General features: G+C 70.7%; 74 protein-coding genes and 1 pseudogene (1 of these 75 running past the window's edge). 34 read left to right on the top strand and 41 right to left on the bottom strand.

What is annotated here, in order from left to right; all coding sequences use genetic code 11:
- Together AC5Y5V_RS07800 and AC5Y5V_RS07795 are read left to right on the top strand one after the other, a co-directional pair.
- Positions 1–865: pseudogene (locus tag AC5Y5V_RS07800) on the top strand (PPE family protein); the annotation flags it as partial.
- Between the two features lie 332 nt (positions 866–1,197).
- Positions 1,198–2,454, top strand: coding sequence for an HNH endonuclease signature motif containing protein (locus AC5Y5V_RS07795; RefSeq protein WP_499932454.1), 1,257 nt, complete (start codon positions 1,198–1,200; stop codon positions 2,452–2,454).
- A 634-nt stretch (positions 2,455–3,088) separates the two neighbouring features.
- On the opposite strand, the gene AC5Y5V_RS07790 is transcribed toward AC5Y5V_RS07795, so the two are convergent.
- Genes AC5Y5V_RS07790 through AC5Y5V_RS07765 form a run of 6 tightly spaced genes read right to left on the bottom strand, consistent with a single transcriptional unit; the run spans position 3,089 to position 8,348 of the window.
- Entirely contained in the window at positions 3,089–4,405 is a 1,317-nt protein-coding gene (locus AC5Y5V_RS07790) for an NtaA/DmoA family FMN-dependent monooxygenase (RefSeq protein WP_499932452.1), read from the bottom strand.
- Entirely contained in the window at positions 4,402–5,514 is a 1,113-nt protein-coding gene (locus tag AC5Y5V_RS07785) for an LLM class flavin-dependent oxidoreductase (RefSeq protein ID WP_499932450.1), read from the bottom strand. Before AC5Y5V_RS07785 ends, AC5Y5V_RS07790 begins: the two co-directional genes overlap by 4 nt.
- Positions 5,511–6,581, bottom strand: a complete 1,071-nt coding sequence (locus tag AC5Y5V_RS07780; RefSeq protein WP_499932448.1) for an LLM class flavin-dependent oxidoreductase — start codon at positions 6,579–6,581, stop codon at positions 5,511–5,513. Before AC5Y5V_RS07780 ends, AC5Y5V_RS07785 begins: the two co-directional genes overlap by 4 nt.
- Positions 6,578–7,060 (bottom strand): GNAT family N-acetyltransferase, encoded by a 483-nt coding sequence (locus tag AC5Y5V_RS07775; protein WP_499932447.1) that lies wholly within the window; start codon positions 7,058–7,060, stop codon positions 6,578–6,580. The genes AC5Y5V_RS07780 and AC5Y5V_RS07775 overlap by 4 nt, the downstream gene beginning before the upstream one ends.
- Before the next feature lie 2 nt (positions 7,061–7,062).
- Positions 7,063–7,968 carry an SAM-dependent methyltransferase gene (locus AC5Y5V_RS07770; RefSeq protein WP_499932446.1) on the bottom strand — a complete coding sequence of 302 codons (906 nt, stop codon included), beginning with the start codon at positions 7,966–7,968 and terminating at the stop codon, positions 7,063–7,065.
- Positions 7,968–8,348 carry a DUF3054 domain-containing protein gene (locus AC5Y5V_RS07765; protein ID WP_499932445.1) on the bottom strand — a complete coding sequence of 127 codons (381 nt, stop codon included), beginning with the start codon at positions 8,346–8,348 and terminating at the stop codon, positions 7,968–7,970. The genes AC5Y5V_RS07770 and AC5Y5V_RS07765 overlap by 1 nt, the downstream gene beginning before the upstream one ends.
- 43 nt (positions 8,349–8,391) lie before the next feature.
- On the opposite strand from AC5Y5V_RS07765, the gene AC5Y5V_RS07760 reads away from it, so the two are divergent.
- The 4 genes from AC5Y5V_RS07760 to AC5Y5V_RS07745 all read left to right on the top strand — a co-directional run bounded on the left by AC5Y5V_RS07760 (position 8,392) and on the right by AC5Y5V_RS07745 (position 13,119).
- Positions 8,392–9,579, top strand: a complete 1,188-nt coding sequence (locus tag AC5Y5V_RS07760) for an acyl-CoA dehydrogenase (protein ID WP_499932444.1) — start codon at positions 8,392–8,394, stop codon at positions 9,577–9,579.
- A gap of 84 nt (positions 9,580–9,663) precedes the next feature.
- The gene (locus tag AC5Y5V_RS07755) at positions 9,664–10,278 is read left to right on the top strand and encodes a hypothetical protein (RefSeq protein WP_499932443.1); all 615 of its coding nucleotides are present in this window, start codon (positions 9,664–9,666) and stop codon (positions 10,276–10,278) included.
- Positions 10,279–10,736: 458 nt separating this feature from the next.
- Positions 10,737–11,582 carry an SDR family NAD(P)-dependent oxidoreductase gene (locus tag AC5Y5V_RS07750; protein ID WP_499932442.1) on the top strand — a complete coding sequence of 282 codons (846 nt, stop codon included), beginning with the start codon at positions 10,737–10,739 and terminating at the stop codon, positions 11,580–11,582.
- Between the two features lie 115 nt (positions 11,583–11,697).
- Positions 11,698–13,119, top strand: coding sequence for an NAD(P)/FAD-dependent oxidoreductase (locus tag AC5Y5V_RS07745; protein ID WP_499932440.1), 1,422 nt, complete (start codon positions 11,698–11,700; stop codon positions 13,117–13,119).
- Between the two features lie 121 nt (positions 13,120–13,240).
- On the opposite strand, the gene AC5Y5V_RS07740 is transcribed toward AC5Y5V_RS07745, so the two are convergent.
- The 3 genes from AC5Y5V_RS07740 to purT are packed head-to-tail and all read right to left on the bottom strand — an operon-like array spanning position 13,241 to position 16,120.
- On the bottom strand, positions 13,241–14,461 hold the full coding sequence (locus AC5Y5V_RS07740) for an O-succinylhomoserine sulfhydrylase (protein WP_499932438.1): 1,221 nt from the start codon (positions 14,459–14,461) through the stop codon (positions 13,241–13,243).
- 7 nt (positions 14,462–14,468) lie between these two features.
- A complete protein-coding gene (locus AC5Y5V_RS07735; RefSeq protein ID WP_499932436.1) occupies positions 14,469–14,891 on the bottom strand; it encodes a rhodanese-like domain-containing protein in 423 nt (140 codons plus the stop codon).
- The gene (gene purT, locus AC5Y5V_RS07730; RefSeq protein WP_499932434.1) at positions 14,888–16,120 is read right to left on the bottom strand and encodes a formate-dependent phosphoribosylglycinamide formyltransferase; all 1,233 of its coding nucleotides are present in this window, start codon (positions 16,118–16,120) and stop codon (positions 14,888–14,890) included. Before purT ends, AC5Y5V_RS07735 begins: the two co-directional genes overlap by 4 nt.
- 235 nt (positions 16,121–16,355) lie before the next feature.
- On the opposite strand from purT, the gene AC5Y5V_RS07725 reads away from it, so the two are divergent.
- Together AC5Y5V_RS07725 and AC5Y5V_RS07720 are read left to right on the top strand one after the other, a co-directional pair.
- Entirely contained in the window at positions 16,356–16,667 is a 312-nt protein-coding gene (locus AC5Y5V_RS07725) for a PE family protein (RefSeq protein ID WP_499932431.1), read from the top strand.
- On the top strand, positions 16,664–17,977 hold the full coding sequence (locus AC5Y5V_RS07720; protein ID WP_499932429.1) for a PPE family protein: 1,314 nt from the start codon (positions 16,664–16,666) through the stop codon (positions 17,975–17,977). Before AC5Y5V_RS07725 ends, AC5Y5V_RS07720 begins: the two co-directional genes overlap by 4 nt.
- 90 nt (positions 17,978–18,067) lie before the next feature.
- Here AC5Y5V_RS07720 and AC5Y5V_RS07715 read toward each other — a convergent pair whose 3' ends face one another.
- Together AC5Y5V_RS07715 and AC5Y5V_RS07710 are read right to left on the bottom strand one after the other, a co-directional pair.
- Complete coding sequence (locus AC5Y5V_RS07715) at positions 18,068–18,715, bottom strand: PaaI family thioesterase (RefSeq protein WP_499932427.1); 648 nt, start codon at positions 18,713–18,715, stop codon at positions 18,068–18,070.
- Positions 18,712–20,010 carry an adenylosuccinate synthase gene (locus AC5Y5V_RS07710; RefSeq protein WP_499932425.1) on the bottom strand — a complete coding sequence of 433 codons (1,299 nt, stop codon included), beginning with the start codon at positions 20,008–20,010 and terminating at the stop codon, positions 18,712–18,714. Before AC5Y5V_RS07710 ends, AC5Y5V_RS07715 begins: the two co-directional genes overlap by 4 nt.
- Before the next feature lie 76 nt (positions 20,011–20,086).
- Here AC5Y5V_RS07710 and AC5Y5V_RS07705 point away from each other — a divergent pair, with 76 nt between their 5' ends.
- The 4 genes from AC5Y5V_RS07705 (at position 20,087) to AC5Y5V_RS07690 (ending at position 24,067) form a co-directional block, all read left to right on the top strand.
- Positions 20,087–20,713, top strand: coding sequence for a peptidase M50 (locus AC5Y5V_RS07705; RefSeq protein WP_499932422.1), 627 nt, complete (start codon positions 20,087–20,089; stop codon positions 20,711–20,713).
- Positions 20,714–20,816: 103 nt separating this feature from the next.
- Positions 20,817–22,328 (top strand): protein kinase domain-containing protein, encoded by a 1,512-nt coding sequence (locus AC5Y5V_RS07700; protein ID WP_499932420.1) that lies wholly within the window; start codon positions 20,817–20,819, stop codon positions 22,326–22,328.
- Positions 22,329–22,368: 40 nt separating this feature from the next.
- Positions 22,369–23,121 (top strand): site-2 protease family protein, encoded by a 753-nt coding sequence (locus AC5Y5V_RS07695; RefSeq protein ID WP_499932418.1) that lies wholly within the window; start codon positions 22,369–22,371, stop codon positions 23,119–23,121.
- Positions 23,122–23,161: 40 nt separating this feature from the next.
- Positions 23,162–24,067, top strand: a complete 906-nt coding sequence (locus AC5Y5V_RS07690; protein ID WP_499932416.1) for a cation diffusion facilitator family transporter — start codon at positions 23,162–23,164, stop codon at positions 24,065–24,067.
- 6 nt (positions 24,068–24,073) lie between these two features.
- On the opposite strand, the gene AC5Y5V_RS07685 is transcribed toward AC5Y5V_RS07690, so the two are convergent.
- A complete protein-coding gene (locus AC5Y5V_RS07685; RefSeq protein ID WP_499932414.1) occupies positions 24,074–24,487 on the bottom strand; it encodes a DUF3151 domain-containing protein in 414 nt (137 codons plus the stop codon).
- A gap of 78 nt (positions 24,488–24,565) precedes the next feature.
- Here AC5Y5V_RS07685 and AC5Y5V_RS07680 point away from each other — a divergent pair, with 78 nt between their 5' ends.
- Together AC5Y5V_RS07680 and AC5Y5V_RS07675 are read left to right on the top strand one after the other, a co-directional pair.
- Positions 24,566–25,360, top strand: coding sequence for an Rv0361 family membrane protein (locus AC5Y5V_RS07680; protein WP_499932412.1), 795 nt, complete (start codon positions 24,566–24,568; stop codon positions 25,358–25,360).
- A 46-nt stretch (positions 25,361–25,406) separates the two neighbouring features.
- Positions 25,407–26,630 (top strand): Rv0361 family membrane protein, encoded by a 1,224-nt coding sequence (locus AC5Y5V_RS07675; protein WP_499932410.1) that lies wholly within the window; start codon positions 25,407–25,409, stop codon positions 26,628–26,630.
- A 36-nt stretch (positions 26,631–26,666) separates the two neighbouring features.
- On the opposite strand, the gene fbaA is transcribed toward AC5Y5V_RS07675, so the two are convergent.
- Positions 26,667–27,698, bottom strand: a complete 1,032-nt coding sequence (gene fbaA, locus AC5Y5V_RS07670) for a class II fructose-bisphosphate aldolase (RefSeq protein WP_499932408.1) — start codon at positions 27,696–27,698, stop codon at positions 26,667–26,669.
- 62 nt (positions 27,699–27,760) lie between these two features.
- Between fbaA and AC5Y5V_RS07665 the strand changes: the two genes are divergently transcribed.
- The gene (locus AC5Y5V_RS07665) at positions 27,761–28,450 is read left to right on the top strand and encodes a DedA family protein (RefSeq protein ID WP_499932406.1); all 690 of its coding nucleotides are present in this window, start codon (positions 27,761–27,763) and stop codon (positions 28,448–28,450) included.
- Positions 28,451–28,543: 93 nt separating this feature from the next.
- On the opposite strand, the gene AC5Y5V_RS07660 is transcribed toward AC5Y5V_RS07665, so the two are convergent.
- The 11 genes from AC5Y5V_RS07660 to AC5Y5V_RS07610 form a co-directional block, all read right to left on the bottom strand.
- Complete coding sequence (locus AC5Y5V_RS07660) at positions 28,544–29,725, bottom strand: glycoside hydrolase family 76 protein (protein ID WP_499932404.1); 1,182 nt, start codon at positions 29,723–29,725, stop codon at positions 28,544–28,546.
- A 45-nt stretch (positions 29,726–29,770) separates the two neighbouring features.
- The gene (locus tag AC5Y5V_RS07655; protein WP_499932402.1) at positions 29,771–31,585 is read right to left on the bottom strand and encodes a serine/threonine-protein kinase PknD; all 1,815 of its coding nucleotides are present in this window, start codon (positions 31,583–31,585) and stop codon (positions 29,771–29,773) included.
- Between the two features lie 205 nt (positions 31,586–31,790).
- Positions 31,791–32,963 carry a vWA domain-containing protein gene (locus AC5Y5V_RS07650; RefSeq protein WP_499932401.1) on the bottom strand — a complete coding sequence of 391 codons (1,173 nt, stop codon included), beginning with the start codon at positions 32,961–32,963 and terminating at the stop codon, positions 31,791–31,793.
- Positions 32,964–32,967: 4 nt separating this feature from the next.
- Positions 32,968–33,588 carry an SRPBCC family protein gene (locus AC5Y5V_RS07645; RefSeq protein WP_499932399.1) on the bottom strand — a complete coding sequence of 207 codons (621 nt, stop codon included), beginning with the start codon at positions 33,586–33,588 and terminating at the stop codon, positions 32,968–32,970.
- A gap of 13 nt (positions 33,589–33,601) precedes the next feature.
- Positions 33,602–34,468 (bottom strand): AAA family ATPase, encoded by an 867-nt coding sequence (locus AC5Y5V_RS07640; RefSeq protein WP_499932398.1) that lies wholly within the window; start codon positions 34,466–34,468, stop codon positions 33,602–33,604.
- Positions 34,468–35,052: a nucleotidyltransferase family protein gene (locus tag AC5Y5V_RS07635; RefSeq protein WP_499932396.1), complete on the bottom strand. Its 585-nt coding sequence runs from the start codon at positions 35,050–35,052 to the stop codon at positions 34,468–34,470. Before AC5Y5V_RS07635 ends, AC5Y5V_RS07640 begins: the two co-directional genes overlap by 1 nt.
- On the bottom strand, positions 35,049–35,897 hold the full coding sequence (locus AC5Y5V_RS07630) for an XdhC family protein (RefSeq protein ID WP_499932496.1): 849 nt from the start codon (positions 35,895–35,897) through the stop codon (positions 35,049–35,051). Before AC5Y5V_RS07630 ends, AC5Y5V_RS07635 begins: the two co-directional genes overlap by 4 nt.
- Positions 35,898–35,902: 5 nt before the next feature.
- Positions 35,903–38,299, bottom strand: a complete 2,397-nt coding sequence (locus tag AC5Y5V_RS07625; protein WP_499932395.1) for an aerobic carbon-monoxide dehydrogenase large subunit — start codon at positions 38,297–38,299, stop codon at positions 35,903–35,905.
- The gene (locus tag AC5Y5V_RS07620; RefSeq protein WP_499932394.1) at positions 38,296–38,778 is read right to left on the bottom strand and encodes a (2Fe-2S)-binding protein; all 483 of its coding nucleotides are present in this window, start codon (positions 38,776–38,778) and stop codon (positions 38,296–38,298) included. Before AC5Y5V_RS07620 ends, AC5Y5V_RS07625 begins: the two co-directional genes overlap by 4 nt.
- A gap of 2 nt (positions 38,779–38,780) precedes the next feature.
- On the bottom strand, positions 38,781–39,662 hold the full coding sequence (locus AC5Y5V_RS07615; RefSeq protein WP_499932392.1) for an FAD binding domain-containing protein: 882 nt from the start codon (positions 39,660–39,662) through the stop codon (positions 38,781–38,783).
- A gap of 32 nt (positions 39,663–39,694) precedes the next feature.
- Entirely contained in the window at positions 39,695–40,864 is a 1,170-nt protein-coding gene (locus AC5Y5V_RS07610; RefSeq protein ID WP_499932390.1) for an XdhC family protein, read from the bottom strand.
- Positions 40,865–40,888: 24 nt separating this feature from the next.
- Between AC5Y5V_RS07610 and AC5Y5V_RS07605 the strand changes: the two genes are divergently transcribed.
- A complete protein-coding gene (locus AC5Y5V_RS07605; protein ID WP_499932389.1) occupies positions 40,889–41,848 on the top strand; it encodes a LysR family transcriptional regulator in 960 nt (319 codons plus the stop codon).
- A gap of 16 nt (positions 41,849–41,864) precedes the next feature.
- Positions 41,865–42,080 (top strand): calcium dodecin, encoded by a 216-nt coding sequence (secE2, locus tag AC5Y5V_RS07600; RefSeq protein ID WP_067229813.1) that lies wholly within the window; start codon positions 41,865–41,867, stop codon positions 42,078–42,080.
- Between the two features lie 93 nt (positions 42,081–42,173).
- Here secE2 and AC5Y5V_RS07595 read toward each other — a convergent pair whose 3' ends face one another.
- The 5 genes from AC5Y5V_RS07595 to ttfA are packed head-to-tail and all read right to left on the bottom strand — an operon-like array spanning position 42,174 to position 45,930.
- Positions 42,174–42,827: a TrmH family RNA methyltransferase gene (locus AC5Y5V_RS07595; RefSeq protein WP_499932386.1), complete on the bottom strand. Its 654-nt coding sequence runs from the start codon at positions 42,825–42,827 to the stop codon at positions 42,174–42,176.
- The gene (locus AC5Y5V_RS07590; RefSeq protein ID WP_499932385.1) at positions 42,812–43,720 is read right to left on the bottom strand and encodes a hypothetical protein; all 909 of its coding nucleotides are present in this window, start codon (positions 43,718–43,720) and stop codon (positions 42,812–42,814) included. The genes AC5Y5V_RS07595 and AC5Y5V_RS07590 overlap by 16 nt, the downstream gene beginning before the upstream one ends.
- A gap of 10 nt (positions 43,721–43,730) precedes the next feature.
- Positions 43,731–44,270 (bottom strand): orotate phosphoribosyltransferase, encoded by a 540-nt coding sequence (gene pyrE / locus AC5Y5V_RS07585; RefSeq protein WP_499932384.1) that lies wholly within the window; start codon positions 44,268–44,270, stop codon positions 43,731–43,733.
- Positions 44,257–45,045, bottom strand: a complete 789-nt coding sequence (locus AC5Y5V_RS07580) for an SDR family NAD(P)-dependent oxidoreductase (protein WP_499932382.1) — start codon at positions 45,043–45,045, stop codon at positions 44,257–44,259. The genes pyrE and AC5Y5V_RS07580 overlap by 14 nt, the downstream gene beginning before the upstream one ends.
- 54 nt (positions 45,046–45,099) lie before the next feature.
- Entirely contained in the window at positions 45,100–45,930 is an 831-nt protein-coding gene (gene ttfA / locus AC5Y5V_RS07575; RefSeq protein ID WP_499932380.1) for a trehalose monomycolate transport factor TtfA, read from the bottom strand.
- Between the two features lie 177 nt (positions 45,931–46,107).
- Here ttfA and AC5Y5V_RS07570 point away from each other — a divergent pair, with 177 nt between their 5' ends.
- The 4 genes from AC5Y5V_RS07570 (at position 46,108) to AC5Y5V_RS07555 (ending at position 57,219) form a co-directional block, all read left to right on the top strand.
- Positions 46,108–49,020: a PE family protein gene (locus AC5Y5V_RS07570; protein ID WP_499932378.1), complete on the top strand. Its 2,913-nt coding sequence runs from the start codon at positions 46,108–46,110 to the stop codon at positions 49,018–49,020.
- Entirely contained in the window at positions 49,017–49,826 is an 810-nt protein-coding gene (locus AC5Y5V_RS07565; RefSeq protein ID WP_499932376.1) for an enoyl-CoA hydratase/isomerase family protein, read from the top strand. The genes AC5Y5V_RS07570 and AC5Y5V_RS07565 overlap by 4 nt, the downstream gene beginning before the upstream one ends.
- A gap of 91 nt (positions 49,827–49,917) precedes the next feature.
- Positions 49,918–52,713, top strand: a complete 2,796-nt coding sequence (locus AC5Y5V_RS07560; protein WP_499932374.1) for a PE family protein — start codon at positions 49,918–49,920, stop codon at positions 52,711–52,713.
- Between the two features lie 129 nt (positions 52,714–52,842).
- Entirely contained in the window at positions 52,843–57,219 is a 4,377-nt protein-coding gene (locus AC5Y5V_RS07555) for a PE family protein (protein ID WP_499932372.1), read from the top strand.
- Between the two features lie 51 nt (positions 57,220–57,270).
- Here the strand turns inward: AC5Y5V_RS07555 and clpB are convergent, their stop codons facing one another.
- A complete protein-coding gene (gene clpB, locus AC5Y5V_RS07550; RefSeq protein WP_499932370.1) occupies positions 57,271–59,817 on the bottom strand; it encodes an ATP-dependent chaperone ClpB in 2,547 nt (848 codons plus the stop codon).
- Between the two features lie 173 nt (positions 59,818–59,990).
- Between clpB and AC5Y5V_RS07545 the strand changes: the two genes are divergently transcribed.
- Both AC5Y5V_RS07545 and AC5Y5V_RS07540 read left to right on the top strand, forming a co-directional pair.
- The gene (locus AC5Y5V_RS07545; RefSeq protein ID WP_499932368.1) at positions 59,991–61,331 is read left to right on the top strand and encodes a serine hydrolase; all 1,341 of its coding nucleotides are present in this window, start codon (positions 59,991–59,993) and stop codon (positions 61,329–61,331) included.
- A gap of 3 nt (positions 61,332–61,334) precedes the next feature.
- Positions 61,335–63,152, top strand: a complete 1,818-nt coding sequence (locus tag AC5Y5V_RS07540; RefSeq protein ID WP_499932366.1) for a hypothetical protein — start codon at positions 61,335–61,337, stop codon at positions 63,150–63,152.
- Positions 63,153–63,331: 179 nt separating this feature from the next.
- Here the strand turns inward: AC5Y5V_RS07540 and AC5Y5V_RS07535 are convergent, their stop codons facing one another.
- Entirely contained in the window at positions 63,332–66,016 is a 2,685-nt protein-coding gene (locus tag AC5Y5V_RS07535; RefSeq protein WP_499932364.1) for a PE family protein, read from the bottom strand.
- Positions 66,017–66,158: 142 nt separating this feature from the next.
- On the opposite strand from AC5Y5V_RS07535, the gene AC5Y5V_RS07530 reads away from it, so the two are divergent.
- Entirely contained in the window at positions 66,159–66,806 is a 648-nt protein-coding gene (locus AC5Y5V_RS07530) for a GAP family protein (protein WP_499932362.1), read from the top strand.
- Between the two features lie 3 nt (positions 66,807–66,809).
- Here AC5Y5V_RS07530 and AC5Y5V_RS07525 read toward each other — a convergent pair whose 3' ends face one another.
- Positions 66,810–69,092, bottom strand: coding sequence for a serine/threonine-protein kinase (locus tag AC5Y5V_RS07525; RefSeq protein WP_499932361.1), 2,283 nt, complete (start codon positions 69,090–69,092; stop codon positions 66,810–66,812).
- Positions 69,093–69,221: 129 nt separating this feature from the next.
- Here AC5Y5V_RS07525 and AC5Y5V_RS07520 point away from each other — a divergent pair, with 129 nt between their 5' ends.
- Together AC5Y5V_RS07520 and AC5Y5V_RS07515 are read left to right on the top strand one after the other, a co-directional pair.
- Positions 69,222–70,385: an FAD-binding oxidoreductase gene (locus AC5Y5V_RS07520; RefSeq protein ID WP_499932360.1), complete on the top strand. Its 1,164-nt coding sequence runs from the start codon at positions 69,222–69,224 to the stop codon at positions 70,383–70,385.
- Between the two features lie 3 nt (positions 70,386–70,388).
- The gene (locus AC5Y5V_RS07515) at positions 70,389–71,279 is read left to right on the top strand and encodes an aldose 1-epimerase (RefSeq protein ID WP_499932359.1); all 891 of its coding nucleotides are present in this window, start codon (positions 70,389–70,391) and stop codon (positions 71,277–71,279) included.
- Positions 71,280–71,657: 378 nt separating this feature from the next.
- Here the strand turns inward: AC5Y5V_RS07515 and AC5Y5V_RS07510 are convergent, their stop codons facing one another.
- Genes AC5Y5V_RS07510 through dnaK form a run of 4 tightly spaced genes read right to left on the bottom strand, consistent with a single transcriptional unit; the run spans position 71,658 to position 75,767 of the window.
- On the bottom strand, positions 71,658–72,041 hold the full coding sequence (locus tag AC5Y5V_RS07510) for a heat shock protein transcriptional repressor HspR (protein WP_499932357.1): 384 nt from the start codon (positions 72,039–72,041) through the stop codon (positions 71,658–71,660).
- Positions 72,041–73,204: a molecular chaperone DnaJ gene (gene dnaJ, locus AC5Y5V_RS07505; RefSeq protein ID WP_499932355.1), complete on the bottom strand. Its 1,164-nt coding sequence runs from the start codon at positions 73,202–73,204 to the stop codon at positions 72,041–72,043. Before dnaJ ends, AC5Y5V_RS07510 begins: the two co-directional genes overlap by 1 nt.
- Before the next feature lie 35 nt (positions 73,205–73,239).
- The gene (gene grpE, locus AC5Y5V_RS07500) at positions 73,240–73,908 is read right to left on the bottom strand and encodes a nucleotide exchange factor GrpE (RefSeq protein WP_499932353.1); all 669 of its coding nucleotides are present in this window, start codon (positions 73,906–73,908) and stop codon (positions 73,240–73,242) included.
- On the bottom strand, positions 73,905–75,767 hold the full coding sequence (dnaK, locus tag AC5Y5V_RS07495; protein WP_499932351.1) for a molecular chaperone DnaK: 1,863 nt from the start codon (positions 75,765–75,767) through the stop codon (positions 73,905–73,907). Before dnaK ends, grpE begins: the two co-directional genes overlap by 4 nt.
- Positions 75,768–75,994: 227 nt before the next feature.
- Here dnaK and AC5Y5V_RS07490 point away from each other — a divergent pair, with 227 nt between their 5' ends.
- Genes AC5Y5V_RS07490 through AC5Y5V_RS07480 form a run of 3 tightly spaced genes read left to right on the top strand, consistent with a single transcriptional unit; the run spans position 75,995 to position 77,821 of the window.
- Positions 75,995–76,555: a nuclear transport factor 2 family protein gene (locus tag AC5Y5V_RS07490; RefSeq protein WP_499932350.1), complete on the top strand. Its 561-nt coding sequence runs from the start codon at positions 75,995–75,997 to the stop codon at positions 76,553–76,555.
- A gap of 20 nt (positions 76,556–76,575) precedes the next feature.
- Positions 76,576–77,385, top strand: coding sequence for a 1-acyl-sn-glycerol-3-phosphate acyltransferase (locus AC5Y5V_RS07485; RefSeq protein WP_499932348.1), 810 nt, complete (start codon positions 76,576–76,578; stop codon positions 77,383–77,385).
- Position 77,386: 1 nt separating this feature from the next.
- On the top strand, positions 77,387–77,821 hold the full coding sequence (locus tag AC5Y5V_RS07480; protein WP_499932346.1) for an SRPBCC family protein: 435 nt from the start codon (positions 77,387–77,389) through the stop codon (positions 77,819–77,821).
- On the opposite strand, the gene AC5Y5V_RS07475 is transcribed toward AC5Y5V_RS07480, so the two are convergent.
- The 5 genes from AC5Y5V_RS07475 to AC5Y5V_RS07455 all read right to left on the bottom strand — a co-directional run bounded on the left by AC5Y5V_RS07475 (position 77,822) and on the right by AC5Y5V_RS07455 (position 80,960).
- Entirely contained in the window at positions 77,822–78,037 is a 216-nt protein-coding gene (locus AC5Y5V_RS07475; protein WP_499932344.1) for a DUF3072 domain-containing protein, read from the bottom strand.
- A gap of 45 nt (positions 78,038–78,082) precedes the next feature.
- Entirely contained in the window at positions 78,083–78,337 is a 255-nt protein-coding gene (locus tag AC5Y5V_RS07470) for a hypothetical protein (protein WP_499932341.1), read from the bottom strand.
- Between the two features lie 235 nt (positions 78,338–78,572).
- Positions 78,573–79,580 carry a DUF4185 domain-containing protein gene (locus AC5Y5V_RS07465; protein ID WP_499932339.1) on the bottom strand — a complete coding sequence of 336 codons (1,008 nt, stop codon included), beginning with the start codon at positions 79,578–79,580 and terminating at the stop codon, positions 78,573–78,575.
- A gap of 22 nt (positions 79,581–79,602) precedes the next feature.
- On the bottom strand, positions 79,603–80,109 hold the full coding sequence (locus AC5Y5V_RS07460; protein ID WP_499932337.1) for a DUF6166 domain-containing protein: 507 nt from the start codon (positions 80,107–80,109) through the stop codon (positions 79,603–79,605).
- The gene (locus AC5Y5V_RS07455; RefSeq protein WP_499932335.1) at positions 80,106–80,960 is read right to left on the bottom strand and encodes a DUF3159 domain-containing protein; all 855 of its coding nucleotides are present in this window, start codon (positions 80,958–80,960) and stop codon (positions 80,106–80,108) included. The genes AC5Y5V_RS07460 and AC5Y5V_RS07455 overlap by 4 nt, the downstream gene beginning before the upstream one ends.
- A 92-nt stretch (positions 80,961–81,052) precedes the next feature.
- Between AC5Y5V_RS07455 and AC5Y5V_RS07450 the strand changes: the two genes are divergently transcribed.
- The 5 genes from AC5Y5V_RS07450 to AC5Y5V_RS07430 form a co-directional block, all read left to right on the top strand.
- Positions 81,053–81,610, top strand: a complete 558-nt coding sequence (locus AC5Y5V_RS07450; protein WP_499932333.1) for a PadR family transcriptional regulator — start codon at positions 81,053–81,055, stop codon at positions 81,608–81,610.
- Between the two features lie 168 nt (positions 81,611–81,778).
- On the top strand, positions 81,779–82,354 hold the full coding sequence (locus AC5Y5V_RS07445; protein WP_499932331.1) for a hypothetical protein: 576 nt from the start codon (positions 81,779–81,781) through the stop codon (positions 82,352–82,354).
- A 29-nt stretch (positions 82,355–82,383) separates the two neighbouring features.
- Positions 82,384–82,938, top strand: a complete 555-nt coding sequence (locus AC5Y5V_RS07440; protein ID WP_499932329.1) for a hypothetical protein — start codon at positions 82,384–82,386, stop codon at positions 82,936–82,938.
- 86 nt (positions 82,939–83,024) lie between these two features.
- Positions 83,025–83,399 carry a hypothetical protein gene (locus tag AC5Y5V_RS07435; protein WP_499932327.1) on the top strand — a complete coding sequence of 125 codons (375 nt, stop codon included), beginning with the start codon at positions 83,025–83,027 and terminating at the stop codon, positions 83,397–83,399.
- 45 nt (positions 83,400–83,444) lie between these two features.
- Positions 83,445–84,571 carry the 5' portion of an Hsp70 family protein gene (locus AC5Y5V_RS07430; protein ID WP_499932325.1) on the top strand. The gene runs 565 nt beyond the window's last position, so the window shows 1,127 of its 1,692 coding nt (coding positions 1–1,127); it begins with the start codon at positions 83,445–83,447; the stop codon falls past the right edge of the window.

The following is an 84,571-nucleotide window of genomic DNA, read 5'->3' as shown; positions in this document are numbered from 1 at the left end:
CATCGGACTGACCGGCAACAACCAGTTCGGCATCCGACTCAACACGGGCACCGGCAATATCGGGCTGTTCAACTCGGGCTCGGGCAACATCGGTTTCTTCAACTCCGGGGACAACAACGTCGGCTGGACGAACTCCGGCGACGGAAATTACGGCTGGGGCAACGCGGGCAGCGGCAACACCGGCTTCGGAAACTCCGGCCAAATTAATACCGGGTGGGGGAATTACGGCGACCAGAACCTCGGCTTCGGCAATGCGGGTTTCGCCAACGTCGGCGCATACAACGCCAGCCCCTACAACGACGGCTTCTTCAACGCGGGCGCGCGAAACGTGGGCAGCTTCAACTCCTACTCCAACAACTTCGGTAGCTTCAACTCATCCGCCGTAAACACCGGATCGTTCAACTCGGGCCCCACGAATACCGGTTTCGGAAATTCGGGTGGCTACAACACCGGCGCCTTTAACTCGGGCGAGTTCAACACCGGTATTGGCGGTGCCACTGACCAGGCGCCATCGCTTTCCGGCTTCGGGAATAGCGGAATCTACATGTCAGGCTTCAATAACACCGGCGGCAACGCCTCCGGCTTCGGCAACACGGGCTCGGCCGTCGCGGGCTTCTGGAACGACGGCGACATTCAGGCCGGCATCGGAAACAGCGGCTTCGGAAACGCCGGTTTCGGTAATTCCGGTTCCATCAACACGGGGTTCTTCAACCGAGGCGATCAGAACGTCGGCTTTGGAAACGACAACGACGGTTATGCGTCCGGCAACAACTCGGGCTTCCTGAATTCGGGCACAGGCAACTCCGGATTCTTCAACCTGGGTGCCGACTGGGCGGGATTCTTCGGCGGCAGGCTGCCCTTCTGATATGGGGTCCGGGTTTGTCAAAGGGCAGGGTGAAGCGGCGGCCGTGACGGTTGCCGCGGCCGCCGCTTCGTTGACCAGATGGACGATGGTGCGGTCCCCGTACCGTCTAAACCAGTTCGCTACGAGCAGTCCTCGGGGATGTTCAGCGGTGCCGGGACGAGCTGGGTCGAGCCGACGGTGGCCCCCGCACTGCGGTCGGCGCCGCTTAACCTCGGCGACAATTGGGCGGGAGTCTTCGGGGGCCGTTGGGTAGCCGATCAGGGTTGTGCTGGTCATCTTAGGCCCAGAGTTGGTCGCCGAAAGTTGTCGTAGGTGGCTGCTTTGATGGGGTTATGTCGTCGTTTCCGCCCACGCCTCTTGTGTCTGTGCCGGCGGACAGGCCGATGGATCGTTTGGAGGTGTTGTTCGGGGAGCTCGCGGAGTTGGCGGGTCAGCGCAACGCGATCGACGCCCAGATTGTGGCGCGGGTGGCTGAGATTGAGCGGGATGGGTTGTGTGGGATGACCGGGGCGCGGTCGGTCAAGGCGTTGGTGGCCTGGCGGCTGGGGTTGTCGTCGGCGACGGCGGCCACGATCACCACCGTCGCGCAACGGGTTGAAGAGTTCCCGCGCTGCGCCGCCGGGATGGCCGAGGGCCGGTTGTCGCTGGATCAGGTGGGGGTGATCGCCGCGGGTGCGGGTGCGGGCTCGGATGAGCATTATGCGGAGTTGGCGGCGGTGGCCACGGTCAACCAGTTGCGCACCGCGGTCAAGTTGGAGCCCCGCCCCGATCCGGAACCGATGCCGGCGCCGGAGGCCTCGTTCCGTAAGACCGGCACCGAGGCCGGGGCGTGTTATCGGATCACCCTGGGCCCCCACGACGCCGCCAAGTTTGATGCCGCGCTGGCCTCGCACCGGGATGCGCTGATCGCGGGGTGGAAACGTGATCACGCCGACAGCAGCGCCGAGGAGGACGGGCAACGGCCCCCGTTCCCGACGACGCTCGACGCATTCCTGCGGCTGGTCGAGGCCGGCTGGGACGCCGATGCCGCCCAGCGCCCCCACAGCGCGCACACCACGGTAGTGGTGCACCTCGACCTAGCCCAGCGCGCCGCCGCCCTGCACCTGGGCCCGCTGCTGACCAACGCCGAACGCCAATACCTGACCTGTGATGCGACTTTTGAGGCGTGGTTTGAGCGCGACGGGGTGCCGATCGGGGCGGGTCGGGAGACGCGTCAGATCAGCCGGCGGTTGCGCCGCGCGCTCGAACAGCGTCATCGCACGTGTGCGGTGCCCGGGTGTGGGGCCACCCGCGGCCTGCACGCCCACCACCTCGTCCATTGGGAGGACGGTGGGCCGACGGAGTTGACCAATCTGGTGCTGCTGTGTCCGTATCACCATCGTTTGCATCATCGGGGCGGCATCACGATCTCCGGCACCGCCGAGGACCTCACCGTCACCGACAGCGAAGGCCGCACCCTGGACAACCGATCCCTGGCCCGACCACCCAACACACCCCCACCCGACGTGCCACCCTGGAACGGACCCCTGGGCGAACGCGCCGACTGGTGGTGGTACACACCCTACGAGCCCGAAAAGACGGGGACATAGCGTATCTCGGGTTCTGGCTGTGTTCGGTGATGGTGTTGCGGCGCGGGCCGGCGGCGGCCCGCCCCGCTGTGGGTGTGCACGAAATACCTGGCTAGCGCAGCGCGTCGCCGCACCTCTGCGCGCACTCGCGGCCAGGTGGCGGGTCTGGCCCGTGCTTGCTGGTGTGCCTGCGGAAACGCGCTGTAGCGCAGTGATTTTCGGGATTTGTCGCTGATAGGTGGACAAAAATGCACATGCCAGTTTTCTTGTGACGCCCGAGATCCGCGGTGCGCGTCCCCAAATTCGCGGCCGCTCACCCGCATTTTCACGCAAATTTGAGGGCTCTCGCGCGGGCCGACGGCGGGCCGGCCGCACGCGACGGGTCAACCGTGTGCCGACTCGCCCGCCTTCGCGCGACAGGCTGTCGCTACGAGGCGGGCAACAGGCCATATGCCAATTTTGTTGCGGCGCCTGGGACTCGCGAGGCCGACCCGGCGGGCAGCGCCGCCACGCCAGTCCCCAAATTCGAGGCTCCACTCGCTTTTTCACGCAAATTTGAGCGCCCTGGCGGGCCAGACGCCGCGAGCGTGCAGAAAATGCCGGTCAGCGCAGCGTGTCGCCGTACATTTGTGCACACTCGCGGGCACGCGACGGGTCAGCCGGTCAGCCCCAGGTGATCGCGCAGCGTGTCGCCGGCGTAGGCGGTGCGGAAAGCGCCGCGCTCCTGCAGCAGCGGCACCACCCGGTCGACGAACTCGTCGAGCCCGTGCGGCGTCAGGTGTGGCACCAGGATGAACCCGTCGCAGGCGTCGGCCTGGACGTAGCGGTCGATCTCGTCGGCGATCTGCACGGGGGTTCCGACGAACTGCTGCCGACTGGTGACCGCGATGATCAGCTCGCGGATCGACAGGTTCTCCGCCTGCGCGCGCTCCCGCCAGCGCGCCGCTACCGCGGCCGGGTCGACGTGGCGCACCCGGCCCTGGGTGATGCCGCCGTCGGCGACGGGTTCGACGTCCGGTAGCGGCCCGTCGGGGTCGTAGGCGGACAGGTCGCGGCCCCACACCTGCTCCAGCATCGCGATCGCGGTCGCGCCGCTCACCTGTTGATACCGGATGTGCCGCGCCCGGTCAGCCGCGTCGACGTCGCTGTCGCCGATCACGAACGTCGCGGCGGGAAAAACCTTGAGCTGGTTGGGGTCTCGACCGGCGGCCCGAGCCCGGCCCTTGACGTCGGCGTAGTAGCGCTGCCCGTCCTCGAGCGACGCGTGCAGGGTGAACAGGGCGTCGGCGTGCCGGGCGCCGAAGGCGCGGCCCTCGGGCGAGTCGCCGGCCTGCAGCAGCACCGGGTGGCCCTGCGGCCCGGCGGGCAGCGTCGCGAACCCGCGCACCTGAAAGTGCGGACCCGTATGTTCGACGCTGCGGATCCGGTCCGGATCGACGTAGACGCCGCCCTGGCGCACGACGGCATCGGGCGCCCAGCTGTCCCAGAAGGCGCGGGCCACGGTAACGAACTCCTCGGCCCGCTGATAGCGCTCGGAATGATCGAGAAAGCCGCCGCGCCGGAAGTTGGCGCCGGTGAACGCGTCGGACGAGGTGACGATGTTCCAACCCGCGCGGCCATCCGTGAGATGGTCCAGAGTGGCGAATTGCCGTGCCACCTCGAACGGTTCGTTGAAGGTGGTGTTGATGGTCCCGGTCAGCCCGAGCTTGTCGGTGACGCCGCCCAGCGCCGCCAGCACGGTGAAGGTGTCCGGCCGCCCCACCACGTCGAGGTCGTAGATCTGTCCGCGGTGCTCGCGCAGCCGCAGGCCTTCGGCCAGGAAGAAAAAGTCGAACAGGCCGCGTTCGGCGGTGCGGGCCAGGTGCACGAACGACTCGAACTCGATCTGGCTGCCCGCGCTGGGATCGGTCCACACGGTGGTGTTGTTGACCCCCGGAAAGTGCGCGGCCAGGTGAATCGGCTTGCGGTTCAACGGCCCAGGCCCCAGCGACGCGCGATCAGCTCGTGCGAGCGCAGCCGGTCTTCGTGACGGTGCGTCACCGTGGTGACGACCAGCTCGTCGGCGTCGGTCAGGCGCGCCAACGCGGACAGTCGCTCGGCCACCTCGTCCGGATCACCGACGAATTGCGTTTCCAGCCGGTCCTTGACCACCGGCAGCTGCTCCTCGGTCAGCGGCGGGCAGTCGTCGGGGTCCGGATACGGCCTAGCGCCGACGCCGGTCCGGATCGAATACACCCACTGCCCGTAACCGGTGGCCAGGTGCCGGGCCGTGGCGCTGTCGTCGGCGACGACGATGTCGGCGGACACCACCACGTAGGGCCGCTGCAGCGTCGCCGACGGGACGAAGGTGTCGCGGTAGGCCTCGATGGCCTCCAGCGCGGTCGCCGGGGTGATGTGATAGCTCGCGACGAACGGCAGCCCGTGCGCTCCGGCGAGCCGCGCGCTCTGGCCCCGGGTGCTGCCGAAGACCCACGGCGTCAGGCCGGATCGCTCCCCGGGCACCGCGTGCACGTCGAAGCCGTCGACTTCGTAGCTGCCGTCCAGCATGGCCAGGATGTCGGCGAGCTGGTCGGCGAAGTCGGGCGACACCGCTTCCGGTTGCTGCAGGATCGCCATCGTGGCCTGCACCCGCGCGGTGTCCAGCAGCCCGCGCAGGTCGAAGGGCAGCGGGATGACCACACCGTCGACCTCGCGCCACACCCGCGGCGTGCGGGTCCTGCCCGGCTGTTTCGGCTTGAACCCCGTGTCGCGGCGCTGACCGCGGCCGACGCCCAGGTCGATGCGGCCCGGATGGAACGCCTCGAGCATCCCGAAGCTCTCGACCACCGCGGCAGCCGTGGTGTGACTGAGCTGCACGGCGGCCGCGCCCACGTGAATCGTGTTGGTAGCGGCCGCGATCTGCCCGATCAGCACGGCGGGCGCCGAGCTCGCGACGCCGACGAAGTGGTGTTCGGCAATCCAGAACCGGCGATACCCCCATCCCTCGGCGCGCTGGGCGAGGTCGACGGTGTTGCGCAGGGCCGTCGGAGCGTCGCTGCCCGCGCTGATCGGCGCGAGGTCCAGGATCGACAGCGGGATCATTGCCCCACCGCCGCGTAGCGGTTCGGCGCGACCGGTAGGCCGAGCCGTTCGCGCAGCGTCTCACCGTCGCGGTAGGCGGTGCGGAACCGCCCGGCCCGTTGCAGCAGCGGCACCACCTCGTCGACGATCACCGGGAGGTCGGCGGCGTTGACGGCCGGACGCAGCCGGGCGCCGTCGATGCCGAGCCGCTGCCACTCGAGCAGCAGGTCTACCAATTCCGTTGGGCTGGTGGAGATCACCATGCAGTCCGAGCGGAAGTCGGCGTCGCCGCCGAACGACACCACCACGTCGGCGAACACCTTCAGCCCCGGCACCTGCTCGAGTATCTCCCGCAGCGACGCCGCGTCGGTGGGCGTCACGAAGACGACATCGGCAGTGGCGGTGGCGAATTCGTAGATCGGGCCGGCATGGGCCAGGGCGGCGACCACCGGCTGGCCCTGCGGCGGGCGGGGCGTAATCGACGGCCCCTTGACGGAGAAGTACCGTCCGGCGAAGTCGATGTAATGCAGCTTGTCGCGGTCGACGTAACGGCCGCTGGCCGCGTCGCGGATGATCGCGTCGTCCTCCCAGCTGTCCCAGAGGCGGCGGACCACGTCGACGTACTCCACCGCCTCGGCAAAGAGGTCCCCCACCGACACGTCGCGGCGGCCGAACAGCGCGGCCTCGTGCGCCGTCGCGCTCACGCGGACCTGCCAGCCCGCACGCCCATGCGAGACATAGTCAAGGGTGGCAATGGATTTGGACACGTGGAACGGCTCGGTGTGGGTGACGGTGGCCACCGGGATCAGCCCGATGTGCCGGGTCGCGGACGCGATCCGGGCCGCGACCAGCACGGCGTCGGCGCGGCCGGCCAACCGACTCGGGTCGATCCGCTCGCGCCGGCCCGGCTGGGGCATCAGGGTGTCGTCGATCGTGAGGAAGTCCAGCAGGCCCCGCTCGGCGGTGGCCGCGAGGTCGGCCCAGTAGCGACCGGACAGCACCGACGGCGCGCCCGGCACGGCCCGCCAGGCCTGCGGGTTCCAGCCGTATCCGTCCAGCGCGACACCCAGATGCAGTTCCGCGGTCATGCCAAACCCTTTTCGAACGCGATGGGCAGCACCGGACCGCGGGACGGCAGCGGCCCGGGCAGCCGGGTGTATCCGACGCTGCGGTACAACTCCTCGGCCTCGGGCTGACGGTCGCCGGTGACCAGGTAGACCTTTCGATAACCGCGGGCGGCGATCTCGGTTTCCAGCGCGTCCAGCAGCGCCACCGCGTAGCCGCGTCGCCGATGCTCGCGGTCGGTCCAGATCCGCTTCAGTTCGGCCGTGTCGGCGTCGAACCGGCTGAAAGCGCCGCCGGTGACGACACGGCCGTCGAGCAGACCGATCAGCATTCCGCCGTCGGGCGGCAGGAACTCGTCGGCCGGGCCGCTGCGCATCCACGTCAGATACAGCTCCGGCGTGCGGCCGTAGCGGTCCGCGTACTCGACGGCCAGTTCCGTCAGCAAGGGCTGCGCCAGCGGATCATCGAGGCCGGCGGGCACAAAGCTGAGCAGTTCGGACACCACTAAACCCTTACCGCCGTCACGTATTTGGGGGTGATGGCCACGTCGCGCGGCCGGGGCGGACGACGAGTCGGCATGCCGGTGGCGGCGCACATCTCGACGATGGTCTTGTCGGACGTCTGCCAGCCGTGCGACGCCAGGTACTCGGGCACATACGGATATTCGCCCGGGTAGGTCAGCATGGCCAAGTCGACTTGCAGGCCTTGATTGCGCCAGTGGTCGACGAAGGCATGCCCCTCCTCGAGCTGCAACGGCGTCCACGTGGGCATGTGATCGGCCGCGAACCGGCTGCCCGCGGCGCTCACCGCGCTGACATCGTGCAGGAGCCGATTCTGCGCTTCGGGGGCCAGGTATCCCACCAGCAGCTGCTCGGCGATCCACACCGTGCGCTGCGAGCTGTCGAAGCCGACCCGCCGCAGCGCCGCCAGCCAGTCCTGGCGCAGGTCGACGCCGACCGCGCAACGGTTCGTGGTCACCCGGGCGCCCAGCCCGCGCAGCACCCGGGTCTTGAATTCGACGATCTCGGGCTGGTCGATCTCGTAGACGGTGGTCCCGGGCGGCCACCACAGCCGATACGGACGGGTGTCCAGACCGGACGCGAGGAGCACCGCTTGGCGAATGCCCAGCCGCCCGGCGTCGGCGATGAACTGGTCCAGAAACCGGGTGTAGGCCACCAGTATGTCGATGAGCCCGGTGAGGCGCGGGTTGTCGCCCGCGTCGTCCGCGAAGATCTGGTTGTCGATCAGCCGGGTGAAATACTTCACCCCGACGGCGCGGACCAGCTCCTCCGCCAACGGATCTTCGATCAGCCCCTTGTGGGTCGCCACCGCGCGCGCCGCAGCGCCGAACGTCGCCGTCATCCCGACGCCGGTCGTCGGATCCCAGGTGTCGTTGTCTGTCCGCACCATCAGCTGCCCGAGCGGCGGCGTAGCGCCCCTTCGACAAGGGGGACAGCCGCGCGCCACCCGAGCAGCAGCACCGCGGTAACCGTCGAGGCCACCGCGACGAAGGCGCCCGCCACGCTCGCGGAACTGGCCTTGCGCAGCAGCATCCCGACCACCACCGTGGACACCCAGACGATCACCCCGGTGGGCAGCACCGCCGTGGGCCGCCGCCAAGCGCGCGACAGCACCCACCCGGCGACGGTCCCCGACAGAAACGGCCACGCGGTGCTCGCGATGCCCGTGACATTGAGCCCCTCGTCGTGGCTGCGGCGCCCGAGCGCACAGAACACCAGAACGCTGACGATGTCGGCGCCCAGCCACGCCGGTCCGCGCCGCGATTGCATGCAGCGAGACTACCGCGAATCATTGACCCCTGAAGGAGGGCGCATGAGCACACAAGCACCACCGTCGTTCGACCCTTACGACCCCCTGGGCCTGGACGCGTCGCTGTCCAGCGATGAAATCGCGGTGCGCGAAACCGTCCGCAAGTTCTGCGCCGAGCACGTCACGCCGTACGTCGCGGAGTGGTTCGAGGCCGGCGATCTACCGGTGGTCCGCGAGCTGGCCAAGCAGTTCGGCGAACTTGGTCTGCTCGGCATGCACCTGGAGGGCTACGGCTGCGGCGGGTCGTCGGCCGTGCATTACGGGCTGGCCTGTGTGGAACTCGAAGCCGCCGACTCGGGCGTGCGGTCCATGGTGTCGGTGCAGGGGTCGCTGGCGATGTTCGCCATCTGGAACTTCGGCTCCGAGGAGCAGAAGCAGCAGTGGCTGCCCGGCATGGCCGGCGGTGAGCTGATCGGCTGCTTCGGGCTCACCGAGCCCGACGCCGGATCCGACCCGGCCGGCATGAAAACCCGCGCGCAGCAAGATGGTTCGGATTGGATCATCAACGGCCGCAAGATGTGGATCACCAACGGCTCGGTCGCCGATGTTGCGATCGTATGGGCCATGACCGACGACGGCATTCGCGGGTTCGTCGTGCCCACCGACGCCGAGGGATTCACCGCCAACACCATCCATCACAAGCTGTCGCTGCGGGCGTCGATCACCAGCGAGTTGGTCCTCGACGACGTGCGCCTGCCCGGCGAGGCGATGCTGCCCGACGCGCTGGGCCTCAAGGGGCCGCTGTCCTGCCTGTCCGAGGCGCGCTACGGCATCATCTGGGGCTCGATGGGGGCGGCGCGCTCGGCGTGGCAGTCGGCGCTGGACTACGCGTCGCAGCGCACCCAGTTCGGCCGTCCGATCGCCGGATTCCAGCTCACCCAGGCCAAACTCGTCGACATGGCGGTCGAACTGCACAAGGGTCAGCTGCTGTCCCTGCACCTCGGCCGGCTCAAAGACGGCGTCGGCCTGCGCCCCGACCAGGTCAGCTTCGGCAAGCTCAACAACACCCGCGAGGCCCTCAAGATCTGCCGGACCGCGAGAACCATCCTCGGCGGCAACGGAATCTCGCTGGAATACCCGGTGATCCGGCACATGGTCAACCTCGAGTCGGTGCTGACCTACGAGGGCACGGCCGAAATGCACCAGCTCGTCCTCGGCCAGGCGTTCACCGACCTGGCCGCCTTCCGCTGACGCTTTCGTAACGGTCGCGGCAATTTGACCGACGTACTATCCAGGAACAGGTGCCGTGCACCCCATGCCGCCGGGGAGATTGCCGTGGGAGACGTGACACGTCGGATCGTCGCGGGTGTCGCCGTGTTGGCGCTGGCCGCTGCGCCCGGGACACCTGCCGCCGCCGATCCGAACGCCGCCCTGCCGCCCATGACCGCCACCGGCGGCGGCCCGATCATCGGCGGCGGTGACGAGGCGGCGCAGGGCCGGATCCTGCTGCAGCTGACCAGCCGCAACAACCCCGAAATCCAGGAGGTCGACGGCTCCGACGCGGCCGCCTTCATCAACGCATCGGCCGGGGTCACCAACCACGACCTGGCCGCCCCGTTCCAATCCCTGCAACGAACGCTGGCCTGCCAGAAGGACAACGTCGGGGCGCGGGCCTACCGGCGCGCCGACGGGCAGTGGGGCGGAGCGGTGCTGGTGATCGCCAAGAGCGCCACCGCCGACGTCGACGCCCTGACCGACTGCGTGCGGTCCAGCTGGCCGGCGGCCACCGCCGGCGGCCCCGGGACGGCGTGCAACGCCGGCTGGACCTATCCCACGTCCGGCGAAAACCACCGCCCGGAGACCTACTACATCCTGCTGGCCGGCACCGCCTCGGACTTCTGCAGCGTGCCCAACGCGAACTACCGAAACTACGCGACCGCCTGGCCGTGACCGCGCTGCCGCGAAAGTTGTTTTCCTGGACAGCGTTTCATCGCAAACTCACGACTTGCATTGTGACACTGGGTTTCACAGACACCTAGGGAAGATGGCCCAACAATTCAGCGGTCCGTCGACGACCTGATTTCCCGCGGCCGGATTTTCGTGCCACGCGTAATGCCAGTCGTGGCAGACGTTCATGTCCCACGCTATTGGCGTGTTCGATGATGGCAGCGGTTGCCCTGGACACCAACAGGTTTGGGTCCGGCACCCCTGGTGTGGGGCGGCCTGAGCGACGCCCGCCGCCAGCCCGAGCGCACCCGCCGCGACCACGCCGGACAACAGGGCACCCGCGAGGGATCGGGTAAAGGCGCGTGGGGCGTTCATCACCGGTTCCTTTCGCCAACACCTGGCAATGTCGCATCGAACGCTTGCGGAATTCTTGCCTCGGGCCGGACGCGTATCCTGCTGCAATGACATCGACTGTCGCGGGGAAGATGGCTTTTGTCACCGGCGGCGCCTCTGGAATCGGCGCGGCGCTGGCCACCAGGTTGGCCGAGGGGGGTGCCGAGGTCTGGATCGCCGATCGCCAGGTCGACGCGGCGCGAGAGCTGGCGCAACGCCTCACCGAAGGCGGCGCGAAGACGCACGCGATCGAACTCGACGTGCGCGACTTCCCGGCGTTCGAGCAGGCCGTCGCGCAGGCCGTCGAGCAATCCGGGCGGATCGACTACCTGTTCAACAACGCCGGCATCGGGATCGGCGGTGAAATCGACGCCTACACGATCGACGACTGGAACGACGTCTTCGACGTCAACCTGCGCGGTGTGGTGCACGGCATCCAGGCGGCCTATCCGATCATGATCCGGCAGCGCTGCGGCCACATCGTGAACACCGCGTCGATGGCGGGGCTCGTCGCCGCTCCCGGCTCGGCGAGCTACACCGCAACCAAGCACGCCGTCGTCGCGATATCGAAGGTGTTGCGGCTGGAGGGTAAGCGCCACGGTGTGCAGGTGTCGGTGCTGTGTCCGGGCGTGATCCGCACGCCGGTCCTCACCGGCGGCAAGTACGGACGGTTCACCAAGACCGGCATCAGCGACGAGGAACTGCTCAAGTTCTGGGAGGTGTCGCGGCCGATGGACCCGGACAAGTTCGCCGAGCGGGCCCTGCGCGCCGTGCTGCGCGGCGACTCGATCATCGTGGTGCCGGGCTGGTGGAAGGCGCTGTGGTACCTGGACCGCCTGTCACCGGGCTTTTCGACGTTGCTGGGCAGGCTGACGCTCAAGAGGGCGCGCGACATGGAGTCCACCGCAATATGATCCGGCAGCTCGCGCACGACATCGTGGCGGTAATACGCGACGCGTGCCTGGGCGGAGTCGTACGGTGGACATGCGCTGCGGAGACTGTGAGCCATAAGGACCAGAAGGGACAGCTATGACCCAATCCAGCGAGCCTCCAGCCGTCGTGAGGCGCCATCAGGTCGTCATCGTCGGAAGCGGCTTCGGCGGGCTGAACGCGGCCAAGTCGCTCAAACGGGCCGACGTCGACGTCACCCTGATCTCCAAGACCACCACACACCTGTTCCAGCCGCTGCTCTACCAGGTGGCGACCGGAATCCTGTCCGAGGGCGACATCGCCCCGACCACGCGGCTGGTCCTGCGCAAACAGAAGAACGTGCGGGTGTTGCTGGGCGACGTAAACGCGATCGACCTGAAGGCGAAGACGGTCACGTCGAAGCTGATGGACATGGAGACGGTGACGCCGTTCGACAGCCTGATCGTCGCCGCGGGCGCGCAGCAGTCCTACTTCGGCAACGACCACTTCGCCACCTACGCGCCGGGCATGAAGACCATCGACGACGCGCTCGAGCTGCGCGGCCGCATCCTGGGCGCCTTCGAGGCCGCCGAGGTCAGCACGGACCCGGCCGAGCGCCAACGACGCCTGACCTTCGTGGTGGTCGGCGCCGGGCCGACGGGCGTCGAGGTGGCCGGACAGATCGTCGAACTCGCCGAACGCACCCTGGCGGGCGCGTTCCGGACGATCACGCCCAGCGAATGCCGCGTCATCCTGCTCGACGCCGCACCCGCCGTCTTGCCGCCGATGGGTCCCAAGCTGGGCCTCAAGGCGCAACGGCGGCTGGAGAAGATGGACGTCGAGATCCAGCTCAACGCGATGGTGAGCGCCGTCGACTACAAGGGCATCAGCATCAAGGAGAAGGACGGCACCGAACGCCGCATCGAATGCGCCTGCAAAGTGTGGGCGGCCGGCGTGCAGGGCAGCGCGCTGGGCAAGATGCTCGCCGACCAGTCCGACGGGACCGAGGTCGACCGCGCTGGCCGGGTGATCGTCGAACCCGACCTCAGCATCAAGGGACACCCGCACGTCTTCGTCGTCGGCGACCTGATGTTCGTGCCCGACGTCCCCGGCATGGCGCAGGGCGCGATCCAGGGGGCGCACTACGCCACCAAACTGATCAAGAACACCGTCAAGGGCAAGGACGACCCGGCCACCCGCGAGCCGTTCAAGTACTTCAACAAGGGCTCCATGGCGACGATCTCGCGCAACAGCGCGGTCGCACAGGTCGGCAAGCTGGAATTCGGCGGCTACTTCGCCTGGCTGGCGTGGCTGGTGCTGCACTTGTTCTACCTGGTCGGGCACCGCAACCGTGTCGCCGCGCTGTTCGCCTGGTTCATCTCCTTCACGGGCCGCTCGCGCGGCCAGATGGCCATCACCAGCCAGATGATCTACGCCCGCGTCGCGGTGAACTGGGTGAAGGAGTATGCGGAAGAGGGCACGCTGGCGGCGACCGAACGCGCCGAACAAGCCGAACGGGCCGAACAGAAAGCAGTGGGTTAGATACTGCGGCGTGAGCCTCATCGACGGCGGCGCAGCCGAAGCCGGCGGGTGCTGAGCGGCGCCGCGGGCAAGACGGGACTCCCAAGAGCGCGGCCGGCCGTTCTGGCGTACGCGGATCCGGCTAACTCAGCGCCCGGTCGATATCGGCGATCAGGTCGTCGGTGCCCTCCAGCCCGACCGAGATCCGCACCACGCCGTCACCCAGCCCGATCGCGGCGCGACCCTCGGGGCCCATCGCCCGGTGCGTCGTCGTCGCGGGGTGGGTGACCAGGGATTTGGCGTCGCCGAGGTTGTTGGAGATGTCGATCAGCTGCAGCTTGTCGAGCACCTCGAACGCGCGGTCCTTGGCGGCATCGGCCGCGCAGTCCAGCTCGAAGGTGATCACCGTTCCGCCGCCGGACATTTGGCGCTTGGCCAGGTCGTACTGCGGATGCGACGACAGGAACGGGTACCGCACCCAGCGCACCGCCGGATGCCCTTCCAGGAACTCCGCGATGCGCTGCGCCGAGGCGTTGCTGTGCTCCACCCGGATCGCCAGCGTCTCAAGGCCTTTCAGTAAGACCCACGCATTGAACGCGCTCATCGCGGGGCCGGTGTGCCGCATCAGCTTCTGCACCGGACCGTCGATGTATTCCTTGTCGCCCAGGATGGCGCCGCCGAGCACGCGGCCCTGGCCGTCGATGTGCTTGGTGCCCGAGTACACCACCACGTCCACCCCGAGCGGAAAGCCCTGCTGCAGCAGCGGCGTGGCAAAGACGTTGTCCAGCACCACCTTTGCGCCCGCCGCGTGAGCCAGTTCGGTCACCGCGGCGATGTCGACCAGCGACTGCATGGGGTTCGACGGCGTTTCGAAGAACACCGCGTGGGTAGGCACCGACAGCGCCTCCTCCCACTGCGAGAGGTCGTCGCCGTCGACGAAGACGGTCTCCACCCCCCACCGCGGCAGGATCTCGCTGCACACCACGAAACACGACCCGAACAGGCTGCGCGCGGCGACCAGCCGATCACCCGCGGCCAGCAGCGCGCCCAGCGAGGTGAACACCGCGGCCATCCCGCTCGCGGTGGCGAACGCCGCCGGCGCGCCTTCGATGAGACGCAGCCGCTCCTCGAACATCGTCACCGTGGGGTTGCCGTAGCGGGAGTACACGAAGTGGTCCCGCTCGCCGGTGAACGACTGCTCCGCGACCGCCGCCGACGGGTACACATACCCGGAGGTCAGGTACATCGCCTCGGCGGTCTCGTCGAACCCCGACCGCAGGATCCCGCCCCGCACACCGATGGTCGCCTGGCTCACGCCGTCGGGCAGCTCCTTGGGTATGCGGACCGAGGGCTGGTCGGTCATTGCCGGTTCATCCCTGGGTCCAGGGCAATCCGATTGCCCGCCAACCCGTTCCACCGCGTTGACCAGCGGCGTCGGACCGCCCCTCGAAGCCTTCCAGCACGTTGTAGGCCGGCGTCAGGCCCGCCTCCGTCGCGGCCTCGGCGGCGCCGATCGATCGGTTGCCCGACCGACACAGGAACACCACCGGCTGCTCTCCCCCACCCGCCGCCGGCGGGAGCTTGTCCCGCAGTTCAGCCAGGAAGTTGTCGTTGTGCTGCCCGGTCGACCGGTTCCACTCGATGAACAGCGCCTCACGACCCAGGCTGGACAGGTCGGGCACGCCGACGAGCCGCCATTCGGAGTCGGTGCGCACGTCCACCAGGACCGCGTCGGGGTTGTCGCTGAGTAGCTTCCAGGCCTGCTCGGGCGTGATATCTCCTGCGTAGCTCACCCGCGTGAGTCTCGCACATCGAGCCGGCCGGCCGCCTCCCGGGCACGCTTGCGCGCGGTCGCCAGATCCGGTGCCGTGGCCAGCACCACGCCCAGCCGGCCCCTGCCGTCGGCGTCCTGCGGCGCATCGGGCCGCGCGAACACGCGGACGTCGCTCTCCGGCACGGCGAGCGCGCCGGTCAGCGCCTCGGCGGTAGGCATCCGGCCGGCCGAGCCCCCCAGCCCACCCGGATTGAGCACCTGGCAGGCGCCCGGCGAAATCATCACGGTGTCCACCGGGAGGCCCAGAATGACGCGCGCCTGCAGGTCGAGCGCCGAAAGCCGCTGGCTGCGCAACGTCACCCAGGCGCTCTCGCGCGGGTGGGCCGTGACGTCGGCGAAATACACCTCGTCGCCGTTGATCATCATTTCGACCGCGAACACGCCGCGCCCGCCGAGCGCCTTGACGATGCGCGCGGCCACGGACCTGGCGGCGTCCATCGCGCCGGTGCTCATCTGCTGCGGCTGCCAGGATTCCACCACCTCGGCGCGGACGTCGACATGCCCGATGGGCGAACAGAACTCGATCGTCGGGCCCTTCGGACCCTCGCTGCGCACGGCGAGCAGGGTGACGAGCGCCTCGACCTCGACGACCGCTTCGGCCAACACCCGACGGTGCGCCTCGTTGGTGTTGTGGCCCACCGCGCGGCGGAAGGCGGCGGCGATGTCCTCGGGGCCGGTGACCAGCGACTGGCCCGGCCCGACGGGCCCCCGCACCGGCTTCACCAGCAGCGGGTAGCCCGCGTGGACGCCGACGGCCTCGAGCTCGTCGATCGATCCGGCGAACCAGAAGGGCGCGGTGGGCAGGCCGAGCTCGTCGGCGGCGAGCCGACGCAGGGCCTCGCGGTCGGCCGTCAGCCGGATACTTCGGGCGCTGGGCACCAGCTCGGTGACCTTGTTGAGGTCCTCGAGGTCGGGCACCGGGTCCTGACCGGGGATCGCCACCACGAAATCCGGTTCCAGCCGCCCGATGATCGCCGACAGCTGGTCGGCCTCGGACCTCGAGACGGACACCGAGTGGCCCACCACCTCCGCGCCGAGGCGCCGCAGCGCGATCGTCAGCTCCGGGGTGAGTTCGTCCGAACCGAGCAACAGGACCACGGGCCTGACGTCGGCGTCGGTGTCGGCGGGTTTGCCGACGGAGTCCCGCGTCGCGGGCTCCTGGTGTGCGTCGATCGCGCCGTCAGTCACGCCTACCAGGATAGGGTCCCTTGCGGCCCCATGACCGTCGGCTTTATCGGACACCTCGCTATGAGAAAGTCGCTTCTGGGCTCATGAATTGAATTTTTGTGCAACTCTGCTGACATCTGCCTGACTGAGGAGGTGACGGCGAATTGGCGATTGGTGACGTTCCCAACCGGGCGCGGCGTTCGCTGCCCGAATCGGTTTGCGCCGCAGTGTCGGCCAGCTCTCCAAGGAGAAGTCCATGTCGTTCGTGACGACGCAACCAGAGATGCTCAACACGGCCGCCCGCGAGTTGGCGAGCATCGGCGCGGCGATGAGCGCCCTGAACGCGGCGGCGGCCGATCTGACCACCGAGGTGGTTCCCGCTGCGGCCGACGAGGTTTCGGCGACGACGGCGATGCGGTTCGCCGTTCACGCGCAGCTGTACCAGCTGGTGAGCGCGCAGGCCGCGGCGATCCACGAGCAATTCGTGGGCGTGCTCGCGTCCAGCGGGGGCTCCTACGCCGCAACCGAGGCCGCCAACGCCGCCGCGACTCGCGCGGGAGGCGGATGATGCAGGATTTCGCGGCGCTGCCGCCGGAAATCAATTCCGCCAGAATTTATTCCGGCCCCGGCTCGTCGCCGCTGGTGTCCGCCGCGATGGCCTGGAACCGGCTGGCCACCGAGTTGCACGCCACGGCGGCGTCCTATGCCTCGGTGATTTCGGCGCTCACCACGCAGCAGTGGCTGGGGCCGTCGTCGATTTCGATGGCAGCCGCCGTCGCGCCCTATGTGACGTGGATGAGAACCACTGCCGCGCAGGCCGAGCAGGCCGGTGCCCAGGCCTTGGCCGCGGCCGGCGCCTACGAGACGGCGCACTCGCTGACCGTGCCGCCGGGCGAGGTGACCGCGAACCGCCAAGCGGTGATATCGCTGGCGCGGACGAACACCTTCGGCCAGAACACGCCGGCGATCGCGACCGGCGAAGCGGAATACGGCGAAATGTGGGCCCAGGACATCGTCGCGATGGACGGGTATGAAGGGTCCTCGGCCGCGGCGTCGAAGCTTTCGCCGTTTGCGGCGCCGCCGGCCACCACCAACGGCGCGGCCGCGGCGGCCGCGCCCGCGGCGTCGTTGCCGCCGGGCCTGGAGGCCGCGCTCGGCGCCCTGGGCATCACCGCGGATCCGTCCATCTCCCTGGGGCCGCTGGAGGATCTCGACGTTCTGGTGCTCGCCGCCGTACTCGTGGCGGCCGGCAGCCTGGGCGTGTCCGCGGCGCAGCTCATCGAGGTGTATCGCCACGACGACGTCGAGGAGTGGGAGGAGAACCCGAGCAACGCCGCTGGGGAGCCCGCGGCGGAGGGCGAGGTACCCGCGTCCCCCAGGGTCAGGAGCCCGAACCCCGGGCGGCTGTCCAGTCCCGTCGGACCGCCGATCGCAGCGCTGTCCGGCTACTCGGCGAATGTCGGCGGGCTTTCGGTGCCGCCGAGTTGGGCGATGTCGCCCGCGGTGCGACAGGTGGCCGCCATGTTCCCCAACACGACGCCGATGTTCATGACGAGCGGTTCCGACGACGGGTACGTCGGCATGGCGGCGGCCGGGATGGCGGGTACCAGCCTGGCGGGCCTCGCCGGCCGGGGCGGCGGCTCGTCGACGACCCCCGCCGCGGCGGCGTCGGCGGGAACTGGCGGCGGCGGGGCCGCGGCGGCCACGCGAACCAACGCTGCGGCCGGTCCGTCGATACCCGCGGCGGCCGGAGCATTGGGCATACCGGGGCTGCCGTCCGGCTTGCCGCCCGGCGTCGTGGCCAATCTCGCGGCGACCCTGGCCGCGATGCCCGGGGCGACGATCATCGTCGTGCCGCCGAACCCCAATCAGCAGTAGGGGGTGTGGGCGGCGGGCCGAGCGGGGCCCGGCGGCCGCCCGCAAACAGGCACATGCCTCCCGGCCGCGACGCGGGTGACGGCGAGCCAGCTACGGCTGCCCCGCAAGCAACCGCACCATCAGGCCGTTGCCCTCGGCCAGCAGGGCGCCGTCGGCGTCGGTGAGCTCGGCGGACACGAACGCCTTGCGGCCCTCGGTGCTGGTGACGCGGCCGCGGATGGCCAGGGGCGCGTCGATCGGGGTGACCTTGCGATAGTCCACATGCAGGAAGGCGGTCCGGCTGATCGGCCGCCCGGACGCATGCGAAATCATGCCGAACATGTGGTCGAACAGCAGCGGCAGCACTCCCCCGTGCACCGCCATGTTGCCGCCGACGTGAAACCGGCTGAAATACCCTGTCATCGCGACACCGGAAGGTCCGTACTCGGTCAGCGTCCACGGCGGCATCAGCAGGCTGCCCATGCCGGGCAGGCCCGGCGTCCGTCCGGCCGGCGCGAGACCCTCGTCGGCCTGATACGGCCCCAACAGCTCGGCCAACGCCTCGGCCTGTGCGGCCGCCGAGTCCCACACGTCGTCACCCGGGTCGGCGGACACCGCCAGGTCCTGCACCCGTCGCATCGCCGCCACGAACCGGCCGAAGCCAGCGCCGGGGGTGGCCGGGCCGTATTCCGGAAAGCCGCCGTGGTGCAGGTATTCGGGGTCCAGTTCTTCGGGAGCCTGCTGGTCCGGGTCCGTCACGCGCGGGCCGCCAGGACGTCCCGGCGCACGATCGTCTGATCCCGGCCCGGGCCCACGCCGATGCACGAAATGTGGGCTCCGGCAAGCTCTTCCAGCCGCAGCACGTAGTCGCGGGCCTTGGCGGGCAGGTCGTCGAACTCGCGCGCCGCGGAGATGTCCTCCCACCAGCCGGGCATCTCCTCGTAGACGGGTTCGGCGTGACACAGCTCGCTCTGGGTCATCGGCATCTCGGGCGTCTGCACACCGCCGATCCGATAGCCGACGCAGATCGGCACCGTCTGCAGGCTGGACAGCACGTCGAGCTTGGTCAGGAAGTAGTCGGTGATGCCGTTGACCCGGGTGGCGTAGCGGGCGATGACGGCGTCGAACCAGCCGCAGCGGCGCCGGCGCCCGGTGGTCACCCCGAACTCGCCACCCGTCTTGGACAGGTATTCGCCATTCTCGTCGAACAGCTCGGTGGGGAACGGGCCCGAGCCCACCCGCGTCGTGTAGGCCTTGAGTATCCCCAGCACGGTGCGGATCCGCGTGGGCCCGATCCCCGAGCCCACCGCCGCGCCGCCGGCCGTCGGGTTCGAGGACGTCACGTACGGGTAGGTGCCGTGGTCGACGTCGAGCAGGGTGCCCTGCGAGCCTTCCAGCAGCACCGTCTCGCCGGCTTCCAGCGCGTTGTTCAAGAGCAGCCGAGTGTCGGCGATCCGGTGCCGGAAGCCCTCGGCCTGCTCGAGCAGGGTCTCGACGACGTGGTCGGGATCGAGGGCCTTGCGGTTGTAGATCTTGACCAGTACCTGGTTCTTGAACTCGAGCGCGGCCTCGACCTTGTGGGTCAGCTGCTCCTGATCCAGCACGTCGGCCACGCGGATCCCCATGCGGGCGATCTTGTCCTGGTAGCAGGGCCCGATGCCGCGGCCCGTCGTGCCGATCTTCTTGCTGCCCATGTAGCGCTCGGTGACCTTGTCGATGGCGACGTGGTAGGGCATCAGCAGGTGCGCGTCGGCGGAGATCAGCAGCTTGGAGGTGTCGACGCCGCGGTCTTCCAGGCCCTTCAGCTCGCTGAGCAGGACGCCGGGGTCGATCACCACGCCGTTGCCGATCACGTTGGTGACGCCGGGCGTGAGCACCCCCGACGGGATGAGGTGCAGCGCGAAGTTCTCACCGGTGGGCAGGACGACGGTGTGCCCGGCGTTGTTGCCGCCCTGGTAGCGCACCACCCACTGCACGCGACTGCCAAGCAGGTCGGTGGCTTTACCTTTGCCCTCGTCGCCCCATTGGGCGCCGATCAGGACGATTGCCGGCATGACGTACTCCCTGCTTATTGGCTTATTGTGGTCCAGCCGGTGACCCACCCTATCCCAGCAGCTAGCGAGGAGTGCCGTGATTTCCAGCGTGGCGGTGCTGCTGTTCGGCGACCGGCCGGCGCCCCGTGCGCTGTCCGGCCTGCCGGCGTACCGGCTCGACGCAATCGACCTGGACTCCTACCGCCGGCTGGTGGTCGTCGGCGCCGACAACGACCTGGCCGCCGTGCTCACCCGGCTGCTGCGCGCCGACCGGCTGGATATCGAGGTGGCCTACGTGCCGCGCCGGCGCACGACGGCGACGCGGGTCTACCGGCTGCCGACCGGGCGCCGGGCGGCCCGACGGGCGCGGCGCGGCTCCGCGCGACGGGTGCCGCTGATCCGCGACGAGACCGGCTCGGTAATCGTCGGCCGCGCCCGCTGGCTGCCGCCGGACGGGAACGCAGCGCTGCACGGCGAGGCCGTCGTCGACGACACCGCGCTGTTCGACGGCGACGCACCCGAGGTCTGGGTCGAGCCGACGGCGACGCTGCCCGGGCTGCGCGCCGCGCTGCGCACCGGAGGATGGCGGGGGTGGATCACCGGGCGCGCGGCGCAGCTCGGGACGACCGGCGTCACCGTCGTGCGCGACGGTGTTCCGGCCGCCCGCACGGCACGCCGCTCGACGTTCTATCGCAACGTGGAGGGCTGGCTGCTGGTCCGGTAGTCAGCGCCTTCAGGTAATAGCCGCCCGTAGCGCTGAAAAGGCCGCCAACTCCGCACATCACCACGACTGCTGGCCGTATGGCCTGCGGTAACGGGCCGCTAACATGCTGATCGTGGTAGGACACGCCGCTGTCGGCGGGACGCCGTTCGGTCGCTATCGGCTGCTGTCGCTGCTCGGCGAAGGCGGCATGGGCGAGGTCTGGCGTGCGCATGACACCGTGACGGACCGCGAAGTGGCGATCAAACTTCTCCCCCCGAAGCTGTCGAAGGACGAAGAATTCCAGGAGCGCTTCCGTCGAGAGTCCCATGCCGCGGCGCGACTGAATACCCCGCACGTTGTCCCGATCTACGACTACGGAGAAATCGACGGACGGCTGTTCGTGAGCATGCGGCTAATTGAGGGTCGCGACTTGGCCGCCGTGCTCGCCGACGGTCCGCTCGAGCCGAAGCGGGCGGTCCGCGTCATCGAGGGAGTGGCATTGGCCTTGCACGCGGCCCATCAGGCTGGTCTGCTGCATCGCGACGTCAAACCCTCCAACATCTTGCTCGATGCCAACGACTTCGCCTACCTGATCGACTTTGGAATCGCGCGCGCGACCGACGACACCCGAATGACGAAGACCGGCAACGCATTAGGTACTTTCGCCTATATCGCCCCCGAGCGCCTGGACAGACACGGCAAAGAGGACGCCCGGGTCGACATCTATTCGTTGGCGTGCGTGCTGTATGAGTGCCTGACCGGTGAGCCGCCATTTACCGACGACACGATCCCGCGCCTGATGATGGCCCACCTGCACTTCCCGCCGCCTCGCCCCTCGATCTCTCGGTCCGATCTCCCCCCGCAGGTGGACGAGGTCATCGCCATCGGCATGGCCAAAAATCCCGATCGGCGGTACGCCACCACAGTCGAGCTGGCAGACGCCGCCCACAACGCGATCACCGAGCCCATTGCTCAACCAGCGCCAGCTCCCACCGCGATCACCGAGCCCCTTGCTCAAACAACGCCAGTTCCCAGGTTGCGCCCGATGACGCAGCGGGAAACCGAGCGTGTCCCGGCCCCGCCAACGATCTTTACCGCCGGACCACCGCCCCCCGCCAGCTCGCCTGCGCCGCCGCCCGCGTGGCCCATTACGGCTACGGCCCGCAGTGGCAACCGAGGCCGCACAGTCCTCATTGCCGCAGGCGCACTTGCACTTGTGATCGCGATCGTCTCGGCGGTCGGCTTTTACGCACTCGGCAAACAGAGACCGCCCGCGTCCCCGACATCGCCACCAGCGTCGACCGCGGCGCCGGAGCGCGTGGCGCCCAACGTCGTCGCGACCGAACCGGCTGAGGGCGCCACGGTGCCCGCCGGACCGTTCAAGCTGAAGGTCACGTTCAACCAAAGGATGGCGGCCGATACCTATTCGTTCGTGGTGATCGAGGGCATCGCCTTCCCCCCGTGCCAGATGGCACCCAAGATCTCGGCCGACGGCATGACCTTCTCGGTCGACTGCACGCTGGCAGCGGGCACGCACTATGCGCTGAGCTTCAACGGCGGCAGTTACATGAACTTCAAGAACGAGGCGGGCGTTGCCGCCGTCCCCAGCGTGCTGCACTTCTCGACCGCGCCCTGAGCCGAGCGGCTTTCAAGTAGCTTCGGGTAGCTTCGGACCCGTGCGACCCAGCCCGATCTTTCTGGCCCTGGTTGGAGTGACGGCCCTGGGCGGCGCGCTGGCCTGGCTGGCGGGTTCGACCGTGCGACCGCTGTCGTATGCCGGCGTGTTCGTCTTCGTAATCGCGGGCTGGCTGGTGTCGCTGTGCCTGCACGAATTCGGGCACGCCTACACGGCCTGGCGGTTCGGCGACCACGACGCCGAGGTCCGCGGCTACCTCACCCTGGACCCGCGGCGGTACACGCATCCGGGGCTCTCGCTGGTGCTGCCGATGGTGTTCATCGCGCTGGGCGGGATCGGCCTGCCGGGCGCGGCGGTGTACCTGCGGACCTGGTTCATGCCGCCGGCTCGTCGCAGCATGGTCAGCCTCGCCGGCCCGGCGGCCAACCTGGTGCTCGCGGTGCTGCTGCTGACGCTCGCCCGGCTGTTCCTCGACGCGGGGCATGCCGTGTTCTGGTCCGGGGTGGCGTTCCTCGGGTTCCTGCAGATCACGGCGGTGGTGCTGAACCTGCTGCCCATTCCGGGGCTGGACGGCTACGACGCGCTGGAGCCGCACCTGAGCCCCGAAACACAACGCGCAGTGGCCCCGGCCAAACAGTGGGGCGTGTTCATCCTGCTGTTCCTGCTGCTGGCGCCGGGGCTGAGCCAGTTTCTGTTCGGATTTGTGGACTGGCTCTTCGGCTTCTCCGGCGTGCCGCCGGTGCTGGCACATTGGGGCAGCAGGCTGACGCGGTTCTGGAGCCAGTGGATCTGACTCTTGCGATATATGCATTAATACGCATATATTACTGCGCATGGGCGCAGGACACTCTCACACCCCCGCCGAGGCCGCGGACCCGGCCGCCGCTTCGCGGATGATTCCGCGCATGATCGCGGCCGCCGGGATACTCGCGGCGTTCTTCGTCGTGGAGCTGACCACCGCGATGCTGATCAACTCGATCGCACTGCTGGCCGACGCCGGACACATGCTGACCGACGTGGTCGCCGTCTTCATGGGCCTGGGCGCCGTGGTGCTGGCCCGGCGTGGCAGCTCGTCGCCCGACCGCACCTACGGCTGGCACCGTGCCGAGGTGTTCACCGCGGTGGCCAACGCCGTCCTGCTCGTCGGCGTGGCGGGGTTCATCCTCTACGAGGCGATCAAGCGGCTCAGTGAGGCGCCGTCGATTCCCGGCGTGCCGATGGTGGTCGTGGCCCTGGCCGGCCTGCTGGCCAACCTGGTGGTGGCGCTGCTGCTGCGCTCGCATTCGGAGGACAGCCTCGCCGTGAAGGGCGCCTACATGGAGGTCGTCGCCGACACCGTCGGCAGCCTGGGCGTGCTGATCGCCGGCGTGGTCACCATCACGACGCACTGGCCCTACGCCGACGTCGTGGTTGCCGTGCTGGTCGCGCTGTGGGTGCTGCCGCGGGCGATCTCGCTGGCGCGACAGGCCTTGAGGATCCTGTCCGAATCGTCGCCGGCGCACGTCGACGTCGAGGAGCTGCGTACGGCACTGGGCGCGGTCGACGGCGTCACCGGCGTGCACGACCTGCACGTCTGGACGCTGTCACCGGGCAAAGACATGGCCACCGCGCACCTGACCAGCACCGCCGACTCGGCGCGGGTGCTCGCCGACGCGCGTGCCGTGCTGCACACCCGCGGCCTGGACCACGCGACGGTCCAGATCGACTGCCCGGACGGGCATTGCGAGGAGAGCTTCTAGCGATCCCTAGAGGCCGAGCGCGGGCCGGGCGGCGGGATCGCAGTCGTCGAGCAGGTCCAGGCAACGCAGGTGCTCGGGGGTCTCGCCGATGGCGTCGGCGGCCCGCGCCAGCGCCGCCACACACCGCAGGAAGCCCCGGTTCGGCTCGTGGGCATAGGGCACCGGGCCGAAGCCCTTCCAGCCGTTGCGGCGCAGCTGGTCCAGGCCACGGTGGTAGCCGGTGCGCGCGTACGCGTAGGCGGTGATGGCCTTGTCGTCGGCCAGCGCCTCCTCGGCGAGCGTCGCCCAGGCCACCGAGGCCGACGGGTGCGCGGCCGCGACAATGCCCGGCTTTTCGCCGGCGAGCAGTTCGGCCTCGGCCTCGCTGTCACCGGGCAGCAGGATCGGATCAGGTCCCAGAAGGTCACCCATAGGCGTCATGGGGTCCATTTTGCCGGGAGAGCAAATGCGCCAGCTTGCCGACGCCCCAATCCGGTACGCGGTCGCTAAGCTACGACCATGGCCGATGCACCCGAGCCCGAAGGCCGACCCTTGGTGCCCAACGACGCCGAGACCGAAACCGTGGTGATCAAGCCCGAGTCGGACGCGGACTACGACACGAATCCGGAGGGGCAGCGCGAACGGCGCTTCACCGCGCCCGGCTTCGACGCCAAAGAGACCCAGGTGATCCCCACCGGCTCGGATCCCGAAACCGAGGTCATCCCGAAGTCGCCGCGCGCGTCGGCCCCCCGGCACGCCCCCGCACCGCCCCCCGCACCGCCCCCGCCGGCACCGGGGTTTCCGCCGAAAACCGCGGTGCCTCAATCGATCCCGCCCCGCGAGGCGACGAAGTCCAAGGGCGCAACCCGCAACACCAAGCTGGGCTGGGTGCTGGCGATCGTGGTCATCGTCCTGGCGGTGATCGCCATCGCGATACTGCTCATGGTGCTGCTGAGCCCGCACCACTCGGGCAGCGTCTCGCAAGAAGACCGGGTGCGACAGACCATCAGGCAACTGGACACCGCGCTGCAGGCCGGCGACCTGGCAACGCTGCGCGGCATCACCTGCGGCACCACCCGCGACGGCTACACCGACTACGACGAGCGCCGTTGGCAGGAGACCTACCACCGCGTTCTGACCGCCAAGCAGATTCCGGTGATAGCCACCATCGACGAGGTGGCCGTCAACGGCCGCCACGCCGAGGCGAACGTGACCACGTACATGGCCTACGACCCCCAGGTCCGTTCGACGCGCAGCTTTGACCTGCAGTACCGCGACGACCATTGGAAGATCTGCCAGTCCCCCACCGGCTAGGTCGCGCGAGGCGGGCGCGAGCCGCCCCGTATGTAGGATGTCCGCCATGTCGCTGGACGAGGGTTCGGTGTTTGCCGGCTTCACGGTCGTGCGGACGCTGGGGTCCGGCGTCTCCGGTGAGGTGTACCTCGTCGACGACCCCCGGCTGCCGGGTCCGGCCGCGTTGCAGATCCTGTCGGCCGAGGCGTCGGCAGACCCCGAGTTCCGGGAGCGCTTCCACCGCGAGGCCGAGGCGGCCGCGGCGCTGGCCCACCCGCACATCGTCGGGATGCGCGACCGGGGCGAATTCGACGGGCGGCTGTGGATCGCGACGGACTTTGTCGAGGGCACGTCGGCCTCGCGGTTGCTGGAGCAGCAGCGCGACGGGCTGCCCCGCGACGAGGCGATCGAGATCGTCGCCGCTGCCGCCGACGCGCTGGACTACGCACACGATCGCGGCCTGGCGCACGGCGACGTCAGGCCGGCCAACATCCTGCTCGCCACCGGCGAGGCCGGCGAGCGGCGGGTCATGCTGACGAACTTCGGCACGGCGCCCCGCGGTTCGGGCCAGGGCGCTGACCAATCCGCCTTGGCCGCAACGGCTTACGAGTTGCTCTGCGGCGCAAGGCCCGAGTCGGGCCTGGACACGATTCGGCCGGAGCTGGCGGGCCTGGACGGGCCGATATCGCGGGCGCTGACCGCGCAACCCGCCTTCGCGAACTGTCGGGAGTTCGCGGCCGCGCTGCGTGCCGACGCCCAAACGCCGGCCGGTACGACGACGGACGACACCGTCGTCGCACCCGCACCGACCGCCGTCGCGCCCGTCGTGCCCGTCGCAGCCGTCTTACCGGCGGCGGCGCGCAGGCGCATGGCGCTGTGGCTGATCCCGGTCGCCGTGGCGGCGGTGGTGATCGCCGCGGTGTCCGCCGTGTTGCTGCTGCGGCACGGCTCGCCGAAGGTGTCGCAGGAAGACCGGGTCCGCACCACGATCCGCAAGTACGACACCGCGGTCCAGAAGGGCGACCTGGCGACGCTGCGCAGCATCACCTGTGGCACAACCCGGGACGGCTACCTGCACTACAGCGACGAGGCCTGGGCGGCGACCTATCAGCGGACCGCCAACGCCAAGCAGTATCCGGTGATCGACACCATCGACGAGGTCGCCGTCAACGGCAAGCACGCCGAGGCGAACGTGACCACGTACATGGCATACGACCCGCAGCTGCGCTCGACACGCGGCATCGACCTGCAGCTGCTGGACGGTGAATGGAAGGTCTGCCAGTCCCCTTAGCCCGCGCGACTCAGCCCGTCTGCTCGGCGGGGGCCGTCAGCTCAGCGCCTTGCCGGCGCAGTGCAGGTCGTTGCAGGCCTCGATGACGCGCTCGGTCATGCCGGCCTCGGCCTTCTTGAGGTAGCTGCGCGGGTCGTAGACCTTCTTGCTGCCCACTTCGCCGTCGACTTTGAGCACGCCGTCGTAGTTGGTGAACATGTGCGTGACGATCGGGCGGGTGAACGCGTACTGGGTGTCGGTGTCGACGTTCATCTTGACCACCCCGTAGCGCAGCGCCTCCTCGATCTCGGACTTCTCCGAACCCGAACCGCCGTGGAAGACGAAGTCGAACGGCTGCGCCCCGTCGGACAGGCCCAGCTTGGCCGCGGCCACCTTCTGGCCCTGAGCCAGGATGTCGGGGCGCAGCTTGACGTTGCCGGGCTTGTAGACGCCGTGCACGTTGCCGAAGGTGGCGGCCAGCAGGTAGTGGCCGTGTTCGCCGTGGCCCAGGGCGTCGATGGTTTTCTCGAAGTCCTCGGGGGTGGTGTACAGCTTGTCGTTGATCTCGTTGGCGACGCCGTCCTCCTCGCCGCCCACCACGCCGATCTCGATCTCCAGGACGATCTTGGCGGCCGCCGCCTGCTTCAGCAGCTCCTGCGCGATCTCCAGGTTCTCGTCGATGGGCACCGCCGAGCCGTCCCACATGTGCGACTGGAACAGCGGGTTGAAGCCCTTGCCCACCCGTTCGGCGGAGATCGCCAGCAGCGGGCGCACATACGTGTCGAGCTTGTCCTTGGGGCAGTGGTCGGTGTGCAGGGCCACGTTGATCGGGTACTTGGCCGCGACGATGTGGGCGAACTCGGCCAGCGCGACGGCGCCGGTCACCATGTCCTTGACGCCCAGGCCCGAGCCGAACTCCGCGCCGCCGGTGGAGAACTGGATGATGCCGTCGCTGCCGGCGTCGGCGAAGCCCTTCAGGGCGGCGTTGATGGTCTCCGACGAGGTGCAATTGATGGCCGGGAAGGCGTACGACCCTTCCTTGGCACGGCCCAGCATCTCGGCGTAGATCTCGGGCGTTGCGATCGGCATGGATGACTCCTCTGAGAAGTACGGATCTGTCCAGTATGGCAACGCCGGTATGTTGAAGCACCATGAGCACCACCGTGATGGCCGCAGGCGGCATCCTCGACCCGTGGTTCTGGCTGGGTAAGAACGGTGTATTCGGCTCCGCGGTGCTGCCCGGGATCCTGATCATCATCTTCATCGAGACTGGCCTGCTGTTTCCGCTGCTGCCCGGCGAGTCGCTGCTGTTCACCGGCGGGCTGCTGTCCGCCCACCCGGAACCACCGGTCAGCATCTGGGTGCTGGCGCCGGCGGTGGCCGTGGTCGCGATCCTGGGCGATCAGTGCGGGTATTTCATCGGGCGACGGATCGGTCCGGCGCTGTTCAAGAAGGAAGACTCGCGGTTCTTCAAGAAGCACTACGTGACCGAGTCGCACGCCTTCTTCGAGAAATACGGGCCGTGGGCGATCATCCTGGCCCGCTTCGCGCCGTTCATCCGGACGTTCACGCCGGTGGTAGCCGGGGTTTCCTACATGCGCTATCCGGTCTACCTGGCGTTCGACATCGTCGGCGGCATCGCGTGGGGCGGCGGCGTGACGCTGGCGGGCTACTTCCTGGGCAACGTGCCGTTCGTGAACCACAACCTGGAAAAGATCATCCTGGGCGTCCTGTTCGTGTCGCTGCTGCCGGCGCTGTTCTCCGCCGTGAAGATCTACCGGTCGCGGCACCGGCACGCACCCGAGCAAGAGCCCACCGCTGCCCCGGAAAGTAATGCTTGACCCACCTGAGCCACGGCGCGAGCGGCCCCAAAAGTACAGGAAAACACCGCTCAGACCCCCAATTTGAGGACCTTCGCGACGGTTAGGAGCGGGCTACGCGTCGGCGACGTCGCCGTGGCCGGACTCGGCGTCGTCCTCGTCCGGCGCGACGTCCGCGTCGTCGCCGGCATCAGCAGCCTCCGCGACGTTGTGCGCGGCCTCCATCAGCATCCACGCGGACACCTGCACCGACAGGTCCCGCTCGGGGTATTCGGACGCGTTAACCGCGCCCCCGACGAACTGCGCGGCCTGGCCGCCGGCAGCGGGCAGCTCGGCGTCGCGGTCCCAGAACGCGCCGAATACCGGCAGCCCGTCCGCCGTTTGCCGGTTGTCCCACGCCGCCTTGGCCGACGACACCACCAACGCCCCGGCGGTGCGGCGGGCGGCGATGTCGGCGTCGTCGTCACCCGGCAGGTCGGTGGCGACCAGCGCGAGGTAGCGGGCGGTGATCCCGGCGAACAGCCCGCCGTCCCCGCCGCCTGAGCCCTGCAGCACCCCCGACGGCGCCATGTGCTCAGCGATGGCGTCGACCAGGCGATGCACCCGTTCGGCGTGCCGCCCGTGCTCGGTCCGCGCGGCCAGTTCGGTCTCCAGCCCGAGCACCACCCCCTGGCAGTAGGTGTATTGCGCGCGCACCAGCGAGCCACCCATGATGCCGTCGAACACCAGGTGCGTCTCGGGGTCGATCAGCGTGCGATCGATCCAGTCGGCCATCTGCTCGGCGCGGGGCAGCCGGTCGCCGTAGCGGGTCAGGAAGATCCCGGCGGGGCCGTTGGCCGGGGCATTGAAGAACTGGTCCTGCTTGCGCCACGGGATGCCGCCGCCGTCCTCGGGCACCCACGCCTTGACGAGCTGATCGGCAAGCTTGGGCAAGGCGCGCCGACGCTCGACGCCGGCGAGCCGCGCGGCACGTTCCAGCGCCAGCGCCAGCCAGGCCATGTCGTCGTAGTAGTTGTTGGTCCACGAGAAGTTGTTGCGCACCCGGTGCGACCGGACCTGCCGGTTGATTCTGGTGTGGCGCTCCGGCTGCGGATCGCGCACCTGCGCGTCGACCAGGCAGTCCAGCAGGTGCGCCTGCCACCAGTAATGCCACGTGCTGAACAGCCGGTCTTTTCGGGTGGACGGCCAGGCCACCACCCCCAGCTGGGTGCCGGGCATCCCCCACAGCCGTTTCAGGTGCCGTTGCGTGACGGCGGCTTCGGCGCTGGCCGCCCGGTTCGCCCACAGCTGGTCCATACTTACCGATCCTGCCTCAAAGCGGGCCGAGGAGTGGCGTCGGTGCTACTGCACCGGAAGTTTCAGCACCCGGTTGTTGCCGTAGTCGGCGACGTACACGTTGCCGGTGCTGTCCACCGTCACACCGGAGGGACTATCGAGCCCGGTGAAGGGCAACCTGGTCGACGTCTGCGAGTCTGCCGCCAACTTCAACACTTGGCCGTTACCGCTGTCCACGACGTAGACGTTGCCGGTGCTGTCCACCGCAACGCCGCGGGGTTTGTTGAGGCCGGTCAGGGAGAGCACAGTCGGTGTGGACGAGTGCGCCGCCAGCTTCAACACTCGGTTGTTGGAAGCGTCGGCGACATAGACGGCGCCCGCGCTGTCCGCCGCGACACAGTAAGGATCGTTGAGGCCGGTGAACGGCAACTCAGTCGGGGTGGACGAGCCCGCCCCAAGCTTCAAAATTCTGTGGCCGACGGGGTCGGTGACGTAGAGAGTGAGGGTGCTGTCCACCGCCACACCCCAGGGATGCTCCAGCGACGACTCGGTTGGGGTGGACGAGCCAGCGGCCAGCTTTAGCACCGATTGCGTCAAGAAGTCCGTCACATAAAGGGTGCCGGTGCGGTCCACCGCCACGTCGATGGGTTTGTTGAGACCGGTGAACGGCAGCTGGATCGCGGCGGCCGAGCCTGCGGCCAGTTTCAACACCCGATCGTTGTAGGAGTCGGAGAGGTAGAGGGTGCCGGTGTTGTCCACCGCCACACCGATGGGCTTGTTCAAGCCGGTGAACGGCAGAGCAATTTGAGTGCCATAAGGCCGTTGCGACGATGCCGGGTGTTTGATCAGGGCGGGAATGCCTACAGCCGCTGCGATGACGCCGACGAGTGCAACGGCGGCGGCGATGAGCGTGATCGTGGTGCGCCGACTGATCCGGCCAGCCTTCGCCGGGGCGGGCAGCGCGGGCTTGGCGGGCGCCGGTGACGCGGCCGTAGCGGTCCACGGCTGGGCCGGCGGCAGCTGCGTCGTCGGGAGCGGCGGGGTAACCGATGCCGGTCGCTCGACGGGGACAGCGATCGCGTCTCGGGCGGCGTCTGCCAACTCGATTGTGGTGGCGTACCGCAGCCCGGGATCTTTGGCCATGCCGGTCGCGATGACATCGTCAACCCGCGTGGGCACTCCCGGTTGAAGGGTCGAGGGCCGAGGCGGTGGAGTGTTGAGGTGCGCCGCGATGAGGTGGGCTGTCGTGCTCCCGGGAAAAGGCGGCTCACCGGTCAGAGCTTGATAGAGCACACACGCCAACGAGTAGACATCGACGCGGGCGTCCTCTTCGGCGTGCGGATCGAGCCGCTCCGGGGCGATGTAAGCGAACGTGCCGATCGTGTTGCCGGTCTTCGTCATTCGGGTTTCGTCGGTTATGCGGGCAATCCCGAAATCGATCAGGTAGGCGAAGTCGTCGCGGTCCAGCAGGATGTTGGAGGGTTTGATGTCGCGGTGCAGCAAACCCACCTCATGGGCGGCGTGCAACGCCTTCGCGACCTGATCGATGATCCGCACCGCGCGGGCCGGATCCAGGGGGCCCTCGGCGAGTACTACGTCCAGATCGCGGCCGTTGATCAGCCGCATGCTCACATACAGCCGACCGTCGATCTCCCCGTAGTCGTAAATGGGGACCACGTGCGGAGTATCCAAGCGTGCCGCCGCGTGGGCCTCTCGACGGAACCGCCGCTGAAAGTCTTGGTCCTCAGACAGATTCGCCGGCAGGACTTTGATCGCAACGACGCGATCCGTGACGGTGTCGTGCGCCCGCCACACCTCGCCCATCCCGCCGCGGCCCAGCAATTCGATCAGCCGGTATCGACCGAACGGGGTGCCCTCCATGAGCGGCCTTCCATCTCGACGTTCGATTGCTGCAAACGATAAGCCTCACATGAAGTTCATGGGAGATGAATAAACTTGCGAATTACGGGGATCGGCCGGGCAGGATGAGTTGGGTTGTGTTGTGGCTCAAGTAGTTGGAGACGGCGAAGACCGCAACGGTCGCCGGGGCGGCTGCCCGCAATCGCTCCCCACCAGGAAAACGCGTTCAGCGGGCCAACGCGACGAACAGGTCCTGCAACCCGGTCAGTGAGTTCGCCGGCAGGAACAGGTCGCAATGCGGCAGCGCGGCGGCCATCGAGCCGGCCAGCGGCTGGAAATCCCGTTGCGCCGCGCGGGGGTTGAGCCAGACCAGCGTGTGGGCGCGACGACGGAGCCGGGCCAGCGCGCGTTCGAGCACGTCGGGCGGGTCACTGTCCCAACCGTCCGAGGCGACGATGACGACGGCCCCGCGCAGTGCGCTGCCGTGCGGCGGGGACAGCAGGGCGGCGACGCTGCGGCCGATGAAGGTGCCGCCGTAGCGGTCGGTCACCTTGGCGTTGGCGCGGTCCAGCGCCACCTCGGCCGAGCGGTGGGACAGCACCGCGGTGAGCCGGGTCAGCGACGTCGAAAACGCGAACACCTCTGGCCGGATGCGCGCCTGCCGCAGCACCGCCGCCCGCATGAGGTGCAGGTAGATCGCGGCGTACGGCTGCATCGAGCGGCTGACGTCGCACAGCAAAAGCACCCGTCGGGGACGACGGCGCAAACGGGTGCGCGCCAGCCGCACGGCTTCCCAGCCGGTCGAGCGCGACGCGGCCAGGGTCGCCCGCAGGTCGATCCGCTTGCCGTGGGGGCTGGCTTCGGACCGCAGGCTGCGCCGCCGCGGCCAGCGCGCGACGGTGTCCTCCAGCCAGGAGCCGAGCTGCCGCAGGTCGTCGGGGTCGAATTGGTCGAACGGTTCGTCGGCCATCGCGGCGAGGCGGCCGGGCAGGACGTCGGGCAGTCGGATGCCGGCGGCGGCGCCGACGTGGTCGGCGGCGCGGCGGGTGGCCCAGGGCAGGGCGTCGCCTCGGGACGGGGACGCGCCGTCCCCGCGGTGCACGATGCCGGACGCGGGCGTGCGCGGACCCGGAAGTGCCAGGGATTCCGGCCGTTTCGCGTCGTCGGCGTAGCCGACGGCCGACCAGAACACCGCGTCGAACGCGGCGAGGTCCTCCATGCGGTTGACCAGGGTGATCCTGGCCGCCCAGTACAGCGCCGACGACGTGTGCGGCACCAACCGCCGCAGCGCCTGCACGAAGGTCGCCTGCCCGTCGCCGGAGACCGGCACCCCGGCACCGCGCAGCCGCACCACCAGCGCGGCCGCGAACGCCGCCAGGTCGACACCCCGCAGCAACACGGGACTAGCGCCGCTTGCGCAGCAGCCAGGCCAGCACCAGCAGCGCCACCACCGCCAGCCCGACGCCGGCGTACTTCTTCAGGCGGTCGGCGCCGGCGAGTTCCAGCAGGTCGACGGGAGCGGGCTCGACGGTCTGGGAGGCGGTCTGGGCGGGGGCGGCGACGGCGTCCGGTCCCGCACTCTCGGCGGCCAGTTTGGCCTCCAGCGACTCGACGAACTGACCGAGCAGCTTCTCCGACACCTGTTGCAGCATTCCGCTGCCGAACTGCGCCAGCTTGCCGACGATCTTGAGGTCGGTGTCGACGGTGACGCGGGTGCGGTCCCCGTCCTCATGCAGTTGGGCGGTGACCGTGGCGGCCGCGTTGCCGGTGCCGCGCGCCTCCTTGCCCTTGCCGTCGATGACCGCGCGATGCTGGGCGCGGTCCTGCTCGACAAACCGCACCTTGCCGGTGAACTCGCTGGTGACGGGCCCGACCTTGATCTTCACCTTGCCGACGTAGTCGTCACCCTCGTGGCCGACCAGCTGTGCGCCCGGCATCAGCGGGATCACCTGCTCCAGGTCGCACAGCACGTCCCAGGCCTGCTCGACGGGTGCGCTGACGCTGAACTGGTTGGCGATCTTCATCGTTCGAATCCCTTCAGGTGCGGCTGTATTCGGCGAACGCATCGCGGATCAGCGTCCGGTCGTCGGGCGTCTTGGCCAACGCAGCAAGACTCGCGACGGCGGCCGGGTCGACCAGGTCCGCGACCCCGAGCGACACCAGGGCGGCGACCCAGTCGATGGCCTCGGCGACGCCGGGCGGTTTGTCCAGGTCGAGATCGCGTGCGCTGCTGACGAATTGGGTGGCATGCTCGATCAGCGGCGCGGTGGCCCCCGGCACCGTCCGGCGCACGATCGCGGCCGCCCGGGCCGGCTCCGGGTAGTCGATCCAGTGGTACAGGCAGCGGCGCCGCAGCGCGTCGTGCAGGTCGCGGCTGCGGTTGGACGTCAGCACGGCGATCGGCGGGCGCTCGGCGACGAAGGTGCCGAGCTCCGGCACGGTGACCGCGGACTCGCCGAGAAACTCCAGCAGCAGCGCCTCGAATTCGTCGTCGGCCCGGTCGATTTCGTCGATCAGCAGCACCGGCGGCGTGGGCCCGCGGTGCCGCACGCACTGCAGGATCGGCCGGTCCACCAGGTACGACTCGGTGTAGAGGTCCGCCTCGTCGATGGCCGCGCCACGCGCCTCGGCCAGCCGTATCGACAGCAGCTGCCGTTGGTAGTTCCAGTCGTAGAGCGCTTCGCCGGCCGTCAGCCCCTCATAGCACTGCAGCCGCACCAGCGTGGTGTCCAGCACCGCCGCAAGGACTTTCGCCGCCGTCGTCTTGCCGACCCCGGGTTCGCCCTCCAGCAGCAGCGGCCGGCCGAGGGCCACCGCGAGGTAGATGGCCGACGCGGTCCCGGTGTCCAGCAGGTAGTCCTGCGCGTCGAAGCGGCGCACCACGTCGTTGGGATCCGTGAACATCACGGCACCGATTCCAGCAGCCGGCGGTAGTCGTCCCAGGTGTCCACGTCCAGGGGCACCGGGCCGTCCACGGGCAATTCGCGCACGGCATACCGCCCCGATTCGATGAGCTTCCAGACGCCCTTGTCGCCGTGCAGTCCCGCGAGATCGCCGAATACGCTGCGGCCGAACCAGAATGGATGGCCGATGCCGTCGGTGTAGCGGCACACCACCACGGCGGCGGGCGGTGCCTGCGCGATCAGCGTTCGCACGATCGCGGGATCCAGACGCGGCTGGTCGCCGAGCATGAGCACGATGCCGGCGGCCCGCGGGTCCACCCGCCGCAGCGCCACCCGCAGCGACGCCGAACAGCCGGTGCCGAAATCGGGGACGGTCACCACGTCGGCGCCGGCCAGCTGCACGGTTTCGCGGACCACCTCGGCGGCGCCCCCGAGGGTGACGATCAGCTGGTCGAAGCCGGCCTCGCGCGCCGCGCCGAGGCTGGCACCCAGCAAGGTCGTATCACCGTAGGGCAGCAGCTGTTTGGGCGTGCCCAGCCGTCGAGAAGCCCCGGCCGCGAGCAGGACGCCGGTGACCCGGGTCATCCCGTGAACGCCGTCCGGCAGCCCGCGCAGCAGAACCAGTAGTCCGTACCGGCGCGGTGCAGGTGTTCGGTGCCGGGTCCGACCGGCACGGTCATGCCGCACACCGGGTCGACGGCCTGCTGAGCAGCGGGCGCCGCAACGGCCCGGGCCAGGTTGCCCTCCCGCAGGGCCGCGATCAGCTCCGCGCCGATCGACACCGCGATCTCCGCGGGGGTCTTGGCGCCGATGGGCAGGCCGACCGGGGTGTGGACGCGGGAACGCTCGGCGTCGGAGAGCTCGAGTTCGTTCAGGATCGACGCGCCGCGCACCTTGCTGGCCACCAGCCCAATGTAGCCGACGCCGTTATCCAGTGCGGCGCGGATCATTTCGGCTTCCGGCCCGCCGTGGCTGGCGATCACCACGGCGTCGGTGTCGGCCAGATCCGTCTCCCGCCGCACGTCGTAGCCGAGCACCTCGCACAGCGCGAACAGCGCGTCGGCGATCGGGGTGGCCCCGTCCACGCGGATCAGCGGGGCCGGCAGCTGCGGCGTCAGGAAGATCTCCAGCGAGCCGCCGGACAAGCACGGGTTGACCACCACGCAGGCGCCCGGCGCCTCCGGGAAGTGCACGTCGCCGTCGGGAAGCACGCGCAGCAGCACGCTTTCGCCGGCCTGCAGCACGCCCAGCGCCGCCTTGCGGACGGAGTTCTGCGCGCACTGACCACCGACGAAGCCCTCGATGGTGCCGTCCGCCAACAGGATCGCCTCGTCGCCGGCCGTCGCCGAGGTGGGCTGCTGGGCGCGCACCACCGTCGCGTGCACGAACGGTGTCCGTGCCGCCAACAGCTGCTGGGCGCGTTCGCTGATGCGGGTCAAATCGGCGGCCTCGCCCTGCCCTGCATGGCCTCCCACACCCGCGACGGCGTGAGCGGCATATCCGCGTGCCGAACACCGTACGGCGCCAACGCATCCACCACCGCGTTCACCACCGCGGGCGGCGAGCCGACGGTCGCCGATTCGCCGATGCCCTTGGCGCCGATCGGGTGGTGCGGTGACGGTGTCACCGTGAAGCCGGTCTCCAGGTGCGGCACCTCGAGCGCGGTCGGGATCAGGTAGTCCATGAGCGAGCCGCCCAGGCAGTTGCCGTCCTCGTCGAAGGCGATCATCTCCATCAGCGCCATGCCGATGCCGTCGACGATGCCGCCGTGTACCTGGCCCTCGATGATCATCGGGTTGATGCGGGTGCCGCAGTCGTCGACGGCCAAAAACCGCCGCACCTTGACCACGCCGGTGCCCGGATCCACGTCGACCACGCAGAAGTACGCGCCGTACGGATACGTCAGATTCGATGGGTTGTAGCAGATCTGGGCATCCAGCCCGCCCTCGATGCCGTCGGGCAGGTCGCCGGCGCCGTGCGCGCGCATCGCGATGTCCTGAATCGTCACCGCCGCTGACGGGTCACCCTTGACGTGGAATGTGCCCTTCTCCCAGTCGAGGTCGGCCACCGACACTTCCAGCATTCCCGACGCGATGATCTTGGCCTTGTCGCGGACCTTGCGCGCCACCAGGGCCGCGGCCGCACCCGACACCGGCGTGGACCGGCTGCCGTAGGTGCCCAACCCGAACGGCGTCTGGTCGGTGTCGCCGTGCACGACGTCGATGTCGTCGGGCGGGATGCCCAACTCCTCGGCGACGATCTGGGCGAACGTCGTCTCGTGGCCCTGGCCCTGGGTCTGCACCGAAAGCCGCACCACCGCTTTGCCGGTCGGGTGCACGCGCAGCTCACAGCCGTCGGCCATGCCGAGGCCGAGGATGTCCATATCCTTGCGCGGCCCGGCGCCGACGGCCTCGGTGAAGAAGGCCATGCCGATGCCCATCAGTTCGCCGCGCGCCCGCCGCTCCTGCTGCTCGGCGCGCAGCGCGTCGTAGCCGATCATGTCCATGGCCTTGCGCATGGTGGTCTCGTAGTCGCCCGAGTCGTATTCCCAGCCCGTCTTGCTGCGGTACGGAAACTGCTCCGGCTTCAACAGGTTTCGCAGCCGCAGCTCGGCGGGGTCCATCTTCAGGTCGAACGCCAGGCAGTCCACCAGCCGCTCCACGAAGTACACGGCCTCGGTGATGCGGAACGAACACGCGTACGCCACGCCGCCGGGCGCCTTGTTGGTGTACACGGCGGTCATGTGGCAGTAGGCGGCCTCGAGGTCGTAGCTGCCGGTGAACACGCCGAAGAACCCGGCCGGGTATTTCACCGGCGCTGCGGTGCCGTTGAAGGCGCCGTGGTCGGCCAGCACGTTGGACCGGATCGCCAGGATCTTGCCGTCGTTGGTGGCCGCGATCTCGCCGACCATGATGTAGTCCCGCGCGAAACCCGTCGACGTCAGGTTCTCGCTGCGGTCCTCCATCCATTTGACCGGCCGGCCCAGCAGCAGCGAGCCGACGATCGCGCAGACGTAGCCCGGGTAGATCGGCACCTTGTTGCCGAAGCCGCCGCCGATGTCCGGGGAGATCACCTGGATCTTGTGCTCCGGCAGCCCGGCGACCAGCGCGTACAGGGTGCGGTGCGCGTGCGGCGCCTGGGTGGTGGACCACAGCGTCAGTTTGCCCGTGACCGGATCCAGATCGGCGACGGCGCCGCAGGTTTCCATCGGCGCCGGGTGCACGCGCGGGTAGACGATCTCCTGGGAGACCACCACGTCGGCCTTCGCGAACGCCGCGTCGGTGGCGGCCGCGTCGCCGGTCTCCCAGTCGAAGCAGTGGTTGTCGGTCTTGCCTTCGAGGTCGGTGCGGATCACCGCCGCCGACGGATCCAGCGCCTTGCGCACGTCGATGACGGGGTCCAGCGGGTCGTAGTCGACGTCGATCAGCTCCAGCGCGTCGCGCGCCGAATACCGGTCCTCGGCCACGACGAACGCGACCTCCTGGCCCTGGAAACGCACCTTGTCGGTGGCCAGCACGGCCTGCACGTCGTTGGACAGCGTCGGCATCCAGGCCAGGCCCTTGCCGGCCAGGTCGGCGCCGGTCACCACGGCCTTGACCTTCGGGTGGGCCAGTGCGGCGGTCACGTCGATGCCGGCGATGCGCGCGTGCGCGTACGGCGATCGCAGGATCGCCAGGTGCAGCATGCCCGGCAGGACGACGTCGTCGACGTAGCGGCCCCGGCCGCGGATGAACCGCGGGTCCTCCTTGCGCAGCATCCGGCCGTAACCGCAAGGCTTTTGGTCGTTGTCGGCGAGGTCTTCGTCCGAAGGCGGCCGCGAAATGGTGGTCATGGCGTCGGCACCTCCGCCTGCGCGTGCTTCGCGGCCCACTGGATGGAACGCACGATGGTCGTGTATCCGGTGCAGCGGCAGATCTGCCCGGAGATCGCCTCCCGGATGGTGTCCTCGTCGGGATCGGGGTCGCGGTCGAGCAGCGCGCGGGCGGTGATCATCATGCCCGGTGTGCAGAAGCCGCATTGCAGGCCGTGGCAGCGCATGAACCCTTCCTGGATCGGGTCGAGCGCGCCGTCCGGCCCCGCAAGTCCTTCGACGGTTCGCACGCTGTGCCCGGACGCCATGACGGCCAGCATCGTGCAGGACTTCACCGGCACGCCGTCGACGTCGACGACGCAGGTCCCGCAGTTGCTGGTATCGCAGCCCCAGTGAGTTCCGGTGAGCCGCAACTGGTCCCGCAGGAAGTGCACCAGCAGCATCCGCGGTTCGACGTCGGCGCTCACCGGTTCACCGTTGACGGTCATGTTCACCTGCATCGTCAGTTGCTCCTTTGGTCGCGCACGCGCTGAGCCGAGCTGCGCAGCGTTCGAATGGTCAGTTCGGAGGCGAGGTGCCGCTTGTATTCGGCGGTGCCGCGGATGTCGTCGGCCGGGTCGCAGGCCTGTGCGGCGAGCCGGCCCGCCTCGGCGAAGGTCTCCTCGGTGGCGGGTCGGCCGACGAGCGCGGCGGCGAGCCCGGCCAGCGCCTCGCGGTCGGGATTCACCGCCGTCAGGCCCACGCGGGCGGCGACGATGTCGTCACCGTCCAGCGTCAGCGCCGACCCGGCCGCCGTAACGGCCCAGTCGCCCACCCGCCGCTCGACTTTCGCGTACGCGCTGGAGGTGTTCAGCCGCACCGGGATCCGGACCTCGATCAGCAGCTCGTTGTAGGCGAGCGTGGTCTCATACGGTCCGGCCAGGAAGTCGTCGATGCCGATCTCGCGCTCGCCCGACGGTCCGCGCGCCAGGCAGACCGCGTCCAGCACGGCGCACACCGTCGACAGGTCCTCGGCCGGATCCGCCTGGCACAGCGAACCGCCCAGGGTGCCGCGGTTGCGGACCACCGGGTCGGCGATCACCCGCTCGGCGTCGCGGAAGATCGGGCACACCGCGGCCAGAGTGTCGGACTCCAGCAGCTCGCGGTGCCGCGTCATGGCGCCGATGCGCACCAGCGTCGGGTCGGTGATCACGTATCCCAGCTCGGGCGCCAGGTCGTTGATGTCGACGAGGTACTCGGGGTTGGCGATGCGCAGCTTCATCATCGGCAGCAGGCTGTGTCCGCCGGCGACCACCCGCGCGCCGTCACCCAGCCGATCCAGCAGTCCGACCGCGTGGTCGACGCTGGTCGCGCGTTCGTATTCGAAGGGCCCTGGAACTTGCATGGGGGTCAGTGTCAGCCCACCCCACCAGGGGGTCAATGGCGAGTTAAGTGATCGTTTAACTCACTCTCTAGCTGCGCGTCCGGGCGGTCATGGTGGATTCGTCCGACGATTTCGGCCAGCCGGCGGCCGCCGCCGCCCCAGCGCCGGGCGATGACGTCGGCCGCGATCGACACCGCCGTCTCCTCCGGGGTCCGGGCGCCGAGATCCAGCCCGATGGGGCTGGACAGCCGGCTCAGCTCGGCGTCGGTGAGGCCGGCCGCGCGCAGCCGCTCCAACCGGTCGTCGTGCGTGCGGCGCGAGCCCATCGCCCCCACGTACCCGACGTCGGGCAGGCGCAGCGCCACCGCGAGCACCGGGACGTCGAACTTGGGGTCGTGGGTGAGCACGCAGATCACGGTGTGCCTGTCGATCGCGCCCGCCTCGGCCTGGGCGGCGAGATAGCGGTGCGGCCAGTCGACGACGACGTTCTCGGCCGTGGGAAAGCGCGACGCGGTGGCGAACACGGGCCGGGCGTCGCAGACGGTCACCCGGTAACCGAGGAACGATCCCTGCTGCGCCAGGGCTGCGGCGAAGTCGATCGCGCCGAAGACCAGCATCCGCGGCCGCGGCGCGTAACTGGCAACGAAGACCTCCATGCCCTCGCCGAGCCGCTGCCCGTCGGGCCCGTACTCGAGGACCTCGCTGCGGCCCAGGGCGAGCAGGCCGCGCGCGTCGTCGGCGACGGCGGCATCGGCGCGCGCCGACCCCAGCGATCCCGCCGACGTTTCCGGGCGCACGACGAGGTGGCGGCCGACTCGGGACGCATCCGGATGGGCGATGACGGTCGCGACCGCGACCGCGTTGTGTTCGGCGATGTCGTCGGCCACCGCGGCGAGTTCGGGGAAGGTGGCCTGGGAGATGGGTTCGACGAACACGTCGATGATTCCGCCGCAGGTCAGACCGACGGCGAAGGCGTCATCCTCGCTGACGCCGAAACGTTCCAGCCGCGCGTTGCCCGTCCGGGCCACCTCGGCCGCGAGTTCGTAGACCGCGCCCTCGACGCAGCCGCCGGACACCGAGCCGCTGACCGAGCCGTCGGGAGCCACCACCATCGAGGCGCCGGCCTGCCGCGGCGCCGACCGGAAAGTCCGCACCACCGTGCCCACGCCGACGGAGTCACCGGCGCTCCAGACGGAGATCAGCTTGGCAAGCACGTCCCGCATGCTTTTAAAAGTAGGCTCCAGGACATGACTCCGGCTCAACTTCGGGCCTTTTCGGCGGTGGTCCGGTTGGGTTCGGTACGGGCCGCCGCAGCCGAGCTCGGGCTTTCCGATGCCGGAGTCTCGATGCACGTCGCGGCGCTGCGCAAGGAACTCGACGACCCGCTATTCACCCGGACGGGTGCGGGGCTGGCGTTCACCCCCGGCGGTCTGCGGCTGGCCAGCCGCGCGGTCGAAATCCTGGGCCTGCAACAGCAAACCGCGATCGAGGTCACCGAGGCCGCGCACGGGCGTCGGCTGCTGCGGATCGCGGCGTCGTCGACGTTCGCCGAGCACGCGGCGCCGGGGCTGATCGAGCTGTTCTCGTCGCGGGCCGACGACCTGTCGGTCGAGCTGAGCGTGCATCCGACGAGCCAGTTCCGCGACCTGATCGCGTCGCGGGCCGTGGACATCGCGATCGGGCCGGGCAGCGAGAGTGCCTGTGATAGCTCGCTGTTCGTGCGGCCCTTTCTGAAGTATCAGATCATCACCGTCGTCGCACCGAACAGCCCACTCGCCGTTGGTGTTCCGACGCCCGCGCTGTTGCGCGCCCAGCAGTGGATGCTCGGGCCGTCGGCGGGCAGTGTGGACGGCGAGATCGCAAGCATGTTGCGCGGGTTGGCAATTCCGGAGTCCCAGCAGCGGATCTTCCAGAGCGACGCCGCCGCTCTGGAGGAGATCCGGCGCGTCGGCGGCGCCACGCTGACGATCGGTTTCGCCGTCGCGAAGGACCTCGCCGCCGGCCGGCTGACGCACCTGAACGGTCCCGGGCTGGACCGGTCCGGCGAATGGTGTGTGTCGACGCTGCCGCCGTCGGCGCGTCAACCCGCGGTGTCGGAGTTGGTTCGCTTCATCACCACGCCGAGGTGCATTCAGGCGATGATCCGCGGCAGCGGGGTCGGCGTGACGAGATTCCGCCCGAAGGTTCACGTGACGCTGTGGAGTTAGCTATACGCTTTGGGACATGAGCGTCTACAAGGTGATCGACATCATCGGGACCAGCCCCACCTCCTGGGAGCAGGCCGCGGCCGAGGCGGTGCAGCGGGCGCGGGAAAGCGTGGACGACATCCGCGTGGCCCGCGTCATCGAGCAGGACATGTCGGTCGACAGCGCCGGCAAGATCACCTTCCGCATCAAGCTGGAGGTTTCGTTCAAGATGCGGCCGGCGCGGCCGAGCTGACGCGTCTTTGAGGCTGTTGACTTTGCGTCCACTGCGCAAGTACGAGTAGGTAGCGCGCTCACCGCAGAATCAACGCCGGCCAGCGAGCACAGATCACCACGCGCGGGTGAGATCCCCGTGCTGCCGGATCCACGCGTGCATCGCGATCCCGGCCGCGACGCCGGCGTTGATGCTGCGCGTCGAGCCGAACTGGGCGATCGACACGGTGATCGCCGCATCCGCGCGGGCGCCGTCGGTGATACCGGGCCCTTCCTGGCCGAAGACCAGCAGACACCGCAACGGCAAAGCGGTCTCCTCGAGCCGCACAGAACCCGGGACGTTGTCCACGGCGACGACGGTCAGCCCGGCGCCGGCGGCAAACGCCATGAGTTCTGTCGTGCTGTCGTGGTGGCACAACCGCTGGTAGCGGTCGGTCACCATGGCGCCGCGGCGATTCCACCGGCGGCGGCCGACGATGTGCACGGTGTCGACGGCGAACGCGTTGGCGGTACGCACCACCGAGCCGATGTTGGCGTCATGCCCGAAGTTCTCGATCGCCACATGCAGGGCATGCCGGCGGCTGTCGATGTCGGCGATGATCGCTTCGCGGGTCCAGTACCGGTAGGCGTCGACGACGTTGCGAGTGTCGCCGTCGGCCAACAGAACTGGGTCATACCGCGGATCGTCGGGCGGCGCACCGACCCAGGGCCCGACGCCGGGGGACGTGCCCCACTCCGTGGGTCCGGGCTCACTCACCGCTGCGTCCACACCCCGGCGTGGGTGCCAACGATCGCCACGGTCGCGTACAGCAGCGCCTGGTTGATCTCACCCTGGGTACACAGCGAGGCATTCAACTGCACCGAGTTCAGCGACGCGTCGGGCAGCACCAGCAGCGACGACCCGTACACGGCGCAGGCCGGGCTGCCTTCCCGGCCGGGCAGCGTCGGCGCGGCCAGCAGCATGAGCGGACCGCCGCGCTTGGCCGAGTCGTCGCTGTACCGCGCCGCGACGGCGGAGGCCTGAAGACCCAGCAGCATGTAGCCGCCGCCGTTGAACGCGGCCGCATCGCCGAGCTGCGACTGCTTCACCGGCGTGCCGTTGGCGCGCCAGGCCGACAGGCTCACCGTCTTGACCACCAGGCCGGTGTCGTTCTCGTTCGTCGGCAACAATCCCACCGGAAACGCCGCCGGATAGGCGGCCGACGTCCCCGATATCCGGTCGCGCGGCGAGTAGACGTATATCCCGCGCACCTGGCTGCGGTCCTTCAGCGGACCCAGGCAGACCGTGCCGGTGAGCCGTCCCGACGGCGCCGACAACGGCGCCGGGATGTCGTGCGCGTTGCCGGCCGCTTGGATGGCCGCGTCGCAACTGCCCAGGCCGTTGGACTCCATCGGATGCGCCAGCGCGCCGTACAGGCCGAACCGGATGTCCTCGGGTTTGGCGTGCGCTCCCTTGGGGTCCGTCGGCGACGCGTCGACGTTGACCAGCACGTAGTCGTCGTTCCAGCGCAGGTTGGAGACCGACATGTTCCAGCCGAGCAGGGCCAGCGATTCGCCGAACCGGGCGGCCAGCGCGCCGTAGGGACGGTCCTCATGGTTCGACTGCGAGCAGCCCGTCAGGGATACCGCCAGGCAGGCCACCACCGCAATCAACGAACGCACCGGCAGCGGCCTAGCCCAACCCCAGATCGGCCAGTCCGAGCACGCTCCGGTACGGCACACCCTCGGCCTCGATGGCCTGCGCCGCGCCGGTGGCCCGGTCCACCACGGTGGCCACGCCGATGACCTCGCCGCCGGCCTCCCGGACGGCGCGCACGGCGGTCAGCGCCGAACCGCCCGTCGTACTGGTGTCCTCGACCACCAGCACGCGCTGCCCCGCAACCTCGGAACCCTCGATAAGGCGATGCAGGCCATGGGTTTTCACGGACTTGCGCACCACGAACGCGTCGATCGGGCGGCCCGGGGCGTGCATCATCGCCGTGGCCACCGGGTCGGCGCCCAGGGTGAGGCCACCGACGACGGCGTAGTCCCAGTCCGCGGTGAGCTCGCGCATCAGCCGGCCGATCAGCGCGGCGGCCCGGTGCTGCAGGGTGGCGCGCCGCAGGTCGACGTAGTAGTCGGCTTCCTTGCCCGACGACAGCGTGACCCGTCCGTGGACCACCGAGAGCCGCCGCACCAGCTCCGCCAGCTCGTCCCGCTCAGGTACGCCCACGACCACCGCCGATCCGTTTAGTCGCAACTCGCAACAGGTTTCGCGGGATCAGGCGCCCCGCGGTGACGATCGCCTTGTACTGAACGCTCGGGATGATGACCACCCGGCCGCGGGCGATGTCGGCCAGGCTCTCGCCGACCACGTCGTCGACCTCCAGCCACATGAACGACGGCACCTTGGGCGCGTCGATCCCGGCGCGCTCGTGAAACTCCGTGTGCACGAACCCCGGACACACCGCGTGCACGCTGACGCCGGTGCCCGCCAAGCCGCCGGCCAGGCCCTCGGTGAACGAAATCACCCACGCCTTGGACGCCGAATAGGTGGATCCGCGGCCGGCCACCAGGCCGGCGACGCTGGCGATGTTGATCACGGTGCCCGCTCCGGCGTCCAGCATCGCCGGCAGCGCGGCCCGGGTCAGATGCATCACCGCGGTGACGTTGACGTCGAGCTGCCGCTGCAGCAGGGCGGGATCCGCCGTCCAGAACTCGCCGGACGTGCCGAAGCCGGCGTTGTTGACCAGCACCCGGACTCCACCGGCCGAGGCGAGCCGCGCGGCAACCTTGTCGCGGTCGGCGGCGTCGGCCAGGTCCGCGGGCAGCACCTCGATCTGCCCCGCACCCCCGGACGGACCCGCCAGCTCATCCGCCAACCGCTTCAGCCGGTCGACGTCGCGGGCGACCAGCACCAGGTCGTATCCGTCGCGCGCGTAGCGGCGCGCGTAGCCGGCGCCGATCCCGGACGTCGGCCCGGTGATCAACGCGACGGGACGAGGCATGAGCGACATAGTAATGACGGCGGCCCGGCCGGAGCCGAGGCCCCCCGCGCGCTATCAGCGCTGGTAGTTCGTGGCCTGGTGCTCGTTAGGCTGGTGCCTGGCGGCCTGGGTCTGACCCTCGTCGCGGCGCACCGGCTCGGGCCGTCGACCCGTCTCGGACAGCAACCCCGCCACGTCCGTACCGGAGCGTCGGGGCGGCAATTCCGCCCGCGCGGTCTGCGCCACCGGACGGCTGGGCGCGGAGCTGCGCACCGCCTGCTCCTCGGCGCTGTCCTGGGGCTGCGGCGGCAACACCCGCAGCAGGTCGTTGAACTGGCGCACCGTGCGCAGGCCCTCGTCCCACTGGGTGCGAGTGCTGGCGATCGGCATGCTGACCAGCGTCCAGTTCTGCTCGTTCCACATGATCTCGGCGCAGTCGGGCGCGGTGTGGGCGAACGTGACCATCCGCCGGTCGCAGGCCCGCCGCGCGGCGTCCAGGTTGGTGGAGTACACCATCCGCGGGCCGATCGCGCCCAGCAGCCAAATGTCGCTCTCCCGAGGCTCTTTGAGGCCCTTGAGCCGCAGGTCGACCACCACGTTGGTGCCGACCTTGCGGTGCAGCGCGATCACCGTCGCGACTTCCTCCAGGTCGAAGATGTACACCGCCTCGCCGCGGATCTGACCGAGCACGACGTTCTGCGCGACGACGTCGCCCACCGACGACATCACGCCGCGCTTCCAGCGCTTGAGGATGTCCGGCGACTCGCGCTCGTAGTCGAATCCGTGCGACCGCGCCCACGATTTGCGGCGCCTGCTGCGCGCGCGCCGCCGATCGTTGTCGACGTACAGCAATACCGCCGCACCGACGAAGCACAGTGCGGACAGCGTGAACCAAAGCGGAACCATCCCGCCTAGCGTATCTGCTGTGTGACCGGAACAGAGAATCCGACCAGGTCACAACCAAATTAAGGTTTGCTGGCGGTGGTCGAGGTTGACGAAAAGCCCGCCTGGCCGGGCAACCGCCGAGTAGCTTTTTGCATCAGCGTCCGATCCGGCGCGGTCACCCCATTCCGGAGGAATTCCATGTCCTTGCTGGTGGTACCCCACTCTCTGATTGAGGCTGCGGGCAACGCGGCGGCGATCCGTTCGGCGCTGGCGGAGGCCAACGCGGCCGCGGCGGCACCGACCAGCGGGGTGATCGCCGCGGCCGGGGATGAGGTGTCGGCGGCGATCGCCGCGCTGTTCGGCGATTACGGCCGGCAGTACCAGGCGCTGCAGGCCCAGGCGACGGCGTTTCACGACCAGTTCGTGCGGGCGCTGAGCGGCGCGGGTCAGGCGTACGCGGCCGCCGAGACGGCCAACGCCACACCGCTGCAGCTGGTGGAACAACTCGTCAACGCGCCCACCCAGACGCTGCTTGGGCGCCCGCTGATCGGCAACGGCTCCAACGGAACCGCGGCCAATCCCAACGGCGGCGCCGGCGGATTGCTGGTGGGCAACGGCGGCAACGGCTACTCGCAGACCACGGCCGGGCTGACCGGCGGCTCCGGGGGCGCGGCGGGGCTGTTCGGCACCGGCGGCTTCGGCGGATCCGGCGGCGCGGGCGCGGCCGGCGGCGCGGGCGGCAGCGGTGGCCTGCTGGCCGGCAACGGCGGCGTGGGCGGGGCGGGCGGGGCGGCCGTCGCGGCGGGTGCGGCCGGCGGCAACGGCGGGGCGGGCGGTCACGCCGGGTTGTTCGGCGTCGGCGGGACCGGCGGCGCCGGCGGAGCGGGCGCGACCGGCACCGCGGGAACCGCGGGCACCGCTCTCGCCCCCGACGGCGGGGCCGGCGGCACCGGCGGGGCGGGCGGCGCCGGCGGGATCGGCGGCGGGGGCGGATACCTGTCCGGCAGCGGCGGCGTCGGCGGCGCCGGCGGCGCCGGTGGCGTCGGCGGAGCCGGCGGCCTCGGCCACGACGGGCAGACCGGGGCGGTGCGCGGGGCCAATGGCACGGACGGTGGCAACGGCGGGCTCGGCGGCGACGGCGGGGCCGGCGGCGACGCCGGGGCCGGCGGCGCCAACGCCCTGGGACAGGCGGCCAACCGGGGCGTGGGCGGGGCCGGCGGGGCGGGCGGCGCCGGCGGCGCTCCCGGCAATGGCGGCAACGGGGCCAGCGGCGAGTCGGGCGTCCACTTCGGCATCGGCGGCCGGGGCGGCGACGGCGGTGATCCCGGCCTCGGCGGACACGGCGGCACCGGCGGCGCGGGCCTGACCCCGGGAGCGACGGGCGCGGCCGGTTTCAGCGCGCAGAGCGGCGGTAACGGCGGCGACGGCGGCACCGGCGCCGACGGCAGCACCCCCAGCGCCGACGGAGCCAGGGGTGGCGCCGGCGGCAACGGCGGAATGTACGGCAACGGCGGGGTCGGCGGCATCGGCGGCAATGGCGCCGACGGGTTGGCCGGCCGCACCGGACTCGACGGCAACGGCACCGACGGCGGCAGCGGCGGAAACGGCGGCGCCGGAGGCATCGGCGGCGACGGCGGGGCCAAAGGCGGCACCGGTGGGATCGGCGGCGCCGGCGGCCGTGCCGGCAACGGCGCCACCGGCGGCGACGGGCTCACCGGCACCAACGGCGGCACGGGAACCGGTGCGGCCGGAGTCGGTGGTGGCGGGGGCGACGGCGGGAACGCCGGCAGCGGCGGCAACGGCGGTAAAGGCGGGGACGGCGGCGTCGGCGGAACGGGCGTCGGCGGCCAGGCCGCCAGCGGTGTCGGCGGGCACGGCGGCGACGGCGCCAACGCGGGCGTTGCCGGCAACGGCGGCACCGGCGGCACCGGCGCGCCCGCCACCCCCACCTCGAGCACCGGCGGCAACGGGGGCAGCGGCGGCCGCGGCGGCGACTCGGGGGCCGCCGGGATCGGCGGGACGGGCGGTACCGGCTCGACCGACGGCGGCCACGGCAGCAACGGCATCACGTACACCGCCGGTCGCGGCGGCGACGGCGGCGCCGGCGGCAACGTGCAAGCCATCTCCGGCGCCGGCGGAAACGGCGGCAGCGGCGGCGACGGGGGCAACGGCGGCCTCGACGCCGCCGGCGGGGCCGGCGGAACCGGCGGCCGGGGCGGCAACCCGCCCACCGGCGGCCAGTCGAACGGCGCCGGAGGTAACGGCGGCCGAGGCGGAAACGGCGGTGCGGGGACAACCGGCGGCGACGGGGGGGCCGGCGGCTTCGCGTCGGGCGGCAACGGCAACTTCATCACCGGCGGCGACGGCGGCGACGGCGGCACGGGCGGCACGGGCACCGGCGGGGCCGGCGGCAAGGGCGGTGACGGCGGCGGAGGAGGCGCCGGCCGGGGCACCAGCTCCGGTGACGGCGGCGACGGCGGCGCGGGCGGCACCGGGATCGGCGGCAACGGCGGGAACGGCGGACACGGCGGCACCGCCGGCACTTCGCTGGGTAACAGCACCCTCGGCGCCGCGGGCGCGGGTGGCCAGGGCGGGGACAGCCTGGGCGGGACCGGTGGCAAGGGCGGCACCGGCGGAAACGGCGCCAGCACCATCACCGGCCCCGGCGGTACCGGCGGGACCGGCGGGACCGGGGGCGCAGGCGACGCCGGAGGCGGTCAGGGCGGCGGCGGCGGCAAGGGCGGCAGCGTCAGCATGGGCGCCGCGCCCGGCGGCGACGGCGGCACCGGCGGCGTCGGCGGGCACGGCAACGGCACCAGCGCCGGTGGCGTCGGCGGCACCGGCGGAGACGGCGGCAACGGCGGCACGGGCTCCGCCAGCGGCAACGGCGGCAACGGCGGCAAGGGCGGCACCGGCGGCAACGGAGGCAGCTCCGACCTCGGCGTCGGCGGCGACGGCGGCGCCGGCGGCGGGGGCGGGGTCGGCGGCTCCGGCAGCGGCAAGCCCGTCGGCCCAGGCGGCCCGGGCGGACCCGGCAACCCCCACCAGGGCAGCGCCGGCGGCCTCGGCGGCACCGGCGGCACCGCCGGCAAGGGCGGCGGGCAGCCGTGACGTACCAGGACTACCAGCTGTTGCGCGTCGCGACCGCGAACGGCGTGTGCCGGGCGACCATCGACCACCCACCCGTCAACCTGCTGGACATCCCGCTGCTGAGCGAGATCGACCGCCTCCTGGGCGAGGTCGCGGCCGACGACGACGTGCGAGTGCTGGTCGTCGACTCCGCCGATCCGGAGATCTTCGTCGTGCACGCGGACGTCTCGCTGCTGAGCTATTTGCCGGAGGGCGACGTCGGGCTGCACGAGGAGCTGTCCTTCTTTCACGCCATGACGGAGCGGATCCGGACGCTGCCGAAGGCCACCATCGCCGTCATCGAAGGCCTCTGCCGTGGCGGCGGCTGCGAGATGGTGATGGCGTTCGACATGCGCTACGCCGCGCTCGGCACCACGGTGCTGGGCCATCCGGAGGTCTCGGTGGGGATCGTGCCCGGTGGCGGCGGCACGCAGCGACTGCCGCGGCTGGTCGGCCGCTCGCGTGCCCTGGAGGTGATTCTCGGGTGCGCGGACGTCGACGCCGCGACCGCCGAGGCCTGGGGATACGTCAACCGTGCGCTGCCGGCCGAGCAGCTGCGGCCGTTCGTCGACAAGCTTTCCGCCCGCATCGCGGCCAGCCCGCTCAACGCGATCGCCGCCGCGAAGCGGGCCGTGGACGCCGCCGCCGGTGACCTGGTGACGGGCCTGCGCCTCGAGGATCAGCTGCTGCGCGAAACCGCCGGCCAGCCCGCCGCGCGCGCATTGCTGCGGGCGGTCAACGAGGCCGGCTTCCAGACGCGGGAGTTCGAGCTGCGCCCGCGTCATTAGAGCGTTCTATGTGCTTTGCCGAACCGCGACCCGCGGTCGCCTTCGTGTGATATTTCGATGCAACGACGGGGGCGTCCGGAAGGGGCACTTCATGTCGTTGGTCGCTACGCCTGACGTCTTGGTCGCGGCGAGCGGAGATGTGGCCGCGATTCGTTCGGCGCTCGACCAGGCGCGCGCGACCGCGGCGCTGCAGACCACGCGGCTGGCCGCCGCAGCCGGCGACGAGGTATCGGCCGCCATCGCGGCGCTGTTCAGCGGTTACGGCCGCGAATACCAGGTGCTCAGCGCGCAGGCCGCCGCGGTTCACGAGCAGTTCGTGGCGGCGTTGCGCGCCGCCGGGCTGGCCTACGCCGGCGCCGAGGCGGCCAACGTCACGCCGCTGCAGGCCGCGCTCGGCGTCATCAATGCGCCCACCCAGGCGCTGCTGGCTCGGCCGTTGATCGGAAACGGCGCCAACGGCACTTCGGCCAACCCCGACGGCGGCGCCGGGGGGTTGCTGTGGGGCAACGGCGGCAACGGCTACTCGCAGACCACCGCCGGCCTGCGCGGCGGGGCCGGGGGCGACGCGGGACTGCTCGGCAACGGCGGGCTCGGCGGGGCCGGTGGGGCCGGCGCGACGGGTGGGGCCGGCGGGGCCGGCGGCTCGCTTTACGGCAACGGCGGCGGTGGCGGCTCCGGCGGGGCGGCCACGGCGGCCGGCGTGGCCGGCGGCGACGGCGGCGCGGGCGGACGGGCCGGGTTGATCGGCGCCGGCGGATCGGGCGGCGCCGGCGGTCTCGGCGCGGCCGGCGCGGCGGGCACCCCGGGGACGGCGGCGGCGCCCGACGGCCGGCTCGGCAGCGGCGGTGGGGCGGGCGGTAACGGCGGGGCCGGCGGCGCCGGCGGCACCCTCGTCGGGCCCGGGGGCGTCGGCGGCGCCGGTGGCGCGGGAGGCAGCGGCGGCGCGGGCGGGATCGGCCACGACGGGGCCGTCGGGCCGGTGCGTGGCGCCGACGGCACCGACGGCGGCGACGGGGGCGGCGGCGGTGCGGGCGGCGACGGCGGCAAGGGCGGGGCCGGCGGCACCAGCACCTGGGGCCCGGCCGCCAACCAGGGCATCGGCGGCACCGGCGGCAGCGGAGGCAGCGGCGGGACGCCCGGTAACGGCGGCGCCGGCGCCACGGGCAGCTGGCTCGTCAACAACGGCGTCGGCGGCGCCGGCGGGCACGGCGGCGACCCCGGGCTCGGCGGGGCGGGCGGCACCGGCGGGGCAGGCTACCTGCGTGGCGCCGACGGGGCGGCGGGCGGCACGCCGAACACCGGCGGCGACGGCGGGGCCGGCGGCACCGGCGCCGACGGCAACGCGCCGGGGGCGAACGGGGCGGCCGGCGGCAGCGGCGGCACCGGCGGCAAGCACGGCAACGGCGGTGCCGGCGGCATCGGCGGCAACGGGGCCGACGGTCGGGTGGGAACCACCGGGCCCACCGGCAACGGCAGCGACGGCGGCAAGGGCGGCGACGGCGGCGCGGGTGGCGCCGGCGGTGACGGCGGCAGCCATGCCGGCAGCGGGGGTGTCGGCGGGGCCGGAGGTAACGCCGGAAACGGCGGCGTCGGCGGTGACGGCGTCACCGGCGCCAACGCGACCACGGCGGGCGCCAACGGCGCCGACGGCGGTAATGCCGGCAGCGGCGGGAACGGCGGCCGCGGCGGGGACGGCGGAACCGGCGGCGTCGGCACGTCCGGTCAGGCACTCAGCGGCGACGGCGGAGACGGTGGCAAGGGCGCCAACGCAGGGACCCCCGGCTCCGGCGGCAACGGCGCGAACGGCGCCCCCGCGACCTACGTCTCACTCACCGGCGGCGACGGCGGCAACGGCGGCAAGGGCGGCAACTCCGGCGTGGGCGGCAGCGGGGGCGACGGCGGCATCGGCGCCCACGACGGCGACCACGGAACGGACGGCTCCGGCGTCACCGCCGGGCGCGGAGGCAATGGCGGCAACGGCGGCAACCTGCAGGGCGGCACCGTCGCCGGTGCCGGTGGCCGAGGGGGTGACGGCGGTGACGGCGGCACTGCCGCCGCCGGCGGTGCCGGTGGCAACGGCGGTACCGGCGGCACCACCACCGGCGGCAGTACGTTCAGCCTCACCGTGGGCGCCGGCGGCGACGGCGGCAACGGCGGCAACGGCACCAGCGGCGGAAAGGGCGGCGACGGCGGTGACGCCGTGGGCGGCACCAATCCCCAGCTATCGAACTGGCGGGGCGCCGACGGCGGCGACGGCGGCCACGGCGGCAACGGCATCGCGGGGGCGGGTGGCGACGGCGGTGAGGGCGGCAACGGATCCACCGGCACCAACATCGCCGTCGGCGACGGCGGCAGGGGCGGCGACGGCGGCGCCGGCGTCGGCGGCAAGGGCGGCGACGGCGGGCTCGGCGGCAACGGCGGCGCGAGTCTCGGCGGAGGCACGGCCGCCGGGGACGGCGGCGCCGGCGGCAACGGTGGCGCCGGCGACACCGGTGGTGGCGGCGGGGCCGGAGGCAACGGAGGAGCCACGACCAACGCGGCCCTCGGCGGTGCGGGGGGCAGCGGGGGCACCGGCGGACACGGCAACGGCGACACCAGCGGCGGCGAGGGCGGCCAGGGCGGCACCGGTGGACTGGGCCGTACCGGCAATGCCACCGTCGCGGGCGGGACCGGCGGTATGGGCGGCACCGGCGGGGCGGGGGGCAGCTCCGACAGCGGCGCCGGCGGCGACGGCGGTGACGGCGGCGCCGGCGGCCAAGGCGGCAACGGAAAGAACCTGATCGGGGAGCAGGGCGGCCCGGGCGGACCCGGCGGCGATCACATCGGCACGACCGGCGGAACCGGCGGCACCGCGGGTACCGGCGGCAAGGGCGGCGGCCAGCCCTAGGCCGCTGTCGCGGGGGCGGCTTGCAGAAGTTTGCTGAAAACCCCACTGCGCAACTCCGCGCGCGCGTAGCGTTTACGTCGCCGACAATTCGCGGTCAAGGGTGACCGTGCTGCCGAGGGGGTATTTCTCATGTCCTTGATTGCGGTGCCGGACGCATTCTCAGCGGCGGCCTCCGACCTGGCGGGTATCGGATCGGCGCTGCGCGCCGCGAACGGGTCGGCGGCGCTGCCGACGACCGGGCTGGCGGCCGCCGCCCAGGACGAGGTGTCGACGGCGATCGCCGCGCTGTTCGGCAACCATGGCCGCGAATATCAGTCGCTGACAACGCGGCTCGCCGCTTTCCACGACGACTTCGTGCGAGCGCTCAGCGGCGCCGGCTCCGCCTACGCCGCGGCCGAGGCCACGAACGCCACTCCGCTGCAGGCCCTGTTGTCGCTCGGCAACGCGCCGGCCGCCGCGATCTTCGGGCGTCCGCTGGTCGGCAACGGCGCCGACGGGACGGCCGCACACCCCAACGGCGGCGCGGGCGGGTTGTTGTCCGGCGACGGCGGTGACGGCTATTCGCAGACGACGGCCGGCGTCGCGGGCGGCAACGGAGGCTCGGCGGGGTTGCTGGGCCATGGCGGAAACGGTGGTTCCGGCGGTGCGGGCGCGGCGGGCGGGGCCGGCGGCCGCGGCGGATTGTTGGCCGGCGGCGGCGGTAACGGCGGCGCGGGCGGAACTGCCACGGCAGCGGGCGCGAGCGGCGGGAAGGGCGGCGCCGGCGGCTCCGCCGGCCTGTTCGGGACCGGCGGCACCGGCGGGGTCGGCGGCGACGGCGTGGCGGGAGGCGCGGGTGCCGCCGGCGTGGCGGCGGGCGAATCCGGAGGTACCGGTATCGCCGGCGGCAACGGGGGCGACGGCGGCGCCGGAGGCGCGGGCGGGCGGCTGTCCGGCACCGGCGGGGCCGGCGGCCACGGCGGAGCAGGCGGCCAGGGCGGGTCGGGCGGGGCCGGGGTCGACGGCGCCGACGCGACGGCGCTGGCGGCCACGGGTCAGGCCGGCGGCAGCGGCGGTGAAGGCGGCGCCGGCGGGGCAGGCGGCCGCGGCGGGGCAAGCGGGGCGGGCGGCATGTTCGGCCACAGCGGGACGCAGGGTGCGGGCGGCGACGGCGGTGCCGGCGGGGCCGGCGGCACCCCGGGCAACGGCGGGGCCGGCGGGATCGGCACCTTCACCAACAGCGGCACAGGAGTCGGCGGGACCGGCGGCGTCGGCGGCGACCCCGGCAAGGGTGGCGCCGGCGGGGTCGGCGGGGCCGGCTCCGTCGCGGGCCACAGCGGCACGGCCGGCTCGACCCCGACCACCGGCGGCACCGGCGGGACCGGTGGCGCCGGCGCCGACGCCACCGCGATCGGCCAGAACGGCGGCGCCGGCGGCACCGGCGGGGCCGGCGGCCAGTTCGGCACCGGCGGCAAGGGCGGCGACGGCGGCAGCGGTGGCCAGGGCGGCAGCGGCAGCAGCGACGCCCTGGCGCCCACCGCCGGTCACCAGGGCGGCCAAGGCGGCGCCGGGGGCCAGGGCGGCGCGGGCGGCGCCGGAGACGGAGTCTCCCACGGCGGTGCCGGCGGCCAGGGCGGCGTCGGGGGCACCGGTGGCGGCGGCGGGACCGGCGGCAACAACACCGGCACCACCGGCGGCACCGGCGCCCAGGGTGGCCAGGGCGGTACCGGCGGCGACGCCGGCGCGGCGGGCAGCGGCACCGACGGCGGAGCGAACGGCAGCGTCGGGACCGGCGGCCGAGGCGGCACCGGCGGTCAGGGCGGCGGCGGCGGCACCGGCGGCAACGGCACCAGCGCCACCACCAACCCGACGATCGGCGACCAGGGCGGCCAGGGCGGAGCCGGTGGCCAGGGCGGCGACGGCGGAACCCACGGCGGCGCCGGCGGCAACGGCGGCGTCGGCGGCCAGGGCGGCCAAGGCGGCACCGGCGGCAACAACACCGGCACCACCGGCGGCACCGGCGCCCAGGGCGGCAAGGGCGGTACCGGCGGGGACGCCGGCGCGGCCGGCAGCGGCACCGACGGCGGCGCGAACGGCAGCATCGGCACCGGCGGCAAGGGCGGCACCGGCGGTCAGGGCGGCGGCGGCGGGACCGGCGGCAACGGCACCAGCGCCAGCACCAACCCGACGATCGGCGACCAGGGCGGCCAGGGCGGAGCCGGTGGCCAGGGCGGCGACGGCGGAACCCACGGCGGCGCCGGCGGCAACGGCGGCATCGGCGGCCAGGGCGGCACCGGCGGGACCGGCGGCAACAACACCGGCACCACCGGCGGCACCGGCGCCCAGGGCGGCAAGGGTGGTACCGGTGGCACCGCCGGGGCGGCCGGCAGCGGCACCGACGGCGGAGCGAACGGCAGCATCGGAACCGGCGGCAAGGGCGGCACGGGCGGCACGGGCGGCCAAGGTGGCACCGGCGGCAACGGCGACGACTCGACCACCAACCCGACCGACGGACACCAGGGCGGCCAGGGCGGAGCCGGCGGCACGGGCGGCGACGGCGGAGCCGGAGACGGCACCGCCCACGGCGGAGCCGGCGGCAAGGGTGGCAACGGCGGCCAGGGGGGCCAAGGCGGAACAGGCGGTTCCTACACCGGAACGAGCAGTGCCGGCGTCCAGGGCGGCAACGGAGCCAAGGGCGGCATGGGCGGCACGGGCGGCACCGCCGGCGCGGCCGGCGCCGGCACCGACGGCGGCGCGAACGGCGGCATCGGCAAGGGCGGAACCGGCGGAACCGGCGGAACCGGCGGCAGCGGCGGAACCGGCGGCGCCAGCCCCGGCGCCGCCACCAATCCGCTGCCCGGCGCCCCGGGCGGCCAGGGTGGCCAAGGCGGCCAGGGCGGCGACGGCGGGGCCGGCATCGGCGGTGTCGGCGGCGGCGACGGCGGCAAGGGCGGCGTCGGCGGCCAGGGCGGCCAGGGCGGCACCGGAGGCAACAACACCGGCATCACCTCCGGCAGCGGCGCCCAGGGCGGCAAAGGCGGCACCGGCGGAACCGCGGGCGCGGCCGGCGCCGGCACCGACGGCGGCGCGAACGGCAGCATCGGCAAGGGCGGGACCGGCGGCACCGGCGGCACCGGCGGCAACGGCGGCGCCGGCAACGCGGGCAGCACCTCCGCATCGCCCAGCGACGGCAGCCAGGGCGGCCAGGGCGGCCAAGGCGGGCAGGGCGGCAACGGCGGAGCCGGCATCGGCGGGACGGGCGGCGGCGCCGGTGGCCGGGGTGGCCTCGGCGGAAATGGCGGCACGGGCGGCGTCGGCGGCAGCAACACCGGCAGCAACGGAGGCGCGGGCGCCAACGGCGGCACCGGTGGCACCGCGGGGCTCGGCGGCGCGGCCGGCATCGGCACCAACGGCGGCGCGAACGGCACCGCCGGCAACAACGGCACCGGCGGGACGGGTGGCAACGGCGGCAACGGTGACACCAACAGCAGCGGCAACGGCGGCAACGGCGGCAGGGGTGGCGAAGGCGGATCGGGCGGTGCCACCGGAACCGGCGGCAAGGGCGGCGACGGCGGAGCCGGTGGCAAGTCGACCGTGGGTAGCGGCACCTCCGCCACGGCCAACGGCGGTGCCGGCGGCGACGGCGGCAAGGGCGGTGACGGTGCAATCGGCGGCGCAGGCGGCAACGGCGGCAACGGCAGCTACGGCGGCAGCAGTCACACCGCGGCCCTTGGCGGTGCCGGCGGACGCGGCGGCGACGGCGGCAACGGCAGCGTCGGCGGTGGCGGCGACGGCGGCAAGGGCGGCGACGGTGACAGCGGCGGCGGGACAGGGGTACCCAACACCACCGCCGGAGGCGCCGGCGGAGCCGGTGGAAATGGCGGAAGTGGCGTCAACGGGCCTGGCGGCAAGGGCGGGGGCGGCGGCAGAGGCGGCACCAGCGGTTACGCCAGTGCCGCCGGCAACGGTGGTGCCGGCGGCACCGGCGGCAACGCCACCAATTCGGCGGGCGGCAACGGTGGTGCCGGCGGCACGGGCGGAGCAGGCGTCGTCGCGGGCGGCACCGGCGGAGCCGGCGGCGACGGCGGCATCGGCGGGAACGGGAAGGGCGGCAACGGCGGCGCCGGCGGCGCCGGCGGCGACGGCAGCGACTCGGGCTCGACCAGCTATCCGACCAACGGCGGCATCGGCGGCAAGGGTGGAAACGGCGGCACCGGCCACGGCGCCGACGGGGGCGACGGCGGTAACGGGGGCAGAGGCGGCTGGGGCTTCGAAAGCGGTAGTGGGGGTAAAGGCGGCCTCGGCGGCAATGGCGGCGACGGTATCAATGCGGCCGGCGGCGACGGTGGCAACGGCGGCGGCGGCGGCCCCTCCTTGATCGGCGGCGGCCCGGGTGGCGACGGCGCCAACGGCGGTGACGGCGGCGACGGCGCCGGCGGTGCCGGAGGCGGCGGCGGCACCGGGAACCCGCACGTCGGCACGACCCCGGGCACGGGCGGCACCGGCGGCGCCGGTGGGCCGGCCTAGAAAAGCGCCGGACGCCGCCCCGAAAGGCGGCGCCCGGCGCTTCGCGCTTGCTCAGCCCAGGACCAGCGAGTCGCCGTCCGCGCTGACGTTGACCGGCACCACGTCGCCGTCGTGCACGTCACCGGCCAGCAGCATCTTGGCCAGCTGGTCGCCGATCGCCTGCTGCACCAGCCGCCGCAGCGGCCGGGCACCGTAGACCGGGTCGAACCCGCGCTGGGCCAGCCACTTCTTGGCCGGCAGCGACACCTCCAGCTGCAGCCGCCGTTGCGCGAGCCGCTTGTCCAGCTGGGCCAGCTGGATGTCGACGATCGCCACCAGCTCGCCGGGCTCGAGGCCGTGGAAGATGATCACGTCGTCGAGCCGGTTGATGAACTCCGGCTTGAACGCCGACCGCACCGCGGCCATCACCTGCTCCTCGCTACCGCCCGATCCCAGGTTGGAGGTCAGGATCAGGATCGTGTTGCGGAAGTCGACCGTGCGGCCCTGGCCGTCGGTCAGCCGACCCTCGTCGAGCACCTGCAGCAGCACGTCGAACACGTCCGGGTGTGCCTTTTCGATCTCGTCGAACAGGATGACGGTGTACGGACGCCGCCGCACCGCTTCGGTCAGCTGCCCACCCTGGTCGTAGCCGATGTAGCCGGGAGGGGCGCCGACCAGCCGGGCCACCGAGTGCTTCTCGCCGTACTCGCTCATGTCGATTCGGACCATCGCGCGCTCGTCGTCGAAGAGGAACTCCGCCAGCGCCTTGGCCAGCTCGGTCTTACCGACGCCGGTCGGCCCGAGGAACATGAACGACCCGGTCGGGCGGTTGGGGTCGGCGACCCCTGCCCTCGACCGCCGCACGGCGTCGGAGACGGCCTGCACGGCCTTCTTCTGGCCGATGACGCGCTTGCCCAGCTCGTCTTCCATGCGCAACAGCTTGGCGGTCTCGCCCTCGAGCATCCGCCCGGCCGGGATGCCGGTCCACGCCGACACCACCTCGGCGATGTCGTCGGGACCGACCTCTTCCTTGAGCATCACGTTCTCGCGGGCCTCGGCCTGCGGCAGCGCGGCGTCCAGCTTCTTTTCCACCTCGGGGATGCGGCCGTAGCGCAGCTCGGCGGCCTTGGCCAGGTCACCGTCGCGCTCGGCTCGCTCGGACTCCCCGCGCAACGCCTCCAGCTGCTCCTTGAGCTCCCGCACGATGTCGATGGCGTTCTTCTCGTTCTGCCACTTGGCGGTGAGTTCGGCCAACTTCTCCTTCTGATCGGCCAGTTCCGCGCGCAGCTTCTCGAGACGTTCGCGCGACGCATCGTCTGATTCCTTGGCCAGCGCCATCTCCTCGATCTCGAGCCGGCGCACCAGGCGCTCGACCTCGTCGATCTCGACGGGCCGCGAGTCGATCTCCATCCGCAACCGGCTGGCGGCCTCGTCGACCAGGTCGATGGCCTTGTCCGGCAGGAAGCGGGCGGTGATGTAGCGGTCGCTCAACGTGGCCGCCGCCACCAGCGCGGAGTCGGTGATCCGCACGCCGTGGTGCACCTCGTAGCGGTCCTTAAGCCCGCGCAGGATGCCGACCGTGTCCTCCACCGACGGCTCGCCGACGAACACCTGCTGGAAGCGGCGCTCCAGGGCGGCGTCCTTCTCGATGTACTTGCGGTACTCGTCGAGCGTGGTCGCGCCGACCAGGCGCAGCTCGCCGCGGGCCAGCATCGGCTTGATCATGTTGCCGGCGTCCATCGCCGACTCGCCGGTGGCGCCGGCGCCGACGATGGTGTGCAACTCGTCGATGAACGTGATGATCTGTCCGGCGGAGTTCTTGATGTCGTCGAGCACGGCCTTGAGGCGTTCCTCGAACTCGCCGCGGTACTTGGCGCCGGCCACCATGGACCCCAGGTCCAGGGCGACGACGGTCTTGTCGCGCAGGCTCTCCGGCACGTCGCCCGCGATGATGCGCTGGGCCAGGCCCTCCACGATCGCGGTCTTACCGACGCCGGGCTCACCGATCAGCACCGGGTTGTTCTTGGTACGTCGGGACAGCACCTGCACCACGCGGCGGATCTCGTTGTCGCGCCCGATGACAGGGTCGAGCTTGCCCTCGCGGGCGCGCGCGGTCAGGTCGGTGGAGTACTTCTCCAGCGCCTGGTAGGTGGACTCGGGATCGGCGCTGGTGACGCGGGCGCTACCGCGCACCTTGACGAACGCCTCCCGCAGCGCCTGCGGCGAAGCGCCGTGGCCGGTCAGGACCTTGGCGACGTCGGAGTCGCCGGTGGCCAGCCCCACCATCAGGTGCTCGGTGGAGACGTACTCGTCGTCCATCTCGGTGGCCAGGTGCTGAGCCGTCGTGATGGCCGCCAGCGACTCGCGGGACAGCTGCGGCTGCGACCCGCCACCGCTGGTTTGCGGCAGCCGGTCCAGCAGGCGCTGGGTTTCGGTGCGCACGGTCGCGGGTTCAACGCCGACAGCCTCCAGCAGAGGCGGGGCGATCCCGTCGTTCTGCGTCAGCAACGCCATCAGCAGGTGGGCGGGACGGATCTCCGGGTTGCCGGCGGCGGTTGCCAGCTGCAGCGCCGACGTCAGGGCCGCCTGCGTTTTGGTTGTCGGGTTGAAAGAGTCCACGGACAGCCTCCGTTCGGTCTAGAAAGAGGGTTGGTAAAAATGCTTGTCGCGTAGTTCAACGCCGTCAAGGTTGAGTCTGTTCCGCTCAAGTTTAACGAATTTTGCCGAAGCACGCTCTAGCATTCCATTCACGGCCGTTCGCCGGCCTTGACCCGCCGAATAGGGAAGCCTTCATGAGCAGCTCCGTCCATCGCCTCGGGTGCGCGATCATGGTGGTTTGCGCATTGCTCTGCGGCGGCTGTTCGACGCCGCGGGCGGGGACGTCGAACGCGACCGTGCAGATCAACACGAATTATCCGGGCGGCGGGCGCGCCAAGCAGGCCCTGGACATGCTGAACTCGGACTGGCCGATCGTGGCGGACAACGTCGGCAAGATGGCGGCGCCCAACGCGGCCCCCAGCGTCCGGGCCCGTATGGAGCAGCTCTGGTGGGACCGGCCGTTCACGCTGTCGGGGGTCGACTACTCCCCCGCGCATGTCGTCCTGCACGTGCTCAACTCCTTCGGCGCAAAGCATGACATCAAGGTGCACACCGACGACCTCGGCTTGGTGGACCGGTTCGACGCCGACATCGTCCCGCCGGCGATCAAGTCATGGGCCGACATCGACACCGAGATCGCGAAGTCGCAAGCCCGGTACTCCTATCAGGTCGCGAAGGTCAACGACGGGCGCTGCGAGCGGGTCGCCGGCACCAACACCGCCGAATCGCTGCCGCTCGCTTCGATTTTCAAGCTCTACGTGCTGTATGCGGTGGCCGACGCGGTGCGTGGCGGCACCCTGTCGTGGGATGACCAGCTGAGCGTGACAAGCCAGTCCAGGGCCGTCGAGTTCGCGGCGGTGGACGAATTTCCGCCCGGTTCCAAGATCTCGGTCCGCGCCGCCGCGGAGAAGATGATCGCCGTCAGCAGCAACATGGCCACCGACCTGCTGATCGACCGCGTCGGCACGCCCGCCGTCGAGCGCGCGCTGGTCGCCACCGGCCACCACGACCCGCAGAGCATGACCCCGTTCCCGACGATGCACCAGCTGTTCTCCGTCGGATGGGGTCAGCCCGACCTGCGCCGGCAGTGGCAGGACGCGGTGGCGGCCCGGTCGTCGCAGGCCCGGGCAGAGCTGCTGGGCCAGACGAATTCGGTTCCCTATCAACCCGATCCGAAGCGCGCCCACTCGCCCGGCTCGGCGTACGGGGTGGAGTGGTACGGCAACGCCGAGGACATCTGCCGGGTGCACGTCGCGCTGCACGACGGCGCCGTCGGGCCCGCCGCCCCGGTGCTGCCGATCCTCGCGGCGACGTCGGGCATCGACCTCGACCCGCAGCAGTGGCCGTACGTCGGCGCGAAAGGCGGAAACCTGCCCGGCGACCTGACATTCAGCTGGTATGCGGTGGACCGCGGCGGGCAGCCGTGGGTGGTCAGCTTCCAGCTGAACTGGCCACGATTCCACGGTCCCAGCGCGGGGGCATGGGTCATTTCGATCGCGAAGCAGGTGTTCGCGATGGTGGGCAGGCCCTCCTAGGCGATGGGCGTCGCGATCGCCGCGGTGCAGGGTGCCGTCATCGGATCGCTGGGCGCGGCCGGATACTTCTACCTGGACGACGTCAACCTGACGGCCGAGGGCGCCAAGCATCCCTACGACTGGGCGTACCTCTCGACGAGCCTCAATGACCACTTCACCCCCGGGCTGCGGTCGGCGTTCTGGGTGATCGCGCACCTCGCGCCGTACGACAACGGCGCGACGGTGCTCTGCCGGGTACTGGCCCAGATCGTCGCGACGCTGCTGTTCGGTTACCTGCTCGCGCTGCTGGTCGGGCCGGGCCGGCTGGCCGTGTTCGGGGTTGCGCTGTATGCGTTTTCGCCGCTGGTCGTGCCCTCGCTGTTGTCGCTGTCCAGCGCGGTGAACCTGCTGCCCACGCACATCGGCATCCTGCTGCTGACCGCCATGCACGTCCGTTTCCACGTGACCCGCAAGTACCGGTACGCGGTCATCGGCGCGCTCGGTCTGCTGTTCGCGCTGCTGTTCTGGGAGAAGGCCGTGCTGGGGTTGAGCCTGCCGGTGCTGCTGACCCTGCTCTATCTCGGCCCGCGGTGGACCGCCCTGCGGCGGGACTGGGCGGCGTGGCTGATTTACCTGGTCCCGGCCGTAGGGTTCTTCTGGTACTACTTGGCCGCCGGGTATCCGCGGTTCGGCCTTCGGTTGGACCTCCGGTTCAGCGATGCCTGGACGGTGTTCTGGGAATCCTGGGTCTACTCGGTGGGCCCCACGGTGGTCGGCGGCCCGTGGCAGTGGTTCACGATCGACACGGTCTACTTCAGCGCCGCCCGCCCCGGCGTGGCGGTCACGCTGCTCGGGCAGGTGGCGCTGCTCACGGTGGCGTTCGTCGGCGTGCGACGGCACGGTTGGGCGGCGTTGCGGGCGTGGCTGATCCTCGCGGTCTATCTGGCCGGCGGCTCGATCCTGCTGGCCGCGGGCCGGTTCGACTACATCGGCGTGCTACTCACCCGGAATTTCCACTACTACTCCGAGCTGTCGATCCCGCTGGTGCTGACGATCGTGCTGTGCCTCGGCGCGCCTACCGCCGAGGCGATCCGGGACCGGGTGCTGTCGTCGGATGTCCCAGCCGCGCCGGTGGACGCTCGGGCCTCCGCGGCGCTCGGGACGGTTGTCGCGGTGCTCGCGTATGTCGTTTCCTACGGCGTGACCGTCGCGGGCTTCGAGCGGCGCTGGGTGCAGAACCCGATCCGGGGGTACATGACGACCGCGATCCGCGATATCTCCGCCGCCGACCGCGACGTCTCGATCTACGACACCTTCGCCCCGGGGTGGGTGGCGCCGAGGCTGCTGGAAAACCATCGGGTGTCGGACATCTTTCGTCCGATCGTGCTGCGGCATCCGGTCGCCTGGGACGATGCGAGCAAACCGATGTACGTGTTCGACGTCAGCGGTCACCTGGTCAAGGCCGGGCTGGTGTCCGAGGCCGTCAGCCCGGCGATCGCCGGGAGCCCCTGCCCGTATCCGCTGCGCGGTGCCGCGTCGATCACCGTGCCGCTGGACAAGCAGATTTCGCGACCCGACGGTTTCTTGCTGCTCGGCTACGTGTCCCGGTCGACGACCCGCGTCTCGATCAAGCTCGCCGACGGGTCGACCTCGTTTGCGCCCCGGCGGAACGGTGAAGCGAACCTCGTCGGCGGTGGGTCGTCCGCCGTCGCGGTCCCGACCGCCGACCGGGCCTTCGACCGTGTCGTCATCACCAGCGTCGACCCGGCGTCCGACGTCTGCTTCAGCGCGCGGGCCGGCTACGCCGCGCCTCTGCCCGCGTCTGGGCCCAACCCGCAATGACTCTGCGCCTACCGCGGCCGCTACTCGAACTTCTGCGCAGCACACGCAGACTCAACGCGAGCGCGCCCGCTTCTGGCCCCAGCCCCGCAATGACTCTGCGCTCACCGCGGCCGCTACTCGAACTTCTGCGCAGCACACGCAGACTCAACGCGACGGCGCGAGCGCGCCCGCAGCCAGACCTAACCCGAACCGTGCCGGCCCGCAGTCCCGTACAGCAGTCCGCGGCTGCCGCCGGTACCACCCGCGCCGCCATTCGCGCCGTTGCCGCCGGCGCCGCCGTTGCCGATGAGCCTGCTCGCACCGCCGGTACCGCCGGTCGCGGTGAACCCCATGAAGTTTGCGCCGTTGCCGCCGCGCCCGCCGTCGCCGAGCAACCAGCCGCCGTTCCCGCCGGCACCGCCGTTGTAGCCACCGGCGTGGGCCACACCGTTACCGCCTGCGCCGCCGTTGCCGATCAGTCCGGCATTCCCGCCGGCACCCGCGGCGCCCGAGTAGCCCTGCCCGCCGTCGCCGCCGTTGCCGTAGAGGATGCCGGCGTTCGTACCCGAATGCGCCCACCCGCCGTTGCCGCCGTTGCCGATCAGCAATCCGGCACCACCGGCGGCACCGCCGGATCGGCCGCCCAGCCCGCCGCTGCCGCCGTCGCCGATGAACTGGGCCTTTCCGCCGTCGCCGGCGATGCCATGCAAGCCTCCGCCGACACCCGCGGCCGCATTGCCGCCATCGCCACCGCTGCCGATCAGCCCGCCGTTGCCGCCTCCGCCGCCACTACCACCGGAGCCGGCGATACCGGGGCTTCCGCCCGGCCCGCCGTGCCCGCCGCTGCCCACCAGGAAGCCGCCGTCGGCGCCGACGCCGCCGTTGCCCCCGGAGCCGTTCCCCGAGCTGCCACCGGCCCCGCCGGCACCGCCGTCACCGAAGAGTCCCGCGTAGCCGCCGTCGCCGCCGTTGGCCGCGAGACCGCCCGGCGTGCTGCCGCCGACTCCACCGGCGCCGCCGCGGCCCTGCAGGAACCCGCCCGCGCCGCCGTCGCCGCCGCGGGTGGGCGCCAGGCCGCTGAAGCCGTCCCCGCCGGCCCCGCCGTTGCCCCACATTCCGGCGCTGCCGCCGGCCCCACCGCTGAAGCTCGCGGTGACGCTGGAACCGCCGTCGCCACCGTTGCCGAACCAGCGCCCGGCGTTGGTGCCGTCCTGGCCGGCCCCGCCGTCGCCGCCGTTGCCGATCAGCGTCCCGGCCTGCCCGGCGACGCCGCCGCCGACGCCGTTCTGCCCGCCGCTGCCGCCGTTGCCGAACCGGAACGCATTGCCGCCGTTGCCGGCGACGCCGTTCACCCCGCCACCCACGCCTGATGCGGCGTCGCCGCCGTTGCCGCCGTTGCCCAGCCGGGTCCCGCCGTCGCCGCCGGGGCCACCGTTGCCGCCGACGCCGCTGACGCCCGGGTTGCCGCCGGCCCCGCCGGCGCCGCCGCTGCCGATCCGCACCCCGCCGTGGCCGCCGGCTCCGCCATTGCCGCCGGATCCATCGGCGGAATTGCCGCCGGCTCCGCCGGCGCCGCCGTTGCCGAACCGGCCCGCGACGCCACCGTTGCCGCCGTTGGCGCCGGTGCCGGTCGACGCGTTGCCGCCGGCACCACCGGTGCCACCCGTGCCGCCGTACCAGCCGGCCGCACCGCCGTTGCCACCCGACGACGGGTCGACGCCGCTGAATCCGGCCCCGCCGGCACCGCCGTTGCCGAACCATCCGGCGTTGCCACCGGTGGACCCGGCCACCCCGGAGGCGTTGCTGGCGCCGCCGTCGCCGCCGCTGCCGAACCACGTCGCGGCGTCAGCGCCCGCGTGACCCCAGCCGCCGTCGCCGCCGTTGCCGATCCACCGGCCGGCCTTGCCGGGCGTGCCGCCGGTCAGGCCGTTGAGGCCGCCGTTGCCGCCGTTGCCGACCACGCCGTGGGCGTTGCCGCCGTTGCCCGCGACGCCGTTCTGGCCACCGCCGACGCCCAGCGCGGCGTTGCCGCCGTTGCCACCATTGCCGCCGAACAGGCCGCTGTCACCGGCATTTCCGCCGTTGCCGCCCACGCCGCTGACGCCGGGCTGACCGCCGGCCCCGCCCGCCCCGCCGGTGCCGCGCAGGTTGCCGCCGTCGGCGCCGGCCCCGCCGCTGCCGCCGGAACCGTTCACGGAGTTTCCGCCGGCACCGCCCGCGCCGCCGTCGCCGATCAGACCGGCTACGCCGCCGGCTCCGCCGCCGGCCCCGTTGCCGCTGCCGGACAGGATGCTTCCGCCTACCCCGCCGGTGCCGCCCCGGCCGTGCAGCAGTCCGGCCGACCCGCCGTTGCCGCCGCCGGTCGCGGTGGCACCGCTGAATCCGGCGCCGCCGGCACCGCCGTCGCCCCACAGCCCGGCATCGCCGCCCCGGCCACCGGCCACCCCGGCGGTCGTGCTCGCGCCGCCCTTGCCGCCGTTGCCGATCAGCAGGCCGCCCGCCTGGCCGGCCTGCCCCGGGCCGCCGTCGGCGCCGTTGCCGATCAGGCCGCGCCCGAACAGCGCCTGGGTCGGCGCGTTGATGAGATCCAGCAGGGAGACGTTGGCCGCCTCGGCGCGGACATAGGAGCCGGCCCCGGCGTTCATCAGCTGGACGAACTGCGTGTGAAACGCCTCGGCCTGGGCGCTGAGCGCGTGGTAAGCCTGCCCGTGCGCGCCGAACAGGGCCGCGATCGTCGCGGACACTTCGTCGGCCCCCGCGGCCAGCACACTCGTCGTCGGGGCCACCGCCGCCGCGTTCGCCGCGCCCAGCGTCGAGCCGATGTTCGCCAGATCGGTTGCCGCCGCAGACACGAACTCAGGTGCCGCGATTACGAACGACGTCACAGCACCTCCAGACGGGATGACGACCCCTCAGCAGGCCAGATACTACGTTGACCACCCGCCGCGCGAGGTCGTTTCGACCGCACTTCACCACAGCCCCGAATCCGCTACGGTTCTCGGCGTGACCGACGGACGGGGTTTCTAAGTGGTGGAGTTGCTGCCGCTGGCGCTGGTGATCACGGTGTCGCCGCTGTCGATCATCCCGGCGGTGCTGGTCCTGCACGCGCCGCGGCCCCGCGCGGCCAGCCTGGCGTACCTCGCCGGCTGGCTGGTGGGCCTGAGCGGATTCACGGCGCTCGCCATCGGCATCTCCGGCAGGCTCGGCGGGCTGCGGCAATCTCCGCCGCACTGGGCGGCGTGGCTGCGGATCGGCGTCGGCGCCGCGCTGATCGTCTTCGCCGTCGTCCGCTGGCTGACCCGGCACGGTCACGACCACCTGCCGGGGTGGACGCGAACGCTGACCAGCGTCACCCCCGCCCGTGCCTTCGTGGTCGGGGTGGTGATCACCGTGGTGAACATCAAGGTGTTGTTGATCTGCGCGGCGGCCGGATTGGCGATCGGCGCCGACGCCCTGGGCGTCCGGGGGACGGTGCTGTCAGCCGCCCTGTTCGTCGGGGTCGCCGCGTCGTCGGTCGCGATCCCGGTCCTGGTCTACGTCGCCGCCGGCGAGCGCGCCGACGCCCCGCTGGAGCGGCTCAAGGCCTGGATGGAACGGCACAACGCCGCGCTGGTGGCCGCGATCCTGCTGCTGATCGGGCTGGTGGTGCTGTACAAGGGCATTCACCACCTGTAGCTGCTACGCGGCCGCATTGACCAGGATCGCGTACTGGGCGGCGGCCCGCTGGCCGGCGTCCTTGGCCTCGTTGCTCCACACCATCGCGACGTAGCGGCCGTATGTCACCACACAGATGAAGCGGGTGTTGGCATAGTCCGCCCACATGCGATTCTTTCGCTCATAGCAGCGGGCGTCGGGGATCTCCGCGGGCGCTGGGATGTCGTGGTCGATGTACTCCTCCCGGTCCGACTCGACCAGCTTGGGCAGCAGGTCCTTCGCGGCCTTATCGTCTCGTGCCCGAAGAAGCTGACTGTTGCGAGTGTTGGCACACCGGTCGACCCCGGCCTTCTCGAGCAGCCCTTGCTTAAGAGCCCCGCTGTCTGGGCACGACATCACCGCGCGGGGACCCATGCTGCCGTAGCCGTCGGATATCTTCGGCGGCTCACCCTCGATGAATGCTCGGCTGAGCATGTTGTCCGGATCCCGCGTCAACGCGGTGAGTCCGTCCTCGACGTTGGCAATCAGCCTGGCAACGAGTGGCTTTTCCAGGTCCAAGACGCGCTTGATGCGGTTCAACAAAGAATCCAGGTCGGGATGCATGTCGCTGCGGACGAAGACCGACAGCACCACCTTGCCCGAGGCCATCGTCGCGGCAACCGAGGGGGAAAGCGGCCGATAGTGCGCCTTGGCCGATGGGTAGCCCGGGACCTGTGCCGCCCTGTTCTCGGGGTTGACGGCGGCGTCGACGGCATCCATCTCGGCGGCGGCGCGCGCCGCCGCGTCGTCGTTGGGGAAGCTCGTCAACATCACCGACAGCATGTCCCCCTCCTTCTCGCGGAGGAAGTCGGTGAGGCGCCGGTCAAAGCCCTGGATCGCATAGGCGCTGACCATCCCGTATTTGTCCAGCACCGGCTGGGTGAGCGGGGTCGAGGTGCCGGAGATCGTCGTGGCGGCCGCCTTTGAATCCCCGATCGCAGTTCCGTACAGGTGGTCCAGGATGGGGTCGACGTCGTACGGATTCACCACGCCTTCGGCCAGGCGGTACGACTCGAGAAACACGGCTTCTTCTTTAGTCGTGGGGCCGGTCAACGACCGCGGCTTGGTGTTGTAGTGCCCTACATCGAGTTGGCTGAGGTTCGGACCTTTCGACTCGTTGCCGGTCAGCTTCCAGATCCCGAAGCCGGCCACCAGTGCGACGACGACGGCGAGGACCGCCGCGATCGCGATCCACCGGCCCTTCTTGCCGGCCGCCGGAGCGGGTTGCGGCCACGGGGCCACCGGCGGCGGGCCGTACTGGCCCGGCGCCCACTGCTGCGCGCCGGGCGGCGGCGTCTGCGGCCCCGGCCCCGGCGGCGGTGTGCGCGGGCCAGGCGGCGGCGTTTGCGGTCCGGGCGGAGCCGTGTGGTGCGCCGGCGGAGCCGTCATGGGGGCCGCCATGGTGGGCAATGGCATAGCGGAGGTCACGGCACCCAGGCTCGCAACGGATTCCTCGGCGGCGCGGGCGAATTCGCCGCTGGACGCGTAGCGCTCCTCGGGCCGCTTGGCCATGCCGCGCGCGATCACGTCGTCCAGCGCCGGCGGCAGCCCCACCTTGGCACTGGCCCGCGGGGGCGGCTGAGTCAGGTGCGAGGCCACCAGCGTCGCGCGGTCCCCGGTGAACGGCGGCGTGCCGGTCAGCGCCTCGAACAGCACGCACGCCAGCGCGTAGGTGTCGGCGCTGCGCGTCACGTTGGCCTCTTCGCCGCTGAACCGCTCGGGGGCCATGTAGGTCCAGGTGCCCAGCGTGTCGCCGACCTGCGTCAGCCTGGCCTCGGTGGCTGCGTTGGCGATCCCGAAATCCACCAGATAGGCGAAGTCGTCGGCGGTGATCAGGATGTTGCCCGGCTTCACGTCGCGATGCAGCACCCCCGCGGCGTGCGCGGCGTCCAGCGCCGAGGCGATCTGCCGCACGATCGACACCGCCCGCACCGGCGCCAGCGGACCGGACTGCTTGAGCAGCGTGTCCAGGTCGATGCCGTTGATCAGCCGCATGTCGACGTACAGCTGCCCGTCGATCTCGCCGGTGGAATGGATCGGCACCACGTGCGGGTCGTGCAGCCGTCCGGCGATCCGGGCCTCGCGCTGAAGCCGCTTCTGATAGTCCGGATCCTGCGCGTAGGGCCCCGAAATCAGCTTCAGCGCGACCACCCGGTCCATCGCCGTGTCGTGGGCCTCGTACACCGTGCCCATGCCGCCGCTGCCCAGCAAACGCCTCAGCACATAAGGACCGAACTGCGTCCCTATCGCTGCGCCTGTATTCGTCATCGCGACTCCCTCTTGTCTGGGCATATCGCGGGTAACGCTAATTGCGGGAGCGGCGCCCGCCTTAAGTAGTGAAGTACTCCATTTTCGGGCCCGCCAGCAGGTTTCGCGGCGGCCCTAGAATCGACGCTCGTGGGGCTAGACGACCGAGACGCGCTGCAGGTCTTGCGCGACGCGTTCGAACCCGGCGCCCCCAACGACCTGGTCCGCCGGTTCTATGCCCATTGGTTCGACCTCGACGTGTCGGTGCGCGACCTGTTCCCGCCCGAAATGGAGGGCCAACGGGCCGCCTTCGCGCACGCCCTGCACTGGGTGTACGGCGAGCTGGTCGCGCAGCGGGCCGACGAGCCGGTGGCTTTCCTGGCGCAGCTCGGCCGCGATCACCGCAAGTACGGTGTGCTCCCGGGTCACTACGGCACGCTGCAGCGGGCGCTGTTCACCACCCTGCGCAGCGATCTGGGTGACGCCTGGACCGACGCCGTCGCCGACGCCGCGACGCAGTCGCTGAACCTGATCGTCGGGGTGATGAGCGGTGCCGCCGACGCCGAGGAGGGGCCGGCCTGGTGGGAGGGCACCGCCGCCGAGCACGCCCGGGTTTCGCGGGACCTCGCCGTCGTCCGGCTGATGCTGGACCGTCCGATGCCGTACCACCCCGGCCAGTACGTCAACGTGCAGGTGCCGCAGTGCCCGCGCCGCTGGCGTTACCTCAGCCCCGCCATTCCGGCAAGCCCGGACGGCGCGATCGAGTTTCACGTCCGCGTCGTGCCCGGCGGGCTGGTCAGCACCGCGATCATCAACGAGACGCGGCCCGGCGACCGGTGGCGGTTGTCCAGCCCGCATGGCGGCATGTGGGTGGACCGCCGCGGCGGTGACGTGCTGATGGTGGCCGGCAGCACCGGGCTCGCGCCGCTGCGGACGATCATCCTCGACCTCAGCCGCTTCGTGGACAATCCACGCGTGCACCTGTTCTTCGGCGCGCGCTACCGCTGCGAGCTCTACGACCTGCGCACGCTGTGGCAGATCGCGGCGCACAATCCCTGGCTGTCGGTCTCGCCGGTCTCGGAGTACAGCCGCGACCCCGCCTGGGCCGCCGACTACCCCGACGTCACGCCGCCGCGCGGCCTGCATGTCCACCAGATCGGCCGACTACCCGAGGTGGTCACCAAGTACGGCGGCTGGGGCGACCGGCAGATCCTGATCTGCGGCGGACCGGCCATGGTGCGGGCGACGAAGGCCGCACTGATCGCCAAAGGCGCTCCGCCGGAACACATTCAACATGATCCGTTATCGAGGTGAGCCATGCATACAGTTACGCTGCGTGACCCGTCGTCGCCGGTGGTAGCGCAATTCGTCCCCGAGGCGGGCATGATCGGCACGTCGTTGACCGACGACGGGGTCGAGCTGCTCGGCCAGCGCCGCGGCCTGGAGGCCTACGTGAGCGCCGGCAAGACGATGGGTATCCCGATCCTCTACCCCTGGGCGAATCGGTTGGGCTCCAACAGCTATACGGCCGAGGGCGAAGTCGTCGAACTGCGTCCGGGCGCTGGCGGTGTCCGCGCCGACCCCAACGGCCTGCCGATTCACGGCCTGATCGCGGGCTACCCGGGCTGGCGGGTGATGAGCGAGGCCGCCGACGAATTGATCGCCGAGCTGGACTTCGGCGCCGATCCGGCGCTGCTGGCCAGCTTCCCGTTTCCCCACCTGCTGGTGGTGCGGGTGACGCTGGCCGACCGCACGCTGAGCGTGCACACCACCGTCGCGGCCACCACCGACAAGGCCGTGCCGCTGTGTTACGGCTTCCACCCCTACCTGCAGCTGCCCGAGGTGCCCCGCGCCGAGTGGGTCATCGAGACGCCGCCGCTGCGGCACCTCGCGTTGGACGAGCGGGGACTGCCCACCGGTGCGGCCTCTGCGCAGGCTTCGGCCTCGGAGCCGTTGGGCGACAAGGCTTTCGACAACGGCTACGACGAGGTCGCCGAAGGTTCGGTGTTCGCGGTGTCCGGCGGCGGCCGTCGCATCGAGGTGCGTTTCGACCACGGCTATCCCGCCGCGCAGATCTTCGCGCCGCCCGCCGAGGACCTGGTGTGTTTCGAGCCAATGGCCGCGCCGACCGACGCGCTGTGCCGCGGCGGCTACCGCAGCGCCCGCCCCGGCGAGCCCGCGGAGACGGCGTTCTCGATCCGCGTGTAGGCGGCCTCGCGGCAGCCCGCCCGCTTAACTCCGCGACGCCCTGCCGCTAGCGCCCTCGCGACAGCCCGGCCGTACACCCCCCGCGACAGACCCGGCCGCACACTCCTCGCGACAGCCCCGCCGCCCACCCCTCGCGACAGACCCCAAAACGCAGGCCAACGGCCCATTTTCCGCAAATTTGAGCGCCCTCGCGACAGACCGGCCGCCAAACCCGTTGTCCAGCAGACAGATTGTCGCTAATAGCTGGGCACAACGGCATATGCCGCCTGTTCCGGTGACCGAAGTGACGGATGAGGCCCAGGTCGCAATCAGGTCGCAATCAGGCCGCAAGCCCGCCGCAAGCACGCGGCAAGCACGGCGGCAAATGCCGAACGCCCGCTACCGCGACCGCGGCTGCCAGACGACGAGGGCGGTGCTCTTGGGCACCACCGCGACATCACGTCGCTGGTTGGCGCGCAGCACCGCCAACTCCTCGCTCATCTCCCGCAGCCTGGACTGCAGCGCCTCGACCTGATTGGTCAACTCGATGATGCGCTTGATGCCGGCGAGGTTGACGCCCTCGTCCTGGGAAAGCCGCTGCACCTCGCGCAGCAGGTCGACGTCGTGTTGCGAATACCGTCGCCCGCCACCGGAGGTGCGCTGCGGCGTCACCAGCCCGAGCCGGTCATAGGTGCGCAAAGTCTGCGCGTGCATGCCGGCCAGCTCGGCGGCCACCGAGATCAGGAACGTCCGCGATTCCTCGCGGTTGGAACTCCTGGACATCAGCGGTTACCCGCCCATCCCGCCCGCGGGTCGAAACCGCTGGCCCGCTCGGCCGCCGCGTAGGCCTCCAGCGCCTCCTGAGCGGCGCCCTCGACACTCGGCGGCACGGCCACCTTGACGGTGACCAGCAGGTCTCCGCTGCCGCCGCTGCGCTTGGGCACACCGCGCCCGCGCACCCGCAGGATGCGGCCGTCGGCGGTGCCCTTGGGCACCCGGACGCCCACCGATCCGTCCAGCGTCGGCACAGAAAGCGTTGAACCCAAAGCTAATTCGGTGAAGCTGACCGGGACAGTGACGGTCAGGTCGTCGCCGTCGCGGCCGAAGATCTTGTCCGGCCTGACGTGCACCGTCACGTACAGGTCGCCCGACGGGGCACCCCGCAGCCCGGCCTCGCCCTGACCGGCCAGCCGGATCCGCTGGCCGTCCTCGACGCCGGGCGGGATCCGCACGTTGATGGTGCGGGTGCGGGTGGTGACGCCGGTGCCTTTGCACTCCTCGCAGGGGTGCTCGATGATCGAGCCGCTGCCACGGCATTCGGTGCATGGTTCGGAGAAGCCGAACGCGCCCTGGTTGCGGTTGATCACACCCGAGCCATTGCAGTTGGGGCACACCTTCGGGCTGGTGCCCGGACGCGCGCCGCTGCCGTGGCAGTTGGTGCACGGCGCCGGGCTGGTCAGCCGCAACGGCATCGCCACGCCCTTGGCTGCCTCGATGAAGTTCAGCTCGGTCTCGGTCTCGAGGTCGTTGCCGCGCCGCGGGCGCGACGGACGCTGACTGGCGCCGCGCCCGAACAGGCCGCCGAACAGGTCGCCGATGTTGGCGCCGCCGGAGCGGCCCGCGGCGTCGAACAGGTCGCCGAGGTTGAACTCGGCGCCGTCTCCACCGAAGCCCCCGAAGCCGCCGCCGTCGAACCGGCGACCGCCGAGGCCCCCGCCGGCGAACAGCCGGCGGGTCTCGTCGTACTCCTTGCGCTTGGCCTCGTCGGACAGCACGCTGTAGGCCTCGGAGACCGCCTTGAATCGCTCGGCTCCGGCGGGGTTCTTGTCCGGATGCAGATCCGACGCCAGCTTGCGGTACGCCGTCTTGATCTCTTTGGCGCTGGCGTCGGAGGAGACGCCGAGCTCCTTATAGAAGTCCTTCTCGACCCACTCACGCTGGGCCATGTCGCGTCACCCCCTTCCGCCTTCCTCGTTGGTTGTCATTCCGTTGGTTCTGATTCTGTGCCCTGCTCCCCCGACGTGCGCGGGTTATCGTCCGTGTCGGCCGCCTGTGTTTCCGGGGCCGCCGGGGCTGCTCCGCCGGCGACCGTGTCGACGACGCCGACCAGCGCGTGGCGCAGCACCTGCTCACCGAGCCTGTAGCCCTGCCGCATCACGGTCCCGATCACCGGCGTCGAGCCCGGACCGCCGTCGCCCTCGTGCTGCACGGCTTCGTGCAGCGCCGGGTCGAAGGCCTCGCCCTCGGCGCCGAACGCCGTCAGGCCGACCCCGGTCAGTGCGCTCGTCAGCTTGTCGGCGACCGACTTCAGCGGGCCCGAGTCCAGATCGCCGTGCTTACGTGCCCGTTCCAAATCGTCGAGCACGCCCAGCAATTGGCTGACCACGTTGGCCTTGGCCCGATCCGCCGCCGCCTGCTGGTCGCGCAGCGCCCGCTTGCGGTAGTTGGCGAAGTCGGCCTGCACCCGCTGCAGGTCACCGAGCAGTTCGGCGGCCTTGCCGGCCTCCTCGGGAGACTCGCCCGGCAACGCCTCGGCGGGCGAGGCCGTCCCTCCCGGCGAACCGGGAGGGACGTGCCGAACTTCGCCCGTTTCGGGGTCGATCCGTCGTTTGTCGGTGACCGTTACCTGTTCTGGATTGGCTTCCGTCACTTCGACTCCCGATCGTCGTCGACCACCTCCGCGTCCACGACATCATCAGCAGAGCCGGCACCAGGCGGCGGACCACCCGCGTCGGCACCCGATGACTGCGCGGCCTGAGTGGCCTCGTAGATCGCCTGTCCCAGCGCCTGCGACTCCTGGCCCAGCTTCTCCATCGCCGACTTGATCGCGGAGATGTCGTTGCCGGCCAGTGCCGTCTTGGCGTCGGCCACCGCGGACTCCACCTTGCCGAGGGTCTCCTCGGGCACGGGGCTGCCTTCGGTCTCGCGCTGTTCCTTGACGAACTTCTCCGTCTGGTACACCAGCGTCTCGGCCTGGTTGCGGACGTCCGCCTCCTCGCGACGCTTGCGGTCCTCCTCGGCGTGCGCCTCGGCGTCCTTGATCATCCGGTCGATCTCCTCCTTGGACAGGCCGGAGCCTTCCTGGATCTTGATCGTGTTCTCCTTGCCGGTGCCCTTGTCCTTGGCCGTGACGTGCACGATGCCGTTGGCGTCGATGTCGAACGTGACCTCGATCTGCGGGACGCCGCGCGGAGCCGGCGGGATGCCGGTCAGCTCGAAGGAGCCGAGCAGCTTGTTGTGCGAGGCGATCTCGCGCTCACCCTGATAGACCTGGATCTGCACCGACGGCTGGTTGTCGTCGGCGGTGGTGAAGGTCTCCGAGCGCTTGGTGGGGATCGTGGTGTTGCGCTCGATGAGCTTGGTCATCACGCCACCCTTGGTCTCGATACCGAGGCTCAGCGGCGTCACGTCAAGCAGCAGAACGTCTTTCACCTCACCCTTCAGCACACCTGCCTGAAGAGCCGCTCCGACCGCGACCACCTCGTCGGGGTTGACGCCCTTGTTGGGCTCCTTGCCGCCGGTGAGTTCCTTGACCAGGTCGGTCACCGCGGGCATGCGGGTCGAACCGCCGACCAGCACCACGTGGTCGATGTCGGACACCGAGATGCCGGCGTCCTTGATCACCGACTGGAACGGCTGACGGGTGCGGTCCAGCAGATCTTGGGTGATCTTCTGGAACTCCGCGCGGGTCAGCTGCTCGTCGAGGAACAGCGGGTTCTTGTCGGCGTCGACGGTGATGTAGGGCAGGTTGATCGAGGTGCTCTGCGAGCTCGAAAGCTCGATCTTGGCCTTCTCGGCGGCCTCACGCAGCCGCTGCATGGCCATCTTGTCCTTGGTCAGGTCGATGCCGCTGGTGCCCTTGAACTTGTCGACCAGCCACTGCACGACGCGCTCGTCCCAGTCGTCGCCGCCGAGGTGGTTGTCACCACTGGTGGCGCGGACCTCGACCACGCCCTCGCCGATCTCGAGCAGCGAGACGTCGAACGTGCCGCCGCCGAGGTCGAAGACCAGGATGGTCTGTTCCTTCTCGCCCTTGTCCAGGCCGTAGGCCAGCGCCGCCGCCGTGGGCTCGTTGACGATGCGCAGCACGTTGAGGCCGGCGATCTGGCCGGACTCCTTGGTGGCCTGCCGCTGGGCGTCGTTGAAGTACGCGGGCACGGTGATGACCGCGTCCGTGATGTCCTCACCGAGGTAGGCCTCGGCGTCGCGCTTCAGCTTCTGCAGGATGCGGGCGCTGATCTCCTGCGCGGTGTACTTCTTACCGTCGATCTCGACAGACCAGTCGGTGCCCATGTGCCGCTTCACCGAACGTATGGTCCGGTCGACGTTGGTCACCGCCTGGTTCTTGGCCGGCTGGCCGACGAGTACTTCGCCGTTGCGCGCGAACGCGACAACCGACGGCGTAGTCCGCGAACCTTCCGAGTTCGCGACGACGACGGGGTCGCCGCCCTCGAGAACTGCGACGACGGAGTTGGTGGTCCCGAGGTCGATTCCGACCGCACGAGCCATAGTGATTCCTCCTGTGTGTGTAGAGCTTCTTCTTTGCTGCACTATGCTGAGTGAACCCCGCTCAAGACTGCTCCTGCCGGAGCGATCATGTCAACCCAGACTTGAGCCTGGGACACTCAACTTGTTGATCATCCTAACGGCGGGCTTGCGGAGTTTGTTCCCGGGTCCGGCAGATATCTCGTTGACGTTGCGTCCATGTACGCCCAGCCCGCGGATACGCTTACGCGATGAGCGACCTCATCGACCGGACCAAGATGTTCAGGCTGCTCGAGGACCGGATCGCAAGGACCACCAACCCGCGCCACCTGCTGATGCTCAACCGGGTACTGGAGCACGCCAAGGGCGAAGCCACGCTGGATGTCGACCGGGTGATGTCGACGCTCACCGCGAACCCGCGCTACGTCGCCTGGGGCGCCCCGGCGGACATGAGCCCGGTGGGGCGCGACGCGGTTCGCGGCTTCTACGAGGACACGATCGTCGCGGGTGGTCAGTACTTCCTGGAACTGGACATGGACCGCATCGTCGTCGACGACGACACCCTGGTCACCGAGGGCAATTTCCGTTCCCTCTACTACGGCGCCGACGCCGCCAAGCGCGGCTTTCCCGTGGACGATCCGGATGGCTTCTATGTCCTGTCGATGCGCATGCTGATCGTCTGGCCGTTCGACGCCGAGGGCTTCATCGTCGGCGAGGAAACCTACACGGCAATCACCAGCCCGGATTTCCTCACCAAAGTCGAGGCAACCGAGGTGCCGCAGGAATTCCTCGACTTCGTCGACGCGCGCTGACCGCGGGTTAATCTCGACGAGTGACCGGCCCCGAGATTCCCGAAGAGCTTCGCCACCGCGATCCCGAGTTCATTCGCGCGGTCCTGCCGCCGCTGTGGTTGTGGTCGACGATCTGGTTCCGCGCCGAGGTGCAGGGCTTCGAAAACGTTCCCGACGAGCCGGTGTTGTTCGTGGGCAACCACAGCGGCGGCGGCTCCACCCCGGACACGTTCGTCTTCATGCTCGCCTACAACACCTTTTTCACCGTCGAGGGCCGTCCGCTGTACGGCCTGGCGCACGACACCGTCACGGCGGCGCCGTTTTTCGGCAACCTGACCCGCAAGCTGGGCGTGGTGCCGGCCGCCAGTTCGTTCGCCGAACGCATCTTCGACATCGGCGCTTCGGCGCTGGTCTACCCGGGCGGGGACGTGGAGGCGCTGCGCCCGTGGCGTGACCGGAACAAGATCGTCTTTTCGGGGCGCCAGGGCTTTTTGAAGTTGGCGCACCGATGCAACGTCAAGATCGTGCCGGTGATCGCCACCGGCGGTCACGACACGTTGATCGTCCTCAACGACGGCCGCCGCACGGCGAAGCTGCTGCGGCTGGACAAATTGGCGCGGGTGAAGAGCATGCCGATGACCCTGTCGCTCCCGTGGGGGCTGTCGCCGCTGCCGCTGCCGCATTTCCCGTTGCCGGCGAAGATCCGCATGCAGGTGCTCGAGCCGATCGACCTGCACGCCCGGTTCGGCGAGGACCCGGATTGGGACTACGCCTTCGACTACGTCACCAGCGTCATGCAGGTCGGGCTGTCGAAGCTGGCCAGCCGAACCGTCGTCCCGATGGTCCGCTGAAATGACCCAGAAGATCAGCGTCTCCCGCCACGTCCGCTGCCCGGTTGACGACGTTGCCGCCTTCGTCACCGACCCGCGCAACCTGCTGTCCACCATGTCCACGCTCAGCCGATGCCGGTTCATCGAGTCCTCGGACGAGGGCGAGCTGTGGGACGTCTTCCTGGACAGCGGCACCGTCCACCTCGGCGGGCGGGTACTCGTCACGCCGCCAAACGGCAGCCAGTTGCACTGGCAGACGGTGCGCGGAACCCGTCACGAGTTCGATGCGCTGGTGGAACCCGAAGGCGAAGGCAGCCGGCTCACAATGAGTTTGACGTTCTCCGTCACCGGTTTCGCCATCGCCTGGATCAGCGAGATGATCGGACGCGGCCTAGTCGCCCGCAACCTGGAGGCCATCGTCGAGGAGGTTCGGCACCACCTCGAATTCGAGCGGTAGTCAGCCAGCACCCCGGCCGGTGCGTTGCTGCAATTCGTCGATGAGCGCGGAAGCCTGCGCCTTGGTCAGGTTCTCCGGGACTTCCGCGCCGGCCTCCTGTGCGAGCGTGTTCAGGTAGCTGCGCTGCGGGCCGGTGATCGGCTCGTCACCGGTCACCCACTGCGACGGATCCTTCTCGGGATTCTCACGTGGTACTTGTCCGGCATCGTCAGTCATCCGGTAGCTATGCCCGCTGCGGCCCGGAGGTAACCAGAGTGCGCGTCAGCCTTCCGAGTGCTGCGTCCGGGTTTGCGACGACTCCCACTTCGAACCCAGTGACCTCGCGACCGTGGTGCCGGCGGCGAACTCGTGCTGGAACGTCTCGCCCTCGTCGCCCTCGAACGTGACGAGGTAGCCGTCGTCGACGGAGTCTTTGAACACCACTTTGTAGTGCGCCAACCGGGAACCGCGGCTCAGGACGATGATGTCGCCGGGCGAGATGTCATCGACTCGGGCGCTACCGGACATTTCAGGCATGCCCTTGACCGTAGCCTGTCGACGCAAGTGCCGGACCATCCGCGGCCTCGTGGCTCACGGCGCGCGCGGCTCGACGAGTTGGCCGGGACTGCGTCGAGCAGGGCGGTGCCCAGCTACTCGATCTTGTGCCCGCCGGGCTGCGGCATCCGCCAACGGGTTTGGCAGTGACACGTCGACGGCGACGACGGAGATCGGCCGGCATCGCACCGGTCCATGATCGCCGACCGGGGCCCGCTCAGCGATGGACGTTGGCAATGACTCGCTGGGTGTTGTACGGCGCACCGAACGGCACGCCTTGCACGTCGCTGAGCGTATTCCATTGGCTGGCAAAGATGTTCATGCGTTCCAGGGTGGAGCCGGGGACGATGTAGCCGCCGTAGTTCTGCGGGACGAAGTTCGCGGCGTCCGGGTCGCTCTGCTGCATGACGACGGTCACGGTGCCCGCGCTGAAGATCTCGGTGGGCTTGTCGGCGACCCGGACCTCCACCGCGCCGTCGGGGCCGCTTCGGGCGTTGAAGCCGCACAGCACGACGGCCCCGTCGACTTCGGCGAAGCAGAGCTCGCCGAAGTTGGTGGCGCTGACGGGGACGCCGTGGTGGCCGGGTGCGCCCCAGCGCCCGCCGCCGACGTACGGCCGCCACGCGGATCGGTCGGCGACCGTGTCGGGGTCGGCCCGGTAGAGCGTCACCGGCCGGCTGCGGTCGAAGGCGTCGGCGACGATGTACACGCTGCCGTCGTCGGATTGGTAGCCGCTGAGCTGGGACTGCCCGGCGTCGGCGTAGCCGCCCGGACGCCACGACCCCCTGACCGGCCGCCAGCCTCGCGACGGGTCGTCGGTGACTTTCACCAGCCACGAACCGCCCTCGGGGCGCAGCGCGTTGGTGCCGACGACCAGCATGTAGGTCCGGCCGTCCACCCGGATGCTGCCCGCCGGCAGGGTATTGGTCCCGCGCGCACGACGCGGCGGGACGAACAACGGGTTCGCGCTTCCGCGGGGCCCGGTCAGGGGCGCGCCGAAATGCGGTTGCCCCGCGTCGTCGAACCGCACAGGCAGCGCGACCGACGGATAGTGCGGGTAGGTGCCCACTTTGTGGCCGCCGAACGCGTCACCGAAAACCGCGACGTAGGACCCGTCGGGCAGTGGAACGACCTCGCCGAGGTCCGCCGCGCCGATCCCGGGGATGGCGCCGGGGGCACCCGTCCCGGCAATGGGACCGTGATTGCGCACCTCGCCGCGGCGCATGGGGCCAGCCTAGTGCGGGCCATCACTGCCGAGTGGGGTCGAAGTGCTCGTCGAGCCAGGCCAGGATGTGCGTGCGGCTCAGCGTCCAACCGGATTCCGGCAGCTGGGCCACCACGTCGACCTTGAACTGCTGGTACATCGACGGCACCACGGCCCACCCGTCGTCGCACACGGCGCAGGGCATCGGCTCGGAGAACCGCCCGGGTGTGTCATCGCCGTCCACGGTGCACGCCAGGACATACCTACCGGTCGCGTTGTTGTACACCATCGCGTTCGTCCCCTTGCACACACCGCAGTGGGCGCCGTCGCCGAGCGCGTCGATGAGCAGAGAGCGGGCCAGATCCGCCGGGCCCGAACCGGTGTATCCCCAGGCCAGTCCGGTCGGCGAATGCTTGACCTGGTGCGGCAGCGGGCCCATGAGTTCGCTGTCGACCTCGATGACGACGAGGGCCCCGCCACCGCACCGTCCGGCCCGGTACCCGCGGTACACGACGTCACTGCTGGTGCCGTACAGAATCTGGTAGATCATGGTGAGCCGTTCGCCTTCGCCAGCAGCCCCGACGCCATGCTGCCGACCACGATCAGCGCGATCCCGACGCCGAAATCGACTGCGCCGTTGATCAATCCGGCGATGCCGGTGACGACGACGAACGTGGGCAGCCACTCGAGGATGCCCAGCAGCGACGGCAGCCGCGCCGGCTCACCGTTGGCCAGGTCGAACTTGGCCGAAGCGTAGTCGGGGTAGAACTCGCTGAATGACACGGCGAAAAAGATCGCGGCCAACTGCAGGATCCAGCCCGTCCAGAAGTTGCCGGCGTCGCGCAGGAAGAAATCACCGGTGAAGCCGGCGATCGCGGCGAACGTGAACGCCCCCGCCCAGACGGCCGTGATCACACTGTTGATCCGGACGAACAGCGGGCTGTGCCAATGTTCCTGCGGCGTCGTGTCTTTGGCGTACGCCATCGTGAACGGCCGGCGGACCAGCAGGGTCAGCCAGGCGTAGCCGGCCAGCGAGGCGTTGGTCAATTCACCGGCCCACAGTTCCAGAAACCGGATCACGTTGTCCGTCGCGAGCAGTCCGACGGTGGCCAGCGCGCCGAAAAACACGGCCCCGAAGACCTCCAGCGAGTGCACCTTGATGCCACGGCTGAGGCTCACCAGCATGACCAGCAGCGAGAGGCCCAGGGCGGCGAGGACAGCCTGCGCGAAATGCCCCGGCCCGGACAGGATCGACAGCAACGCCCACGGCGCGATTCCGGCGAATGGCGACCGGAGGAAGCCGTCGATGACGTCCGCGGCGCCTCGGCGCTTGGACTCCGACCGGTCGGCCGACTGCGCGTCGCCGCTCACGGCCGGCAGGTCGTGGTTTGTCTGGTTCATCGCGGGCTCCCTCAGCTTGATACTCCGGTTATGACATGTCGATACTGACATGTGTGTATAGACATGTCAATGCTGGAGCGTATGCTGGGGTGGTGAGCTTGCGACACGCTGCGCTGGGGCTGCTGGCCGATCACCCCGCCAGCGGCTATGACCTGCTGAAGCTGTTTCAACTGTCGATGGACTTCGTCTGGCCGGCCACGCAGAGCCAGCTCTATGGCGAGCTCAACAAGATGGCCGCCGAAGAGCTGATCAAGGTGTCCGACCTGGGCCCGCGCGGTCGCAAGGAGTACGCGATCACCGACGCGGGGCGCGCCGAGCTGCAGCGCTGGATGACGTCGGCGCAGGAGGATCCGCCGATTCGCAACGCGGCGCTGCTGCGCGTGCTGATGCTCGGCGAGATCACTCCCCGCGAGCGGCGCGAGTACATGGAGCACTACCGGACCGCGGCCGAGCGGGACCACGCGCACTACGTGCAGCTCCGCGATTCGCACGACTGGTCAGACAGCGACGACGACTTCTTCACCGCCGCCGTGCTGGAGAACGGGTTGCGGTGGAGCAAGGCGAAAGCCGAGTGGGCCAGCTGGGTGCTCGACGCCATGGAGCGGCGGGACGCCAAAACCCCTGCTCATCCCCCCCGTGAGCAGACGTAAAAGCCCCCGACACGCCGCCCAAAAGGGTGCTTTTGCGTCTGCTCGCCACGGTTTCGCACCCATAACGCTTTGTCATCGGCGCGGTCCCGAAGCCGCGTCACTGCGGCAACTTGCGTCACATCGGCCGTAATCTGACTCCCGATATCTCTGATTTCTCAGGAGTAGCGCGTGCTCTCAACGCAAAAAGCACGGTGGGGGGCGACCGTTGGGTCGCTGCTGCTGACAGGTAGTGCGCTGCTCGCCGGCTGCACCTCGGTCATCGAGGGCAAACCGGTCGCGGGCTCGGGGGCGGGGCCCACCGAACCGTCGTTCCCCACGCCTCGGCAGACCGTGACCGCGATGCCCACCGCCGCCCCGATTCCCGTCCCACCGCCGACGCCGACGCCGACCGCCCCACCCGGCGCTATCCCGCTCAAGCCCGACCAGAACGGCTACGTCTTCATCGAGACCAAGACCGGCCTGACCCGCTGCCAGATCAATTCGGTCAGCGTCGGGTGCGAAGCGGCCTTCACCAACTCCCCGATGCAAGACGGTGAACACACCAACGGCGTCAGCATCAGCTCCAACGGCTCCGTGCAGTGGGTGCTGGGCAACCTGGGGGCCATCCCGACCGTCACGATCGACTACAAGACCTACGACGCGCAGGGGTGGACGATCGATGCCTCCGCGGCGGGCACCCGGTTCACCAACAACGCCACGCGCCACGGCATGTTCGTCAGCATCCAAAAGGTCGACACATTCTGAACTGATCGCCGCTCAGTACCATCGGAGCCGTGGCAAATTACGGCCCGCCCGACGACTTCAACCGGCAACCGACGGAGATGAAGCCCGCCTGGGATCAGTACCCGCACGGGCAGCAGCAGCCCCCGCCCAACCCGTCGCCAGGCCCCCCGCCGCTGTCGGAATCCCTGAACCCCGACGACAAGCCCGAGTCGCGGCTGCGCAGGTGGCTGGTGCTGACGCTGTGGCTGCTGCTGGTTCTGGTCCTGATCGCGCTGATCGTGTACTACGGCGGTCAACTGCTCGGCGGAGACGAAGGGACCAGCAACACCCCGACGACGAGCACGACCACCGAAACCACGACGAGCCCGACGACCACCACCACGACGCCGTCGGAAACGACGACGACGTCGGCAACCCCGACCACCACCGCCGCGCCGCCGCCGCCCAACACCGGGGCGCCGCCTCCACCGACTCAGCGGCCCACGCAGCAACCATCCAAGGCGCCCACGAAAACCCCGCATCACCCGCACTTGCCGTCGTTGCCGCCGGTGATTTCCATTCCTGAACTGCCGCATCCGATTACGCTGCCGCCCGGTGTGCCCTAACAACCTGGTCCCGGCGAGGTCAAGGTTTGACCACCCGCCGGGGCGCGCTTGGGCGTCCACCCGCCGAGCCGATAGGCTCGGGGGCCGTGGCAAGGAACGACCCGCCGGACTCTGGACCCAACCTTCCGGGCACGCGCGGCAGCTACGGCGACGGCGCCGAAGACCCTGAGCCGGTGCCCGGTTGGCGCAAACCCATCGCGCTGGTCGGCTGGGGTGTGCTGATCGCAGTGCTGATCGCGCTGATCATCTGGGGCTCCCTCCAGCTAATGCACACCTCGGGTACGGCGCCCGCCACCACACGCACCACCACGACCACCAGTCCCGCCACCACCACCGCGACGTCCACCCCGACGACGAGCACCACCCCCACCACGACCACGACCAGCACCCCGTCGTCAACCGAACCGACCGAGACGCTCAGCTCTTCGCAGCGCCATCCCAGGTTGCCCTGGCATCGTTGACGTCACCCGGGGCGGACCCGGCAAACCAACAAGGTGAGGAGCCATATGAGCGAGTCGCTCGGGTTATCGATCGGGGTGGCAAACCTGGTCGCGGCCCGCGCGGGGAGCGCTCCGGTGACCCGCAGTTCCGTGTTGACCCTGTTCGACGGCCAGCCGAGCGAAGTCGGCGTGCCGGCGGAGAACCCCAAGCTAACCGGGGCCGGCCTGGTGATACGGGGCTTCGTCGAGCGGGTCGGCGACCGGGCGCCGCTGGTCGCGGCGGACGGCACGAAGTACCTGCCCGACGCGCTGACCGTCGAGGCGCTCGAGGCCATGGCCCGCACGGTCGGGTACGGGTCGCCGGTCACCGTCGCGGTTCCCGCGTACTGGTCGCAGGCCCAGATCGGGGCGCTGCGCGACGAGTTCTTCGCCCAGCCGGGCCTGGCGGCGGGCGGCGTGCCTCCGGTGCTGGTGTCCGACGCCGCCGCCGCGCTCGCGGCGCTGCAGGGCAACGCGGGATTCCCCCGGCAGGGCCTGGTCGCCGTGTGCGACTTCGGCGCCGGCGGCACCACCGTCACGTTGGCCGACGCGGGCTCGAACCTCGCGCCGGTCGGCCAGTCCGTGCGGTACACCGGCTTCTCCGGCGAGGCGATCGACCAGCTGCTCGCGGATTACGTGAGCTCGGGCGGCCAGGACGCCGCCACCAGCCTCAACGTCGGCGCCACCACGCGCGCCCCCTCGCCGGCCCGCCTGCTTGGCGAGTGCCAGCGCGCCAAGGAACAACTCTCGTCGGGCACGGTGACCGGCATCGCGACCGGTTCGGACGGGGATTTCCGGCTGGCCCGCACGGATTTCGAGCAAATCATCGCCGGACCGCTGGACCGGTTCCTGGCCGCGCTGTCCGACATCGCGCAGCACGCCGGGGCGAATCTGGCCGCCGTAGCGGCCGTCGGTGGCGGCGCCAGCATCCCGCTGATCGCCACCCGACTCTCCGAGCGCCTGCAGGTGCCCACCCTCACCACGCCGGACCCGATGTTCAGCGCCGCGATCGGCGCGGCGGCGCTCGGATCCCGGCAGCAGTCGTCGTCGGGCGCCGCGACCGCCGCGGGGGCCGTCGTCGAAACCCCGACCGAGCTGGTCACCACGCCCCAGACGACCGAGGTCGCCCCGGCCCTGGCCTGGTCGCAGGATGC

This window comes from Mycobacterium sp. NGS68 (genome assembly GCF_059812195.1).
This window is presented reverse-complemented; position numbering and strand designations above follow the sequence as displayed.

What these genes read in the sequence shown, in the direction of transcription:
- AC5Y5V_RS07795 (WP_499932454.1), top strand. Translation starts at nt 1,198, where the DNA reads ATGTCGTCGTTTCCGCCCACGCCTCTTGTGTCTGTGCCGGCGGACAGG.
- AC5Y5V_RS07545 (WP_499932368.1), top strand. Translation starts at nt 59,991, where the DNA reads ATGAGCAGCTCCGTCCATCGCCTCGGGTGCGCGATCATGGTGGTTTGC.
- secE2 (WP_067229813.1), top strand. Translation starts at nt 41,865, where the DNA reads ATGAGCGTCTACAAGGTGATCGACATCATCGGGACCAGCCCCACCTCC.
- AC5Y5V_RS07690 (WP_499932416.1), top strand. Translation starts at nt 23,162, where the DNA reads ATGGGCGCAGGACACTCTCACACCCCCGCCGAGGCCGCGGACCCGGCC.
- AC5Y5V_RS07720 (WP_499932429.1), top strand. Translation starts at nt 16,664, where the DNA reads ATGATGCAGGATTTCGCGGCGCTGCCGCCGGAAATCAATTCCGCCAGA.
- AC5Y5V_RS07615 (WP_499932392.1), bottom strand. Translation starts at nt 39,662, where the DNA reads ATGCAAGTTCCAGGGCCCTTCGAATACGAACGCGCGACCAGCGTCGAC.
- AC5Y5V_RS07605 (WP_499932389.1), top strand. Translation starts at nt 40,889, where the DNA reads ATGACTCCGGCTCAACTTCGGGCCTTTTCGGCGGTGGTCCGGTTGGGT.
- AC5Y5V_RS07760 (WP_499932444.1), top strand. Translation starts at nt 8,392, where the DNA reads ATGAGCACACAAGCACCACCGTCGTTCGACCCTTACGACCCCCTGGGC.
- AC5Y5V_RS07540 (WP_499932366.1), top strand. Translation starts at nt 61,335, where the DNA reads ATGGGCGTCGCGATCGCCGCGGTGCAGGGTGCCGTCATCGGATCGCTG.
- AC5Y5V_RS07685 (WP_499932414.1), bottom strand. Translation starts at nt 24,487, where the DNA reads ATGACGCCTATGGGTGACCTTCTGGGACCTGATCCGATCCTGCTGCCC.
- AC5Y5V_RS07675 (WP_499932410.1), top strand. Translation starts at nt 25,407, where the DNA reads ATGTCGCTGGACGAGGGTTCGGTGTTTGCCGGCTTCACGGTCGTGCGG.
- AC5Y5V_RS07465 (WP_499932339.1), bottom strand. Translation starts at nt 79,580, where the DNA reads ATGCGCCGCGGCGAGGTGCGCAATCACGGTCCCATTGCCGGGACGGGT.
- AC5Y5V_RS07645 (WP_499932399.1), bottom strand. Translation starts at nt 33,588, where the DNA reads ATGAAGATCGCCAACCAGTTCAGCGTCAGCGCACCCGTCGAGCAGGCC.
- AC5Y5V_RS07725 (WP_499932431.1), top strand. Translation starts at nt 16,356, where the DNA reads ATGTCGTTCGTGACGACGCAACCAGAGATGCTCAACACGGCCGCCCGC.
- AC5Y5V_RS07480 (WP_499932346.1), top strand. Translation starts at nt 77,387, where the DNA reads ATGACCCAGAAGATCAGCGTCTCCCGCCACGTCCGCTGCCCGGTTGAC.
- AC5Y5V_RS07680 (WP_499932412.1), top strand. Translation starts at nt 24,566, where the DNA reads ATGGCCGATGCACCCGAGCCCGAAGGCCGACCCTTGGTGCCCAACGAC.
- AC5Y5V_RS07635 (WP_499932396.1), bottom strand. Translation starts at nt 35,052, where the DNA reads ATGACCCGGGTCACCGGCGTCCTGCTCGCGGCCGGGGCTTCTCGACGG.
- AC5Y5V_RS07770 (WP_499932446.1), bottom strand. Translation starts at nt 7,968, where the DNA reads ATGGTGCGGACAGACAACGACACCTGGGATCCGACGACCGGCGTCGGG.
- dnaK (WP_499932351.1), bottom strand. Translation starts at nt 75,767, where the DNA reads ATGGCTCGTGCGGTCGGAATCGACCTCGGGACCACCAACTCCGTCGTC.
- AC5Y5V_RS07470 (WP_499932341.1), bottom strand. Translation starts at nt 78,337, where the DNA reads ATGCCTGAAATGTCCGGTAGCGCCCGAGTCGATGACATCTCGCCCGGC.
- AC5Y5V_RS07610 (WP_499932390.1), bottom strand. Translation starts at nt 40,864, where the DNA reads ATGCGGGACGTGCTTGCCAAGCTGATCTCCGTCTGGAGCGCCGGTGAC.
- AC5Y5V_RS07515 (WP_499932359.1), top strand. Translation starts at nt 70,389, where the DNA reads ATGCATACAGTTACGCTGCGTGACCCGTCGTCGCCGGTGGTAGCGCAA.
- AC5Y5V_RS07660 (WP_499932404.1), bottom strand. Translation starts at nt 29,725, where the DNA reads ATGGACCAGCTGTGGGCGAACCGGGCGGCCAGCGCCGAAGCCGCCGTC.
- AC5Y5V_RS07475 (WP_499932344.1), bottom strand. Translation starts at nt 78,037, where the DNA reads ATGACTGACGATGCCGGACAAGTACCACGTGAGAATCCCGAGAAGGAT.
- AC5Y5V_RS07745 (WP_499932440.1), top strand. Translation starts at nt 11,698, where the DNA reads ATGACCCAATCCAGCGAGCCTCCAGCCGTCGTGAGGCGCCATCAGGTC.
- AC5Y5V_RS07655 (WP_499932402.1), bottom strand. Translation starts at nt 31,585, where the DNA reads ATGGAGGGCACCCCGTTCGGTCGATACCGGCTGATCGAATTGCTGGGC.
- AC5Y5V_RS07625 (WP_499932395.1), bottom strand. Translation starts at nt 38,299, where the DNA reads ATGACCACCATTTCGCGGCCGCCTTCGGACGAAGACCTCGCCGACAAC.
- fbaA (WP_499932408.1), bottom strand. Translation starts at nt 27,698, where the DNA reads ATGCCGATCGCAACGCCCGAGATCTACGCCGAGATGCTGGGCCGTGCC.
- AC5Y5V_RS07525 (WP_499932361.1), bottom strand. Translation starts at nt 69,092, where the DNA reads ATGACGAATACAGGCGCAGCGATAGGGACGCAGTTCGGTCCTTATGTG.
- AC5Y5V_RS07580 (WP_499932382.1), bottom strand. Translation starts at nt 45,045, where the DNA reads ATGCCTCGTCCCGTCGCGTTGATCACCGGGCCGACGTCCGGGATCGGC.
- AC5Y5V_RS07765 (WP_499932445.1), bottom strand. Translation starts at nt 8,348, where the DNA reads ATGCAATCGCGGCGCGGACCGGCGTGGCTGGGCGCCGACATCGTCAGC.
- AC5Y5V_RS07455 (WP_499932335.1), bottom strand. Translation starts at nt 80,960, where the DNA reads ATGAACCAGACAAACCACGACCTGCCGGCCGTGAGCGGCGACGCGCAG.
- AC5Y5V_RS07490 (WP_499932350.1), top strand. Translation starts at nt 75,995, where the DNA reads ATGAGCGACCTCATCGACCGGACCAAGATGTTCAGGCTGCTCGAGGAC.
- AC5Y5V_RS07785 (WP_499932450.1), bottom strand. Translation starts at nt 5,514, where the DNA reads ATGATCCCGCTGTCGATCCTGGACCTCGCGCCGATCAGCGCGGGCAGC.
- AC5Y5V_RS07570 (WP_499932378.1), top strand. Translation starts at nt 46,108, where the DNA reads ATGTCCTTGCTGGTGGTACCCCACTCTCTGATTGAGGCTGCGGGCAAC.
- AC5Y5V_RS07665 (WP_499932406.1), top strand. Translation starts at nt 27,761, where the DNA reads ATGAGCACCACCGTGATGGCCGCAGGCGGCATCCTCGACCCGTGGTTC.
- AC5Y5V_RS07710 (WP_499932425.1), bottom strand. Translation starts at nt 20,010, where the DNA reads ATGCCGGCAATCGTCCTGATCGGCGCCCAATGGGGCGACGAGGGCAAA.
- AC5Y5V_RS07510 (WP_499932357.1), bottom strand. Translation starts at nt 72,041, where the DNA reads ATGTCCAGGAGTTCCAACCGCGAGGAATCGCGGACGTTCCTGATCTCG.
- AC5Y5V_RS07700 (WP_499932420.1), top strand. Translation starts at nt 20,817, where the DNA reads ATGCTGATCGTGGTAGGACACGCCGCTGTCGGCGGGACGCCGTTCGGT.
- dnaJ (WP_499932355.1), bottom strand. Translation starts at nt 73,204, where the DNA reads ATGGCCCAGCGTGAGTGGGTCGAGAAGGACTTCTATAAGGAGCTCGGC.
- AC5Y5V_RS07780 (WP_499932448.1), bottom strand. Translation starts at nt 6,581, where the DNA reads ATGACCGCGGAACTGCATCTGGGTGTCGCGCTGGACGGATACGGCTGG.
- AC5Y5V_RS07460 (WP_499932337.1), bottom strand. Translation starts at nt 80,109, where the DNA reads ATGATCTACCAGATTCTGTACGGCACCAGCAGTGACGTCGTGTACCGC.
- AC5Y5V_RS07620 (WP_499932394.1), bottom strand. Translation starts at nt 38,778, where the DNA reads ATGCAGGTGAACATGACCGTCAACGGTGAACCGGTGAGCGCCGACGTC.
- AC5Y5V_RS07640 (WP_499932398.1), bottom strand. Translation starts at nt 34,468, where the DNA reads ATGTTCACGGATCCCAACGACGTGGTGCGCCGCTTCGACGCGCAGGAC.
- ttfA (WP_499932380.1), bottom strand. Translation starts at nt 45,930, where the DNA reads ATGGTTCCGCTTTGGTTCACGCTGTCCGCACTGTGCTTCGTCGGTGCG.
- AC5Y5V_RS07560 (WP_499932374.1), top strand. Translation starts at nt 49,918, where the DNA reads ATGTCGTTGGTCGCTACGCCTGACGTCTTGGTCGCGGCGAGCGGAGAT.
- AC5Y5V_RS07750 (WP_499932442.1), top strand. Translation starts at nt 10,737, where the DNA reads ATGACATCGACTGTCGCGGGGAAGATGGCTTTTGTCACCGGCGGCGCC.
- AC5Y5V_RS07555 (WP_499932372.1), top strand. Translation starts at nt 52,843, where the DNA reads ATGTCCTTGATTGCGGTGCCGGACGCATTCTCAGCGGCGGCCTCCGAC.
- AC5Y5V_RS07740 (WP_499932438.1), bottom strand. Translation starts at nt 14,461, where the DNA reads ATGACCGACCAGCCCTCGGTCCGCATACCCAAGGAGCTGCCCGACGGC.